This is a genomic window from Enterobacter cloacae complex sp. S2, from assembly GCF_015159675.1.
Lineage (GTDB): Bacteria > Pseudomonadota > Gammaproteobacteria > Enterobacterales > Enterobacteriaceae > Enterobacter > Enterobacter intestinihominis.
Genome location: NZ_JADDTS010000016.1, coordinates 57,672 through 162,750 on the forward strand (window position 1 = coordinate 57,672; position 105,079 = coordinate 162,750).

General features: G+C 55.6%; 101 protein-coding genes and 4 tRNA genes (1 of these 105 running past the window's edge). 44 read left to right on the forward strand and 61 right to left on the reverse strand.

Features of this window, described 5'->3' with window-relative positions; all coding sequences use genetic code 11:
• Positions 1-289 carry the beginning of a 4-hydroxy-3-polyprenylbenzoate decarboxylase gene (gene ubiD / locus IPZ49_RS08480; protein WP_088581798.1) on the reverse strand. The gene continues 1,205 nt to the left of window position 1, outside the view, so only the first 289 of its 1,494 coding nucleotides appear in the window; its start codon is at positions 287-289; its stop codon lies beyond the left edge, outside the window.
• Positions 290-461: 172 nt separating this feature from the next.
• On the opposite strand from ubiD, the gene rfaH reads away from it, so the two are divergent.
• The gene (rfaH, locus tag IPZ49_RS08485) at positions 462-953 is read left to right on the forward strand and encodes a transcription/translation regulatory transformer protein RfaH (protein ID WP_032626529.1); all 492 of its coding nucleotides are present in this window, start codon (positions 462-464) and stop codon (positions 951-953) included.
• Here rfaH and tatD read toward each other — a convergent pair.
• From tatD to udp, 9 genes are all read right to left on the reverse strand, one after another.
• On the reverse strand, positions 950-1,732 hold the full coding sequence (tatD, locus tag IPZ49_RS08490) for a 3'-5' ssDNA/RNA exonuclease TatD (protein WP_063146903.1): 783 nt from the start codon (positions 1,730-1,732) through the stop codon (positions 950-952). The two genes, rfaH and tatD, sit on opposite strands and share 4 nt — an antisense overlap.
• Before the next feature lie 41 nt (positions 1,733-1,773).
• On the reverse strand, positions 1,774-2,544 hold the full coding sequence (tatC, locus tag IPZ49_RS08495; RefSeq protein ID WP_022646678.1) for a Sec-independent protein translocase subunit TatC: 771 nt from the start codon (positions 2,542-2,544) through the stop codon (positions 1,774-1,776).
• A gap of 2 nt (positions 2,545-2,546) precedes the next feature.
• A complete protein-coding gene (gene tatB / locus IPZ49_RS08500; protein ID WP_038415050.1) occupies positions 2,547-3,089 on the reverse strand; it encodes a Sec-independent protein translocase protein TatB in 543 nt (180 codons plus the stop codon).
• A 3-nt stretch (positions 3,090-3,092) separates the two neighbouring features.
• A complete protein-coding gene (gene tatA / locus IPZ49_RS08505) occupies positions 3,093-3,347 on the reverse strand; it encodes a Sec-independent protein translocase subunit TatA (RefSeq protein WP_022646676.1) in 255 nt (84 codons plus the stop codon).
• Positions 3,348-3,423: 76 nt separating this feature from the next.
• Complete coding sequence (gene ubiB / locus IPZ49_RS08510; RefSeq protein ID WP_022646675.1) at positions 3,424-5,064, reverse strand: ubiquinone biosynthesis regulatory protein kinase UbiB; 1,641 nt, start codon at positions 5,062-5,064, stop codon at positions 3,424-3,426.
• Positions 5,061-5,666 carry a ubiquinone biosynthesis protein UbiJ gene (gene ubiJ / locus IPZ49_RS08515; RefSeq protein ID WP_022646674.1) on the reverse strand — a complete coding sequence of 202 codons (606 nt, stop codon included), beginning with the start codon at positions 5,664-5,666 and terminating at the stop codon, positions 5,061-5,063. Before ubiJ ends, ubiB begins: the two co-directional genes overlap by 4 nt.
• Positions 5,667-5,679: 13 nt before the next feature.
• Complete coding sequence (gene ubiE, locus IPZ49_RS08520) at positions 5,680-6,435, reverse strand: bifunctional demethylmenaquinone methyltransferase/2-methoxy-6-polyprenyl-1,4-benzoquinol methylase UbiE (RefSeq protein WP_022646673.1); 756 nt, start codon at positions 6,433-6,435, stop codon at positions 5,680-5,682.
• A 66-nt stretch (positions 6,436-6,501) separates the two neighbouring features.
• On the reverse strand, positions 6,502-7,959 hold the full coding sequence (gene rmuC, locus IPZ49_RS08525) for a DNA recombination protein RmuC (protein WP_023299053.1): 1,458 nt from the start codon (positions 7,957-7,959) through the stop codon (positions 6,502-6,504).
• A gap of 139 nt (positions 7,960-8,098) precedes the next feature.
• Positions 8,099-8,860, reverse strand: a complete 762-nt coding sequence (gene udp / locus IPZ49_RS08530) for a uridine phosphorylase (RefSeq protein WP_003860792.1) — start codon at positions 8,858-8,860, stop codon at positions 8,099-8,101.
• 259 nt (positions 8,861-9,119) lie between these two features.
• On the opposite strand from udp, the gene IPZ49_RS08535 reads away from it, so the two are divergent.
• Positions 9,120-9,926 (forward strand): dienelactone hydrolase family protein, encoded by an 807-nt coding sequence (locus IPZ49_RS08535; RefSeq protein WP_023299052.1) that lies wholly within the window; start codon positions 9,120-9,122, stop codon positions 9,924-9,926.
• A 47-nt stretch (positions 9,927-9,973) separates the two neighbouring features.
• On the opposite strand, the gene metE is transcribed toward IPZ49_RS08535, so the two are convergent.
• A complete protein-coding gene (gene metE, locus IPZ49_RS08540; RefSeq protein WP_063146902.1) occupies positions 9,974-12,235 on the reverse strand; it encodes a 5-methyltetrahydropteroyltriglutamate--homocysteine S-methyltransferase in 2,262 nt (753 codons plus the stop codon).
• Between the two features lie 115 nt (positions 12,236-12,350).
• On the opposite strand from metE, the gene metR reads away from it, so the two are divergent.
• A complete protein-coding gene (gene metR, locus IPZ49_RS08545; protein WP_015570000.1) occupies positions 12,351-13,304 on the forward strand; it encodes an HTH-type transcriptional regulator MetR in 954 nt (317 codons plus the stop codon).
• Here metR and IPZ49_RS08550 read toward each other — a convergent pair.
• The 3 genes from IPZ49_RS08550 to pldB all read right to left on the reverse strand — a co-directional run bounded on the left by IPZ49_RS08550 (position 13,192) and on the right by pldB (position 15,998).
• A complete protein-coding gene (locus IPZ49_RS08550) occupies positions 13,192-14,091 on the reverse strand; it encodes a carboxylate/amino acid/amine transporter (protein ID WP_003860795.1) in 900 nt (299 codons plus the stop codon). The two genes, metR and IPZ49_RS08550, sit on opposite strands and share 113 nt — an antisense overlap.
• 82 nt (positions 14,092-14,173) lie before the next feature.
• Positions 14,174-14,974 (reverse strand): sugar/pyridoxal phosphate phosphatase YigL, encoded by an 801-nt coding sequence (yigL, locus tag IPZ49_RS08555; RefSeq protein WP_023299050.1) that lies wholly within the window; start codon positions 14,972-14,974, stop codon positions 14,174-14,176.
• A 31-nt stretch (positions 14,975-15,005) separates the two neighbouring features.
• Entirely contained in the window at positions 15,006-15,998 is a 993-nt protein-coding gene (pldB, locus tag IPZ49_RS08560) for a lysophospholipase L2 (protein ID WP_022646668.1), read from the reverse strand.
• Positions 15,999-16,109: 111 nt separating this feature from the next.
• Between pldB and rhtB the strand changes: the two genes are divergently transcribed.
• Positions 16,110-16,730 carry a homoserine/homoserine lactone efflux protein gene (gene rhtB / locus IPZ49_RS08565; RefSeq protein WP_006812363.1) on the forward strand — a complete coding sequence of 207 codons (621 nt, stop codon included), beginning with the start codon at positions 16,110-16,112 and terminating at the stop codon, positions 16,728-16,730.
• Here the strand turns inward: rhtB and rhtC are convergent.
• The 3 genes from rhtC to pldA all read right to left on the reverse strand — a co-directional run bounded on the left by rhtC (position 16,727) and on the right by pldA (position 20,198).
• A complete protein-coding gene (rhtC, locus tag IPZ49_RS08570; RefSeq protein ID WP_006179256.1) occupies positions 16,727-17,347 on the reverse strand; it encodes a threonine export protein RhtC in 621 nt (206 codons plus the stop codon). The genes rhtB and rhtC overlap by 4 nt on opposite strands.
• 61 nt (positions 17,348-17,408) lie before the next feature.
• On the reverse strand, positions 17,409-19,238 hold the full coding sequence (recQ, locus tag IPZ49_RS08575; protein WP_063146901.1) for an ATP-dependent DNA helicase RecQ: 1,830 nt from the start codon (positions 19,236-19,238) through the stop codon (positions 17,409-17,411).
• 90 nt (positions 19,239-19,328) lie between these two features.
• Positions 19,329-20,198, reverse strand: coding sequence for a phospholipase A (pldA, locus tag IPZ49_RS08580; RefSeq protein ID WP_022646666.1), 870 nt, complete (start codon positions 20,196-20,198; stop codon positions 19,329-19,331).
• 160 nt (positions 20,199-20,358) lie between these two features.
• Between pldA and yigI the strand changes: the two genes are divergently transcribed.
• Together yigI and rarD are read left to right on the forward strand one after the other, a co-directional pair.
• Positions 20,359-20,826 (forward strand): acyl-CoA thioesterase YigI, encoded by a 468-nt coding sequence (gene yigI / locus IPZ49_RS08585; protein ID WP_006812366.1) that lies wholly within the window; start codon positions 20,359-20,361, stop codon positions 20,824-20,826.
• A 51-nt stretch (positions 20,827-20,877) separates the two neighbouring features.
• The gene (gene rarD, locus IPZ49_RS08590) at positions 20,878-21,774 is read left to right on the forward strand and encodes an EamA family transporter RarD (protein ID WP_023299047.1); all 897 of its coding nucleotides are present in this window, start codon (positions 20,878-20,880) and stop codon (positions 21,772-21,774) included.
• Positions 21,775-21,817: 43 nt separating this feature from the next.
• Here rarD and corA read toward each other — a convergent pair whose 3' ends face one another.
• The 8 genes from corA to IPZ49_RS08625 all read right to left on the reverse strand — a co-directional run bounded on the left by corA (position 21,818) and on the right by IPZ49_RS08625 (position 28,749).
• The gene (gene corA, locus IPZ49_RS08595) at positions 21,818-22,768 is read right to left on the reverse strand and encodes a magnesium/cobalt transporter CorA (RefSeq protein ID WP_003860807.1); all 951 of its coding nucleotides are present in this window, start codon (positions 22,766-22,768) and stop codon (positions 21,818-21,820) included.
• Between the two features lie 150 nt (positions 22,769-22,918).
• Positions 22,919-22,975 carry a YsgD/CorL family protein gene (gene ysgD, locus IPZ49_RS23105; protein WP_212743980.1) on the reverse strand — a complete coding sequence of 19 codons (57 nt, stop codon included), beginning with the start codon at positions 22,973-22,975 and terminating at the stop codon, positions 22,919-22,921.
• Between the two features lie 149 nt (positions 22,976-23,124).
• A complete protein-coding gene (gene uvrD / locus IPZ49_RS08600) occupies positions 23,125-25,287 on the reverse strand; it encodes a DNA helicase II (RefSeq protein ID WP_017383586.1) in 2,163 nt (720 codons plus the stop codon).
• Positions 25,288-25,366: 79 nt separating this feature from the next.
• Entirely contained in the window at positions 25,367-26,083 is a 717-nt protein-coding gene (gene yigB, locus IPZ49_RS08605) for a 5-amino-6-(5-phospho-D-ribitylamino)uracil phosphatase YigB (RefSeq protein ID WP_022646664.1), read from the reverse strand.
• On the reverse strand, positions 26,083-26,985 hold the full coding sequence (gene xerC / locus IPZ49_RS08610; RefSeq protein ID WP_022646663.1) for a tyrosine recombinase XerC: 903 nt from the start codon (positions 26,983-26,985) through the stop codon (positions 26,083-26,085). The genes yigB and xerC overlap by 1 nt, the downstream gene beginning before the upstream one ends.
• Positions 26,982-27,689, reverse strand: coding sequence for a DUF484 domain-containing protein (locus IPZ49_RS08615; protein WP_023295731.1), 708 nt, complete (start codon positions 27,687-27,689; stop codon positions 26,982-26,984). The genes xerC and IPZ49_RS08615 overlap by 4 nt, the downstream gene beginning before the upstream one ends.
• Entirely contained in the window at positions 27,686-28,510 is an 825-nt protein-coding gene (gene dapF / locus IPZ49_RS08620) for a diaminopimelate epimerase (RefSeq protein ID WP_063146899.1), read from the reverse strand. Before dapF ends, IPZ49_RS08615 begins: the two co-directional genes overlap by 4 nt.
• A gap of 35 nt (positions 28,511-28,545) precedes the next feature.
• Positions 28,546-28,749, reverse strand: a complete 204-nt coding sequence (locus IPZ49_RS08625; RefSeq protein ID WP_006812373.1) for a lipoprotein — start codon at positions 28,747-28,749, stop codon at positions 28,546-28,548.
• Between the two features lie 135 nt (positions 28,750-28,884).
• Between IPZ49_RS08625 and cyaY the strand changes: the two genes are divergently transcribed.
• Positions 28,885-29,205, forward strand: coding sequence for an iron donor protein CyaY (gene cyaY, locus IPZ49_RS08630; protein ID WP_045348418.1), 321 nt, complete (start codon positions 28,885-28,887; stop codon positions 29,203-29,205).
• Positions 29,206-29,342: 137 nt separating this feature from the next.
• Here the strand turns inward: cyaY and cyaA are convergent, their stop codons facing one another.
• On the reverse strand, positions 29,343-31,886 hold the full coding sequence (gene cyaA / locus IPZ49_RS08635) for a class I adenylate cyclase (protein ID WP_023299043.1): 2,544 nt from the start codon (positions 31,884-31,886) through the stop codon (positions 29,343-29,345).
• A gap of 349 nt (positions 31,887-32,235) precedes the next feature.
• On the opposite strand from cyaA, the gene hemC reads away from it, so the two are divergent.
• Genes hemC through hemY form a run of 4 tightly spaced genes read left to right on the forward strand, consistent with a single transcriptional unit; the run spans position 32,236 to position 36,330 of the window.
• Positions 32,236-33,177, forward strand: a complete 942-nt coding sequence (hemC, locus tag IPZ49_RS08640; protein ID WP_023305227.1) for a hydroxymethylbilane synthase — start codon at positions 32,236-32,238, stop codon at positions 33,175-33,177.
• Positions 33,174-33,914: a uroporphyrinogen-III synthase gene (gene hemD / locus IPZ49_RS08645; protein ID WP_023299041.1), complete on the forward strand. Its 741-nt coding sequence runs from the start codon at positions 33,174-33,176 to the stop codon at positions 33,912-33,914. Before hemC ends, hemD begins: the two co-directional genes overlap by 4 nt.
• A gap of 20 nt (positions 33,915-33,934) precedes the next feature.
• On the forward strand, positions 33,935-35,128 hold the full coding sequence (gene hemX / locus IPZ49_RS08650; RefSeq protein ID WP_022646657.1) for a uroporphyrinogen-III C-methyltransferase: 1,194 nt from the start codon (positions 33,935-33,937) through the stop codon (positions 35,126-35,128).
• 2 nt (positions 35,129-35,130) lie between these two features.
• Positions 35,131-36,330 (forward strand): protoheme IX biogenesis protein HemY, encoded by a 1,200-nt coding sequence (gene hemY / locus IPZ49_RS08655; protein WP_032622057.1) that lies wholly within the window; start codon positions 35,131-35,133, stop codon positions 36,328-36,330.
• Between the two features lie 539 nt (positions 36,331-36,869).
• Here the strand turns inward: hemY and IPZ49_RS08660 are convergent.
• The 17 genes from IPZ49_RS08660 to trxA all read right to left on the reverse strand — a co-directional run bounded on the left by IPZ49_RS08660 (position 36,870) and on the right by trxA (position 52,025).
• Positions 36,870-36,946, reverse strand: a tRNA-Pro gene (locus IPZ49_RS08660).
• A 44-nt stretch (positions 36,947-36,990) separates the two neighbouring features.
• A tRNA-Leu gene (locus tag IPZ49_RS08665) sits at positions 36,991-37,077 on the reverse strand.
• A 21-nt stretch (positions 37,078-37,098) separates the two neighbouring features.
• Positions 37,099-37,174: transfer RNA gene (locus tag IPZ49_RS08670), tRNA-His, on the reverse strand.
• A 67-nt stretch (positions 37,175-37,241) separates the two neighbouring features.
• Positions 37,242-37,318, reverse strand: a tRNA-Arg gene (locus IPZ49_RS08675).
• Between the two features lie 102 nt (positions 37,319-37,420).
• Positions 37,421-38,806, reverse strand: a complete 1,386-nt coding sequence (locus IPZ49_RS08680) for an amino acid permease (protein ID WP_023305225.1) — start codon at positions 38,804-38,806, stop codon at positions 37,421-37,423.
• 197 nt (positions 38,807-39,003) lie between these two features.
• Positions 39,004-39,744, reverse strand: a complete 741-nt coding sequence (gene wecG, locus IPZ49_RS08685) for a lipopolysaccharide N-acetylmannosaminouronosyltransferase (RefSeq protein ID WP_022646653.1) — start codon at positions 39,742-39,744, stop codon at positions 39,004-39,006.
• A gap of 12 nt (positions 39,745-39,756) precedes the next feature.
• A complete protein-coding gene (gene wzyE, locus IPZ49_RS08690; RefSeq protein WP_017693948.1) occupies positions 39,757-41,109 on the reverse strand; it encodes an ECA oligosaccharide polymerase in 1,353 nt (450 codons plus the stop codon).
• Entirely contained in the window at positions 41,106-42,185 is a 1,080-nt protein-coding gene (locus tag IPZ49_RS08695) for a TDP-N-acetylfucosamine:lipid II N-acetylfucosaminyltransferase (protein ID WP_038415039.1), read from the reverse strand. The genes wzyE and IPZ49_RS08695 overlap by 4 nt, the downstream gene beginning before the upstream one ends.
• Complete coding sequence (wzxE, locus tag IPZ49_RS08700; protein ID WP_063146897.1) at positions 42,182-43,432, reverse strand: lipid III flippase WzxE; 1,251 nt, start codon at positions 43,430-43,432, stop codon at positions 42,182-42,184. The genes IPZ49_RS08695 and wzxE overlap by 4 nt, the downstream gene beginning before the upstream one ends.
• Position 43,433: 1 nt before the next feature.
• Positions 43,434-44,564: a dTDP-4-amino-4,6-dideoxygalactose transaminase gene (gene rffA / locus IPZ49_RS08705; protein ID WP_032608214.1), complete on the reverse strand. Its 1,131-nt coding sequence runs from the start codon at positions 44,562-44,564 to the stop codon at positions 43,434-43,436.
• A gap of 4 nt (positions 44,565-44,568) precedes the next feature.
• Positions 44,569-45,246 carry a dTDP-4-amino-4,6-dideoxy-D-galactose acyltransferase gene (gene rffC, locus IPZ49_RS08710; RefSeq protein WP_063146896.1) on the reverse strand — a complete coding sequence of 226 codons (678 nt, stop codon included), beginning with the start codon at positions 45,244-45,246 and terminating at the stop codon, positions 44,569-44,571.
• Positions 45,243-46,505 carry a UDP-N-acetyl-D-mannosamine dehydrogenase gene (wecC, locus tag IPZ49_RS08715; protein ID WP_193762839.1) on the reverse strand — a complete coding sequence of 421 codons (1,263 nt, stop codon included), beginning with the start codon at positions 46,503-46,505 and terminating at the stop codon, positions 45,243-45,245. Before wecC ends, rffC begins: the two co-directional genes overlap by 4 nt.
• Positions 46,502-47,632, reverse strand: coding sequence for a non-hydrolyzing UDP-N-acetylglucosamine 2-epimerase (wecB, locus tag IPZ49_RS08720; RefSeq protein WP_063146895.1), 1,131 nt, complete (start codon positions 47,630-47,632; stop codon positions 46,502-46,504). The genes wecC and wecB overlap by 4 nt, the downstream gene beginning before the upstream one ends.
• A gap of 56 nt (positions 47,633-47,688) precedes the next feature.
• Positions 47,689-48,735: an ECA polysaccharide chain length modulation protein gene (wzzE, locus tag IPZ49_RS08725; protein ID WP_063146894.1), complete on the reverse strand. Its 1,047-nt coding sequence runs from the start codon at positions 48,733-48,735 to the stop codon at positions 47,689-47,691.
• 13 nt (positions 48,736-48,748) lie between these two features.
• Positions 48,749-49,852 (reverse strand): UDP-N-acetylglucosamine--undecaprenyl-phosphate N-acetylglucosaminephosphotransferase, encoded by a 1,104-nt coding sequence (wecA, locus tag IPZ49_RS08730; protein WP_001050933.1) that lies wholly within the window; start codon positions 49,850-49,852, stop codon positions 48,749-48,751.
• A gap of 242 nt (positions 49,853-50,094) precedes the next feature.
• Positions 50,095-51,354 (reverse strand): transcription termination factor Rho, encoded by a 1,260-nt coding sequence (gene rho / locus IPZ49_RS08735; protein ID WP_001054528.1) that lies wholly within the window; start codon positions 51,352-51,354, stop codon positions 50,095-50,097.
• Positions 51,355-51,695: 341 nt separating this feature from the next.
• A complete protein-coding gene (gene trxA, locus IPZ49_RS08740; RefSeq protein ID WP_006812392.1) occupies positions 51,696-52,025 on the reverse strand; it encodes a thioredoxin TrxA in 330 nt (109 codons plus the stop codon).
• 144 nt (positions 52,026-52,169) lie between these two features.
• On the opposite strand from trxA, the gene rhlB reads away from it, so the two are divergent.
• Positions 52,170-53,438 (forward strand): ATP-dependent RNA helicase RhlB, encoded by a 1,269-nt coding sequence (gene rhlB / locus IPZ49_RS08745; protein WP_022646644.1) that lies wholly within the window; start codon positions 52,170-52,172, stop codon positions 53,436-53,438.
• A 6-nt stretch (positions 53,439-53,444) separates the two neighbouring features.
• Positions 53,445-54,929: a guanosine-5'-triphosphate,3'-diphosphate diphosphatase gene (gene gppA, locus IPZ49_RS08750; RefSeq protein ID WP_063146915.1), complete on the forward strand. Its 1,485-nt coding sequence runs from the start codon at positions 53,445-53,447 to the stop codon at positions 54,927-54,929.
• Positions 54,930-54,981: 52 nt separating this feature from the next.
• On the opposite strand, the gene rep is transcribed toward gppA, so the two are convergent.
• Positions 54,982-57,006, reverse strand: coding sequence for a DNA helicase Rep (gene rep / locus IPZ49_RS08755; protein WP_022646642.1), 2,025 nt, complete (start codon positions 57,004-57,006; stop codon positions 54,982-54,984).
• A gap of 85 nt (positions 57,007-57,091) precedes the next feature.
• Here rep and ppiC point away from each other — a divergent pair, with 85 nt between their 5' ends.
• Complete coding sequence (gene ppiC / locus IPZ49_RS08760; protein ID WP_006812396.1) at positions 57,092-57,373, forward strand: peptidylprolyl isomerase PpiC; 282 nt, start codon at positions 57,092-57,094, stop codon at positions 57,371-57,373.
• Between the two features lie 54 nt (positions 57,374-57,427).
• Here ppiC and cysE read toward each other — a convergent pair whose 3' ends face one another.
• The 5 genes from cysE to IPZ49_RS08785 form a co-directional block, all read right to left on the reverse strand.
• Positions 57,428-58,249: a serine O-acetyltransferase gene (gene cysE / locus IPZ49_RS08765; protein ID WP_022646641.1), complete on the reverse strand. Its 822-nt coding sequence runs from the start codon at positions 58,247-58,249 to the stop codon at positions 57,428-57,430.
• A 75-nt stretch (positions 58,250-58,324) separates the two neighbouring features.
• Complete coding sequence (gpsA, locus tag IPZ49_RS08770) at positions 58,325-59,344, reverse strand: NAD(P)H-dependent glycerol-3-phosphate dehydrogenase (protein WP_063146893.1); 1,020 nt, start codon at positions 59,342-59,344, stop codon at positions 58,325-58,327.
• On the reverse strand, positions 59,344-59,811 hold the full coding sequence (gene secB, locus IPZ49_RS08775; protein ID WP_003860835.1) for a protein-export chaperone SecB: 468 nt from the start codon (positions 59,809-59,811) through the stop codon (positions 59,344-59,346). The genes gpsA and secB overlap by 1 nt, the downstream gene beginning before the upstream one ends.
• A 31-nt stretch (positions 59,812-59,842) precedes the next feature.
• A complete protein-coding gene (gene grxC / locus IPZ49_RS08780; RefSeq protein WP_003860837.1) occupies positions 59,843-60,094 on the reverse strand; it encodes a glutaredoxin 3 in 252 nt (83 codons plus the stop codon).
• A gap of 11 nt (positions 60,095-60,105) precedes the next feature.
• Complete coding sequence (locus IPZ49_RS08785; protein ID WP_003860840.1) at positions 60,106-60,537, reverse strand: rhodanese-like domain-containing protein; 432 nt, start codon at positions 60,535-60,537, stop codon at positions 60,106-60,108.
• A gap of 248 nt (positions 60,538-60,785) precedes the next feature.
• Here IPZ49_RS08785 and gpmM point away from each other — a divergent pair, with 248 nt between their 5' ends.
• From gpmM to IPZ49_RS08800, 3 genes are read left to right on the forward strand one after another with little or no spacing between them, the layout of a single operon-like run.
• Positions 60,786-62,330: a 2,3-bisphosphoglycerate-independent phosphoglycerate mutase gene (gene gpmM, locus IPZ49_RS08790; protein WP_063146892.1), complete on the forward strand. Its 1,545-nt coding sequence runs from the start codon at positions 60,786-60,788 to the stop codon at positions 62,328-62,330.
• Positions 62,331-62,363: 33 nt separating this feature from the next.
• A complete protein-coding gene (envC, locus tag IPZ49_RS08795; RefSeq protein WP_237765438.1) occupies positions 62,364-63,623 on the forward strand; it encodes a murein hydrolase activator EnvC in 1,260 nt (419 codons plus the stop codon).
• Between the two features lie 3 nt (positions 63,624-63,626).
• Entirely contained in the window at positions 63,627-64,559 is a 933-nt protein-coding gene (locus tag IPZ49_RS08800) for a divergent polysaccharide deacetylase family protein (protein ID WP_032622054.1), read from the forward strand.
• Positions 64,560-64,570: 11 nt separating this feature from the next.
• Here IPZ49_RS08800 and IPZ49_RS08805 read toward each other — a convergent pair whose 3' ends face one another.
• On the reverse strand, positions 64,571-65,371 hold the full coding sequence (locus IPZ49_RS08805) for a glycosyltransferase family 2 protein (RefSeq protein ID WP_063146890.1): 801 nt from the start codon (positions 65,369-65,371) through the stop codon (positions 64,571-64,573).
• 206 nt (positions 65,372-65,577) lie between these two features.
• Between IPZ49_RS08805 and IPZ49_RS08810 the strand changes: the two genes are divergently transcribed.
• Together IPZ49_RS08810 and IPZ49_RS08815 are read left to right on the forward strand one after the other, a co-directional pair.
• A complete protein-coding gene (locus IPZ49_RS08810) occupies positions 65,578-66,783 on the forward strand; it encodes a glycosyltransferase (RefSeq protein WP_022646636.1) in 1,206 nt (401 codons plus the stop codon).
• Positions 66,784-66,798: 15 nt separating this feature from the next.
• Positions 66,799-67,713 carry a hypothetical protein gene (locus IPZ49_RS08815; protein ID WP_023305215.1) on the forward strand — a complete coding sequence of 305 codons (915 nt, stop codon included), beginning with the start codon at positions 66,799-66,801 and terminating at the stop codon, positions 67,711-67,713.
• 26 nt (positions 67,714-67,739) lie between these two features.
• On the opposite strand, the gene tdh is transcribed toward IPZ49_RS08815, so the two are convergent.
• On the reverse strand, positions 67,740-68,768 hold the full coding sequence (gene tdh, locus IPZ49_RS08820; protein ID WP_017383610.1) for an L-threonine 3-dehydrogenase: 1,029 nt from the start codon (positions 68,766-68,768) through the stop codon (positions 67,740-67,742).
• A 9-nt stretch (positions 68,769-68,777) separates the two neighbouring features.
• On the reverse strand, positions 68,778-69,974 hold the full coding sequence (gene kbl, locus IPZ49_RS08825) for a glycine C-acetyltransferase (RefSeq protein WP_015570030.1): 1,197 nt from the start codon (positions 69,972-69,974) through the stop codon (positions 68,778-68,780).
• Between the two features lie 215 nt (positions 69,975-70,189).
• Between kbl and rfaD the strand changes: the two genes are divergently transcribed.
• The 6 genes from rfaD to IPZ49_RS08855 all read left to right on the forward strand — a co-directional run bounded on the left by rfaD (position 70,190) and on the right by IPZ49_RS08855 (position 76,500).
• The gene (gene rfaD, locus IPZ49_RS08830) at positions 70,190-71,170 is read left to right on the forward strand and encodes an ADP-glyceromanno-heptose 6-epimerase (RefSeq protein ID WP_022646634.1); all 981 of its coding nucleotides are present in this window, start codon (positions 70,190-70,192) and stop codon (positions 71,168-71,170) included.
• Positions 71,171-71,249: 79 nt separating this feature from the next.
• Complete coding sequence (gene rfaF / locus IPZ49_RS08835) at positions 71,250-72,296, forward strand: ADP-heptose--LPS heptosyltransferase RfaF (RefSeq protein ID WP_023305214.1); 1,047 nt, start codon at positions 71,250-71,252, stop codon at positions 72,294-72,296.
• Positions 72,297-72,299: 3 nt separating this feature from the next.
• A complete protein-coding gene (gene rfaC, locus IPZ49_RS08840) occupies positions 72,300-73,283 on the forward strand; it encodes a lipopolysaccharide heptosyltransferase RfaC (RefSeq protein ID WP_063146889.1) in 984 nt (327 codons plus the stop codon).
• Between the two features lie 3 nt (positions 73,284-73,286).
• Positions 73,287-74,396: a glycosyltransferase family 9 protein gene (locus IPZ49_RS08845; RefSeq protein WP_022646631.1), complete on the forward strand. Its 1,110-nt coding sequence runs from the start codon at positions 73,287-73,289 to the stop codon at positions 74,394-74,396.
• A 5-nt stretch (positions 74,397-74,401) separates the two neighbouring features.
• Positions 74,402-75,301, forward strand: a complete 900-nt coding sequence (locus IPZ49_RS08850; RefSeq protein ID WP_063147165.1) for a glycosyltransferase family 2 protein — start codon at positions 74,402-74,404, stop codon at positions 75,299-75,301.
• Positions 75,289-76,500, forward strand: coding sequence for an O-antigen ligase (locus IPZ49_RS08855; protein ID WP_063147164.1), 1,212 nt, complete (start codon positions 75,289-75,291; stop codon positions 76,498-76,500). Before IPZ49_RS08850 ends, IPZ49_RS08855 begins: the two co-directional genes overlap by 13 nt.
• Positions 76,501-76,526: 26 nt before the next feature.
• Here IPZ49_RS08855 and IPZ49_RS08860 read toward each other — a convergent pair whose 3' ends face one another.
• Positions 76,527-77,480, reverse strand: coding sequence for a polysaccharide deacetylase family protein (locus IPZ49_RS08860; protein WP_046621788.1), 954 nt, complete (start codon positions 77,478-77,480; stop codon positions 76,527-76,529).
• Positions 77,481-77,630: 150 nt separating this feature from the next.
• Between IPZ49_RS08860 and rfaQ the strand changes: the two genes are divergently transcribed.
• The 7 genes from rfaQ to coaD all read left to right on the forward strand — a co-directional run bounded on the left by rfaQ (position 77,631) and on the right by coaD (position 84,523).
• Positions 77,631-78,701: a putative lipopolysaccharide heptosyltransferase III gene (gene rfaQ, locus IPZ49_RS08865; protein ID WP_023299024.1), complete on the forward strand. Its 1,071-nt coding sequence runs from the start codon at positions 77,631-77,633 to the stop codon at positions 78,699-78,701.
• Complete coding sequence (locus IPZ49_RS08870; RefSeq protein ID WP_023299023.1) at positions 78,698-79,825, forward strand: glycosyltransferase family 4 protein; 1,128 nt, start codon at positions 78,698-78,700, stop codon at positions 79,823-79,825. The genes rfaQ and IPZ49_RS08870 overlap by 4 nt, the downstream gene beginning before the upstream one ends.
• A 2-nt stretch (positions 79,826-79,827) precedes the next feature.
• On the forward strand, positions 79,828-80,928 hold the full coding sequence (locus tag IPZ49_RS08875) for a glycosyltransferase (RefSeq protein WP_023299022.1): 1,101 nt from the start codon (positions 79,828-79,830) through the stop codon (positions 80,926-80,928).
• An 11-nt stretch (positions 80,929-80,939) separates the two neighbouring features.
• Positions 80,940-81,929 (forward strand): glycosyltransferase, encoded by a 990-nt coding sequence (locus tag IPZ49_RS08880; RefSeq protein ID WP_063147163.1) that lies wholly within the window; start codon positions 80,940-80,942, stop codon positions 81,927-81,929.
• 66 nt (positions 81,930-81,995) lie between these two features.
• Positions 81,996-83,270, forward strand: a complete 1,275-nt coding sequence (gene waaA, locus IPZ49_RS08885) for a lipid IV(A) 3-deoxy-D-manno-octulosonic acid transferase (protein ID WP_003860874.1) — start codon at positions 81,996-81,998, stop codon at positions 83,268-83,270.
• Complete coding sequence (locus IPZ49_RS08890) at positions 83,270-84,040, forward strand: glycosyltransferase family 2 protein (RefSeq protein WP_063147162.1); 771 nt, start codon at positions 83,270-83,272, stop codon at positions 84,038-84,040. Before waaA ends, IPZ49_RS08890 begins: the two co-directional genes overlap by 1 nt.
• Positions 84,041-84,043: 3 nt before the next feature.
• Positions 84,044-84,523: a pantetheine-phosphate adenylyltransferase gene (coaD, locus tag IPZ49_RS08895; protein ID WP_022646622.1), complete on the forward strand. Its 480-nt coding sequence runs from the start codon at positions 84,044-84,046 to the stop codon at positions 84,521-84,523.
• Positions 84,524-84,525: 2 nt separating this feature from the next.
• Here coaD and mutM read toward each other — a convergent pair whose 3' ends face one another.
• The 4 genes from mutM to radC all read right to left on the reverse strand — a co-directional run bounded on the left by mutM (position 84,526) and on the right by radC (position 86,717).
• Positions 84,526-85,335 (reverse strand): bifunctional DNA-formamidopyrimidine glycosylase/DNA-(apurinic or apyrimidinic site) lyase, encoded by an 810-nt coding sequence (gene mutM / locus IPZ49_RS08900; RefSeq protein ID WP_003860879.1) that lies wholly within the window; start codon positions 85,333-85,335, stop codon positions 84,526-84,528.
• 72 nt (positions 85,336-85,407) lie between these two features.
• On the reverse strand, positions 85,408-85,575 hold the full coding sequence (gene rpmG / locus IPZ49_RS08905) for a 50S ribosomal protein L33 (protein ID WP_003024094.1): 168 nt from the start codon (positions 85,573-85,575) through the stop codon (positions 85,408-85,410).
• A 22-nt stretch (positions 85,576-85,597) separates the two neighbouring features.
• A complete protein-coding gene (rpmB, locus tag IPZ49_RS08910; protein ID WP_002436699.1) occupies positions 85,598-85,834 on the reverse strand; it encodes a 50S ribosomal protein L28 in 237 nt (78 codons plus the stop codon).
• A gap of 217 nt (positions 85,835-86,051) precedes the next feature.
• Positions 86,052-86,717, reverse strand: coding sequence for a DNA repair protein RadC (gene radC / locus IPZ49_RS08915; RefSeq protein ID WP_022646621.1), 666 nt, complete (start codon positions 86,715-86,717; stop codon positions 86,052-86,054).
• Between the two features lie 173 nt (positions 86,718-86,890).
• Here radC and coaBC point away from each other — a divergent pair, with 173 nt between their 5' ends.
• From coaBC to slmA, 3 genes are all read left to right on the forward strand, one after another.
• Positions 86,891-88,102, forward strand: a complete 1,212-nt coding sequence (gene coaBC / locus IPZ49_RS08920; RefSeq protein ID WP_113788080.1) for a bifunctional phosphopantothenoylcysteine decarboxylase/phosphopantothenate--cysteine ligase CoaBC — start codon at positions 86,891-86,893, stop codon at positions 88,100-88,102.
• Positions 88,080-88,538, forward strand: a complete 459-nt coding sequence (dut, locus tag IPZ49_RS08925) for a dUTP diphosphatase (protein ID WP_015570042.1) — start codon at positions 88,080-88,082, stop codon at positions 88,536-88,538. Before coaBC ends, dut begins: the two co-directional genes overlap by 23 nt.
• Positions 88,539-88,659: 121 nt before the next feature.
• Positions 88,660-89,256 (forward strand): nucleoid occlusion factor SlmA, encoded by a 597-nt coding sequence (gene slmA / locus IPZ49_RS08930; protein ID WP_003860901.1) that lies wholly within the window; start codon positions 88,660-88,662, stop codon positions 89,254-89,256.
• Between the two features lie 82 nt (positions 89,257-89,338).
• Here slmA and pyrE read toward each other — a convergent pair whose 3' ends face one another.
• Together pyrE and rph are read right to left on the reverse strand one after the other, a co-directional pair.
• The gene (gene pyrE / locus IPZ49_RS08935; RefSeq protein ID WP_032622050.1) at positions 89,339-89,980 is read right to left on the reverse strand and encodes an orotate phosphoribosyltransferase; all 642 of its coding nucleotides are present in this window, start codon (positions 89,978-89,980) and stop codon (positions 89,339-89,341) included.
• A gap of 66 nt (positions 89,981-90,046) precedes the next feature.
• Positions 90,047-90,763 carry a ribonuclease PH gene (gene rph / locus IPZ49_RS08940; RefSeq protein WP_023305205.1) on the reverse strand — a complete coding sequence of 239 codons (717 nt, stop codon included), beginning with the start codon at positions 90,761-90,763 and terminating at the stop codon, positions 90,047-90,049.
• A gap of 125 nt (positions 90,764-90,888) precedes the next feature.
• On the opposite strand from rph, the gene IPZ49_RS08945 reads away from it, so the two are divergent.
• Positions 90,889-91,752, forward strand: coding sequence for a YicC/YloC family endoribonuclease (locus IPZ49_RS08945; RefSeq protein ID WP_063147159.1), 864 nt, complete (start codon positions 90,889-90,891; stop codon positions 91,750-91,752).
• A 205-nt stretch (positions 91,753-91,957) separates the two neighbouring features.
• Positions 91,958-92,575, forward strand: coding sequence for a trimeric intracellular cation channel family protein (locus IPZ49_RS08950; protein WP_023299016.1), 618 nt, complete (start codon positions 91,958-91,960; stop codon positions 92,573-92,575).
• A 2-nt stretch (positions 92,576-92,577) separates the two neighbouring features.
• Here the strand turns inward: IPZ49_RS08950 and ligB are convergent, their stop codons facing one another.
• Positions 92,578-94,248 (reverse strand): NAD-dependent DNA ligase LigB, encoded by a 1,671-nt coding sequence (gene ligB, locus IPZ49_RS08955; protein ID WP_063147158.1) that lies wholly within the window; start codon positions 94,246-94,248, stop codon positions 92,578-92,580.
• A 251-nt stretch (positions 94,249-94,499) separates the two neighbouring features.
• Between ligB and gmk the strand changes: the two genes are divergently transcribed.
• From gmk to recG, 5 genes are read left to right on the forward strand one after another with little or no spacing between them, the layout of a single operon-like run.
• Positions 94,500-95,123, forward strand: a complete 624-nt coding sequence (gene gmk / locus IPZ49_RS08960) for a guanylate kinase (RefSeq protein WP_006177710.1) — start codon at positions 94,500-94,502, stop codon at positions 95,121-95,123.
• 54 nt (positions 95,124-95,177) lie between these two features.
• The gene (gene rpoZ / locus IPZ49_RS08965; protein ID WP_000135058.1) at positions 95,178-95,453 is read left to right on the forward strand and encodes a DNA-directed RNA polymerase subunit omega; all 276 of its coding nucleotides are present in this window, start codon (positions 95,178-95,180) and stop codon (positions 95,451-95,453) included.
• 19 nt (positions 95,454-95,472) lie between these two features.
• Positions 95,473-97,587 (forward strand): bifunctional GTP diphosphokinase/guanosine-3',5'-bis pyrophosphate 3'-pyrophosphohydrolase, encoded by a 2,115-nt coding sequence (gene spoT, locus IPZ49_RS08970; RefSeq protein WP_033486997.1) that lies wholly within the window; start codon positions 95,473-95,475, stop codon positions 97,585-97,587.
• A gap of 4 nt (positions 97,588-97,591) precedes the next feature.
• Positions 97,592-98,281: a tRNA (guanosine(18)-2'-O)-methyltransferase TrmH gene (gene trmH, locus IPZ49_RS08975; RefSeq protein ID WP_003860922.1), complete on the forward strand. Its 690-nt coding sequence runs from the start codon at positions 97,592-97,594 to the stop codon at positions 98,279-98,281.
• 3 nt (positions 98,282-98,284) lie between these two features.
• Positions 98,285-100,366: an ATP-dependent DNA helicase RecG gene (gene recG / locus IPZ49_RS08980; RefSeq protein WP_033486998.1), complete on the forward strand. Its 2,082-nt coding sequence runs from the start codon at positions 98,285-98,287 to the stop codon at positions 100,364-100,366.
• Between the two features lie 3 nt (positions 100,367-100,369).
• On the opposite strand, the gene gltS is transcribed toward recG, so the two are convergent.
• Positions 100,370-101,572: a sodium/glutamate symporter gene (gene gltS, locus IPZ49_RS08985; protein ID WP_006812438.1), complete on the reverse strand. Its 1,203-nt coding sequence runs from the start codon at positions 101,570-101,572 to the stop codon at positions 100,370-100,372.
• A 225-nt stretch (positions 101,573-101,797) separates the two neighbouring features.
• Between gltS and xanP the strand changes: the two genes are divergently transcribed.
• The gene (gene xanP, locus IPZ49_RS08990; protein ID WP_015570053.1) at positions 101,798-103,189 is read left to right on the forward strand and encodes a xanthine/proton symporter XanP; all 1,392 of its coding nucleotides are present in this window, start codon (positions 101,798-101,800) and stop codon (positions 103,187-103,189) included.
• A 118-nt stretch (positions 103,190-103,307) separates the two neighbouring features.
• Positions 103,308-105,002 carry an AsmA family protein gene (locus tag IPZ49_RS08995; protein ID WP_063147155.1) on the forward strand — a complete coding sequence of 565 codons (1,695 nt, stop codon included), beginning with the start codon at positions 103,308-103,310 and terminating at the stop codon, positions 105,000-105,002.
• The last annotated feature ends 77 nt before the right edge of the window (positions 105,003-105,079 follow it).

Here is a 105,079-nt window from a genome sequence, read left to right on the forward strand (position 1 = left end):
CTTTCAGAAAGGCCAGCAGTTTGCCCACTTCACGCAGCGCCGTGACATCTTCCTGCCCCATGCCCATCGCCACGCGGCGAGGTGTGCCAAACAGGTTGCACAGTACCGGCATAGCGTAGCCTTTTGGGTTTTCAAACAGCAACGCCGGGCCGCCCGCGCGCAGGGTGCGGTCAGCGATTTCTGTCATTTCCAGATACGGATCAACAGGAAGCGTAATGCGTTTGAGTTCGCCCTGCTTTTCCAGCAGCGCCAGGAAGTCGCGTAGATCGTGGTATTTCATGCAGTTAATCATGGCCTCTCTGTAAGCGCTTCATTATACGGCGTAAGACCGCGTGATGCTGTAATTTTGTTAAATTAGCGTGAACTTCCACGACTTACTCTCTTTTTCGCCATTATAATCACCTTAGCGATCCCGCCAGGGTTTTGGTATGCTTGCGCCCCGAACAATGGGAAGAGTGATTATGCAGGCCTGGTATTTACTGTATTGCAAACGCGGGCAACTTCAGCGCGCACAGGAACATCTTGAACGTCAGTCTGTTAACTGCCTGACGCCCGTGATCACGCTTGAAAAAATGCAGCGTGGAAAACGCACGACCGTCAGTGAGCCTCTGTTCCCGAACTATCTGTTCGTTGAGTTCGACCCCGAAGTGATCCACACCACGACGATCAGCGCCACGCGCGGCGTCAGCCATTTTGTGCGTTTTGGCGCCCATCCGGCAAGAGTACCGTCATCGGTTATTCATCAGCTCTCTGTCTACCAGCAGCCTGAAGATATTACCGATCCGGAAACCCCTTATGCCGGGGACAGCGTGGTGATCACCGAAGGCGCTTTTGAAGGGTTACAGGCCATCTTCGCTGAACCAGACGGTGAAGCGCGTTCTATGCTGCTGCTCAACCTGCTGAACAAAGAGGTGTTGCAGAGCGTTAAAAACACCGATTTCCGCAAAGTTTAGAACTGCACGCCGAACAGACGACGCACGTTGTCATCGGTTTGGGCTGCCAGCCACTGCGCATCTTCCCCGCGCCAGTACGCCACTCGCTCAGCAATGTGTCCCAGATAAGCCGGTTCGTTACGTCGTGATGCCGGTTTGGGCTGCATATCCCGGGGCATCAGATACGGCGCATCCGTTTCCAGCAACAAACGATCGGCCGGGATTACGGATAACAGCTCGCGCAGCTCCAGCCCACGACGCTCATCGCACACCCAGCCCGTGATACCCAAGTAAAGCCCGCGGTTCAGGCAATCCAGCGCTTCCTGACGGGAGCCCGTAAAGCAGTGCAACACCGCGCCTGGCAGTTTCTCCAGCCAGGGGTCCAGTAGCGCCAGAAAACGTTCATGCGCATCGCGACAATGCATAAACACCGGCATCCCCAGCTCTGCAGCCAGCGCGAGCTGGGCGGTAAATGCCTTCTCCTGCTCTTCAGGCGTCGAGAAGTTACGGTTGAAATCAAGCCCGCATTCGCCAATGGCAACCACTTCTGGCGTAGCCGCCAGACGATGAAGCGCCTCAGCGCTTTCCTGAGTCCACTGGCTGCTGTCATGAGGATGCACGCCTGCAGTGGACCAGCAGTGTTGATAGCGTTGCGCCAGCTGCCGTGCCTGCTCACTCTCATGCAGATTTGTTCCCGTCAGTAACAGCCCGTTCACGCCGGCGGCAAAGGCGCGCGCCACCACCTCATCGCGGTCTTTCGCAAACTGGGCGCTGGTCAGGTTAAGCCCGATATCAAACATACGTATCCCCATATGACAACCGCCCTGACGGGCGGTTGGTTTTATTCTTTAGTAGTCTCTTCAGACGGCTCGTCTTCTTCGTCCCGGGTACGCCCCTTTCCGACGTAGAAACGAGCGAAGAATACGCCGACTTCAAACAGGCAGTACATGGGTATCGCCAGTAAGGTTTGCGAGAAGACGTCCGGTGGCGTTAACAGCATACCTACGACAAATGCCCCTACCAGGATGTACGGGCGCTTCTTACGCAGATCGTCAGGCGTGGTCACCCCCACCCAGCAGAGCAGGACAATCGCGACGGGCACCTCGAAGGCGACACCAAAGGCCATAAACAGCGCCATAACGAAGCTGAGGTAGCTGGCGATGTCCGTCGACACCTGTACCCCTTCCGGCGCGGTATGCGTCAGGAAGCCGAAGGCCAGCGGGAAGACAACGAAGTAGGCGAACGCCATACCGATATAAAACAGCAGCGAACTGGACACCAGCAGCGGAATAACCAGCTTGCGTTCATGCCTGTACAGCGCGGGTGCCACAAATGCCCAGACCTGATACAAAATGACCGGCGCAGAGGCAATCAACGACACCCAGAAGGTCAGCTTGATCGGGGTAAAGAACGGCGAGGCAACGTCCGTTGCAATCATCGTTGCGCCCAGCGGCATCTGCTTAATCAGCGGTGCGGAAACCACCTGATAGATATCGTTGGCAAAATAGACCAGACATAAAAAAATGAGGAAAACCGCAATAATGCAGTTTAACAGACGCTTACGCAGCTCAATGAGGTGCGTAATCAGCGGTTGAGTATCATCTACTGCCATGTTTACGCTTTATCACTCGACGAGGGGGATGATTCGGAAACGGGCGCGGCGGGTTTTACCTCAGCCGTTTTGACCACGGGCTCTTCCGGCGGCACCTGCTTTTTCACTTCGGGCTTCTGCGGCGATTGCTCTGGCGAAGCAGCCTGATGCTCCGCGCTGGAAGGCGTCACACCCTCGCGCTGCTCTTCGCTGCCCTTCACCACCGGATTATGGATGGTGTTTGCTTCATCACTCGCCTTCTCAGGATCGTTAACGCTGTATGAGCGCTTCATGGATTCAGCCGCTTCGCGCAACTCATCCATGGATGCTTTCAACTCCGGCGTCAGGTTATCCATGCTCGCCTTTTCAACCTTTTTCAGGCTGTCCTGAAATTCCTGAAGCTTCAGTTCCTGCGCCAGCTCGTTCTGCACGGTCGTTGCCAGCGAACGGAGCGCACGCACCCAGCCCACGACAGTTTTTACCGCAACGGGTAAACGCTGCGGCCCCAGCACAATCAAACCAATCACAAAGACCAGCAGTAACTCACCAAAACCAATGTCGAACACGAATTACACCTGCTCTTTATCGTGACGTTTGGCCTCTTCCTTTTTGGCTTCGTCCTGCTTATCGGCGATAGATTTAGCGGTAAAATCAGCGTCCTGACCGCTTTTTTCCTGCTTATTCTCATCATCGCTCATGGCTTTCTTGAAGCCTTTGATTGACGCGCCCAGGTCGGAACCAATTGATCCGAGTTTTTTCGTGCCGAACAGCAGCACAACGATGACGGCAATGATCACTAACTGCCAGATACTGATACCACCCATGCGTGTTCCCCAGTGATAGATGATTAATTAGTCAGATCGCATTATACGTATGCAATCCCTCGATAGCGACGCTAATTCAGCGTGTTTTTTGCCAGCCAGCAAGCCAGACAACCACACCGGCAGCCATAATCCAGGCTGGCATCATTTCCCAGTCCGGACGATTGATCAACAGCAACGTGCCGCTTATCAGCAGCGTCGCGCCAATTCCGAAGAGATAGCGGGACTGCCCCTGACGCACGCGACTGGATTGAAGCTCGTGCGCGATTTTATCCATGCTGTGCTGAAGGTTCTTGCTCTGACGCAAACTGTCGTAAACCAGTTCAGGAATTTCTGGCATTTTTTCAATCCAGAACGGGCCTTTCTCTTTAAGCGAGCGAACCAGGGCTGGAATACCGACCTGATCCTTAATCCAGGATTCGAGGAACGGTTTCGCGGTTTTCCACAAGTCTAACTGAGGATAGAGCTGGCGGCCTACGCCCTCAACGTAAAGTAATGTTTTCTGAAGTAAAACTAATTGTGGCTGCACTTCCATATTAAAACGGCGTGCGGTGTTGAACAGGTTGAGCAGAACATGCCCGAAAGAGATCTCTGAGAGCGGCTTTTCAAAAATTGGCTCACAGACGGTACGGATCGCAAATTCAAACTCTTCCACGTTGGTATCTGGCGGAACCCATCCTGAATCCACGTGCAGTTCGGCCACCTTACGGTAGTCGCGATTGAAGAAAGCGATAAAGTTCTCGGCGAGATAACGCTTATCCTCTTTATTCAGCGAGCCGACAATACCGCAGTCGATGCCGATGTATTTCGGATCTTCCGGGTGCTCATAGCTGACGAAAATGTTGCCCGGATGCATGTCAGCATGGAAGAAGCTGTCGCGGAAAACCTGAGTAAAGAAGACCTGCACGCCGCGCTCGGCAAGCAGCTTCATGTTGGTGCCCTGTTTTTCCAGCGCTACCACGTCCGAGACCGGGATGCCGTAGATACGTTCCATCACCATCATGTTCTGACTGCAATAGTCAGAATAGACTTCAGGAACATACAGCATCGGGCTGTCTTCAAAGTTTCGACGCAGCTGAATGGCGTTCGCCGATTCACGCAGCAGGTTAAGTTCATCGATGAGCGTTTTTTCGTATTCCCGTACCACTTCCAGCGGACGCAGACGGCGGCCATCCGGCAACAGACGCGGCACCCAGCGAGCCAGGCGATAGATCAGCTTCATGTCCGCTCTGATAACCGGCAGGATATCCGGGCGAATCACCTTAATGACCACCTCTTTGCCATTCTCCTTCAGGCGCGCGGTGTGAACCTGCGCAATAGAGGCAGAGGCCAGAGGCTGAATGTCGAAATCATCAAACCAGGTCTCGATGGGGATATTGCCCATCGCTTCTTCGATTTGTTTCTTCGCTCTCTCTCCGTCAAACGGAGCGACGCGGTCCTGCAATAGCGCGAGCTGATCGGCAATCTGCGGCGGGAAAAGGTCGCGACGCGTTGAGAGCATCTGCCCAAACTTGATCCAGACCGGTCCCAGCTCCTGCAACGCAAGACGCAGGCGTGCGCCGAGCTCCTGATCCTTATGGCGATTCGGCATCCAGAACAGCGTGCGACGCCAAAGCCGAAGCGGCAGGGTGATACGCATTCTGGGGATAAGCTCGTCGAGCCCGTAGCTCAAAAAGGTGCGAACGATAAAATAGAGGCGCCGAATTTCACCAGGCGTCATTTGCCCTCCAGTTTTTCAAGCCGTTTGGTTAACGCATCAACTGCGCGCTCAACTGCCGCGGTCTCTTCTGCAAACCAGGCGACTTCTAAAGGCCCAGGCGCCATACGCCACTCTTCGGTCAGCACCTCGGCAGCATAGCGCTGTTGACGGAGCAGGCCTTTACGCAGGAAAGTGGAACCCGTGCGCAGCGTTTTGCTTATCCCTTCAGCCGCGATGTCGCCGATATAGGGCGCCAGCAGTTCCGCGGGGTCAAATTCAGCCTGATCGCTGAGTGCAACGAAGTTCTGTACCACCTGAATATCGCCCTCGACCTCCAGCTCACCGCTGCGAATAAGCGCCGTCATCTGCTGACGGTCACGCAGTTTTGGCAATACGCTCATGTGCGTAATCACCGAGCAGTCAGCCTCGCCTTCCCACTCCCCCAGAACGTCAAGCTGGCGTTCGCTGAAGACCAGCACAAGCGGCGTCGAGAACTCTTTTAAAACGATACGCAGCACCTTTCCGTTAAGCCGCTGACGTGCGGTTTTCAGCGCCGGGGCGCGATACAGAAAGGCATTCAGTACATTCTCGATGCCTGCGGTGACTAAGGGTTTAATGGGCACGGGAAACCTCCACTCAGAACTTGTAACCACGATGCAGCGCGACGACACCCGCCGTCATATTGAAGTATTCCACGTTTTCAAACTCCGCATCCTGCATCATCGCTTTCAGCGTGTCCTGATCCGGGTGCATTCGGATGGATTCGGCCAGATAACGGTAACTTTCTGCATCGTTTGCCACCAGCTCGCCGATGCGCGGCAGAACGTGGAAGGAATAGGCATCGTAAGCTTTGCTCAGCGGGTCGATAATCGGTTTAGAAAACTCGAGTACCAGCAGTCGGCCGCCCGGCTTCAGCACGCGGTACATAGAGCGCAGCGCTTTATCTTTATCGGTCACGTTACGCAGGCCGAAGGAGATGGTGATGCAGTCGAACGTATTGTCCGGGAACGGCAGCGCTTCGGCGTTGGCCTGAACATATTCAACGTTGCCTACCACGCCGATGTTACGCAGCTTTTCGCGTCCCATTTTCAGCATGGAGTCGTTGATATCTGCCAGCACCACGCGACCGGTTTCGCCAACCAGACGGGAGAATTTAGCGGTCAGATCCCCTGTGCCGCCGGCTAAATCCAGCACCTTTTGTCCACGGCGCACGCCGCTGCAATCAATAGTGAAGCGCTTCCACAAGCGATGAATGCCAAACGACATCAAATCATTCATCACATCGTACTTCGCCGCCACGGAATGAAATACGTGGGCCACCATGTCAGCTTTCTGCGCTTTGGCGACAGTCTGAAAGCCAAAGTGCGTTGTGTCTTGTGAATCGTCAACCATCTCAGAGCCTGCTAATCAGTCAAATGTTCGTGAAGTGTAACAGATTGGGCGCATTTGCCCTACGTTTCAACCACCGTGAAAGAAACGCGCCGACTGCGCTTCGGGGGATAAACTCGCCGCTAACCCATTGTCTTCATTGCGGCTATTTTGCTCACCATCGCCTTCACGCAGACGAAACTCCTCGTCCTGAGCCGTAGCCTGCTCCACCAGTTCCGGATTAATCTCGCGTTTAACTTCCACCCCCAGGCTGCGAAACGCCTCCGCCTGCGCCAGCAAATTGCCGCGCCCGGAGGAGAGTTTTTTCATCGCCTGGCGGTAGTTATCCTGCGCGCGATCCAGGCTTTGCCCCACCGAGGACATATCGTCCACAAACAGCCGCATTTTGTCGTACAGCTTGCTGGCGCGATCGGCAATCTGCTGCGCGTTTCGGCTTTGGTGCTCATAACGCCACAGGTTGGCAATGGTACGTAACGCCACCAGCAGCGTGGTGGGGCTGACCAGCATAATGTTATTTTTCAGCGCTTCGGTGATCAGTTCAGGCTGTCTGTCGAGCGCCAGCAGGAAGGCTGGCTCAACCGGAATGAACATCAGCACATAATCCAGCGATCGCAGCCCCGGCAACTGTTGATAATCTTTTCTGCCCAGCAGACGGATATGGTTACGCACGGAGGCGATATGCTCCTGCAACGCTGTTTCGCGGGTATAGTCATCTTCCGCGTTGAAGTAGCGCTCATAGGCCACCAGCGTCATTTTGGCGTCGATAACCACATCTTTGCCCTGCGGCAGACGAACAATGACATCCGGCTGCATTCGCGAGCGCGCATCGTTTTCAATGCTGACCTGCGTTTCGTATTCGTATCCTTCACGCAGGCCAGAGGCCTCCAGCACGCGCGTCATGACCACTTCGCCCCAGTTTCCCTGCGCTTTGTTATCACCTTTCAGTGCGCGCGTCAGGTTAACCGCCTCCTGAGCCATCTGCGCATTCAGCTGCTGGAGATTACGGATCTCATGCGCCAGCGTGTGGCGCTCGCGAGCCTCCTGACCAAAGCTGTCCTGCACCTGACGGCGAAAGCCGTCCAGCTGTTCACGCAGCGGCGTCAGCAGGCTGTTCAGGCTCTGGCGGTTCTGCTCATCCACGCGGCGATTGCTGTGCTCAAAAATGCGGTTCGCAAGGTTCTCAAACTGCTCGCTAAGACGCTGCTCGCTGTTGATCATCTGACGGATTTTGTCTTCGGCGTGCAGTTGGGTGGATTCAAGGCGGGTGGTCACTTCCCGGAGATCGGCCTCCAGCGAGGTGTTAATGTCGCGCAGATTGCGCAGTTCGTTATTGAGCAGTTCACACTCATCGCGCCAGTGGTCACACAGCGCAAGCTGTTGTTTCGTCGCGCTGAGTTCGGCGACGATCTCTTCGCGCTCTGCCAGCTGATCGGCTTTCTGCTGAGCATGTTGGTAGCCGCAAATGAGCCAGCCAATCCCCACGCTCACCAGCGCAACTACCGCATAAACCAGGATTGAGATATCCACAATGCCCCCTGCATCCACGTGTAACCCGCACAAAATAGAATTGTGCTGTATGAACGTCCAGTTTGAAAGGGTTTTCCTGCGAGGCGTTACGCAAAAAAGAAAGGCCGAGCATGTCGGCCTTTTAGCACTGAAGAGAGAATTAGATCAGACGGCGCGCCGCTTCAACCACGATTTTCACCGCATGGCTTTCAGTCTGCTTCATGGTTTCAGCGTTCGGGATCTCCTGCTGGGTACGGTTGACGATAACGCCCGCCACCATACCGGCACGCAGACCCTGGCTTGCGCACATGGTCAGCAGCGTCGCAGATTCCATTTCGTAGTTCATGACGCCCATCGACTGCCACTCTTCCATTGAGCCTTTGAAACGGCTCACCACGCGACCAGAGAAGGTGTCGTAACGCTCCTGGCCCGGGTAGAAGGTATCGGAAGAGGCAGTGACGCCCACGTGGGTGGTGGCGCCCACGGACTTCGCGGCTTCAACCAGCGCGGTGGTGCATTCGAAATCAGCCACTGCCGGGAATTCCATCGGTGCAAAGTGCAGGCTTGCCCCGTCCAGACGCACGGATGCGGTGGTAACCAGCACGTCGCCCACGTTGATGTGCGGCTGAATGGCGCCTGTGGTGCCAATGCGCAGGAAAGTACGAATGCCCAGCTGTGCCAGCTCTTCAACGGCGATAGAGGTAGACGGGCCACCGATACCGGTAGAGCACACGATCACCGCTTTACCGTCCAGCTCTGCGCGCCAGGTGGTGAATTCGCGATGCGCTGCCAGCTTAACCGGCTTATCCATCAGCGCGGCGATCTTTTCCACACGCTCAGGATCGCCAGGGACGATAGCAAGCGTAGCCCCTTGTAAATCGTTTTTAGTGAGGCCGAGATGAAAAACATCAGACTTAGACATAGGTGACTCCTCTGTGGGTCGGTTTGTCAGAAGAAGTAAAACGGTACTTTACAGAAGCAATGTGCATTATTTCGTGACACACCTCACCATGAATGAAAATGATTGCAGTTAATTTCCATAAAATGGTGATTCACATCACATTAACAAGTTATATCGCCGGGTGCTGCACAAAAGATAGACGCTATAAGGCACTGTGGGTTGTTAACCTGGTGTCTATATTTATCTTTGCGCTAATCCATTCATTGGTACGGAGAATGCCATGACTGAAAAAACCGGTTTTGCACCTGCTGCGGCCCCGCATGCTTCAACCATCGTCTCAACCCCTGAAGAGGCCATTACCGCAGGCGAGACCTCCATTCCCTCCCAGGGAGAGAACATGCCAGCGTACCACGCGAGGCCAAAATCCGCCGATGGCCCGCTGCCCATCGTGATCGTGGTGCAGGAAATATTTGGCGTTCATGAACATATTCGCGACCTCTGCCGCCGTCTGGCGCTGGAGGGTTACCTGGCCGTTGCGCCGGAACTCTATTTCCGTCAGGGCGATCCGAATGATTACAGCGACATCCCGACGCTGTTCAGCAACCTGGTCAGCAAAGTGCCGGACGCGCAGGTGCTGGCCGATCTCGACCACGTTGCCAGCTGGGCAGCGCGCAACGGTGGCGATGCGCATCGTCTGATGGTGACTGGCTTCTGTTGGGGCGGACGCATTAGCTGGTTGTACGCCGCGCATAACCCGCAGCTAAAAGCGGCCGTGGCCTGGTACGGCAAGCTGGTGGGTGAAAAAACGCTGAATTCACCGAAGCAACCTGTTGATATTGCGACGGATTTAAATGCGCCTGTGTTGGGGCTCTATGGCGGTCAGGATACCGGGATCCCGCTTGATACGGTCGAGACCATGCGCCATGCGTTGCGCGCAGCAAACGCGAAGGCGGAAATTGTGGTGTATCCGGAAGCCGGGCACGCCTTTAATGCCGATTATCGTCCGAGCTATCATGCGGAATCGGCGAAAGATGGCTGGCAGCGGATGCTGACATGGTTTAGCCAGTACGGCGGGAAAAAAGCGTAAAAGCAAAAAGCCCGGTGGCGGCTACGCCTGACCGGGCCTACATTTCATCAAGCCTGACGCAAATTCTGCGCCGCCTTCACCATGTTCGCCAGCGCCGCGCGGGTTTCAGGCCAGCCACGGGTTTTCAGGCCGCAGTCCGGGTTTACCCACAGACGTTCCGCCGGGATGCGCTGGGCCGCTTTTTGCAGCAGCGATTCAATCCACTCCACGCTTGGCACATTCGGGGAGTGAATGTCGTACACGCCCGGCCCGATTTCGTTCGGGTAGTCGAACTCTTCGAACGACTCCAGCAGTTCCATGTCTGAACGCGAGGTCTCGATGGTGATCACATCGGCGTCGAGCGCGGCAATGGAGTCCATGATGTCGTTAAATTCGCAGTAACACATGTGGGTGTGGATCTGCGTATCGTCCTTCGCGACGGCCGCGTTGAGGCGGAACGCCTCCACGCCCCACTGTAAGTAAGCATCCCAGTCGCTGCGACGCAGCGGCAAACCTTCACGCAGCGCAGGTTCGTCGATCTGAATGATGCCAATCCCGGCCGCTTCCAGATCCGCAACTTCATCGCGCAGCGCCAGGGCGATCTGTTTGGCGATGGTTTCCCGGGTTACGTCTTCACGCGGGAACGACCAGCAGAGAATGGTCACCGGACCCGTCAGCATGCCTTTTACCGGTTTGTCGGTCAGAGACTGGGCATACTTCGCCCACTCCACGGTAATCGCTTCCGGGCGGCTGACGTCGCCGATTACCACCGGCGGCTTCACGCAGCGGGAGCCGTAGCTCTGCACCCAACCGTTCTGGGTAAAGACAAACCCGTCCAGGTGCTCACCGAAGTATTCCACCATGTCGTTACGCTCGGCTTCACCGTGCACCAGCACGTCCAGACCTAAACGTTCCTGCTCGATAATCGCCTGTTTGATGTGTTCCGCAATACCGGTGCGGTAGTGATTCGCATCCAGATTGCCCTTTTTGAAGTCCAGGCGCAGGCTGCGGATCTCGGTAGTCTGCGGGAAGGAGCCGATTGTCGTGGTCGGCCACGCGGGCAGGTTAAAGCGCGCACGCTGGGCTTCGGCGCGCACTTCATACGGGCTCTGGCGCTGGCTGTCCCGGGCGGTGATGGCCGCCAGACGTTTTTCCACTGCCGGGTTATGCACGCGCGTCGAGTGACGGCGCGCCTGGATCGGAGCGCTCCAGTCGCTAATCGCTGCCGTGTCGCCGCTGTTCAACGCGTCGCGCAGCAGAGCCAGCTCCTCACACTTTTGCAGGGCGAAGGCAAACCAGCTTTTCACCTCAGGGTCGAGTCGGGTCTCCACGCTCAGGTCAATCGGGCTATGCAGCAGGGAACAGGAAGAGGCCACCCACAATTCACGTTTACCGACTATGTCTTTAATTTGTGCATATTTCTCGGTGAGATCGGCACGCCAGACGTTACGACCATTCACCAGACCGGCAGAGAGCAGCCAGTCCACTGGCAGACGCTTGTGCAACTCTGCTACATCGTCTTTGCCGTGAACGAGGTCAATGTGCAGACCCTGAACCGGCAGCGCGGTAATGGTTTTCAGGTTCGGCGTGACGCCTTCGAAGTAGGTGGTCAGCAGCAGCTTCACCTGCCCGGTGAGCGCGTTATACGCCGGTTTGAAGGCGTCAAGCCACGCCTGCGGCAGCTCAAGCACCAGCGCCGGTTCATCGATTTGCACCCACTGAATGCCGCGTTTGCCCAGCTCAATCAGCACCTGCTTATAAACCGGCAGAATGTCGTTCAGCAGGCTGAGGCGGTCGAACTGTTCACCTTTCACTTTGCCCAGCCACAGGTAGGTTATCGGCCCCAGCAGCACGGGTTTCACCTGGTGACCCAGCGCCAGCGCTTCGTCCACTTCATCCAGAAGCTGGGTCCAGGTCAGTTTGAACTGCTGGCCTTTAACGAACTCCGGCACCATATAGTGATAGTTGGTGTTGAACCACTTGGTCATTTCCGCCGCTGCCGCTGGCTCACCCGTTGGCGCGCGGCCACGGCCGATGCGGAACAGGGTATCGATATCCACCGATCCATCGTTGTTCTGATGACGAGCCGGCACGTTGCCAAGCAGCAGGCTGGTGGTCAGAACATGGTCGTACCAGGCGAAATCGCCCACCGGCAGCAGGTCAATGCCCGCCTGTTTTTGCTGATCCCAGTGACGCGCGCGCAGCTCACGTCCCACCGCCAGCAGTTCTTCACGGGTGGCGTTACCTGCCCAGTAGCTTTCTTGCGCTTTTTTTAGCTCGCGACGCAGGCCAACGCGAGGGAAACCGAGGGTGTGAGTGCGGATTGTCATGGTATGCCCCTTGTGAAATTCGTTATTTAGACGTCCAGATGTTTACACATCTATAATTGGCAGGTACTGTATATTCCTCAAGCGCAAAATGTTCATGGCGAAGTGAAGGACTTTCATGATCGAGATAAAACACCTGAAAACGCTACAAGCGTTGCGGAACTGCGGTTCTCTTGCGGCGGCAGCGGCCACGCTGCACCAGACTCAGTCAGCCCTTTCTCACCAGTTCAGCGATCTGGAACAACGCCTCGGCTTTCGTCTTTTTGTGCGTAAGAGCCAGCCTTTGCGCTTTACGCCGCAGGGCGAAATTTTGCTTCAGCTGGCGAACCAGGTGCTGCCGCAGATTGCCAGCGCGTTGCAGTCCTGTAACGAGCCGCAGCAGACCACCCTGCGCATCGCCATTGAGTGTCACAGCTGTATTCAGTGGCTGACCCCCGCGCTTGAGAACTTCCGCCAGAAGTGGCCGCAGGTGGAGATGGACTTCAAGTCCGGCGTCACGTTTGATCCGCAGCCGTCGCTTCAGCAGGGTGAGCTGGATCTGGTGATGACCTCAGATATTCTGCCGCGCAGCGGTCTGCACTATTCGCCAATGTTTGATTTTGAGGTGCGTCTGGTGCTGGCCCCGGACCATCCGCTGGCCGCCAAAACGCGTATCACGCCGGAAGATCTGGCAACGGAGACGCTGCTGATTTATCCGGTACAGCGCAGTCGTCTGGATATCTGGCGCCATTTCCTGCAACCCGCAGGCATCAGCCCACAGCTGAAAAGCGTGGATAACACGCTGCTGTTAATTCAGATGGTGGCGGCCAGAATGGGAATTGCGGCGCTGCCGCACTGGGTGGTCGAGACGGTTGAACGCCAGGGTCTGGTGGTTACCAAAACCCTGGGTGAAGGACTGTGGAGCCGGCTGTACGCCGCCGTGCGCGACGGCGAGCAGCGTCAGCCGATTACGGAAGCGTTTATTCGCTCAGCGCGGAACCACGCGTGCGACCATCTTCCGTTTGTGCGGAGCGCGGAGCGACCCAGCGGCGATGTACCCACAGCGAAGCCAGGATCACCGTTCCCCCAATAAGGAAACTCGGCCAGTGCGGCTGTTCCTGCCAGATGGCGAGGTTCACCAGTAGCCCCGCCGGCACGTGCACGTTGTTCATGATCCCCAGCGTTCCGGCGTCTACCTGCGTCGCGCCGTAGTTCCACATAAAGTAGCCCAGCCCCGAGGCCACCACGCCCAGCCAGACCAGAACGCTCCACTGCACGGGGGTGGTCGGCAGCTTTTGCGGGTTGCCGAGCATAAACCATGCCGCAATCGCGACAATCGCTGCGCCCATATAGAACCACGCAAACGCGTTATGCTGCGGCATCGGGCGGGTCTCCATGAGGCGTTTGTAGCCCACCATCCCGATGGCGAAGCTGATATTGGCCAGCTGGACGAACATCAGCCCGGTCCAGAAGTGATCGCTCACCTTGTCATAGCGAATTATCGCCGCGCCAATGACTGCCAGCGCCGCGCTCAGCAGATATCCCCAGCGCAGGCGGCGCCTGCTGAGCAGGTCGTAAATCAGCGTGATATAGAGCGGCGTGAGCACGGTAAAAAGCAGAAATTCCGAGACGGAGAGGTAGACGTAAGCCCGGAAGCTGAACAGGTACATGATGCCGAGCTGCATCGCGCCCACCAGCATATACAGCAGAATGGTTTTCAGCGATTGCCCGCGGGTACGCAGGAACGGCAGGAACACCAGCGCCGCCAGCCCCACACGCATCAGCACCGAAAAGTAGCTGTCGACCGATCCGGCAAGGTATTCGCCAATCAGGCTAAAGGAGAAGGCCCACAGGATAGTGGTGATAATGAGTAGCGCCACAATGCTTGTCTCTCAGAAAGAAGGAGAGGCATTGTAGCGAACTCTTTAGTTGACATCTGAACAATAAATAATCAAATGAAGATTATTCAAGGAACAGTTTGCGCAAATACTTAGGTACCGCGTTGTCTGCGTTGGTGCCAATCACTTCCAGCTCCGGGTGCAGATCTTTCAGGCGCTGGTGCGCGTTCTGCATGATGCAGCCTTTGCCCGCCATGGAGAGCATCTCGGCATCGTTCATGCCATCGCCGAACGCGATGCAGTCTTTCAGATCAAAGCCCAGACGCTTCGCGACCGCTTCCAGCGCGTGACCTTTGGACACCCCGCCCGCCATCACTTCCAGACAAGTCAGCGTGGAGAAGCTCACGTTCACGCGGTCTCCCCAGCGGGCGTTGATCGCCTGCTCCAGCGGAAGCAGCGCTTCGTGACTTTCGCAGGTAAAGAATACCTTGCTGATCCCTTCAGGATCCAGCAAACCCGGTTCATACAGGGAGTAGTTGAAGACGGCTTCCTTGAAGAAACGCATTTCGTCCGGGCGATGACGGTTCATAAACCACTCGTCGTCGCGATAAACGTTAGTGACGATATCCGGGTTGTTATGCACAATGCCGAACAAATCAGTGGCGATGTCGCGATCGAGATTGTGGGTAAAAATCAGGTTGCCGTCCGTGTCGTGTACGCGCGCACCGTTGGAGGTGATCATGTACGACTTGATCTCCAGGTTATCGCGGATCTGCCCCACGTCCACGTGGTGGCGGCCGGTGGCGAACACAAAGTTCACGCCACGGGCAGTCAGGAGTTTTAAGGTCTCTTTCGCATAAGGCGACAGGGTGTGGTCGGGGGAAAGCAGCGTGCCATCTAAATCAGATGCAACAACCTGGTACATAGGGATTTCAACCTCTGGTGGAAAACAATAATCAGTTATGCCTGTTGAAAAATTCAACAATGGCGTTGAGCGCGACTGAGCGCATAGCGTCCTTTTCAAAAAGGATCTCATGGTACGCACCGTTGATGACCAGCGGTTTACCCCCTTCACAGGGATGGCCCGCCGCGGCGCGAAGTTCACAATAGCGGTCATGCATGCGGTTATCCACCACACGCTCTTCTTCCGCCTGGATCAGAAGCGTCGGCGTGTCATCATCGCCTACGCCCGCCAGCACCTGCTCACCGGCATGAATACCTTCCCGCACCCAGTGCCAGGTGGGGCCGCCGACCCGCAGACGCGGTTCATCGGCATAAAAACGCAGGTTGCGGCGATAACGCTGCCGACTGTGGGTTAACACGTTGATGGCAAACGGCAACGCCCGCCAGCGTCCTGTTCCGATGGCATAGCCTTCACGAATGCGCTGATGGCCCTCAGCCCAGTCGAGAAGATGGCGCACCATCCAGTCAGGAAAACGTATCACAATGCCGTACATCGGCGCGGTCAGCGCAATGGCGTCGCACTGGTGCTTATGGCGCTGCAAAAACAACGTCGAGATCGCGCCCCCCATGGAGTGGGCAAGAATATAACGCTTGCGCCACGGTCCGGGCTGCACTTCCTGCTGCCAGAACGCGGCCAGATCGTCGACGTAATCGCTGAAGTTATCCACGTGGCCGCGATGGGTATCCGGCAGCATCCGGCCGGAAAGCCCCTGCCCGCGATGGTCGATAATTAACACATCAAAGCCCAGATGGAACAGGTCATACGCCAGCTCGGCATATTTGATATAGCTTTCGATGCGCCCGGGGCAAACCACAATCACCCGGTCATTTTTTTCATCATGGAAACGAACGAAGCGTACCGGGATATCCCCGACGCCCATAAACTCATCTTCCTCACGCTGGCGCCAGAAATCGGTCAGCGGCCCCATGGAGAAAGCAGCAAATGCGTTTTCTCGTGTTTCCCAGTCCTTTTTCTGCTGAAACATTGGGTTTCCACCCCCCGTAATTCAGGGAATATCGTTTTTTTCGTCACCGGTCACAAAATGACTCAACAATAGCGTATTGTGGCATAAAAACAGACGATCCGGGAGTTTCAAATGACCTTCGAATGGTGGTTCGCTTACCTGCTGACATCCATCATCCTCAGCCTTTCACCTGGCTCGGGCGCAATCAACACCATGACCACCTCCATTAATCACGGCTATCGCGGCGCGGCGGCGTCAATTGCCGGTTTACAGACAGGGCTTGGCATTCACATTGTGCTGGTGGGGATTGGTCTGGGCACGCTGTTCTCCCGTTCGGTACTGGCCTTCGAGGTGCTGAAATGGGCTGGCGCAGCGTATCTTATCTGGCTGGGCATTCAGCAGTGGCGCGCCGCAGGCTCGATTGATCTGCATACGCTCTCCCGGACGCAAACACGCGGCCACCTGTTTAAGCGCGCGGTATTCGTTAACCTAACCAACCCGAAAAGCATTGTGTTCCTCGCCGCCCTGTTCCCGCAGTTTATCGTGCCGCATCAGCCCCAGGTGATGCAGTACGTGGTGCTGGGCGCGACCACCATTATTGTCGATATCATTGTGATGATTGGTTACGCGACGCTGGCGCAGCGAATTGCGGCGTGGATCAAAGGGCCTAAGCAGATGAAGGCCCTGAACAAAGTCTTTGGTTCGCTGTTTATGCTGGTTGGCGCGCTGCTTGCGTCAGCGCGTCATGCTTAGCGAGAAATGATGAGATGAATGCCGAAGCCGGCGAACAGTGCGCCGGCAAAGCCGTCGATCCACTTCGCGATGCGCTGGTAGCCGCGACGCATCGCCGGTAAAGCAAACAGGCTTGCCACAACGGTAAACCAGGCGAACGTCTCAACAACGATTAGCAGGAAGATCCCCCAGCGCGCGCCCGCACCGACGTTATCCCCCACAAACAGCGAGAACACAGAGCCGAAGTAAATAATCGCTTTCGGGTTCGCCAGGTTAGTCAGCAGCCCTTTCACAAAGCTACGGCCGCCCGTTGCCAGCTCAACCTTTGGCTCTTCCGGCTTTTTCTCTTCTTTCTTCAGCGCCCCGCGCAGCATCTGGTAGCCCATCCAGCACAGGTACAGACCGCCGCCAACCATGATGATGTTATGCAGCCACGCCATTTTCGCCAGGATCAGGTTCAGACCAAGCAGCGCAACCGCCGCCCAGACCATAACGCCCATGGTGATACCGAGCACACCCATCATCGCCTCTTTGCGGGAGCGGCTGACGGCCGTTTGTGACACGAAGAAGAAGTCAGGGCCAGGGCTCATCAGCGCAACGATGTGCACTAACGCCACGGTGAGAAATAGCATTAACATAATTAGCTCGCGGGGAAATAATGTAGTGATTCATCATCCTGGCACTTTTTCGCCCGGCTGACTACTCCTCATCATCACCATCAGCGTGGGAACGGATAAGCGCCATAAACTCTTTACCAAAGCGCTCCAGCTTGCGCGTGCCGACGCCGTTGACGCTGAGCATCTCGCTGGCGCTGAGTGGCATTTGCTCGGCCATCTCGATCAGCGTCGCGTCATTGAACACCACGTATGGCGGGATGTTCTCTTCATCGGCAATGGCTTTACGCAGCTTGCGCAGCTTGGCGAACAGCTTGCGATCGTAGTTGCCGCCGTAGGATTTTTGCATCACGCGCGGCTTGAGGGCGACGACGCGCGGAACGGCGAGCTTCAGTTCAACCTCACCGCGCAGGACCGGTCGCGCCGCTTCGGTAAGCTGAAGCGCAGAGTGCTGAGCAATATTTTGCGTGGCAAAGCCGAGATGGATCAGCTGGCGGATGATGCTTACCCAGTGCTCGTGGCTCTGGTCTTTCCCGATGCCGTAAACCGGCAGCTTGTCGTGCCCCATGTCGCGGATACGCTGGTTGTTAGCCCCACGCAGCACTTCGACGACGTAGCCCATCCCAAAGCGCTGGTTCACGCGTCCGATAGTCGAGAGCGCTTTGCGCGCGTCCATCAGACCGTCGTACTGCTTCGGCGGGTCGAGGCAGATATCGCAGTTGCCGCACGGCGCCTGTCGCCCTTCACCAAAGTAGTTGAGCAGCACCAGACGGCGGCAGGTTTGCGCTTCGGCGAAGGCACCCATCGCGTTAAGCTTGTGGCGTTCGATATCCTGCAACTGCCCCTGCGGTTTCTCCTCGAGACAGCGGCGCAGCCACGCCATATCCGCCGGATCGTAAAACAGCATCGCTTCCGCAGGCAGGCCATCACGCCCGGCGCGGCCGGTTTCCTGATAATAGGATTCGATATTGCGCGGGATATCAAAGTGCACCACAAAGCGCACGTTGGGCTTGTTGATCCCCATCCCGAACGCCACCGTTGCGACCACGATTTGCAGGTCGTCGCGCTGGAATTTTTCCTGTACGTCGGCGCGGATGTGGTTTTCTAACCCGGCATGGTATGCCGCCGCGCTAAAGCCGCGATTTTGCAGACGCGCAGCGGTGTCTTCCACCTTCGCGCGGCTGTTGCAGTAGATGATGCCGGACTTGCCGCGCTGCTCCTGCACGTAGCGCAGGAGCTGATCCAGCGGCTTGAATTTTTCCATCAGCATATAGCGGATGTTCGGCCGGTCGAAGCTGCTGACCTGAATATAGGGGTCTTTCAGCCCCAGCAGGCGAACGATGTCCTGACGCGTGGTGTCATCCGCCGTGGCGGTAAGCGCCATAAACGGCAGCTCAGGGAAGCGCTGACGCAGCTGGCCGAGGGCGGCATATTCCGGGCGGAAATCGTGCCCCCACTGGGAGATACAGTGCGCTTCATCCACCGCCAGCAGCACCGGGTTCCAGTGCGCCAGGTGGTCGAGGAAGTTGTCCAGCATCAGGCGCTCTGGCGCGATATACAGCAGGCGGATCTGCCCGGTGCGGCACCCGGCCATCACCTCTTGCTGATGCTCGCGGGTTTGCGTCGAGTTAAGACAGGCCGCCGCCACGCCGTTGGCAAGCAGCTGGTCGACCTGGTCTTTCATCAGGGAAATAAGGGGGGAGACCACAACCGTCAGGCCATTAAGTACCAGCGCGGGCACCTGATAGCAGAGCGATTTTCCGCCGCCGGTCGGCATGACCACCAGGCAATCGCGGCCTTCCAGCACGGTTTCAATGATGGTTTCCTGGCCAGGACGGAACTGCTGGTAGCCAAAGGTTTCATGCAAAACCTGTTTAGCCAGCGATTCCTGATTCAATACTTCCGCCTGCGCCACGTTAACCCCATATGCCAGAAATGAAACAGGCGCTATTTTCAGCGCCTGAGAGAGAAACTTCAACGTTTAACGCAAAAACATTCGAGCAGCTTAGAAAATATCGTTCAGCATGACGCCCACACCAACGCGGGTCTGGTTGAAGTTATAGTCGATCAGCGATTCGCCATAACCGCTATACACCTGGGTATAGAGACGAACGTGTTTCGTCACCGGGTAGCTCAGGCCCAGCTCTGCGCCGCCGTAGCCGGTATTCCAGTTGTACTGCCCTTTGGCGCTCAGCACCGCGTCACCCAGCTGATAGCCCACTTTAAGCTGATAATAGCCCATGTATTTGGTGATATCCGGGTTGTCATCGGTGCTGCCCACCACGTACCACGGCTTCACTTCCACCATGAAATTGCCGTTCTGCGCCATCAGACGCGTATAGACGCGATTCCAGCTGCGTGAGGTTGGGTCGGAACGACCGTTGGAATCGTGGTTATAGCCCACCTCCACGTCGCGCAGCGTCCAGCCTGCAAACTCATAATCAGTGGCGAAACCGAGGAACAGCTGCGGTTCATAGTTGGTTTCGCGGAACGGTGAAGATTCCCCGCTGTTGGAGAGCTGCCACCATGACTTCTGCGTGTAAGATGCACCAAGCACCGAGTTCGGCCCCAGGATGCCGCGCCATAACGGGAAGGCCAGGCTGAGCTGGAACTTCACCTCATCTTTACGCGCATTGTCAGACCAGTTATAGGAACTTATCGCCTCTTTGTTGAGATCGCTGGTCTGGGTATAGATCACGTAGTTTGTGTCATAGGGGTAGAGCGTGAACGGATTGTCATGCTCCTGAAGCATATTGGCGATGATGCTGCCCTGAACGGCAGGTTTATCATGCACTTCTTTGATCGTCGCTTCCTGCGCATATGCTGTGAGGGGCAGCGCAACCGCCGCCAGTAACCAACCCAGATACGTCCGCATCGGTGGTGTTCTCCTGAAATTGTGACATTTAATGAATAGTTTTGTCCGGGCATTCTACAGACTTCTGCGATAACTTCCGCTTCCTCGTTTCTTAAAGTGGCATTCCTTTATCCTGAAGCATAAAATCAACATTTTGTTAACAACAAGGATGCCACGTCAGATGTCAGCCACACTCACCGCCGAAGAAACCTTAAAGCTCGTGGGCGAGATTTTTGTGTACCACATGCCATTCAACCGTGCACTGGGTCTTGAGCTGGAGCGATACGAAAAAGACTTCGCTCAGCTGAGTTTCAATAATCAGCCAATGATGGTCGGTAACTGGGCGCAAAGCATTTTGCACGGCGGAGTGATTGCCTCTGCGCTGGACGTGGCGGCCGGTCTGGTGTGCGTGGGCAGCACGCTGACGCGCCATGACACCATCAACGAAGATGAGTTACGCCAGCGCCTCTCGCGCATGGGAACCATCGATTTACGTGTCGACTATCTGCGTCCGGGACGCGGAAACCGCTTCACCTGCACCAGCAGCCTGCTGCGCGCCGGGAATAAAGTTGCCGTCGCCCGCGTTGAGCTGCATAACGAGGAGCAGGTTTATATCGCCAGCGCAACCGCCACTTATATGGTGGGTTGAGACGGCAAATTCGGGTAAAATTACTTCACTTTTTTGTAACGGATTTTCCCGATGGATGCTAAACAGACGCGGCAGGGCGTTTTACTCGCCCTTGCCGCTTATTTTATTTGGGGTATCGCGCCGGCGTACTTCAAGCTTATCGCCTATGTCCCGGCGGACGAGATCCTCACTCACCGCGTCATCTGGTCGTTTTTCTTTATGATTGCGCTGATGAGCATCAGCCGTCAGTGGTCAGGCGTCAAAACGCTACTGAAAACCCCGAAGAAGGTCTTCCTGCTTGCCCTCTCTGCGGTGCTGATTGGCGGAAACTGGCTGCTGTTTATCTGGGCGGTGAATAACCATCACATGCTCGAAGCCAGCCTGGGGTACTTCATTAACCCGCTGGTGAACATCGTGCTGGGGATGATTTTCCTCGGCGAACGTTTCCGCCGGATGCAGTGGGTGGCGGTGATTCTGGCCCTCTGCGGCGTGCTGGTGCAGCTGTGGACCTTCGGTTCACTGCCGGTTATCGCCCTGGGGCTGGCGTTCAGCTTTGCCTTCTACGGCCTGGTGCGTAAAAAAATCGCCGTGGAAGCGCAGACGGGAATGCTGTTTGAAACCCTGTGGCTGCTGCCTGTCGCGGCGATCTACCTGTTCGGTATTGCCGACAGCGCCACCAGCCACATGGGCAGCAACCCATGGTCGCTGAACCTGATGCTGATGGCGGCGGGCGTGGTCACGACGATTCCCCTGCTGTGCTTCACCGGCGCGGCAACGCGTCTGCGTCTCTCGACGCTTGGCTTCTTCCAGTACATCGGCCCGACGCTGATGTTCCTGCTGGCGGTGGTGTTTTACGGCGAGGTGCCGGGTGCGGATAAGATGGTGACGTTTGCCTTTATCTGGGTGGCGCTGGCGATTTTCGTTGCGGATGCAATTTATACCCAGCGCAGGACTCGCAGAGGAATTTAGGTGCTTTGTAGGGCGGGTAAGCGCAGCGCCACCCGCCTGATTTTTACAACCAGTTCTTCCGCTTGAAGTACAGGTACGGCGCCAGCCCGGCGAGGATCATAAAGATAATCGCCCCCGGGTAGCCAAAGCTCCACTTCAGCTCCGGCATAAACTCAAAGTTCATCCCGTAGCTGGATGCCACCAGCGTCGGCGGCAGGAACACCACGGAAACCACCGAGAAGATCTTGATGATGCGGTTCTGCTCGATGTTGATAAAGCCCATTGCCGCCTGCATCAGGAAGTTGACCTTCTGGAACAGGGATTCGTTGTGCGGTAGCAGGGATTCAATATCGCGTAAGATCTCACGCGCCTGCTCCAGCTGACCGCCCGGCAGACGCGCCTTGCGAACCAGGAAGTTCAGCGCGCGCTGGGTATCCATCAGACACAAACGCACCTTCCAGCCGATATCTTCCAGCTCTGCCAGCGTGGACAACGCTTCGTCGTACTCATCACCCTGATGGCCTTCCATGATCACGCGGCTCAGCTTTTCCAGGTCGCTGTAGATGTTTTCGATTTCATCCGCCAGCTGTTCGATTTTGGTTTCGAACAGATCCAGCAGCAGCTCATAGGCGTTACCGTCCATCATCGCCTGGCTGCGGGCGCGCATGCGGTAGAGACGAAACGCAGGCAGTTCGCGCTCGCGCAGGGTGAACAGGCGGCCATCGCGGATGGTGAACGCCACAGTGGAGTTCCCCGCGTGGTCTTCGGCATCTTCGAAGAAGAAGAAGGAGTGAATGTGCAGGCCGTCTTCGTCTTCAAAAAAACGGGCGGATGCTTCGATGTCTTCCAGTTCCGGGCGTGTCGCCAGGCTTTGCCCCAGTTCAGATTGTACGCGAAGGCGCTCATCGTCGTCCGGCTCGACCAGATCCACCCATACGGCATCAATGAGGGGCTGTGACTCTTCGGCTTCAAGCCGAGTCAGTCGGTTATTTTCGAGTTGAAATGCGCTCAACATGACCGGGACTCCCAATGCAAAAAATATCGGACAGTTCGGTGGGCACACAGAAACAAATTGGGTTTCAGACCATTAAACAGCCTGACTCAGCGCGACGGGAATGATGCAGTCGCTGACAACCACTAAGGCCATCAGCAAGAGGAGATAGCCTTAGGAGTTGTTCCTGGATGACAGGGAATTGAGCCAGTATCTACTGGGTGTGTCCAAGGCGAATGTCCTCTTAGCGTAATCGTGCGCGCATGTTACGCCAGCAATAACTGTGGCGTCAACACGCAACGGAACGCTGAAGGGCATTAATTGACCTTCAACGTATAAGGCTAGCAGATTATTACAAAATAGTGATATTTTTCTGAAAGTTACACACTTTCCAGCTTGGCATAGGCTGCCACCAGCCATTTGATCCCCTGCCCCTGGAACGCGACCTGCAAACGGCTGTGCTCGCCGCTGCCTTCCAGATTGACGATGGTGCCTTCGCCAAACTTCGAGTGGCGCACGCGCTGGCCCAGCTTGTAACCGGTATCGGTTTCCGAGATTGGCGAGCCCATACGCTGATGACTGACCGGACGGCTGATGCTTGCGCGCAGGCGCACCTCTTCCACACACTCTTCCGGCAGTTCGCCGATAAAGCGCGACGGACGGTGATACACCTCTTTCCCGTACAGGCGGCGGGTTTCCGCGTAGGTCAGGGTCAGTTTCTGCATCGCACGGGTCACGCCCACGTAGGCCAGACGACGCTCCTCTTCCAGACGCCCGCCTTCATCCAGCGACATCTGGCTCGGGAACATCCCCTCTTCCATCCCGACGATGAACACCTGCGGGAACTCCAGACCTTTCGCGGAGTGCAGGGTCATCAGCTGAACCGCATCCTGCCAGGTATCGGCCTGCCCTTCACCCGCCTCCAGCGCGGCGTGAGAGAGGAATGCCTGCAACGGCATCAGGTCTTCGTCTTCTTCGTTGTAGCTGAACTGGCGCGTTGCCGTCACCAGCTCCTCTAAGTTCTCAATACGAGTCTGGCCCTTCTCGCCTTTTTCCTGCTCGTACATGGTGCGCAGGCCGGAATCTTTGATTACCCGGTCGGTCTGGACGTGCAGCGGCATGTCGGCCGTTTCCTGCGCCAGCGCGTCGATTAACTCCAGGAAGCGCTGCAATGCGCTGGCGGCGCGCCCGGCGAGGGCTTTTTCCTGTAACAGCTCGCGGCATGCCTGCCATAGCGTGAGCTGACGATCGCGCGAGGCCTGACGCACCACGTCCAGCGTACGATCGCCGATGCCACGCGTCGGCGTGTTCACCACGCGCTCAAACGCCGCATCGTCGTTACGGTTGGCAATCAGACGCAAATACGAGAGCGCATCTTTGATCTCCTGACGTTCGAAGAAGCGCATACCGCCATAAATGCGGTACGGCATGCTCACCTGTAACAGCGCCTCTTCCAGCACGCGCGACTGGGCGTTGCTGCGATAGAGAATGGCACACTGCTCCAGCGCACCGCCGTTCTCCTGCCAGGTTTTAATGCGGTTCACCACGAAGCGGGCTTCGTCGAGCTCGTTGAAGGCGCAGTAAATCGAAATCGGTTCGCCGTCGACGCCATCGGTCCACAGCTTTTTACCCAGTCGCCCGTTGTTGTTCTCAATCAGGGCGTTGGCCGCGCTCAGTATGTTGCTGGTAGAACGGTAGTTCTGCTCCAGACGGATGGTTTGCGCGCCGGGGAAATCGTTGAGAAAGCGCTGGATGTTCTCCACCTGCGCGCCGCGCCAGCCGTAGATAGACTGGTCGTCATCGCCCACGATCATCACCTTGCCGGTATCCCCGGCCAGCAGGCGGATCCACGCGTACTGAATGTTGTTGGTATCCTGGAATTCGTCCACCAGAATGTTGGTGAAGCGTTCACGGTAGTGTTGCAGGATATGTGGTTTGTTGAGCCACAGCTCGTGGGCGCGCAGCAGCAGTTCGGCGAAATCCACCAGACCGGCGCGATCGCACGCTTCCTGATAGGCCTTGTAGACGTTCTGCCAGGTCTGCTCAACCGGGTTACCGAAGCTTTGAATGTGGTGCGGACGCAGCCCTTCGTCTTTCTGACCGTTGATGTACCACATCGCCTGACGCGGCGGCCACTGCTTCTCGTCGAGGTTCATCGCCTTGATCAGACGTTTCAGTAAGCGCAGCTGGTCTTCGCTGTCGAGGATCTGGAAATCCTGCGGCAGGTTAGCGTCCATATGGTGCGCGCGCAGCAGACGGTGCGCCAGGCCGTGGAAGGTGCCAACCCACATGCCGCCCTGGCTGGTGCCCATTAGCTGTGCGATACGGTGGCGCATCTCCGCCGCCGCCTTGTTGGTGAACGTCACGGCCATAATCGAGTACGGCGAGCAGTTCTCCACGCTCTGTAGCCAGGCGATACGGTGAACCAGCACGCGCGTCTTACCACTGCCCGCTCCAGCCAGTACCAGCAGGTTTGTACGCGAGGCGGCAACCGCGTCACGCTGTTTGTCATTAAGGCTGTCGAGCAGGTAAGAAACGTCCATTGGCACCGTCACGTCATGTCGGGCGGGCAAATGTTTCCATTCGCCAAAACCCTGTTAATTTATACAGAACAATTGATGATTATATCAGCGTCGTGAGGGATGCCAACCGTGAAATTTCCACGTGCGGCAGAAGACGGCTATCCGGGGTAGTCATCAGATCGGCATTTTCCGGCTTGATCCAGCAGGCCTGCATGCCGCAGCGGATCGCCCCGGCGACGTCCGTGGTCAGGTCGTCGCCCACGTGCAGGATCTCACCGAGCGGCAAATCCAGTTTTTCCGCCGCCAGATGATACATATCGTTGAACGGCTTCGAGCGTCCGTGCGGGCCCGCGCGCAGCACGAACTGAAAATAGTTCCCCAGACCAAACAGTTCAGGCTGAGCGTTGCCGTTGGTGATGGCCACCAGCGGCCACTTTTCAGCGAGCTTCGCCAGCGTGTCGTGGGTCTCCTGCGGCACATCGATGCGGCTGCGCCATTTGGCGAAATTTTCCATGGCCGCTTCGGCACCCATGGCCGCGTCCTGCGCGCTCAGGCCGGCATTGAGCATCGCCTGCTCAACCGCACGGCGGCGCCATTCGGTCACGTCATGGTAAATTTCCGGCTCGGTTTCCCGCAGGGACTGACGCAGCTTCTGGAACTCTTTGTTCTGGATCGCTTTCAGCGCAGGATGGTAGTTTTGCACAAACGCCAGCGACTCCTGCTCGGTACGCAGGATCACTGGACGGTTGTCGTAAAGGGTGTCATCAAGATCAAACGTCAGGGCTGAGATCTGACCGAGTGGGCGGTAAAAACGCATTATTTCCCCCGTTTGGCGCGTGGATGCGCCGCGTCATACACCGAGGCAAGGTGTTGGAAGTCTAAGTGGGTATAGATTTGGGTGGTCGACAGATTCGCGTGACCAAGCAGCTCCTGTACGCCGCGCAGGTCGCCGCTTGATTCCAGCATGTGCGTCGCAAAAGAGTGGCGCAGCTTATGCGGGTGAACGTGGCTGTTCAGCCCCTGCTTAATGCCCCACTCCGCAAAGCGCTTCTGCACGTTACGCGCCGAGATCCGCTTGCCGAGCTTCGACAGGAACAGCGCATCCTCTTCCGCGCCAAACAGACCGCGCAGATCCAGCCAGTGCTCAATCCAGGAAACCGCATTGCGGCCGATCGGCAGGCGGCGCTCTTTGCTGCCTTTGCCCATCACCCACACTTCGCCAGATTCCAGATCGAGGTGCTTTAAGTCGAGGTTCACCAGCTCAGAGAGACGCAGGCCCGCGCCGTACATCACCTCCAGCATCGCGCGGTCGCGCACGGCCAGCGGATCGTTGAGATCGATATCCAGCAGGCGGTTTACGTCGTCGACGTCGATATTTTTCGGCAGATGACGCGGGGCCTTTGGCGTGGCGATCCCTTTTGCCGGGTTGGCTTTCAGACCGCCCTGGCTGACCAGCCAGTCGAAGAAACTGCGCAGGGCAGAGAGCCGGAGCGCCAGGCTCGCCGGGCTTAAGTTTTTTTTACGGCTACGCACAACGAAGCCGCGAACCGTGGCGGCGTCACATTGTTGCCAGCTTTTCAGGCCGATTTCATCGGCAATCTGCATGATGGCATCAAGCTGACGCTGATAGTTGAGCAGCGTAATAGGGCTAAGCTGGCGCTCAACGCCCAGATAGCGCAGAAAACGGGTGACGTCAGTGGCGAGCAGTCCGTCCGTCATACGCGCTCAATCCAGCGCTCCAGCAGCTCAGGCAGCATCAGGGCGATCTCCTGCAACAGTTGCGTACCCTGCCCCTGTTCATAATGATGCGCGTCGCGGCTGGTAAATAACATCACACCCAGGTCACCATCGCGCCCCATCAGCGACATCGCCACCGAGCCGATAGCTTTGGCTTCCGGTAGCACCACCAGCAGTTCTGGCCCGTTAAGCGGCCCCAGATAGTGGTGCTCATGGCCCAGACGCTGAATGCGCAGCGGCTCAAACGCCTGACGGCTCAGCGCCAGATGGGTAAACCCGGACGGCGCGCCAATGCGCCAGCGGTCGGGAAAGAGACGGATCGTCGCGCCTGCCAGCCCCAGCTCGCGCGCCCAGCGGTGGAAGCGGTTGAGGAACTCTTCGAGACTGTGCGCGGAAGCCAGACGCGCCTGAAGGTGCAGAAGACGATAGAACAGGCTTTCGTTATTGCTGGCCTGCTCCATCAGCAGCGTCATGTTCTCTTCGAGCTGATTGATGTGGTTGCGCGAGCGCGCCATGTGCCATTCAACCAGCGACACGGTCTCGCGAACCGGATGCGGCACGCGCATCCTTTCGACGACGCGTGCATTGCGGATAAAAAACTCAGGATTGTGCAGCAGGTAATCCACAACAGCGCTGTCGTCCAGCTCCGTTACAGGTTCCCGCAGTTCTTCCCCTGGTTGCTTCATAGATGGATAAACCCGTCATAAACATGTGTCGCCGGGCCAGTCATGTACAGTGGATGACCCGCTCCTTTCCAGGCGATATCAAGACGCCCGCCCGGTAATTCCACGCGAACCTCTTCCGCCAGTAACCCCTGCGAGATTCCGACGGCCACCGCCGCACAGGCACCGCTTCCGCAGGCCTGGGTTTCGCCCGCGCCGCGCTCGTAAACCCGCAGGCGAATGTGTTCACGCTTCACCACCTGCATGAAACCGATGTTCGCCCGCTCCGGGAAGCGCTCGTGGCTTTCCAGCACCGGGCCGAGCGTTTCAACCGCCGCGGTTTGCACATCATCTACCTGAATCACGCAGTGCGGGTTACCCATCGAGACGACGCCGCACAATACTGTCTGCTCGGCGGCACGCATAATATAGGTCTTTTCCGCTTTGTTGGCGCGAAACGGCACGGCAGTGGGTTCGAAGTTCGGCTCGCCCATGTTCACGCGCACCAGTTCGTCGTCGGTGACGCTGAGCACCATCCGGCCGTTGGCGGTGCTGACGCGGATATCGCGCTTGTTGGTCAGCCCTTTCAGCCGAACAAAGCGGGCAAAACAGCGCGCGCCGTTGCCACATTGGGAAACTTCGCTGCCGTCGGCGTTAAAAATGCGATAGTGGAAGTCCAGGTCAGGATCGTAAGGCGGCTCCACCACCAGCAGCTGGTCAAACCCCACGCCCACGTGTCGATCCGCCAGGCGACGGATCAGTTCCGGGGAGAAAAAGACATTCTGCGTTACCGCGTCGACGACCATAAAGTCGTTGCCAAGGCCATGCATTTTAGAGAACTGCATCATTTGCTCCATTGCGCGGGTACAGAACGTAATTGTCAGAGATTGACCTGAGTCGGGCCGCCGTTATTGCCGCGATCGTTGGTATCCGGCGTAGATGACTCGATACCACTTTGCACTGGTTTTGTCGGCGGTGGTGCGTTTTTATCCTCTGGCGGGAAGTACAGTGGTCCCTTCAGTCCACAGCCGGTCAGGCTAAACAGAGTGACAAGAACGGCAAGCGTTCGAAAGACGTTTTTCATGTAGAGGTTGCCCGTAAGTTCAAATCTGTTTCTATCATCGCAGGAGAAGACACAAAAGCAAGAGTTTGCCGCTTTCCTGCAACGGGAATTATTTAGCGTTATACTGCCGCCATCACGAAAAACAGGAATAAAACCATGAACGACAGTGAATTTCATCGCCTTGCCGATACCCTGTGGATGACCATCGAAGAGCGTATCGACGACTGGGACGGCGACAGCGATATCGATTGTGAAATCAACGGCGGGATCCTGACCTTAAGCTTCGAAAACGGCAGCAAGATTATTATTAACCGTCAGGAGCCGCTTCACCAGGTGTGGCTGGCGGCGAAACAGGGCGGCTATCACTTTGATCTAAAAGGTGACGAGTGGATCTGCGACCGCAGCGGTGAAACGTTCTGGGATCTGCTGGAGCAGGCGGCGACCGCGCAGGCGGGCGAGGACGTGAGTTTCAGGTAGTTTTGTTGCCCGGTGGCGGCTACGCCTTACCGGGCCTACAACGGCTCGAACCATAGTCCGGGTAAGCGTGAGCGCCAACCGCAACAGCAGCTCGGACCGTAGGCCGGGTAAGCGTTAGCGCCAACCGGCGAAAAGGTTCAGGAGAAATACTGCTGCAACAGCGGCGCAGTTTCCTGGTTAGCGGGCGCCGCAGGGGTAATCGCCTGCGTACGGAACGGGATCACCTGCGCTCGTCCATCCACATTCACAATCTGGTAGAACTGCGGCAGGTTGAAGTTGATAAAGCTTGAGCCGTAGGTAAAGCGATCGTGCGAGGATGAATAGAACCGGCTGACGTCGCGCACCAGCTCCTCTTTGCTGCCTTCACAGTGGTGATACACCTCGGCACGGTTGGTTTCATCCAGAATGTAGATATTAAACCCGGCGTTATCGCCCGACTCCTCGAAGAAGAACTGAATAATCCCTTCACTCGCAAAGCCATCCACCACCTGCGGCAGCTTAACGTGGTTGGTTTCCACCTGAACCGACAGGCCATGCAGTTTGTTGTGTGAAATCGCGCCGTAGAATTCAATGGCGTTCTCCAGCTTCTGCACCGACACGTTCAGGCGCTCAAAGAACAGCCCCCAGGTCTGGCCGGAGACGCGCAGCGCTTTAAAGCGTCCGGTTTCATTCCGGGTGCTGGAAAGACGCAATTCGATGCACTCAGACACCAGCTGCTGCACGCGGGTACGAATCAGGCCGCGAAGGTGCTGGCTGTAGCAGAACACCTCTACGCTGTCCGGCGGCGCGGCGTCCTGATGCATCTTGCCGAGGATCGTTTTCAGCGCCTCGATCATCGCCTGCTCGCCGTTAAAGTGCAGGGTACGCACTTCGTTCCACGAGTTGCGGTACAGCAGATCCACGCTGCCCACCAGGCAGTTTTGCTGCTCACCGAAGCTAAAGACGTCCAGCTTACGGAAGTCAAAGTGAACCACCTGATTGCGGAAGGCCGCCGTCGGGTCGTATTCCAGGTTGACGATGATCGCCAGATGGCGAATCTCACACGGGCTGTAGAGCGCTTTTGGCGTCGGCGCAGGCAGACGCAGTGGGAAGTGGTGCGAGACATCCGCCACCATCTCCTGCAATTTGGCTAAATCGACCACCTCGTTGCCCTTGATAAACAACCGGGTGCGTGAGGTGAGAAGGCCGTTAAACCAGGCCCAGGCCACCAGCTTGTTAAGGTAGCGGTTATACTCCAGCGGCTGATGGCTGATGATCGAATCCATGCTTGGCGCACGGTTGTACAGATACCACCCGGTGCGGTTTGCGCGGCCCGGCGGCACGTAGATAAAGGTCAGATTCGGTTCAGACAGGTCAGGCGAAATCTGTGGGTTCACCAGCGTTACCTTGCCCGGCAACGCTTCAAACGCGGCGTACAGTTTACGGGTCAGCACCCCGATATCCTGTGGGCTGGCAGAAACGCTAAGGTTGTTACGGCGGGCAAAGCGGATCAGGTTGCGGTAGCTCTGCATCATCGCATCAAGCAGCTCGTTGTGCGCCTCGCGCACCTGATCGATTTTCCAGTTGGCGCGGTTGTCGAGCATGGCGAGACGCGCTTCGTCCCATCCCCACTCTTTGACTAACTGGCTGACCACTTCACGGCGCCAGCCAACGCAGGCGCGCTCGCGGCTCAGTTTTTCACAGACTTTGAGATAGAAACATCGACGCACCAGGTCAAGACGCGTGGCGTCATCAATGGCCGTCAGGTATTCGGTGACGCGTTCCAGCATCATGCAGTAGGCATCAAGCCCGTAGGAGACGATCTCCCCGTCGTGCAGACGCTGCTTAATATCTTTCGCCAGCAGACGCGGCGTGGGGTATTCCCAGGAGTAGGCTTCCAGCAGCAGGGTTTTCAGCACCGCTTTGTACGGTGAATCAATGCTCTTATAGAGCTGCCAGAGGCTTGCACCAAAGTACTCTTCGGCGGACAGGGAGCTCAGACCGCCCAGATCCAGCCACTCGTTTGGCGTCAGTACGCCCTGCGAGTAAAGCGACATGACGTAGTCGTCATAATTCTCTTCTTCATCGCACGGCACCATATTCCACAGAATACGTTTTCCGGCCAGGCGAACCGCAGTACGGTAAAACTCATCCAGCAACAGAATGTGCTGAGTCGAGCCGCAGTCTTCACCACCCAGACTGCCGCTTTCGTTATGGCGGAAACGGTTTTCATCAATCAGGAAGAAGCTCACTTCCACGCCGAGCGACGCCGCCCAGCTCTCCAGCAGACTGCATTTACGCTGCAACAGCTGGCGCTCTTCATTGTCGAGCCAGGACTGATGGCAGACCCAGATATCCAGGTCAGAAGAACAACTTTGCCCAACCGATGACGTGCTGCCCATGGAGTAAACCCCGGTAATCGGCAGCTCGCCTTTCGGCGAAACCTGCGGCGGCATACCACGGTAAAGCTCAAGTTCAGTCAGATAGTGCTGTTGGGTTTCATCAGGCGTGAAGAGGCAAATGCCCTGGGGAACGTTACCATCGAGGTAACCCGGCATTAGCGGATGGTGATAGTGCAACAATGTCGGCAGTAGACTGTATACCTGCTGGAAAGCAGGGCCCATGGCAGCAAGCGCGCGATCCACACGCAATTGATTGATGGCATCCAGTCTCTGTTTCAGAGTCTCAATATAGAGGTACAAGACGTATCGCCTGATGTTTCCGGGTGTCGCACGCCAGTCAAAACAGAACAAGCAGCTGACCCGCAGTATTTCAAAAAATAACCGTTACCCTTTTTCGCCTTGTTGTTTTCTGGTGGTACAGACGAAAAAATGGTCTAAAACGTGATCAATTTAACACCTTGCCGGTTGACCGTAAAGAAAGATGCGCTACATACAAGTGTAGCACCGTTCTGTACGTGTAAATTCCTGAATACGGCGGTGGCTGACGCGAACGCCGCCCTGTCCCTCTCACTCTTCATCAACCGTAAAACTGCCATCCGAGTGTCAACAATGTTAGGATGGTTAGCGATTGATAATGACGGTAACAAGCATGTTAGACAATGTTTTGAGAATTGCCACACGCCAAAGTCCTCTTGCGCTCTGGCAGGCACATTATGTTAAGCAGCGCCTGGAAGCCTGCCACACCGGATTACGCGTTGAGCTGGTGCCAATGGTCACGCGTGGCGATGTCATTCTTGATACGCCGCTGGCCAAAGTGGGCGGAAAGGGTCTGTTTGTCAAAGAGCTGGAACTGGCATTGCTTGAGAACCGCGCCGATATCGCCGTGCATTCGATGAAGGATGTGCCCGTTGAGTTCCCGGAAGGGCTGGGGCTGGTGACCATCTGCGAGCGCGAGGATCCGCGCGATGCGTTTGTCTCTAATCGCTATGACTCGCTTGATGCGTTGCCGGCAGGCAGCGTGGTCGGCACGTCAAGTTTACGCCGCCAGTGTCAGCTGGCTGAACGTCGCCCGGATCTGGTGATTCGCTCGCTGCGCGGGAACGTCGGCACACGCCTTGGCAAGCTGGATAACGGCGACTACGATGCCATTATTCTTGCGGTTGCGGGCCTGAAACGCCTGGGGCTGGAAGAACGTATTCGCGTGGCGTTGCCGCCGGAGCTGTCGCTCCCCGCCGTCGGCCAGGGTGCCGTCGGCATTGAGTGTCGTCTGGATGATGCGCGTACTCAGGCACTGCTCGCGCCGCTGAATCATGACGATACCGCCGTTCGCGTAAAAGCCGAGCGCGCGATGAACACTCGCCTCGAAGGAGGCTGTCAGGTGCCAATTGGCAGCTATGCTGAATTAACTGACGGTGAGCTGTGGCTGCGTGCGCTGGTTGGCGCGCCGGACGGCTCGCAGATGGTTCGCGGTGAACGTCGCGGCAAGCCGCAGGATGCCGAGGCGCTTGGCGTATCGCTGGCGGAAGAGCTGCTGAATAACGGCGCGCGTGAAATTCTGGCTGAGGTCTATAACGGAGAGCCCCCTGCATGAGCATACTTGTCACCCGCCCTTCTCCCGCAGGAGAGCAGTTAGTGAGCCGTCTGCGCGCACTGGGGCAGGTGGCCTGGAGTTTTCCGTTGATTGAATTCTCCCCCGGTCGCGAGCTGCCTACGCTCGCTGACCAGATGCGTGCCTTGCAGGAAGGTGATCTGCTCTTTGCGCTATCGCAGCATGCCGTGGAATTTGCCCATGCGCAGCTGCAACAGCAGGGCGTTAACTGGCCCCACGCACCCCGCTATTTCGCCATCGGGCGCACCACGGCGCTGGCCTTACATACCGCGAGCGGAATCGATGTTCGTTACCCGTTAGATCGGGAAATCAGCGAAGTCTTGCTACAATTACCTGAATTACAAACTATTGCCGGAAAGCGTGCGCTCATTTTGCGCGGCAACGGTGGCCGCGAACTGCTGGGCGAGACGCTGCGCGAACGCGGCGCAGACGTGACGTTTGTGGAGTGCTATCAGCGCTGTGCAAAACACTATGATGGCGCGGAAGAAGCCATGCGCTGGCATGCGCGCGGCATTAATACGCTGGTGGTTACCAGCGGTGAAATGTTACAACAGCTTTGGTCGCTGATTCCGCTTTGGTATCGCGAAAACTGGTTACTCCGCTGTCGGCTTCTGGTCGTCAGCGAGCGTCTGGCGAACCACGCCCGGGAACTGGGCTGGCAGGATATTCGGATCGCTGATAACGCCGACAACGATGCGCTGCTGCGCGCATTACAATAACTCTCAAATGGGAAGCCATAATGACGGAACACGAAAAATCCTCCGCCGTGGTTGAAGAGACCAGGGAGACTGTGGACACCACGTCACAGCCAGAGACGACAGACAAAACCGTTGAGAAGAAAAACGGCAGCAACAAAACCAGCCTCACGCTGAGCGTGATTGCCATCGCGATTGCGCTGGCCGCAGGCGTGGGTCTCTACGGACTGGTGAAGAAACAAGGCACCAACCAGACGGCCACCAGCGACGCGCTGGTTAACCAAATCACCGCCCTACAGAAAGCGCAGGAGACGCAAAAAGCTGAGCTGGAAGGCGTGATCAAACAGCAGGCTGCCGCCCTCGCCGACGCGAACAGCAAACGTGAAGAGTTGACCAAACAGCTGAGCGAAGTGCAGGAGAAAGTCGCCACGATTTCGGGAACCGATGCCAAAACCTGGCTGCTCTCACAGGCCGATTTTCTGGTGAAGCTGGCCGGGCGCAAGCTCTGGAGCGATCAGGATGTCACCACCGCCGCCGCGCTGCTGAAAAGCGCCGACGCAAGCCTGGCCGATATGAACGATCCGAGCCTCATCAACGCACGCCGCGCTATTACGGAAGATATCGCCAGCCTGTCTGCGGTTTCTCAGGTCGACTATGACGGTATCATCCTTAAGGTAAATCAGCTCTCCAACCAGATTGATAACCTTCAGCTGGCCGATAACAACGACGATGACTCCCCGATGGATTCTGACGGCACCGAGCTGTCCAGCTCCCTGAGCGAATGGCGTATCAACCTGCAAAAGAGCTGGCAGAACTTTATGGACAGCTTTATTACCATTCGCCGCCGCGATGAAACTGCCGTGCCGCTGCTGGCACCGAACCAGGATGTCTATCTGCGCGAAAATATTCGTTCCCGCCTGCTGGTGGCTGCCCAGGCCGTACCACGTCACCAGGAAGAGACCTACAAACAGGCGCTGGATAACGTTTCAACCTGGGTACGTGCTTACTACGATACCAATGACGCAACCACGACCGCGTTCCTGGAGGATATCGACAAGCTGAGCCAGCAAAACATCACCATGAACGTGCCGGACAAGCTGGAAAGCCAGCCGATTCTGGAGAAGATCATGCAGACGCGCGTGCGTAACCTGCTGGCCCAGCCGGGCGTTCCGGCAGAGCGCCCGGCTGAAGCACCTGCCGCCGCGCCAGCGCCTGAAAGCGCGCCGCAAGGAGAGTGATGATGCTAAAAGTCTTCTTACTCTTCATCCTGCTGATCGCCGGAATTGTACTGGGGCCGATGCTCGCGGGTCACCAGGGTTACGTATTGATCCAGACCGATAACTACAACGTCGAAACCAGCGTGACAGGGCTGGTGATCATCCTGATCCTGGGTGTGGTCGTCCTGCTGGCAGTGGAATGGATCCTGCGTCGGATTTTCCGTACCGGGGTTCACACGCGCGGCTGGTTCGTTGGCCGTAAGCGCCGTCGCGCCCGTAAGCAGACCGAGCAAGCGTTGCTGAAGCTGGCCGAAGGCGACTATCAGCAGGTTGAAAAGCTGATGTCGAAAAATGCCGACCATGCAGAACAGCCGGTTGTTAACTATCTGCTGGCCGCTGAGGCGGCGCAACAGCGAGGCGATGAGGCCCGCGCCAATCAGCATCTCGAACGCGCATCTGAGCTCTCAACTAAGGATCCGATTCCGGTTGAGATCACCCGCGTTCGTCTGCAACTGGCGCGCAATGAAAACCATGCCGCACGTCACGGCGTTGACCGTCTGCTGGAAATCACCCCTCGTCATCCGGAAGTGCTGCGTCTTGCTGAGCAGGCATATATTCGGACCGGTGCATGGGGCTCGCTGCTGGACATTATCCCTTCCATGGCGAAAGCCGACGTGGGCGATGATGAACATCGTGATGAACTTCAGCGTCTGGCCTGGATTGGCCTGATGGATCAGGCGCGCGCCGATCTCGGCAGCGACGGCCTGAAAACCTGGTGGAAAAACCAGAGCCGCAAAACGCGCCAGCAGGTTCCCCTTCAGGTGGCGATGGCAGAACATCTGATTGAGTGTGACGACCATGACACCGCGCAGGAGATACTTCTCGACGGTCTCAAGCGACAGTATGATGACCGCCTGGTGATGGTCATCCCGCGTCTGAAAACCAACAATCCGGAACAAATAGAAAAAGCATTGCGCCAGCAGATCAAAACCGTGGGCGATCGCCCGCTGCTGTGGAGTACGCTGGGCCAGTCTTTGATGAAACACGGCGAGTGGCAGGAGGCGAGTCTCGCCTTCCGCGCAGCGCTGAAGCAACGCCCGGACGCATTTGATTACGCCTGGCTTGCTGATTCGCTGGACAAGCAGCACAAGCCGGAAGAGGCCGCAGCCATGCGGCGTGATGGGCTCCTGCTTACGCTACACAATAACGGAACGCAGCAGTAATTATCCAGGAGGCCAGATGGCCTCCTTTTTTGTACCCATAAAAAAACGCCTGCTATAAAAGCAGGCGTTAAAACAGGTCTGTAAGACAACATATTTGGTGCTTCACTCAACGTTATGTCCATGGTGTTTGATGAGGCCGAAGCGACATCTGTCAGTGGACGATAAGCACCGTAAACGGCTCTGCGTCATTCCTGAGTTTATGAGGCCGTAGGGCGAACATAAGAGATGGAATGAGCATCTACACGCATATTATTGCATGTAATGTGCCAGGTTTACACGCATAACTTTTACATCGCGCAACATTTTAAGATAAAAGGAAATTATGTTGTTAAGAGACGCCTTACGCCATACAAAATCGCGCTAAGGGCGGCAATCTGTCGTCACCAGGAGACAGGTTAAGAGAGAAAATAATATATTCTTTATTATTAACAGCTTATATGTCGCTGAATCGCGACAAGGATATAGAGTGTTGTCGGGGAATGGCTACAGGATGAAAAAGCGCAGAAAACAAAAAACCCCGCCGAAGCGGGGTTCAAAATTGGTCGGCGAGAGAGGATTCGAACCTCCGACCCACTGGTCCCAAACCAGTTGCGCTACCAAGCTGCGCTACTCGCCGATGTACTGCTTTTTTGAATTTTTAGTTCAACTCATTAAAAGTCGTGGTGCGAGGGGGGGGACTTGAACCCCCACGTCCGTAAGAACACTAACACCTGAAGCTAGCGCGTCTACCAATTCCGCCACCTTCGCAATTCACAACTCTTTCAATAATGGGGTGGCTAATGGGATTCGAACCCACGACAACTGGAATCACAATCCAGGGCTCTACCAACTGAGCTATAGCCACCACTGTATTCTTTCACGCGGTTCTGACTACTTCTCAGACCACCGCAGCTCTAGCGCCGGGACTAAAATGGCGCGCCCGACAGGATTCGAACCTGAGACCTCTGCCTCCGGAGGGCAGCGCTCTATCCAGCTGAGCTACGGGCGCTTAGCGCCGTTGCGGGGCTGGATATTACGTACCTCCGACCCCGCTGTCTAGTGCTTTTTTGAAAAAAATGCGCGTTTGGTTATGGTTTGCACATTTTGCCGCTTATTCCTCCACTTTATGGGCGGAGCCACGGCGACCCAGGCCAAAAAGTTTATAAGCAGCTGTGACGGCAGCCAGGAAGATCATCCCGACAAACAGCGACATGCGGGTATCTTCATTAAAGTACATTCCAATTAATACGCAAATCAGGAACGCCATCGTCAAATAGTTCGCATACGGGAACAGAATGGAACGGAATGGATGGCTGGCGATCGCTTCTTTGTGCGCCTGTCGGAAACGCAGCTGGCTAATCAAAATGACAAACCACGGTACCATCCCCGGCAGCACGCTGGCGCTATAAACATAAACAAACACGCGCTGCGGATTCGGGATGATGTAGTTCAGGCAAGAGCCAATCAGCAGAATCACAATCGACACCGCTACGCCCGCCACCGGTACACCCACGCGGGAGACTTTACCCATCACCGCCGGCAGCTGTTTGTTTTGCGAGAGCGCGTAAAGCATGCGCCCGCAGCTGTACATTCCGCTGTTACAGCCGGAGAGCGCCGCCGTCAGCACCACAAAGTTGATAATGGCGGCTGCCGCCGTGATGCCAATCTTAGCGAAGGTTAAGACAAACGGGCTGCCGGTGGTGCCGATCTCGTTCCATGGGAAAATGGTCACGATAACGAAGATCGCGCCCACATAGAAAATCAGGATACGCCACAGCACCTTGCCTACCGCGCTACGCAGCGTGACCTGCGGGTTTTTCGCCTCACCTGCGGTAATGCCGATCAGCTCAACGCCCTGATAGGAGGCGACAACGATACAGAGCGCCGTCAGAAAGCCCTTCCAGCCGCCCGCAAAGAAGCCGCCGTGCCCGGTCAGGTTACCAAAACCGATAGCGTGCCCGCCGTTACCGAAGCCAAAGAAGATGACCCCAAGGCCAACGACAATCATCACGATGATGGTGGTGACTTTGATCATCGCAAACCAGAACTCGATTTCGCCGTAAAGACGAACGGCGGCAAGGTTCGCCAGCGCCACCAGCCCTACGGCAATAAGCGCGGGTATCCACTGGGCCATCTCCGGGAACCAGAACTGCACGTAGACCCCGATGGCGGTGATCTCCGAAATCCCCACGGCCATCCACATAAACCAGTACGACCAGGCCGTGAGATAACCAAAGAACGGGCTCATATACCGGTGGGCGTAAACGGCGAAAGAGCCCGTCACCGGCTCCAGGAACAGCATTTCGCCCATTGAGCGCATGATGAAGAAGACGAACAGTCCGGCAATAATATACGCCAGCAGGACGGAAGGCCCCGCCCACTTCAGCGTGCTTGCCGAGCCCATAAACAGGCCAACGCCGATAGTCCCGCCCAGCGCGATCAGTTCAATATGTCGAGCTTCCAGCCCACGCTGAAGCTCCGGTTTTTTCTCTGCCATAATTCCTCGGTTGTGTTTGCTGTTTCCCGACTTGTTGCCGGGTATTGTTTTGAGGGGTACTGAAATACGGAGCGAATGGTTTCTTAAATTCTGGCAAATGGCAAACAATGCATTAAAAAAATGAATGCATTGCACATAAACTCAGCAGTTTTGCGGGGGGCGTTGCAGCGCGAACAGCAGATCGCGCTGCATATTGATTACATTTTCCCGGTGTAGTGCCAGGCGAGGTAGCGCAGAAGGCGAATCTGTCGTTTTATACGCGTCGGTTGGGAGAGCAGGCGGTAGAGCCACTCCAGCCCCAGGTTTTGCCAGACTTTGGGCGCACGCTTAACGTGGCCGGTAAAGACGTCGTAGGTGCCGCCAACGCCCATATAAAGCGCATCCGGGCTGACCAGACGGCAATCGCGCATCAGTATTTCCTGGCGCGGCGACCCCATAGCGACAGTGACAATTTTCGCCCCGCTGTCGCGCACGCGCTCATATAACGCCTGGCGATCTTCCGGCCTGAAATAGCCATCCTGGCTGCCCACAATGTTAACATTCCACTGGTTACGCAGCTTTTGTTCGGTCTGCGCCAGCACCTCTGGCTTGCCGCCGATCAAAAATACCGGCGTGCCTTCAGCGCCTGCGCGCTCCATAAGCCGCTCCCAAAGGTCAGCACCCGCCACGCGAGACACATTAGCGTCTGGAAACTTTTTACGAATTGAACGCACCACGCTAATACCGTCTGCGTATTTAAACTCCGCGGCTTCAATCAGGCTTTTCACTTCCGCATTATCTTCAACCGCCAGCATTTTTTCTGCGTTGATGGCCACCAGCGTGCCCGACTTCATCTGCCCGTCCGCGAACAGAAAATCCAGCGCGTGCTGCATGTCACGCCAGCCAATCAGCTGTAGCCCGCGCAGCGCATAACGCGGGGCTGAAGTTGTATCCGTCATGATAATCCCTACTCAGACTTGCGACAGCGTTGTGCTGCCCTGTGGCTCACGTCTGTGCACAAGCCCTGCACTGTCAAACAACCAGTACAGCAGTTTTGCCAGCAGCAGACAGAGTCCGAAAACGACCATAAAGAACACCACGCGTGAGACGAATGAATCCAGCCCCTCGCGCGCCAGAACGATCATATTGAAAATGGCACCGAAACAGAAACTGTGCAAAACAGCGGCTTTGTAGCGGTTGGTCTCTTCGTTACCCAGCGTATATAGCCAGTCGAACCATTTTATTATCAGCCCTACCGCGATCGCGCCAGGCAGGATAAACCACGTTCCGCCCATCACTACCAGCGAGCCAATCAGGGTTGGAGAAATCGCCAGACCCGAATGGTTGTTCAGCACTTCCCAGGTGAAGTAGTTCGCCGTGTTCAGGACAATGCCGGGGCGATCGGGCCACAGCCACGTCGGTATAAAGACATAGAAATCGCGAACAATCGGCGCCAGCCCCTGGAATTCGATTTTGTCGTAGTTTTGCAGCAGTAATGCCAGGTTTTCCCACGGCGAGAAGGTGTCGCGCGTCAGATACAGGAAGGTGTAAAACGCTTCGTCGCCGGCCACGTTCAGCCCGTAGCGCTTCAGCGCAAGCCAGAACATCCCCACAATGCCAAAGACGCCTGCCGCCGCCAGCATCCACAGCGAGATCCAGCCGCGAATAATGCCGATAAACAGGAAAATCGCGAAGGCGATAATGATGTTGGCGCGGGTGCCGCCGACGATCATGTAGGTCAGAATGCCAAATGCGACGGTGCTGACCAGGAAGAACAGCCAGGCTTTGCTGTCCTGACGCAGGAAAAAGACCACCAGCATCGCCGGGATAAAGAAATAGAAGAAACGCTTGAGCGCGACGCCGGAGACTTCGGCGGAGAAAATCTGGCTATAGGACTGCAACTTAAACAGTAAAAAGCCGTTATGCATGAAGAAAATCGCCACGCTGACGAGGGCGATAGTCATCAGCATAACCCACGTCAGATGGGTTTCTACCCGGTTCATGGTAAACAGCGGACGACGGGGGGTGGTGTCTTTTGCCGCGCGCAGGCGCGTTTTATAAGTGACGTAGTACACCGCGTAGAAGCAGGTCGCAGAGAGCAGCGCCTGCAACAAGATTTCCGGCGGCGCGACGCCAACATCAAAGCGGAACACGAGGATGCTGGTCAGCGGGAAGCCAAAGAAAAAGGTCAGCAAAAACAGCAGCGAGAAGAATACGTTGAAGTTAAAACGTACCCGCCGGAATTCAAACCAGGTGAGCGTGGCGATAAACAGCGTGCTCAGCAGCCAGACCACCAGCAAGCCGCTAAACTGCAACTGGCTCATGCGTTGTCTCCTGAAGCAATACGCAGCGCGCGGTGCCACGGCGTGAGGTAGTTCGGGCTGAAAAAGTCGATGCTATTTTTATCCACCAGCGTGAGCTGACGCTGCGCTTCCCGTACCACCTCGACATTAAGCGTGTCAGAGGTAAACAGCACCGGAATATGCTGCTCGGCCATGTCCTGCCAGAACGGGTTTTCGCGGTTGAGCACGCAGGGTACGCCCGCCTGAATCAGCAGACACAGCGTGCCAATCCCCTGCTGACGGGCAAAGATGAAATAGCCCAGATCGCATTTTCGCAGCAGCGCGAGATAGTCATCAAATTCCAGCTTATCGCTGAGAATGTGCAGGTTTTCCGCGCTAAACAGCGCAAGCCCTTGCTGGCGAACTTCATCGATGTAGGCGTCGTTATTGGCGGGATAGCCCATCGGCACCACCACGTTCACCGTGTCGCCAAACTGCTGATGCACCGCCCTCAGCGCCGCGACATGCTCGTTACTGCGATCGCCGGAATTCCCCACCAGGATGGTCAGCTTGCCCTCTCGAACCGTGTCATTCGCCATGGTGTTCAGCGCCGGATCCATACGGGTCGGGAAATAGAGCAGCTCCCCGCGAACCTTCGGGTGCTGTTTAGCAAAATAGTTGAGATCGCCTCGGGTAGCAAAAACGCAGCCCACACGCGCCTGCGCCAGACGACGCAGCGGATAGAAAAGTCGGAACTTCCAGCCACGGGAGACTTCGTAGAGATCCGCTCCCCAGATATGCCAGCTGAACTGAGAAGGTTTGATCCCGCCGCTTAACAGCGCCAGCCACAGTCCGGTATTGAACTGTCCATGGAAGAAGAAACGTTGGCTTCGATCCGCTTTGGCTTTAGCAACCACGGCCTTCGTCAGCGCCGCTTTGTCTGGCCAGAAGGTGATATGCAATGCCGGACACGCCGCGCTCAGGCCGCTGTCGCGTCCAACGACCATAAACTCACGCGCATCGGGCGTGCCGGATGCCAGTTCATCGTTGAAGAACCGCAGAACGGTCTGGTTATGATGCGGGATATCCGATCCCAGTATGTGTATCAGTGCAGTCATGCGCGTTTACGCCAAAGTAAAAATACGCCGCAACAGGCAGCGAAATAAACGATATAAGTTGCCATATAGGCCTGCGCCGCCCCCAGCGCACCGTGGGTGGGGATCAGCCAGTGAGAAAATGCCGTTAGCAGCGCAAACTGGCCGATCTCTGCCAGGATATACAACCGCAGCGAAGCCTTCGCAATCACCAGATAGCCGAAAACGTATGCCCCCACTTTCAGCACATCGCCGACCAGTTGCCAGGCAAACAGATCGCGCATGGCGGTAAACTTCGCTGAAAACAGCAGCCAGATGGCGAAATCACGCAGTAACCAGACGGTAAAGCTGGCGATCGCAACGGCCGGCAACACGAAACGCAGGGCGCGAAAAATCTCGCGGGTAATATCCTGCCTGGACGTCAGGCGCGATAAGGTTGGCAGCAAATAGACGCTAAAGGAAGCCGTAATAAATTGGAGGTAAGCATCTGAAATGCTGCTCACGCCCTGCCAGATCCCCACTTCATCCCAGCTGTAATGCGCTGCCAGCAGGTTTCGCATCATCACGTAAGCCACGGGAAGCGTTACCGAAGTGATGAGCGCCATCAGGGTAAACTTTCCTAGCTGCCCCGCCAGCATCTTGTCCCACTGCGGTTTCAGGTAACTCAGCGGGACATTGCCTCTGCGCATCAGCATAAACGCTGCCGGAATGACAACGAGCGCAGGCACCAGCGCCAGCCCCAGCAGCGCGCCTTCATAGCCGCCCAGCCGATAGCAGAAGTAGTAGGCGATAACGCCGATAATGCTGCCGAGGATCAGCGCCAGCGCATTCCCGGCGGCATCACGGAAGCCTTTCATCAGCGCCAGCAGCAGGTTCGCCCAGGCGATGCCCATCTGAACGAGCGCCACCAGGCGCACCAGTCCCTGATAGTGCGTGTGTCCGAACAGTCCCTGACTAACAGGTGCAGCCGCCAGCAAAAAGACGATGGCCAGCAACGTAGAGAAGCCCAGCACCATAGCAGAGGAGGTGCCCACCACCGTGCGAAGCTTTTCGGCATCGTCATGATGCTGCGCGACGTATTTGGTGACGCCATTGAATATCCCGGCACCTGCCAGCACGCCAAGCACCGTGACCAGCTGGCGGAAGTTCCCTGCCAGCCCAACGCCTGACGGACCAAATGAGACGGCCAGCAGCTTGACGACCAGTAACCCGGCGCCAATTTTTACAAGCGTGGACGCTGCCGTCCACACCGACGCTTTTGCCAGAGACATATCAGGCGAAATAACTCAGAAGCGAATTGATCACCGTACGCTGGTTCACCGGCGCGAGATTGTAGAACAGGGGCAGGCGGAGCAGACGTTCGCTCTCTTTGGTGGTGTAGCGGTCTTCACCGGCAAACATCCCGAAGGCTTCGCCAGCCGGGCTGGAGTGCAGCGGAATATAGTGGAATACCGCCATAATTTCCGCCTCTTTCAGCCAGGCAATCAGCTTGCTGCGATCGTCGTTATCGCGCAGCTTGATGTAGAACATGTGAGCGTTGTGGATGCAGTCTGCCGGAATAGTCGGCAGTTCAATACGTCCGGCTTTAGCCAGCGGCTCCAGCGCGTCGTAGTAGGTTTGCCACAGGGAGAGGCGTTGCAGATTGATTCGCTCTGCCGCTTCCAGCTGCGCCCAGAGATACGCGGCCTGCAAGTCCGCCATCAGGTAGCTTGAGCCGATATCGCGCCAGGTGTATTTATCCACCTGACCGCGGAAGAACTGGCTGCGGTTGGTCCCTTTTTCACGGATAACTTCCGCACGCTCCACAAGGGCACGATCGTTAATCAGCGTCGCGCCACCTTCGCCGCCTGCGGTGTAGTTTTTGGTTTCGTGGAAGCTAAAGCAGCCGATATGACCGATGGTTCCCAGCGCGCGACCTTTGTAGGTGGACATCACGCCCTGCGCGGCGTCTTCCACCACGAACAGGTTGTGCTTTTTGGCGATGGCCATGATGGTGTCCATTTCACAGGCCACGCCCGCGTAATGCACCGGAACAATCGCCCGCGTTTTGTCGGTGATCGCCGCTTCAATCAGCGTTTCGTCGATGTTCATAGTATCCGGACGGATATCCACAAACACGATTTTCGCCCCGCGCAGGACAAACGCGTTCGCCGTGGAGACGAAGGTGTAGCTCGGCATGATCACTTCATCGCCGGGCTGAATATCCAGCAGCAGCGCGGCCATTTCGAGCGATGCGGTACAGGACGGCGTCAGCAGCACCTTGGCACTGTGAAAACGTTGCTCCATCCACTGCTGGCAGCGACGGGTAAAACCACCGTCGCCACAGAGCTTGCCGCTGCCCATAGCCGACTGCATGTAATCAAGTTCAGTGCCCACAACGGGAGGCGCGTTAAATGGAATCATCTTGTCACCTGTATAACCAGTAGGCGGTGGCGTCAATGCTGGCACCACTCGCAATATAACGTTTAAGCGCAGCGGTGTTGCCCATCTGGGTTGCGACCCGCAGCGTCGATACCTGTTGTTGCTCCGCCCAGTGCAGCGCCGCCTGCATGAGTTTTTCGCCCATGCCGCGCCCGGCTAACAAACCGATGCGCGCCTCTTGCTCGTTGAGCCTGCGAAGCGAAACAAAACCCTGAATCTGCCCACCGGCAGTACGGAACACCAGACAGACGTGGTCAAACGTGCCTTTAACCGCATTCTCTATCCACCGGGCATAAAAGCGGCCGCTGTCATCGGGCGCATACCAGGGCGCCCGGAAACGGCTTTGAGCGAAAGCCAGCGCCGCCATCTTGCGCAGCGCGGGGATATCCTGCTCCGTTGCAATTTCCGCGCCCGGTGAGCCGTGGCGGGCCACGGTAACAGAGAGATCAACCTCGCCCTCGACCAGCCGGAATCCGTGCTGCTGGAGCACGTCCAGCAGATCGGCGCGGTCCGCCGGGATCTTAGCCTGTACGCGCTGCCAGGCGCTGAAGTCTGCGTCCTGCAACGCAGGAGCGTTATCGCGCAGACGCACTATCGCTGAGGGGAGCGAAAAAAATACGCTTTCCCACTCAAGGGACTCCAGCACGCCGTTGAGAGTAATCAACGCCAAACGCCCTTAGTATCAACAATATACTGCTGACGCACGGCATCAGCGGAGACCGCTTTAAACGCATTGTGATCCACCAGCAGCACCAGCACATCCGCCGTCGCCAGCGCGTCATCCAGTGCGGTAAGGGTGCAGTGACCGGCAAGTTTTGCCGGCAACGCATGAATATTCGGCTCAACCACCAGCGTTTCACCGCTGTGCCAGGCTGCAATCGTTTCGGCAATTTCCATTGCCGGGCTTTCGCGAAGATCGTCAATATTCGGTTTGAATGCCAGACCAAAGCAGGCAATTTTCAGCTCACTGGCACGTTTACCGCTGTCGGCGAGGCAATCCGCCACCGTGGCTTTCACCTGGTTGATAACCCAGTGCGGTTTGTGGTCGTTTACTTCGCGCGCGGTGCGAATCAGGCGCGCCTGTTCCGGATTCTGCGCCACGATAAACCACGGATCGACAGCGATACAGTGCCCACCCACACCCGGCCCCGGCTGAAGAATGTTCACGCGTGGGTGACGATTGGCAAGGCGAACAAGTTCCCAGACGTTAATCCCCTGATCGGCGCAAATCAACGACAGTTCATTCGCAAATGCAATGTTAACATCGCGGAAGCTGTTTTCGGTCAGTTTGCACATTTCGGCAGTACGGGAGTTGGTCACCACACATTCGCCTTCAAGGAAGATCTTATACAGCTCGCTGGCGCGCGCGGAGCAGACTGGGGTCATGCCGCCAATCACGCGGTCATTTTTAATCAGTTCCACCATCACCTGGCCTGGCAGTACGCGCTCAGGGCAGTAGGCGATGTTGATATCGGCCTGGTCGCCCGCCTGCTGGGGGAAGCTGAGATCGGGACGCGCCTCGGCCAGCCACTGTGCCATCTGCTCGGTTGCCCCAACAGGTGAAGTGGACTCAAGAATAACCAGTGCCCCTTTCTTCAGCACAGGCGCAATGGATTTTGCCGCCACCTCGACGTAAACCATGTCAGGCTCGTGATCGCCTTTAAAGGGCGTAGGCACCGCAATCAGGTACGCATCGGCTTCTACCGGCGTGGTGCTGGCGCGCAGGAAGCCACCGTCCACCGCCTTTTTCACCACGCGATCGAGATCGGGCTCCACGATATGAATTTCGCCACGGTTGATGGTTTCTACCGCATGCGCGTTGATATCTACGCCAATAACCTGCTTTTGACGAGAGGCAAAGGCCGCCGCAGTAGGCAGCCCGATATAGCCGAGACCAACAACAGAGATGGTAGTAAAACTCATAGCGTTACCCGATTGTGTTTAAGTGCGTGCAAAATACGTCCACAAGCCTGCCCGTCCCCGTACGGGTTATGGGCACGGCTCATCGCCTGATACTCTTCTTCGTCATGCAGTAAGCGCGTGACCTCTTCGACAATGCGACGCGGATCCGTTCCCACCAGACGCACGGTACCGGCAGTGACCGCTTCCGGACGTTCAGTGGTTTCGCGCATCACCAGTACCGGCTTACCGAGGGAAGGCGCCTCTTCCTGAATGCCGCCAGAATCGGTCAGGATCAGCCAGGCGTGGTTCATCAGCCAGACAAATGGCAGATAGTCCTGCGGCTCTATCAGGAGCACGTTTTCCACGTGGCCCAGGATACGGTTGACCGGTTCGCTGACGTTAGGGTTAAGGTGCACCGGATAGACAATCTGCACATCCTCATTCTGCGCGGCGATTTCAGCCAGCGCGTGGCAGATTTGCTCAAAGCCACGGCCAAAACTTTCGCGGCGGTGTCCCGTCACCAGAATCGTTTTCTTGCCGTTGTTCAGGAACGGATAGTGCGCAGCGAGTTCTGCCTGAAGCTCGCTGTTAGCCAGCACGCGGTCACGCACCCAAATCAGCGCATCAATGACCGTATTGCCGGTAACGAAGATTTTGCTGTCGCTGATATTTTCGCGCAGCAGGTTCTGACGTGAGTTCTCGGTTGGCGCAAAATGGTACATCGCCAGGTGACCGGTGAGCGTACGGTTGGCCTCTTCCGGCCACGGGGAATAAAGATTGCCGGTACGCAGTCCCGCTTCGACATGGCCAACAGGGATACGCTGATAGAACGCGGCCAGGCTGGTCGCCACGGTGGTGGTGGTGTCGCCGTGCACCAGCACTACATCCGGCTTGAACGACTCCAGAATAGGCTTTAATTCTTGCAGAATACGGCAGGTGATTTCCGTCAGTCCCTGTCCCGGTTTCATTATATTGAGATCGTAATCCGGGACGATAGAAAAGAGGGTTAAGACCTGATCGAGCATCTCACGGTGCTGGGCAGTCACGCACACTTTCGCTTCAATATCAGGATCTCTGGCCAGCGCATGAACCAGAGGCGCCATCTTGATGGCCTCCGGCCTGGTGCCAAATACGGTTAGTACTTTCACATCGATTCTCTTCGATTAGACGATGAAGGCCGCAGCCTTCATCGTAGACGGCGTTCTTAGTTTGTGCGGCGACGCAATAACGCTACGCCAGCGCCAGTCAGTGCGCCCACAATCCCCCACATGATCATCAGGAATGCGCGACGCGGACTATCGCGTTTTACAGGCTCTTCAGGCGTTCTTAAATAACGATAGGTCTGAAAACGCGGGTCCAGCGTTGGACCGACGTTGAGCGTATTGAGCATGGCGCGGTTTTGGTCGTAATCAAGGTCAAAGTCAGGGCCAACGGCCTGGATATTTTCCAGACGTGCCTGAAGCATTGGGCGACCAAGAAGGAACATTTCTGAATCAGGGAGTTCGTCAGCCGGAACATCCGTTTCGCTACGGGAAATATTGTGCTGTTCCGCAATCTTCAGCGCCTGCTCAAGATTATGCACGCGACGGGCAAAGATGGCCTTAGCGACCTCTTCCTGACGTTTGACCTGCGCTTTCATCTGGATAGTTCGCGCAGCCCAGGCGCCTTTCAGCTCGTCATTCAGATGACTGGCCGCACGCTGGCTGGCAAAAGCAACGTACTGACGCAACAGGTTATTGGCGTCAGGCGCCGTTTCCGCAATCAGCTTCACGCTGTCGCTAACGTTACGGAGCACATCGCCAGGCATAAACTGAATGTTGTTGATTAAATCATCCAGCAGCGCGGCATCCGCTTTGCTGTTACCGACCATACGCTGCTTGTAGTAGTCTGTCTGGGACCAGAAATCGCGACGTGTATCCCACGACGCCAGCTGCATCACAAACTCTTTGTAGGACTCATCCATCACCGAGGCCTGATCCGGGGTCGCCAGATTGGCCTTGATATCAAGATTACGCAGGAATTGCTGCTGGGAGTAGTAGCCTCCAAGCATATTCACCGTTGGTCGGTCTGTGATCGCCGTGGCGCTCCACTCTTGTTTCGCAAAGAAGGTGTAGGCAAGCGCTAACAGCGCGAACCCCAGGCCAATCCCCACAATCCACAGTTTGCCCTGCCATAACACTCGAAACAAACCACGAATATCCAGCTCGTTCTCAGTGCCCACTGATTTCGCTCCCGCCAACGGTTGAGTCATCATAGTCCCGGTTTTACTTAGTTAATGTTGTGTTTTTGCCACTGTTCCGACGCATCCTGCGTTTTAAACGTTTAATAAAACGCGCGACTTTCCATGCACGCTTGATGCAGTAACCGTACATGAAAAATGCTAGCAAGAATAATACCAACATTACCCATTCAGGAATGAAATGAGCATATTCCGCGGCAACGCCAATCGCAGCCAGAATAGCAGCCGCAAGCGTAATCAACACAAATGCCTGACGAGACGTGAAGCCGGCGCGCATAATCAGGTGGTGAATATGCTGCCGATCGGGAGAAAACGGGCTCATCCCTTTACGCAGACGGCGGTACATAATAGCGACCATGTCCATCAGCGGGATGGCGATAATCCAGAGGGCCGTTACCGGGCTGATAGGGTGCGTTTTACCCTGCGTGGTTTCCAGCAGGACCCAGATAACCGTAAAGCCAATCAGGGTACTGCCCGCATCGCCCATAAAGACTTTATAGCGACGCCCTAACACACCCAGGTTCAGGCAGATGTATGGCAGGATGGCGGCAATCATAGCAAAGCACCACATTGACAGGCTGTACTGGCCGTCAAACCATAAGATGATGCCGATCGCGCCAAACGAAACAGAGGACAGCCCACCAAGCAGACCGTCTATACCGTCAACCATGTTAAAGGCGTTGATAGCCGCCCACACGGCAAACAGCGTCAGGAAGAAGCCGAATGGCCCAAGCACCAGCTCCCAGGGACCAAACACGTAGCCCAGGCTTCTGAGATAAAGGCCGCCTACCACCATCATAATGATGCCAATGGCCGCCTGTACCGTCGCGCGGAACTTCACGCTGATATCAAAACGATCATCAAGGGCGCCGACCAGTACCAGCACACCGGCACATGCCAGATAGAGTGCGGCATGGGGGATATAATAATCCGCGATCCCGAATGTGAAACAGATGCCTGCGTATACCGAAATGCCGCCCACCAGCGGAATAAGCCCCTGATGACGTTTACGGAAGTTCGGTTTGTCCACTAACCCAATTCTTTTTGCTACCTTGCGCGCAATGAACAAAAAACAGGTTGTGAATAAAAAAATACTGATCAGCTCAGTTACTGCAGTGAGTAGATTCACAATGGATTGCTCTCAACAAATGTTAGTCCCGGAAGTATAACCATGAAGCCTCTGCCTCAGAAGGATTAAAGATGGCTTCTCACAACTCCCTTTGTATGTTTTTCAATCAATTATTTCTTTGACTGTGCAAACATTCTTATTGTCGCACCGACAGGTCAAAATTGGGAGTGTGTGGTAATAGCGTATAGTCCATAAATAAAAAACGCCACGTAAAAACGTGGCGTTTACTGGGATTATTTGCGTTACGAGCGTTTCATCATGTCGAAGAAATCGTCGTTCGTTTTGGTCATCGCCAGTTTATTGATGAGGAATTCCATTGCGTCGATTTCGCCCATTGGATGGATGATTTTGCGCAGGATCCACATTTTCTGAAGCTCTTCCTGAGTGGTAAGCAGCTCTTCTTTACGGGTACCGGAACGGTTGTAGTCGATCGCCGGGAAGACGCGTTTTTCTGCGATTTTACGAGAAAGGTGCAGTTCCATGTTGCCTGTACCTTTGAACTCTTCGTAGATAACTTCGTCCATTTTGGAGCCGGTATCGATCAGCGCCGTCGCGATAATGGTCAGGCTACCGCCCTCTTCCACGTTACGCGCCGCACCGAAGAAACGCTTCGGACGATGCAGGGCGTTGGCATCCACACCACCGGTCAGTACTTTACCGGAAGCCGGCACCACGGTGTTGTAGGCACGCGCCAGACGGGTAATGGAGTCGAGCAGGATGATCACGTCTTTCTTGTGCTCAACCAGGCGTTTCGCCTTCTCGATGACCATTTCCGCAACCTGAACGTGGCGAGAAGCAGGCTCGTCGAAGGTAGACGCAACCACTTCCCCTTTCACCAGACGCTGCATCTCGGTTACTTCTTCCGGACGTTCGTCAATCAGCAGCACCATCAGCACACAGTCTGGATGGTTGTAAGCAATGCTCTGCGCGATGTTTTGCAGCAGCATGGTTTTACCGGCTTTTGGCGGCGCCACAATCAGACCACGCTGGCCACGACCAATTGGCGATGCCAGATCCAGCACACGAGCGGTTAAGTCTTCAGTAGACCCGTTACCACGCTCCATGCGCAGGCGAGAGTTCGCGTGCAGCGGCGTTAAGTTCTCGAACAGGATCTTATTGCGGGAGTTTTCCGGTTTGTCGTAGTTAACTTCGTTAACCTTCAACAGCGCAAAGTAGCGTTCACCCTCTTTTGGAGGACGAATCTTACCTGAAATGGTGTCACCAGTGCGGAGGTTGAAACGGCGGATTTGGCTAGGGGATACGTAGATGTCGTCAGGGCCGGCGAGGTAGGAGCTGTCTGCAGAGCGGAGGAAACCAAATCCGTCTTGCAGTATCTCCAGCACACCGTCGCCAAAGATATCTTCGCCACTCTTAGCGTGTTGCTTCAGGATGGCGAAAATGATGTCCTGCTTGCGCATACGAGCCTGGTTTTCCAGTCCCATATTTTCGCCGAGAGTGATCAGCTCAGAAACCGGCGTATTCTTTAATTCGGTAAGATTCATAATGGTGTGGGTTCTTAAACTCGGGGTGATTCTCGAACTTAATGTTGTGAATGGTATGGCAGGGTCATCCATGCCTGTTTAGCGGCCATCACCTCATGTCTGTTCGCTGTCTGGTCACAGGGAAAGAACGCAGAACTGAAACGACAAGACGGATTGAGTGACAAGCCCGGAATCTAGCAACTTCACGCACTGTTTAAGTTAACAACGGGAAGTATCGGGTAAAACAAGATTCAAACAACAAGATATGTTTAAAACGTAGTCATAGCTAACTTAGCACGACTAAAGCCGGGCGTCCAGAGCTCACCATTAATTAGGCGCTCTGGACGCTCAGCGGAGAAACCTTACGCCAGGTTAGCGTCCAGGAACTCTTTCAGTTGACCTTTGGACAGTGCGCCCACTTTGGTCGCCGCCACGTCACCGTTCTTGAACAGCAGCAGGGTCGGGATGCCACGGATACCGTATTTTGGCGCGGTGCCCGGGTTCTGGTCGATGTTCAGCTTGGCAACGGTCAGTTTGCCCTGATATTCGTCAGCGATTTCATCCAGAATCGGAGCGATCATTTTGCAAGGACCACACCATTCAGCCCAGAAATCAACGAGGATCAGCCCGTCAGCTTTAAGTACGTCCGTGTCAAAACTGTCGTCAGTCAGGTGAATAATTTTATCGCTCATATATAACTCCACAGGAATAAGCCTGGTACGTTGGTTTTGTCTCCACCAACGACGTGTTGATGTCGCATTAACCAACTAAAGGTTGACTTTATTTCACCGGATACGCTTTCGTAAAGCAATAGTAAGCTGATATTCTACCACACTATGAGCAAAACACATTTAACAGAACAGAAGTTTTCCGACTTCGCCCTGCACCCAAAGGTGATCGAAGCCCTTGAAACTAAAGGGTTTCATAACTGCACGCCCATTCAGGCTCTCGCCCTGCCGCTGACGCTGGCCGGTCGTGATGTTGCAGGGCAGGCGCAAACCGGTACTGGCAAAACGATGGCGTTTTTAACGTCAACGTTTCATTATTTACTTTCTCACCCAGCGATTGCAGACCGCAAAGTTAACCAGCCGCGCGCGCTAATTATGGCCCCGACGCGAGAACTGGCGGTACAGATCCACGCAGACGCTGAGCCCCTGGCGCAAGCCACCGGCCTGAAACTTGGCCTGGCCTATGGCGGCGACGGCTACGATAAACAGCTGAAAGTGCTGGAAAGCGGCGTGGATATCCTGATTGGGACCACCGGCCGTCTTATCGACTACGCTAAACAGAACCATATCAACCTCGGCGCAATCCAGGTCGTGGTGCTGGATGAAGCAGACCGCATGTACGATCTGGGCTTCATTAAAGACATCCGCTGGCTGTTCCGCCGTATGCCTGCGGCAAACCAGCGTCTGAACATGCTGTTCTCCGCAACCCTTTCATACCGCGTACGTGAACTCGCATTCGAGCAGATGAACAATGCGGAATATGTGGAAGTAGAACCGGAGCAGAAAACCGGGCACCGCATTAAAGAAGAGCTCTTCTATCCTTCTAATGAAGAGAAAATGCGCCTGCTGCAAACCCTGATCGAAGAAGAGTGGCCGGATCGCGCGATCATCTTTGCGAACACTAAACACCGCTGTGAAGATATCTGGGGCCACCTGGCGGCAGATGGTCACCGTGTGGGCCTGCTGACCGGCGACGTGGCGCAGAAAAAACGCCTGCGCATTCTCGACGAATTTACTCGTGGCGACCTTGATATTCTGGTCGCGACCGACGTGGCGGCCCGTGGCCTGCACATTCCAGCCGTGACGCACGTCTTTAACTATGACCTGCCAGATGACTGTGAAGACTATGTACACCGTATCGGTCGTACCGGTCGTGCCGGCGCAAGCGGTCACTCCATCAGCCTTGCATGTGAAGAGTATGCGCTGAACCTTCCGGCCATTGAGACTTATATCGGTCACTCTATTCCACAGAGTAAATACAATCCGGACGCGCTGATGAGCGAACTGCCGCCACCTAAGCGCCTTACCCGTCCACGTACCGGTAATGGCCCGCGTCGTTCCGGCGGTGCGCCGCGTAATCGTCGTCGTTCAGGTTAAAAAATGATGCTCAGTTCCACCTCGCTCTATGCGGCAATTGATCTCGGTTCGAATAGTTTTCATATGCTGGTTATACGCGAGGTGGCGGGAAGCATACAGACGCTGACGCGCATCAAGCGTAAGGTCCGCCTGGCGGCGGGCCTGAGCAGCGATAATCACCTCTCTCCCGAAGCCATGGAACGTGGCTGGCAGTGTCTGCGCCTCTTTGCAGAGCGTCTGCAGGACATACCGCATGCCCAAATCCGCGTTGTCGCGACCGCGACGCTCCGTCTGGCGGTTAATGCCGTCGATTTTATTGCCAAAGCGCAGGAAATTCTCGGCTGCCCGGTGCAAGTCATCAGCGGTGAAGAAGAAGCGCGTCTGATATATCAGGGCGTGGCGCACACTACCGGGGGCGACGATCGCCGTCTGGTGGTGGATATTGGCGGAGCGAGTACTGAACTGGTGACCGGCACAGGTGCCCAGGCGACCTCGCTGTTCAGTCTGTCGATGGGCTGCGTAACCTGGCTTGAGCGCTACTTTACTGACCGCAATCTCGCGCAAGAAAACTTCGACGAGGCTGAAAATGCCGCGCGTGAAGTGCTGCGTCCGGTCATGGACGAACTGCGCTACCACGGCTGGAAAGTGTGTGTTGGGGCGTCAGGAACTGTACAGGCGTTGCAGGAAATCATGATGGCGCAGGGGATGGATGAGCGGATCACGCTTGCTAAACTCCAGCAGCTTAAACAGCGCGCCATTCAATGTGGTCGTCTGGAAGAGCTGGAAATTGAAGGGCTGACGCTCGAACGTGCGCTGGTCTTCCCCAGCGGGCTAGCCATTCTCATCGCCATTTTCACCGAGCTAAACATCCAGTGCATGACCCTGGCAGGCGGCGCACTGCGCGAAGGTCTGGTCTATGGGATGCTGCATCTTTCGGTGGACCAGGACATTCGAAGCCGTACGCTACGTAACGTCCAGCGCCGCTTTATTGTGGATACCGATCAGGCGCAGCGAGTGGGCCAACTGGCATCGCTCTTTGCGGATCAGGTTAAATCACGTTGGGATATCGAACCGTTAAGCCGCGATTTGCTGCTAAGTGCGTGTGCGTTGCATGAAATTGGGCTTAGCGTTGAGTACAAGCAAGCGCCGCTACACGCAGCCTGGCTGGTGCGTAATCTCGATTTGCCGGGCTACACTCCCGCGCAGAAAAAATTGCTCGCGACCCTGCTGCTGAATCAAACCAACGCCGTTGACCTCTCTTCACTCCATCAGCAAAACGCTGTACCGCCGCGCGTGGCCGAACATCTCTGCCGCTTACTTCGTCTGGCGATTCTGTTTGCCAGCCGGCGTCGCGACGATCTCCTCCCGGCCATTACGCTGGTGGCAGACGATGAAAAACTGACGCTGACGCTGCCGGAAAATTGGCTAGAAAATCATCCGCTTGGAGCAGAGTTGATCGAGCAGGAGTGCCAGTGGCAGAGCTATGTGCACTGGGCGCTTGATGTGAAGTGACCCTTTGAAGCGTGCCGGGTGGCGGCTTCGCCTTACCCGGCCTACAAAATTGTTATCCCTTCTCTTTGGCTTTCGCCAGCATGGCGCGTATGTTCGCCACGTTGGCTTGCCCCTTGTGCATCCGCTCTTCAGCGGTAATAGCTTTACGCTCCTGCTCCCAGATAAGATCGTCCTGAGGCAACTCCAGCAGGAAACGGCTCGGCTCCGGGCGCACCAGCTCACCATACTGACGGCGCTCTTTGCACAGCGTAAACGTCAGCTCTTTCTGCGCACGGGTGATCCCCACGTAGGCCAGACGGCGCTCTTCGTCGACGTTATCTTCATCAATGCTGCTCTGGTGCGGCAGCAGGCCCTCTTCCATCCCCACCAGATAGACATACGGGAACTCCAGCCCTTTCGAGGCATGCAACGTCATCAGCTGGACCTGATCGGCTTCTTCTTCACTCTCGCCGCGCTCCATCATATCGCGCAGCGTGAAGCGGGTGACCACCTGCGTCAGGGTCATCGGCTCGTCAATCTCAGATCCTTCAAGCATTTCGGTCATCCAGCTGAAGAGCTGGTTAACGTTTTTCATGCGCATTTCTGCCGCTTTCGGGCTGGCGGAGGTTTCATACAACCAGGATTCGTAATCAATGCCGTGGATCAGATCGCGTACTGCCGCCACGGGCTCGCGCTCTGCCAGACGCTGCACCTCACCCAGCCAGTGGGTAAAGCGGGTTAAGGCGTCATAGCCGCGCCCGGTCAGGGTCTGGCTCAGCCCCATATCGAAGCTGGCGGTGAACAGACTTTTGTTGCGGGTCATCGCCCATTCACCCAGCTTTTGCAGCGTCGCAGAGCCAATCTCGCGCTTCGGCGTATTTACAATGCGCAGGAAAGCGCTGTCGTCATCCGGGTTGGTCAGCACGCGCAGATAGGCCAGCAGATCCTTGATTTCCGGACGCGAAAAGAACGACGTACCGCCGGAGATTTTGTAGGGGATGCGGTTTTGCATCAGCATCTTTTCAAAGACGCGCGACTGGTGGTTTCCGCGATAGAGGATCGCGTAATCCTTGTATTCAGTTTTGTTGACGAAGTGATGGGCAATCAGCTCGCCGGTTACGCGCTCCGCTTCGTGCTCTTCGTTATTGGCGCTAAGGACTTTCAGCTCGGTCCCGTAACCCAGTTCAGAGAACAGGCGCTTCTCAAAGACGTGCGGGTTGTTGGCAATCAGGATGTTCGCCGCCTTCAGGATACGCCCGGAAGAACGGTAGTTCTGCTCCAGTTTAATCACCTGCAAAGCCGGGAAGTCTTTGCTCAGCAGCACCAGGTTTTGCGGACGTGCGCCACGCCATGAGTAAATCGACTGATCGTCATCGCCTACAACGGTAAAACGCGCGCGCTGTCCTACCAGCAGCTTCACCAGCTCGTACTGGCTGGTGTTGGTATCCTGGTATTCATCCACCAGCAGGTAACGAATTTTGTTCTGCCAGCGCTCGCGCACCTCTTCATTCCGCTGAAGCAGCAGCGTCGGCAGCAGGATCAGATCGTCGAAATCCAGTACGTTGCAGGCTTTCATATGCGCGTCGTACAGGCCATAGCAGTGGGCAAAGATGCGGTCACGCTCGCCTTTGGCACTTGCCGCAGCCTGGGCCGGCGTCATCAGATCGTTTTTCCAGTTCGAGATCGTCGAGATCAGCTGTTGCAACAGCACTTTGTCATCTTCGATCAGCCCTTCCGTCAGCTCTTTGAGCAGCGCCACCTGGTCGGTGTCATCAAAGAGCGAAAAGTTGGACTTCATTCCCAGCGCCGCGTATTCGCGCTTGATGATATCCAGACCCAGCGTGTGGAAGGTGGAGATCATCAGCCCGCGCGCCTCTTTACGGCCCAGCGTCTGGCCGACGCGCTCTTTCATCTCACGCGCCGCTTTGTTGGTAAAGGTGACCGCCGCGATATGGCGCGCCTGGTATCCACAACCCCGAATTAAGTGGGCGATTTTGTTGGTGATCACGCGTGTTTTACCGGATCCCGCTCCCGCCAGCACCAGGCAGGGTCCGGTGACGAATTCGACAGCTTGTTGTTGTCCGGGGTTTAAACGCATAAATGATCACTCAATGAAAGTCGGGAGAGGAGGAAAAACGCGTGGTAGTATACCGATCGTAAACTCGTTGACTCAAGGCACGATCATGGCAAAAACAGCAGCAGCACTGCATATCCTTGTTAAAGAAGAAAAACTGGCACAGGATCTGCTCGAACAGATTAAAAACGGCGCCGACTTCGGCAAACTGGCGAAGAAACACTCGATTTGCCCGTCAGGCAAACGCGGTGGTGACTTAGGCGAGTTCCGCCAGGGCCAGATGGTTCCGGCGTTTGATAAAGTGGTCTTCTCCTGCCCGGTGCTGGAGCCAACCGGCCCACTGCATACGCAGTTCGGCTATCACATTATCAAAGTGTTATACCGCAACTAATCAAAAGCCCGGTGCATTAACTCACCGGGCTTTTTTATTTGAGTGTTCCAGCGTTCAGATACCGTCGCCGTATTCGAAGGTGTGGTGAATACCGTTAAAGTGCTGATCCATATCCATCGACGGTTTATCGCTGTCTGGCTTACCGACGATGCGCGCCGGGACGCCAGCGGCGGTGGTGTGCGGCGGTACAGGCTGGAGCACAACCGATCCCGCGCCAATCTTTGCGCCGCGTCCGACTTCAATATTGCCAAGGATTTTAGCACCCGCGCCAATCATCACCCCTTCACGAATTTTCGGATGGCGATCGCCGCTGGTTTTACCGGTACCGCCCAGCGTAACGGATTGCAGAATCGACACGTCATCTTCGATCACCGCCGTTTCACCGACAACAATGCCGGTGGCGTGATCGAGCATGATCCCGCGGCCAATTTTCGCCGCCGGGTGAATATCGACCTGGAAGGTCACGGAAACCTGGTTTTGCAGGAAGATGGCCAGCGCGCGGCGTCCCTCATTCCATAACCAGTGGCCGATGCGGTACGCCTGTAAGGCGTGGAAGCCTTTGAGATACAGCAGCGGCGTGGAGTATTTATCCACCGCCGGGTCACGCGTGCGCACGGCCTGAATATCGCAGGCGGCAGAAGCAATCATTTCCGGATCGGCAGCGTAGGCCTCTTCCACCACCTCGCGAATAGCGATAGCAGGCATGATAGGGGAAGCCAGTTTATTGGCGAGCATGTAGCTCAGGGCGCTGCCGAGATTTTCGTGCTTGAGTAGCGTCGCGTGATAAAAACTGGCCAGCATGGGCTCACAGTCGGCCAACGCTCGGGCTTCGGCTTTAATATTATTCCAGACGATATCCAGTTCTTCACACGGCATTGCTTGCTCCAGACGATAGTTAATGACCAGCCAGTTCTGCGCTGGCTGGGTCATTCAGGTGACGATACTTCCCGGCTAATTGCTGCTGCGCTCGTCCTTGCGCGCACGACCTAATAAGGTCAATGCTGCCTCGCGCGCATTTTTTCCGCAATACAATACCTGATAAATTTCCTCGGTTATTGGCATTTCGACACCGAAACGATGCGCCAATTCGCGAACTTCTTTGGTATTGCGATAGCCTTCAACCACCTGACCAATCTTCTCCTGCGCGCTTTTGACATCGCTGCCCTGTCCGAGCATCATGCCAAAGCGGCGGTTACGCGACTGGTTGTCGGTGCAGGTCAACACCAGATCGCCCAGCCCAGCCATTCCCATAAAGGTGGCCGGATCGGCGCCCAGCGCTTCTCCCAGGCGTGACATTTCGGTCAGGCCACGGGTGATCAGCGCCGTACGCGCATTCGCGCCGAAGCCGATGCCGTCAGACATCCCGGCCCCGATGGCAATGACGTTCTTCACCGCGCCGCCCAGCTGTACGCCGATAAAATCAGGGTTGCTGTACACGCGGAAGCTTTTGCCGCAGTGCAGCAGTTGCTGAAGATCGTGGGAAAATGCCTGGTCGGTGGACGCCAGCGAGATCGCCGTCGGCAAGCCCGCAGCCAGCTCTTTGGCGAATGTCGGCCCGGAGATCACCGCCAGCGGGATCGCTGTTCCCAGCGCTTCGCGGGCAACGTCCTGCAACAGACGTCCGGTTTCCGCTTCCAGCCCCTTCGTCGCCCACACAATACGCGCATCCGCACGCATCAGCGGCTTAATCTGACGCAGGACTTCGCCAAACACATGGCTTGGCACCACAATCAAAATATTGCGGCTGGCCGCCAGCGCGGTTGCGAGGTCGCTTTCCAGATACAGAGAGTCAGGGAACGGAACGTCCGGGAGAAACGCCACGTTGCAGCGGTCGTGTTGCAACGTCGCGATATGTTTTGGATCGTGGCCCCACAGGACCACGTCGTGACCATTTCTTGCCAGTGTGATGGCAAGAGCGGTGCCGTAAGAGCCGGCACCGATCACAGTCATTGACGCATTAACAGTGCTCATCAGGCATCCTGATGTTGTTCGGCACCTTCGCCAGCCTGCTGCTGTAGATAGTTCATAAACAGCGCATCAAAGTTGACTGGCGCAAGGTTCAGTTGCGGGAATGTACCGCGAGAAACCAGGCTGGTGATGCATTCACGCGCATACGGGAACAGAATGTTCGGGCAGTATGCACCCAGGCAATGCGCCATCTGGTTACCTTCGATGCCGCCGATAGAGAAGATACCGCCCTGCTGGACTTCGCACAGGAATGCAGTTTCTTCGCCCAGGGAGGCGGTCACGGTGACACGCAGTACGACTTCATACACGTCATCCGCCAGCTGGGTGGATGCGGTATCCAGATCAAGTTTAACCTCTGGCTGCCAGTCTTTCTGGAAAACGTGCGGCGCATTTGGCGCTTCGAAAGAGACATCCTTGGTGTAGATGCGCTGGATCTGGAAAGTCATCTCGGTGTTGTTTTGTTCTGACATGGAAAAACCCTTTTTAATTGTCCTAAAGTCTCTAGCTCAGCAGCGGATCGAGTCCACCGCGGGCGTCGAGCGCATACAAGTCATCACAGCCGCCAATGTGCTGCGCATCAATAAAAATCTGTGGAACCGTTGTGCGACCACTGCGTTGGATCATCTCTTCGCGTTTAATCGCGTCACCATCAATCGGCAGTTCCTTAAACGTTACGCCTTTGCTGGACAGCAGCGCTTTCGCTCGGTGGCAGAACGGGCACGTTGCTTTGGTGTAGATCTCAATATTGGCCATCACTTAACTCCTTATTTACCGCGCACTAAAGGAAGATTCTCCCCGCTCCAGCCGGAGATGCCTTCTTTCAGCACCGTTACGTTTTCAAAGCCTGCTTTATGCAGTGCGTTGGCAGATTCCTGCGCCTGCATGCCAGTGCCGTCAACAACAATAATCGGCTGGGCTTTATGCTTCTCCAGCTCACCAATGTTGTTCGCTTTAATTTCCGCTGGCAGCAGGTTGATAGCACCTGCAATATGGCCCTTGCGGAAATCGTCGCGCTGACGCAGATCGACAACCACGGCGTCCTCTTTGTTGATCAGACGTGTCGCTTCACCGCGGGTGATCACCTTAATTTTAGACGTCAGTCCCTTAAATGTGGTGAACAGTACAGCGACCAGCAGGCCAATCCACGCGATGCTCAGAACCGGGTGGCGGCTAACGAATTGCATAATTTCTTGCATGGGGGGTAACAACTCCCGACTAAGTGATTAAAAAAACCAGGACAGGAGTATACCTGTGCGCTGTGGCAAATACAGCCAGCGACATAAAGCTAATCTATTTTCTGCGGCATGCCACGTAAAAAAAGCCTCAAAATGGCCTGAGAACAGCCTTGCCCCCGCGCTTTCTTTGATCTTCTGCGGCTATTTTATCGATTCAGTTGTAGTAAAATTACGCAAATTTTTTGTCTCTTGAGCATGAGGTTGTCGCAATGTCGGTTTCTAAAAAACCTATGGTACTGGTGATTCTGGATGGCTATGGCTACCGTGAAGATCAACAGGATAACGCCATTTTCAACGCCAAAACCCCGGTTATGGATGCGCTATGGGCAAAACGTCCCCACACCCTGATTGATGCGTCTGGTCTGGAAGTCGGCCTGCCGGATCGTCAGATGGGCAACTCTGAAGTGGGTCACGTTAACCTGGGCGCAGGCCGTATCGTTTATCAGGACCTGACGCGCCTGGACGTTGAAATCAAAGAACGTACATTCTTTGCCAACCCAACGCTCACCGGAGCAGTTGATAAAGCCGTTGCCGCAGGCAAGGCCGTTCATATTATGGGCCTGCTCTCTGCGGGCGGCGTTCACAGCCACGAAGATCACATCATGGCGATGGTAGAGCTGGCCGCTGAGCGCGGTGCGGAAAAAATCTATCTGCACGCCTTCCTGGATGGTCGCGATACGCCGCCACGCAGCGCAAAAGGTTCTCTGAAAGCCTTTGAAGATAAATTTGCCGCACTGGGCAAAGGCCGCGTGGCATCCATCGTTGGCCGTTACTATGCCATGGACCGCGACAACCGCTGGGACCGCGTTGAGCAAGCCTATGATCTGCTGATCCTGGCAAAAGGCGAGTTCCAGTTCCCGACCGCCGTTGAAGGCCTGGAAGCGGCTTACGCGCGTGATGAAAACGACGAATTTGTGAAGGCAACCGTGATCCGCGCTGAAGGCCAGGCCGATGCCGCTATGGAAGATGGCGATGCGCTGATCTTCATGAACTTCCGTGCTGACCGCGCGCGCGAAATCACCCGCGCCTTCGTCAACAGCGATTTCGACGGTTTCGCCCGTAAGAAAGTGGCGAAGATCGATTTCATCCAGTTGACCGAGTATGCAGCGGATATCAAAGCCCCATGCGCGTATCCACCCGCTTCCCTGGAAAATACCTTCGGCGAGTGGATGGCGAAAAACGATAAAACGCAGCTGCGCATCTCCGAAACTGAGAAGTATGCGCACGTGACCTTCTTCTTTAACGGGGGCGTAGAAGAGCCGTTTAAAGGCGAAGACCGCATCCTGATTAACTCACCGAAAGTCGCCACATACGATCTCCAGCCAGAAATGAGCTCTGCGGAGCTGACCGAAAAACTGGTGACCGCGATCGAAAGCGGTAAATACGACACCATCATCTGTAACTATCCGAATGGCGACATGGTGGGCCACACCGGCGTGATGGAAGCTGCCGTTAAAGCGGTTGAAGCGCTGGACCACTGCGTTGAGCAGGTCGCGAAAGCGGTTGAATCCGTGGGCGGCCAGCTGCTGATCACCGCTGACCACGGTAACGCAGAACAGATGCGTGACCCGGCAACCGGTCAGGCGCATACCGCCCATACCAACCTGCCTGTTCCACTGATTTATGTAGGTGATAAGTCAGTGAAAGCAGTGGAAGGCGGCAAGCTTTCCGACATCGCGCCAACCATGTTGTCGCTGATGGGTATGGAAATCCCTGAAGAGATGACTGGCAAGCCGCTGTTCATCGTGGAATAATCGCTCCCCATGAGGGGAAAGGCGATTTTTTCAATCACATGGGTCGTGAAGCCGTTTCGGTTATCAGTCAGACCTCTGCTTTGCGCCAGCGCACTCAGCGCTGGCGTATTGCTGTGCGCCGCATCTGCTCACGCGGATGACCGCGACCAGCTCAAATCCATTCAGGCCGATATCGCCGCCAAAGAGCGTGTGGTACGCCAGCAGCAGCAGCAGCGCTCTGCCCTGCTTGCCCAGCTTAAAAAGCAGGAAGAGGCTATTTCCGCCGCCGCGCGTAAGCTGCGTGAAACACAAAACACCCTTGCCCAGCTTAATAAGCAAATCGATGAAATGAACGCATCGATTGCGAAACTGGAGCGTCAGCGCGATGCCCAGGAGCGGAACCTTGCTGCACAGCTTGATGCCGCTTTCCGCCAGGGTGAGCACACAGGCCTTCAGTTGATCCTCAGCGGTGAAGAGAGCCAGCGCGGTCAGCGTTTACAGGCCTATTTCGGCTATCTCAACCAGGCTCGTCAGGAGACCATTGCGCAGCTGAAACAGACGCGCGAACAAGTCACCACGCAAAAAGCCGAGCTGGAAGAGAAGCAGAGCCAGCAGCAAACGCTGCTCTACGATCAGCAGGCGCAGCAGGAGAAGCTTGAGCAGGCGCGCAATGAGCGTAAGAAGACGCTCGCCGGGCTGGAGTCCTCTATCCAGGCAGGACAAAGCCAGCTGAGCGAAATGCGCGCCAACGAATCCAGACTGCGTAACAGCATTGCCCGGGCAGAAGCCGCGGCCAAAGCGCGCGCCGAAAAAGAAGCGCGCGAAGCGCAGGCGGTGCGTAATAAGCAGCAGGAAGCCTCCCGGAAAGGCACCACCTACAAACCGACTGAAAATGAACGTTCCCTGATGTCGCGTACCGGCGGCCTCGGCTCCCCGCGTGGTCAGGCTTACTGGCCCGTTCGCGGTACGATCCTGCATCGCTATGGCGAACAGTTGCAGGGTGAGCTACGTTGGAAGGGGATCGTTATCGGTGCGTCTGAAGGTAGCGAAGTGAAAGCCATCGCCGATGGCCGCGTGATCCTGGCCGACTGGCTACAGGGTTACGGGCTCGTGGTGGTGGTCGAGCACGGTAAAGGCGACATGAGTCTTTACGGCTACAACCAGAGCGCGCTGGTCAGCGTTGGCACTCAGGTGCGCGCGGGTCAACCCATTGCCCTTGTGGGCAGCAGTGGCGGTCAGGGCCGCCCGTCACTCTATTTCGAAATTCGTCGTCAGGGTCAGGCGGTCAATCCACAGCCGTGGTTGGGAAGATAAGTTTTGCTTCAATTTCGTCGAATTGTTTTTTCCGTCGTCAGCGCACTGGCGCTGGCTGCACCGGTTTATGCAGGCAAACTCGCGATTGTGATTGATGACTTCGGTTATCGACCACACTATGAAAATCAGGTGCTGGCGATGCCGTCAGCCATCTCTGTCGCCGTCCTGCCTAATGCGCCTCACGCGCATGAAATGGCGACCAAAGCGCACAATGGCGGCCATCAGGTCCTCATCCATCTGCCGATGGCCCCTCTCAGCAAGCAGCCGCTGGAAAAAGATACCCTGCGTCCGGACATGAGCAGCGACGAGATCGATCGCATCATCCGCGATGCGTACAATAAAGTGCCGTATGCCGTGGGTCTGAATAACCATATGGGCAGCGCGATGACCTCCAGCCTGTACGGTATGCTGAAAGTGATGCAGGCCCTGGAGCGTTACAATCTCTATTTCCTCGACAGCATGACCATCGGCAATAGCCAGGCGATGCGTGCCGCTCAGGGGACGGGTGTAAAAGTCATCAAGCGCAAAGTCTTCCTGGACGACTCCCAGAACGAAGCGGATATCCGCGTGCAGTTCAACCGCGCGGTACAGCTGGCGCGCCGTAACGGTTCGGCGATTGCCATTGGGCATCCGCATCCGTCTACCGTTCGCGTTTTGCAGCAAATGTTGCCGGGCTTACCCGCCGATATCACGCTGGTGCGTCCGAGCGATCTGCTCAATGAACCTCAGGTGGATACTTCCCGTCCGGGTAGCGCGCAACCACCCGCAACGCAGCCGCGTAATCCATTCCGCGGCGTGAAGAACTGCACGCTGAAACAGCCGCCTGAACCGGTCTATGCAACCCGCTTCTTCACGGTGATTGGCGAAAGCATCAGCAGCAGTACGCTGGTTAAATACGTCCAGCAACAGTGGCAGGGTTGGGGAAAAAAAGCCTGATCGGCTAACGCCTATTCTGCCAGATAAGAGTCCGACTGCTCTTTTGCAACGGACTCTTTCTTTTCCCGATCCTGATACCAGGCCTTGAAATACTTCAAAAAACTGTACGCCGTGGCATAAAACCCTGTCACCACACCCACTTTGCCCTTACGCCACGCACCGCTAAACAGATACCATTTGAAAAATGCGCCGATAGCGCTGATCGCGCCGCGACCAAGAGAGGGACGTATCGTCTGATATTGAACCAGGCGAGTGGTATATCCGTTTAATTTATTGAAAAGTTCATGCAGTGAATAAAACGTATCATGTCTGACATAGCCAGGAATACGTTCAGAACGGAGAAAACCTTCAACCTGATCGTCTACTGGCCGGTTATTAAATCGCGACTGCGTACGGTTAAAAAGACGCACCGGATAATCCGGAGATGAGACTGGATAAATCGTTCGGACATTTTCTCCCAGAACAAACCAGTGACGACATATCCGCCACGCCATATCCGGTTCGGGTTCATCGCCCATTTTTAATTTTAAAATAGCACCAACGGTTTCTTGATCGAGTATTTCGTCACTGTCCATGCACAGCACCCAGTCGTTGTGCGCATGGGATATGGCATGGTTCATCTGCTCGCCGTGCCAGCTATATTTTTTGAATATGGGCGACAATCCATAACTCTGGCAAATATATATCGTTGCGTCTGTACTGCCGGAATCAACTACAACGAATTCATCTGCTATTTTTAAAAGAGGAGGAATAACATCGTGCAACGTTCTTTCGGAGTTAAACGTTAATAAGCAAACCGTTATTTTAAACATATTCTCACTCTCTCAGAAACAACATAAAATTTTTGCGCTAATACTATCGAATTGAGAAGAGGCGATTAAAGTCTTAAATCGCACTTTTAAAATAAGCGCGTTTAAAACCTTTCCTTATAAAAAGACAAAGAAATACAAAAAATCTATTTTATTTCAGTAAATTCTTTATAATGCGGTCAGATGAAGGGTAGCATACGGATTCAGACATGCCGCAAAAACGTAAAATCCTCCTCCTGGACACAGGCAAAGAATGGGGGGGAGGTACCAACAGTATGCTTGAGCTTCTGAAGCGAATCAACCGCGACAAATTCGACATTACCTGTTGTTTTTACAGTGATTATAGTCGTGCTGAAGGTCAAACGATAGGCCAGGTGCTCAACAGCATTGGGATCCCATTACTCGTTATCCCTCAACGTAAGCAACCGGCATGGGCAAAACTCCTGAAAGAAGCGGGACGTGGTCTGCTGTTTTTCTCGCGTTCGGCGCGCAAAGCATTTACGCGGCATATTGATACCCTGTGGCGTATCCGGCCCAACGTCAGCAAGATCGAGACCATTTTCAGGGAAGGTGGATTCGATACGCTGTATATGAACAACCAGCCAGGCTCTAATGAAGAAGGGTATCTGGCGGGCGCAAACCTGCGTGCACGGATAATCCAGCACTGCCGGATTGAACCGGTGCTGACCCCGCCGCTGGTGAAGCTGGTGAATGCCCATGCCACAAAAATCATTGCCGTCTCGCACGGCGTTGAACGCGTGCTACTTCAGCATGGCGTCCGGCCAGAGCTGTGTACCACGGTCAACAATGCCATCGACATCCATCAGCCTTTGCCGGACCGATGCGCGATGCGCCAGCGACTGAATATTGAAGACGATACGTTTGTATTCGGCAGCATTGGCTCGTTAATCCCTCGTAAGGCCAACCACCACACGCTGGAGGCGCTGGCACAGTTCAGCCAGAGACACCCGCAGGCAAAATGGAAAATGGTGCTGGTCGGTGAAGGGGCTGAACGCGGCGCGCTGGCTGCACAAGCTGATGCATCAGGTATTGCTGAGCACGTCATTTTTACCGGTTTCCAGAACACGCCTTTTGACTATCTCGCCACTTTTGACGCGTTCATTCTGGCCTCGCAGAGCGAAGGCTTGCCCCGCGTCGTGCTGGAAGCAATGCTGCTCAACATCCCCGTGATTGGTTCAAAGGTGACCGGCACGGCAGAATTGATCGATCATGAGTCGACCGGCCTGCTGTTTCCCTGGAGCGACGTGTCGCAACTTGCTCAACATCTGGATAATATCTGGCAGGATCCTGCTCTGCGCGCCCGGCTCGCCGCTGCCGCGCACCAGAATGTCTGCAACATGTATGCCATTGAAAGCTATGTTAACGGTGTCGAGGCCGTTCTTGGCGCGCAATAACCAAACGAGAAGAACATGTTTAAATTCCTGAATGCTCGCTACCGCCACATTACCGGGCGTCATAACATTCCTTACGCTTCCCTTCCGGTCACGCGCGATCTCGTTGCGGTTGATTCCATTGTGATCCCGTGTACGGGCGCAGATTTCGTCGAAGAGGCGTTATTGTCAGCGACCTTTGCAGAGCGTTATGCCTCTGACGTCAGCGAGATTGTTATCGTCAGCGATCAGCCTGAATCCGCTTTCGGCGAACTGCCGCCAAAAACTCGCGTTGTTACCCTCACGCTTCCAAAACGTGAAGAAGGTTACCGCTATAAGCAGATCTACCTCAGTCGTCTGGTGAAGCTTAACGCTCCGTTGCAGGCGCGCGGTGAAGGTGTGCTGATGATCGACTCCGATCTCAACCTGCTTAAAATGCCAGAGATCAACATGGCGGATATGCACATCTACTCCAGCTTCCGTCAGGGCAAAATGATTGCCAAGCTGGACGGCGCGCCAGCGGAGAAAGTGCCGGCGTATTACAAAGAAACGGTGCGCCCGTATCTGGTCGATCATGTTAACGGCGCGTTTCTTGCCGCCACCAAAAAGACCTGGCGCCGTATCTGCCCGCTGTGGCTGACGCTGTTCCAGGATACCTGGGAGCTGATGGACGATACGCAGCCGCCGACCGATCAGCTGCCGCTCGCTGCGCTGCTGGACATGCTGGATGTCAAAACGGTTAACCTGGGCGACTGGATGAACTGGCCGGTCTCCAAGAAGATCGGCGGACAGGAAGCCGTTGTGCCGAAAGAGGTGATTGGCGCGCACGGCGGTTTCCCGCTTTCCGAATGGCAGAAGTATCTGGAATCACCGGATAATAAGCTGCTGTTCAAAGGTCAGGATTACACCCGCAAGGTGCGTTACCTGACGGACGAAGAGAAAAAGAATCAGTAAAAAAGGGGCCTCAGGCCCCTTTTTGATTACTTATCCCAGCTCAGGATCACTTTCCCTGACTGGCCGGAACGCATTGCGTCGAAGCCCTGCTGGAACTCATCGATGGAGAAACGGTGAGTGATAATCGGGGACAGATCCAGACCGGACTGGATCAGCGCAGCCATCTTGTACCAGGTTTCGAACATCTCGCGGCCATAAATGCCCTTAATGAACAGCCCTTTGAAGATGACTTTGTTCCAGTCGATGGACATATCTGACGGCGGAATACCCAGCATCGCGATTCGGCCACCGTGGTTCATGGTGTCGAGCATGGTGCGGAACGCCGGTGGCGCGCCGGACATCTCCAGACCCACGTCAAAGCCTTCGGTCATGCCCAGCTCTTCCATCACGTCTGTCAGGCTCTCTTTCGAGACATCCACCGCGCGGGTGACGCCCATTTTGCGCGCCAGCGACAGGCGGTATTCGTTCACGTCGGTGATCACCACGTTGCGCGCACCCACATGCTTCGCCACGGCTGCCGCCATAATGCCGATTGGGCCCGCGCCGGAGACCAGCACGTCTTCACCCACCAGGTCAAAGGAGAGCGCCGTGTGTACCGCGTTGCCGAACGGGTCGAAGATGGAGGCCAGGTCGTCAGAGATATTGTCCGGGATTTTGAACGCGTTAAACGCCGGGATCACCAGGTATTCCGCGAAGCAGCCCGGACGGTTCACGCCCACGCCGACGGTGTTGCGGCACAGGTGCGTACGCCCACCGCGACAGTTGCGGCAGTGACCGCAGGTAATGTGGCCTTCACCGGAGACGCGGTCGCCAATGTTGAAGCCTTTCACTTCCTGGCCAATGCCGACCACTTCGCCGACATATTCGTGGCCGACAACCATTGGCACGGGAATGGTTTTTTGCGACCACTGGTCCCAGTTGTAGATGTGAACGTCAGTACCGCAGATGGCGGTTTTACGAATTTTGATCAGCAGATCGTTATGACCGACTTCCGGCTCCGGCACGTCGGTCATCCAAATCCCTTCTTCCGCTTTCAGTTTGGATAACGCTTTCATCACACGTCCTCAGGCAATTACGCCCAGCTGTTTGCCGATGCGGGTAAAGGCTTCCACCGCACGTTCAATTTGTTCAGGCGAGTGCGCCGCAGACATCTGGGTGCGGATACGCGCCTGACCTTTTGGTACCACCGGGAAGAAGAACCCGGTCACGTAAATCCCTTCTTTCTGAAGCTCACGAGCAAATTTCTGCGCGACAACCGCGTCACCCAGCATCACCGGAATGATCGCATGGTCAGCGCCGGCCAGGGTGAATCCTGCGGCGCTCATTTTTTCACGGAACAGGCGGGCGTTAGCCCACAGGCGGTCGCGCAGCTCAGCCCCGGATTCCACCATCTCCAGCACTTTAATAGAGGCGGCCACAATCGCCGGCGCCAGGGAGTTGGAGAACAGGTACGGGCGGGAGCGCTGACGCAGCCACTCAACCACCTCTTTGCGCGCAGCAGTGTAGCCGCCAGACGCGCCACCAAGCGCTTTGCCCAGCGTACCGGTGATGATATCTACGCGGCCCATTACGTCGCAGTATTCGTGGGAGCCGCGGCCATTTTCGCCGACAAAGCCAACCGCGTGAGAGTCATCCACCATCACCAGCGCGTCGTATTTATCCGCCAGATCGCACACGCCTTTCAGGTTGGCGATCACGCCGTCCATGGAGAACACGCCGTCGGTGGCGATCAGCACGTGGCGGGCACCGGCTTCACGGGCCTCTTTCAGGCGGGCTTCCAGCTCAACCATGTCGTTGTTGGCGTAGCGGAAACGCTTCGCTTTGCACAGGCGTACACCGTCGATGATGGAGGCGTGGTTCAGGGCGTCGGAGATAATCGCGTCTTCTGCACCGAGCAGGGTCTCAAACAGACCGCCGTTGGCGTCGAAGCAGGAGGAGTACAGAATCGCGTCTTCCATTCCGAGGAAGTTCGCCAGCTTTTGCTCAAGCTGCTTGTGGCTGTCCTGGGTACCGCAGATAAAGCGAACGGAGGCCATGCCGAAGCCGTGGGTATCCATGCCGTTTTTCGCCGCGGCAATCAGCTCAGGGTGATTCGCAAGACCTAAATAGTTGTTCGCGCAAAAGTTGATCACATGGCTGCCGTCGGCAACGGTGATGTCCGCCTGCTGGGCAGACGTGATAATACGCTCTTCTTTGAACAACCCTTCCGCACGTGCGGTGTCGAGGTCGCTGTTTAACTGTTTGTAAAAATCACCACGCATTGCAATTCTCCAGACTCGGCAAATTTTGGCACATATTACCCAAACCAATAGTTCATGACGAGATGACGCCGTATCTCTTCTCGTTTTTGCAGCATAAATCACGTGTACCCCTGCTGCATATCGGTGAATGGCTGAAGACCGGGCATTGTGATGATATGATAAAGAGATTAGCGTTCGGGATGTTCCCCGGACTCCACACTTCAAAGGTTACAGTTATGATCATCGTTACCGGCGGCGCGGGCTTTATCGGCAGCAATATTGTTAAGGCCCTCAATGACAAAGGCATCACCGACATCCTGGTGGTGGACAACCTGAAAGACGGCACCAAGTTCGTAAACCTGGTGGATCTGAACATCGCTGACTACATGGATAAAGAAGACTTTCTTATCCAGATTATGGCGGGTGAAGAGTTCGGCGAGATCGAAGCCATCTTCCACGAAGGGGCCTGTTCCTCCACCACCGAGTGGGACGGCAAGTACATGATGGACAACAACTATCAGTACTCCAAAGAGATCCTGCACTACTGCCTGGAGCGTGAAATTCCGTTCCTGTACGCCTCTTCCGCGGCAACCTACGGTGGACGCACTTCAGATTTCATCGAATCCCGCGAGTATGAGCAGCCGCTGAACGTTTACGGTTACTCCAAATTCCTGTTTGATGAGTACGTGCGTCAGATCCTCCCAGAAGCCAACTCTCAGATTGTCGGCTTCCGCTACTTCAACGTCTACGGACCGCGCGAAGGCCACAAAGGCAGCATGGCGAGCGTGGCGTTCCACCTGAACACCCAGTTAAATAACGGCGAAAGTCCGAAACTGTTCGAAGGCAGCGACGGCTTTAAGCGTGACTTCGTCTACGTAGGCGACGTGGCGGCAGTGAACCTGTGGTTCCTGGAAAACGGCGTGTCCGGCATTTTCAACCTGGGCACAGGCCGCGCGGAATCCTTCCAGGCGGTGGCAGACGCGACGCTGGCTTACCATAAGAAAGGCAGCATCGAGTACATTCCGTTCCCGGATAAGCTGAAAGGCCGCTACCAGGCATTCACCCAGGCGGACCTGACTAACCTGCGCGCCGCAGGCTACGACAAGCCGTTCAAGACCGTTGCCGAAGGCGTAACGGAATATATGGCCTGGCTGAACCGTGACCGCGATATAAATTCACAAAATCATTCGAGCGGTATCAAGGCGGCAACTAAGTGAATCTCCGGGAGCTTACAAAAGTAAGTGACTGGAGTGAACGCAGGCAGCCAACGCAGAGACAGCTTGAAGGATGAAGTGAATGAAAATACTGGTGATCGGCCCGTCCTGGGTGGGCGACATGATGATGTCGCAAAGTCTCTATCGCACGCTCAAGGCGCGTTATCCCCAGGCGATAATCGACGTGATGGCACCCGCATGGTGCCGTCCGCTGTTATCGCGTATGCCGGAAGTGAACGAGGCAATCCCGATGCCGCTCGGCCACGGGGCGCTGGAAATCGGTGAACGCCGCAAACTCGGCCATAGCCTGCGCGAGAAACGCTATGATCGCGCATATGTCCTGCCAAACTCCTTCAAATCCGCTCTTGTGCCCTTCTTTGCGGGCATCCCGCACCGTACCGGGTGGCGCGGTGAAATGCGCTACGGCCTGCTGAACGATGCCCGTGTGCTGGATAAAGAGGCCTGGCCGCTGATGGTAGAACGCTACGTGGCGCTGGCCTACGACAAAGGCGTGATGCGCAGCGCGAAAGATCTGCCGCAGCCGCTACTGTGGCCGCAGCTCCAGGTAAGCGACGGGGAGAAATCCCACACCTGCAACGCGTTTGGCATTTCGTCCGAACGCCCGATGATTGGCTTCTGCCCCGGCGCGGAGTTTGGTCCGGCAAAACGCTGGCCGCACTATCACTACGCAGAGCTGGCGAAACAGCTGATCGACGAAGGCTATCAAATTGTGCTGTTTGGCTCGGCGAAAGATCACGAGGCGGGCAATGAAATTCTCGCCACGCTCAGCACCGAGCAACAGGCCTGGTGCCGAAACCTGGCCGGGGAAACGCAGCTCGAGCAGGCGGTTATTTTGATTGCCGCCTGTAAAGCCGTTGTCAGCAACGACTCTGGCCTGATGCACGTCGCCGCCGCGCTGGATCGTCCGCTGGTGGCGCTGTATGGCCCGAGCAGCCCGGACTTCACGCCGCCGCTGTCGCACAAAGCGCGCGTAATTCGCCTGATCACCGGCTACCACAAGGTACGTAAAGGTGATGCCGCAGAAGGCTACCATCAGAGCCTGATCGACATTACGCCGCAGCGCGTTCTCGAAGAGCTCAACGAACTTCTGTTGAGCGAAGAAGGATAACGAATGCGGGTATTGATCGTTAAAACCTCTTCGATGGGCGATGTGCTGCATACGCTGCCGTCACTGACGGACGCGATGCGGGCCATTCCCGGCATTCGTTTTGACTGGGTGGTGGAAGAAGGCTTCGCGCAGATCCCCACCTGGCACGAAGCGGTTGACCGCGTGATCCCGGTGGCCATTCGCCGCTGGCGCAAAGCATGGTTCTCCGCACCGATTAAAGCCGAACGTAAAGCCTTCCGCGGAGCGGTGCAGGCCCGGCGTTACGACGCGATCGTTGACGCTCAGGGCCTGGTGAAAAGCGCCGCGCTGGTCACGCGTCTGGCGCACGGCGTAAAGCACGGCATGGACTGGCAAACCGCCCGCGAACCGCTGGCGAGCCTGTTCTATAATCGTCGCCACCATATTGCGAAGCAGCAGCACGCCGTGGAACGTACCCGCGAGCTGTTCGCGAAAAGCCTGGGCTATGCAAAACCTGAAGCCCAGGGTGACTACGCTATTGCACAGCATTTTTTGCGCGAGACGGAGGAGCATGCCGAACCGTATCTGGTGTTCCTGCATGCCACAACGCGCGACGATAAGCACTGGCCGGAAACGCACTGGAGAAGGCTGATTGAACTAATGCAACCTTGCGGTATCCATATTAAACTCCCGTGGGGCGCTGAACATGAGCGGCAGCGTGCGGAACGTCTGGCAGCAGGCTTTTCCCACGTTGAGGTGTTACCCAAACTCACGCTGGCGCAGGTTGCCGCACAGCTGGCGGGCGCTAACGCCGTCGTTTCTGTGGATACAGGGTTAAGCCATTTAACCGCCGCACTGGATCGTCCTAATATCACGATTTTCGGCCCGACCGATCCGGGGTTGATCGGGGGTTACGGTAAAAACCAGCATCAGATGGTCAGCCCTACGCAACAAACGAAGGATATTAGCGCAGATGCTATTTTTTCATTTTTACAGGGCAGCCATCGGCTTTCCAACAGGGATATTTAACCCATGAGTTATGTATTTCTGCTGATTTTACTCTTTCCGGTGAAACTCCTCCGGAAGCTGTTTCGAAAAGACACGGGCAAAAACCTTGTCATTCAGACAGCCAAAATCGGTGACTTTATTAATGCGACACCTCTACTGGCATATCTGCAAAAAAGCGATGTGTTGGTCAGTCGCAGCGTTGGTGCGCTGGCGAAGCATGATGAGACTATCGAGCAGATCTATTTTATTGAGCAGCATAAGCGCAACCTGTGGCGTAAACTGTGCTTCGCGTGCAGGATCATGAACCGCTACGACAACGTCTACCTGCTACAACCCAACAGCGTGAACCTCTTTTTTGCCGCCGTCTGCAATGCTAAAAACAAACAATTTTTAACCATTTACACGCGCAGGTGGTATCACGGGATTTTCTATCTTGCGGCTGACGGTACCGTTGAGCATGGCAAAAAAACGCTTTCGGTGTCGAACTACCTGAAACTGGCCGACCGCGCACTCACATGGCAAGACTCTCCCAAGCACGCCACAAAGCCGCTCTTTAAACCGACGACCTGGCCGGCCATTCTTGATAAACCTGACGTTATCCGCATCGGCATCAGTATTGCGGCGGGCAATAAAGCCAAAACCGTTCCTCCGGTTATCTGGAAGCGGATTGTTGATCAACTCGCTGATTTACCCTGCGAGTTTTATGTCTTCGGCGCGCCAAACGAACAGTCGTGGATGGACGATATCACCCGCCTTTACGGTGAAATCCCTAATTTTATCAATCTTATTGGCAAAATTTCGCTGGAAGAGCTTCCCTGGGCCATTTCTAAGATGGACTGTTATATCGCGTCTGACTCGGGGAATGTGTATATCGCAGACGCCGTTGGCGTTCCGGTAGTCCTGCTGTTTGGTCCGTGTTGTCACTATGAACAACGTCCGCTTGGCAATGTGTTGCTGATCGGGAATGACGACAACATTTGTTCTTATGTGTTTGAAACGCGCTATTACTTCCCGCAAGAACGGGAAGCACTATTCTCTGTCACTGACTCCGCGTTACACGATCTTCAGCAGTTTATCCGTACATTACCCAAAGCCCGCTCACTGGCTAGCGCTACCGACGCTCAAGGAAACTAATTTTTATGGCTTTTTTAAGCGTCATTATTGCTGCGCATAACGCTGAAGCTACGCTGCATGCCACGCTTTCAAGCCTGCTGGCAGCCACCGTTCAAGACACTGAAATTATTATTTTTAATGACAGTTCTGAGGATACCACGCAGGCAATAATTGAAGAGTGGTCACCTAAATTTCCTCAGATCATAACGCGCACCGTGAACTTTCGTAACGTCGGCCGGGTACGAAACAGTGCTGTCGCACTGGCATCCGGTGAATATATTACGATGCTCGACAGTGACGATTGCTTAAAGCCGGGCAGCCTCAGGGACGCAATTATCTTTCTGAAAGCGCAACGTCCGGATATGTTACTGACACGTTTGCTTGAGATTCGCGATCCCCGGAAAATGACTTCAGACTGGCAGGGATTCAACCCTGTGCCATTGTCACAACATGAAGCAGTCGCTCGTTTCTTACGCCATAAAGACTTTCAGGCGCATCTCATTGGCCAGTTTATTCATCGTAGCCTGTACGAGAGCAACCCTATTCCTCCAATGTTATGTTATGAGGATTTCGCTGTCTTCCCCGGAATGTTGATGCAGTCGTGCAAAATAGTCTATCAACGCCAGGGGCATTATTATTACGTCAAGCGTCGCGACAGTTTGTCGAGCAGTCTGGACGCCAGCAAAATTTCAACGCTTGTCGAATGCACGTTACAGATGGAAAGAACATTTCCGTCAAGCTACAGGCATCTTGTCAATTGCCACTGGTTTGATATTTACAGCAACCATCGGTCCTGTCTTACAGACCAACAATTGCAACTCGTGAAACAACGCGTAAAGGCCATGTACACATTGTCTTTTTTCCTGTCCACCGATGTTCGTTTTAGCTACAAAAAAAGGGTTATTGAGGCGTTATGGAAAAAATAAAACCACGGCTATATCAACTGACGATTGCTTTGAGCCTCATCTCTTTGATGCTGGCATTAGTCAGTTCAGGGAAGCAAAGAGAGTTTTTCTATATTGCTATTTACGTCAGTATTATTGGCCTGGCTTTCGAATATAAAAAAATCACTCTTCGACCTTTTACTATAGCGCTGCCCATTTTGCTGATTGGGTTACTTAACCTCGGCTGGTACTTAATCTATGAGTATCATAACGAGGGACTCAATCTTTACAGCGACTATCTAGGCGCCAGCAAAAAGTTAATTTTAGCGAGTATCCTGATTTTCTATATTGACCGCTTTAAGTTTTATATCGATAAGGACACCTTCAGGAAATTTTTCTTCTTCGCAACGGCCTTAGGGTTTGTGCTCGCCACAGGGTATGGCTTGTGGCAGGCCTCACAAGGTATGACTCGCGTTGAGATGGCAATTAACCGTGCCACCGTTTCAGCCTATGTTTATTCTGTCCTGTCACTGGCTTTCGTATACAGTCTTTACCTTCAACAGAACGTGAAGCTGTATGTTGTTGCGGGCTTCACAATATTAATCTCTTACTTCGTCATACTGTTGACGGGGACCCGTGCTGCGATGGGTTTATATCTGCTTCTGGCAATTGTGCTCACGCTTTATCATTTCAGAAAGATTCATCTTAAATCCGCCCTCATCTTTCTATGCATTGTTGCAGGCGTTGTAATCGTTAGCTACAAGCCATTGATTTCGCCGAAAATAAAACAAACCCAACGTGAGGTTGAACGTTATCAACAAGGTTTTGACGGCACGTCATTGGGCGCACGTTTTTCGATGTGGACTGTCGGGATCGAGAATGGTCTTGCGCATCCGTTAGGGCAATCGCTGGAACAGCGTGAAGCGTGGACGCGGCAGTATATTAAAGACGGACATCCGCACCTTGGCAGTGCACTCGAATACATCAAAGTTCATCTGCATAATGAATTTATTGAGAAATACTCTTTGCAGGGGATCCCCGGCGTAGCGGTAATGCTCTTTTTCTTCGTTTCGATGATTGCGTATGCCCTACGAAACAGAAACGCGCTGCTGCTAACGTCAATGCTTCTTTTGCTTTTGTATGGACTGACGGATGTCATACTGCTCAGTTCAGAAGCCTTAATCTTCTTTATGGTTTTGTTTGCATTAAGTACACCTTTCACCCAAACAAAGCAGCAATAGCAAATATGCCCGCCTGGCGGGCATAACTATTTTTTGTACTGGTAAAACTCCGCCAGCGTCATCCCCACGGTCTTATCTGATAACCAGGTAAAGAGCTGCTCCAGATCCTGATAAAGCCCCTCAATCGCGGCCTCGTCTTTAAAAGTAGGGCTCCCGCCAGGCATAAATTCCGACGAATGCAGCATGAACTCTACGTAGTCATTTCCCTGAGACAGGCACTGCTGCGCAACCTTAATCATCTCCTGCGCGTTACCGCCGGCCGGGCGTAACCAGTTAACTGACGGAGAACGGTATTTACCGCGCAGACGATCGTAACCCTGCTTCAGGGAATTCAGCCATGCCGGGTGTTTATACTGGATGCTCATTGGCACTTCGAGGAGAAGGCTGTTTCCCGGCCGGGAAATGTCGTCTACGTCCAAAAAGTAGGCGCGATCGGGAAAATGCTGGTAATTCGTTCCGCCATTACCCTGTGGGGCACCTTTCGCGTTGCGCCAGTTCACGCGCGGCGTAACGGAACAATCTACCTGATACCCCAGCTCAATCAGTAACCGGGCGTAACGGCTGTCGAATGCCCAGCGCCCGGCGCGATGGCTGAGCATTTTTGTCTGGAAGGTCTCTTCCAGTAGGCGGGTCATGAACAGCACTTTCTCACGCATGACCTCGTCTGAAAACTCAATCAGATAAGGCTGCCAGCGCCAGTCATCACCGGTCAGATCGTGCTCCGGAGGGCTGTTCCAGGCATGGAGATGCATTCCTACCTCGCCCTGCCCCCGGGCTATGACCTCTTTCGCGAACTCAATGAACACCGGTTCGACGGCCATCTCGTAGTTGGTGAGCCAGACAGGCTTAAAGCCGAAACGCTCGCAAAGCGTCTGAAACCGCGCCAGGTAGCGCGCGTTTTCCGTTTTGATGACCCGGTGGTTCTGCCAGAGATTATCCCCTTCGGTATCGATCGTGATGATAAACGCTGGTTTTTTCATAATGAGTCCGCAAGACAAAATAGTTAGCGCTATGTTACGCACGCCCGAAAGCAGGAGTAAACCCTTCCAGGGAAATTCCTGACATTATGGAGAAAGAGTGCAAGTCGTTACCAGGTCTATTAGAATTGCCAACAGTACAACGCCGATAAGATGATGATGAATAACTTACCTGACACGCCTGATTTGCGCATTTTACTGATTAAACTTCGCCATCATGGTGACATGTTACTCACCACCCCCGTCATCAATTCATTGCGCCAGAAATGGCCTGAAGCCCAAATCGACGTGCTTCTCTATGAAGAGACGCGAGACATGCTCGCCGCGCATCCGGCAATCGGTACGATCTATGGTATCGATCGTAAATGGAAGCAGTTGGGGACGCTGAAGCACCTGCAAAAAGAGTGGCAGTTGCTTCGTGCTTTACGCGCTCAGCATTATCATCTGGTGATCAATCTTGCCGATCAGTGGCGCAGCGCGATTGTTACCCGCTTCACCGGCGCACCGGTTCGGCTCGGGTTCGCTTTTAACAAGCGCAATAATGCCTTCTGGCGTTTTTGTCACAGTGAACTGGTCTCGGTCGCCAGCCATCAGAACCTGCACACCGTTGAACAAAACCTGTCCATACTGAAACCATTACCCGTTGCCGCCAGACCCGCCGTCACCATGGCTTACAGCGCGGATGACTGGCACCATGCTCATCACAAGCTGACACAAAAGGGCGTGGGGGAACGCTATATCGTTATTCAACCCACTTCACGCTGGTTCTTTAAGTGCTGGGACGAAGGCAAAATGGCGCAAACTATCGCCGCATTGCAGCAGGACGGCCACACTATCGTCCTTACGGCGGGACCGGATAAGAAAGAGCTGGCGATGATTGACCGCATTCTTGCCGCCTCCCCGCAGACGGGTGTTGTATCGCTGGCAGGGCAGTTAACCCTGCGCCAGCTGGCCTCGCTTATCGATCACGCAGCCCTGTTCATTGGCGTTGACTCCGTCCCCATGCACATGGCCGCCGCCCTTCAGACGCCCTGCGTGGCGCTGTTTGGCCCATCAAAGTTGACGTTCTGGTCGCCATGGCAGGTTAACGGCGAGGTCATCTGGGCTGGTAACTACGGCCCGCTTCCCAACCCTGACGCCATTGATACAAAAACGACGGAACGTTATCTCGACGCCATCCCCGTTGATGCTGTCGTCTCCGCCGCAAGGAGATACCTGCAATGAAGCTTCATCGTCTGGCCATTGTGCGCCAAAAATATCGGCCGGATGGGGGAGCAGAACGTTTTGTCTCCAGGGCACTCACCGCGCTGAGCAATCAAAATCTTGAGCTCAACGTCATCACCCGCGAGTGGCAGGGCGAAAAGCAGGACGACTGGCATATTCATATCTGCGATCCACGAAAGTGGGGCCGCATCAGCCGTGAACGCGGCTTTGCACACGCCGCGCGCGCGCTGTGGCAGCAACAGCAGTTTGATATTGTACAGAGCCACGAACGTATTCCGGGCTGCGATATTTACCGCGCCGGAGATGGTGTACATCGACGCTGGCTGCTACAGCGTACGCGTATTCTTCCCGCCTGGCGCGCGAAGCTGCTCATGCACGATCGCTATCACCGCTACGTGATGAACGCCGAACGTGAAATGTACCAGGCTCCCGAGTTGAAAGCCGTTATCTGTAATGCGGAGATGATCAAGCGCGAAATCGTCGAAGACTTTGATATTGACGCAAAAAAGATACATGTGATTTATAATTCAATAGATTCCCGCCGCTTCGTTCCGGCAGAAGAGAGGCAGCGAGCTGTACTGCGTAAGCAATTTGGCTTACCCGCTGATGCCGTCATTTTCTGCTTCGTGGGTTCAGGGTTTGAACGCAAGGGGCTGGCAAGCGCTATTCAGGCTATAGCAGGAACATCGGCGTGGCTGGTTGTGGTCGGTCAGGATAAAGCGGAAAGCCGTTATCGCGACCTCGCCCGTTCATTAGGCTGTGAGGGGCAAATCCGTTTCCTGGGGATGCAAAAAGAGACGCTACCATTTTATCAGCTTTCTGATGGTTTACTGCTGCCGACGCTGTATGATCCTTTCCCTAACGTCATACTTGAAGCAATGGCCTGTGGATTGCCCGTCATTACGTCAGAGAGTTGCGGTGGTTCGGAATTTATTGAGCAAGGCCAGAACGGGTTTTACTGTGATGCACTTGATATCCACACATTAAAGGAGGCCGTCATGTCCATCCCTTCACTGGAAAAAAATAACAATATGGGGCTTGCGGCGCGTGAACGCGTCAGAGAAGCAACCCCTGAAAAACTATCAAGTCAGCTTATTTCGCTTTATCAAAAATTACTGGATTAATAATGCGCATCCTAATGATTATTGATGGTTTACCCGGTGGAGGAGCCGAAAAAACGGTTCTCACCCTCTCCAGCGGACTGACAGAACTGGGGCATCAGGTCACCCTTTTCTCCTTACGGAAGGTGTGCGACTACGCCATTCCGGAAGGCATCGATTTTCAGGTCGTGCAGGATACCTGTAAAAAACCCTGGCGGAAGCTGACCGAGATCCCGCGTCGCGCCCGTTTGCTGGATCGCGCCATTGAGCAGGCAGAACGCAGCGGTAAATTTGACGTCGTCTTCTCGCATCTGCATAAAACCGACCGTATCGTGGCGCACAGCCGCGTTCTGGATCGCGATAAGGTCTGGTTCTGCGTACACGGGATGTTCTCCTTCTCCTATTTGCGCCATCGCAGCGGGCTTTCTCGCTGGTTTAAGCATTATAAAATTCGTCATACCTATGAAAACCGCAACGTGGTGGCGGTATCCGGCGCCGTGCTGCACGATCTGTCTGAAGTACTCGCGATCCCCCTGCGGCGCAAAGCGGTTATCCATAACCCGTTTGATATCCCTGAAATTCAGCGTCTGGCGGAAGCGCCCTTTGAGATGCAGGGGCAGAATTACATTATCCACGTTGGCCGTTTTCATGAGCACAAACGTCACGACCGGCTGCTGCGGGCGTTTGCGATGAGCAAGATTGACGCATCGCTGGTGTTGATGGGCAAAGGCTCTGACGTGAAAATTAACCAGCTCAAACAGCTTGCCGCTAAGCTGGGAATTGAAAACAAGATCGTCTTCCGCCCGTTTGAAACCAATCCTTATCCGTGGATCAAAGGTGCACGCCTTTTAGTGTTAAGTTCCGACTGCGAAGGTTTTGGTAATGTACTGGTAGAGTCCATTATCTGTCAGACCCCACCGGTGAGTACAAACTGCCCTGGCGGCCCTGCTGAGATCCTTACTGGCCCCCTGGCGCGCGGTCTGACAGCGTTAACCGACGAATCACTGGCGAATACCCTGGCAGAACTGTATGCCTCTCCGCCGGTTGTTGATCGCGAAACGATCGCATCGTTCGGTATCAACGCCATTTGCCAGCAATACATTGCTTTGGTCGACAACCAAAAATAATCAGGTTTCATATGCAAAATTCAGCGCCTTTATTAAGCGTGGTGGTTGCCGTTTATAACGGTGAAGCTTTTCTCGATCAGTTCTTTACCTGCCTTGTAAATCAACACATCGACAGTATGGAAGTCATCATCGTGAATGACGGCTCCACTGACCGCTCGATGCAGATTGTCGAAAAATGGCGCGAACAGCTGCCACAGATGCAGGTTATTGAACAACCTAATCAGGGCGTGTCCATCGCGCGTAATACCGGCCTGGCCGTTGCGACCGGCCAATATCTCTCTTTCCCGGATATTGATGATGTCTTCAAACCCGGCATGTACCAGCGTCTGCTGGATATGGCCGTCACGCAGAACCTGGATGTCGCCACCTGCAATGGCAACTACGTCTGGGAAAATAACAAAAAACCGTCTCGCCCTATCTTCCCTGAAGATAAGCTCGTCTCAACGGGCGTCATGAATGGCGCGGAATGGTTAAAAAAGGCGCTGGATTCACGTAAGTTCCTGCATGTGACCTGGCTGAATATCTATCGTCACGATTTTATTCGTCAGCACGGCTTTCGTTTCGAGCCCGGCCTGCGCCATCAGGATATCCCGTGGACGACTGAGGTGCTGCTTGCTGCGGAACGCGTTCAGTACACCAGCGAACGCTTTTACGACTACTACATTCACTCCGCCTCGGTATCGCACACCCCGGATAATGACGACACGCTGATTCGCTCAGCGCGCCATTACATGAAGATCCTGAAGATGCTTGATGCCATTAACCAGCGCTACCCGGATAAAGTGAAAAATATCCCGGCCTGTCACTGGCAAATCGCCAAAGAGGGTCTGGGAATTATTCATACCTTCGACAACATGAAGGATGAAGCGAAGAAATCAATGATAATCAAAGAGTTCTTCGACACCGGGATCTGGAAGCTCATCTGGAAAAGTGCCAAAAGCCCGCGTTTGCGCTGGCGCCTGGGCCGACGCTACTTCCGTTTAAAACGGTATCTGGCATAAGAGATAGCTTTAGCACGCTTAAATGCTTAGAATTTCCCGGCCGAAACTAAAAAAACGGATAATCGCTTGGAATTGTTGTATACCGCCCTGCTCTACATCATTCAGCCACTGGTGTGGCTGCGACTGTTGCTTCGTAGCCGTAAAGCGCCTGCGTACCGTAAACGCTGGGCCGAACGCTATGGCTACTGCCGCAATAAAGTGGCGCCGGACGGTATTCTGCTGCATTCCGTGTCAGTCGGGGAAACGCTGGCCGCCATTCCACTGGTGCGTGCCTTACGCCACCGTTATCCGTCACTGCCCATCACCGTCACCACGATGACGCCAACCGGCTCAGAGCGCGTGATGTCTGCCTTCGGTAAAGACGTGCATCACGTCTACCTGCCGTACGATCTCCCCTGCGCCATGAACCGTTTCCTGAATACCGTTCGCCCTAAACTGGTGATCGTCATGGAAACTGAACTGTGGCCGAATATGATTTCCGCCCTGCATGCCCGTAAAATTCCTTTGGTTATCGCCAACGCGCGTCTGTCGGAACGCTCGGCGAAAGGGTACGGCAAGCTGGGTAAATTTATGCGTCGCCTGCTCAGCAAAATTACGCTGATCGCCGCGCAGAACGAAGAAGATGCCGCGCGCTTTATCGCCCTCGGCCTGAAGCGCAACCAGCTTGCGGTCACGGGTAGCCTGAAGTTCGATATTTCCGTCACCCCTGAACTCGCCGCCCGTGCGGTAACGCTGCGTCGTCAGTGGGCGCCGCGTCGCCAGGTCTGGATTGCCACCAGCACCCATGACGGCGAAGAGGCCATTATTCTTCAGGCTCACCGCCAGCTGCTGGAAAAATTCCCTGATTTACTGCTGATTCTGGTTCCTCGCCATCCTGAGCGTTTTAAAGATGCCCGGGAGATGGTGCAAAAAGGCGGTTTCAGCTTCACCCTGCGCAGCAGCGGCGAAATCCCCTCTGGCAGCACGCAGGTGGTGATTGGCGATACGATGGGCGAACTGATGCTGCTGTACGGGATTGCCGATCTTGCTTTCGTTGGCGGAAGCCTGGTGGAGCGCGGTGGTCATAACCCGCTGGAGCCGGCAGCCCACGCCATTCCCGTGCTGATGGGGCCACACACGTTTAACTTCAAAGATATCTGCGCGAAATTGCAGCAAGCCGATGGCTTAATCACCGTGACCGATGCGGACTCGGTGGTCAAAGAGGTCTCAACCCTTCTGACTGACGAAGATTACCGCCTGTGGTACGGTCGTCACGCCGTTGAAGTCCTGCATCAGAACCAGGGCGCACTGACCCGTCTGCTGCAACTTTTGCAACCTTACCTGCCGCAGCGGAGCCACTAATGTCAACGCGTCTGTCGGTCGTGATGATCGCCAAAAACGCCGCCGACCTGCTTCCGGATTGCCTGGCCTCTGTTGCCTGGGCTGACGAAATCGTCATTCTCGATTCCGGAAGTACGGACAATACGGCGGACGTTGCCCGTGCAGCCGGGGCAAAAGTCTTTACCGACACCGACTGGCAGGGCTACGGTATTCAGCGTCAGCGTGCGCAGGGTTACGCCACAGGCGATTACGTGTTGATGATCGATACCGATGAGCGCGTCACCCCGGAACTCCGACAGGCCATTCAAACGGTGCTTGCTGCGCCACAGCCCGGCGCGGTCTACAGTATCGCGCGTCGTAACTATTTTCTGGGCCGCTTTATGCGCCACAGCGGCTGGTACCCCGACCGCGTGATGCGCCTCTATGCTCGCGAGCGTTATCAGTACAACGACAACCTGGTCCATGAGTCTCTGGCCTGCGATAACGCTCAGGTCATCCCCCTGACGGGCGATCTGCTTCATCTGACCTGCCGCGATTTCGCCAGCTTCCAGCGGAAACAGCTGAACTATGCCACCGCCTGGGCACAGGAGCGGCATGTGCGCGGCAAGAAGGCCACGCTGACCGGCATCTTCACCCACACGCTGGGCGCGTTTCTGAAAACGCTGCTGCTACGTGGCGGCGTGCTGGACGGCAAACAGGGCTGGTTACTGGCGGTAGTGAATGCCCAGTATACTTTCAACAAATACACCGAGCTGTGGGCGCTGAACCGCGGCTACTCAGAGAAAACGTGAGCCATGAGCACAAAAGCGATTTATCCGGGTACCTTCGATCCGATCACTAACGGTCATCTTGATATCATCACCCGTGCGGCGTGTATGTTCGACAAGGTGATTCTGGCCATTGCCGCCAGCCCGAGCAAAAAGCCGATGTTTGACCTGAACGAACGCGTGCAGCTTGCCACCGATGCGATTTCGCATTTGTCGAATGTTGAGGTCGTCGGATTCAGCGATTTGATGGCAAACTTTGCCCGTGCCCAGCAGGCCAATATCCTGATCCGCGGTCTTCGCGCGGTAGCAGACTTCGAATATGAGATGCAGCTGGCGCACATGAACCGCCATCTGATGCCGGAGCTGGAGAGCGTATTCCTGATGCCCTCCAAAGAGTGGTCCTTCATCTCTTCTTCGCTGGTGAAAGAGGTGGCGCGCCATCGCGGGGACGTTACCCACTTTCTGCCGGTTAACGTCCACCAGGCGTTGATGGAAAAGTTAAAGTAACCCTACTTCTGGCACTGACGGCAGTAAAACGTGGCGCGCTGAGCGTGCTTCGTGGCAATAATCGGCGTCCCGCATGCTCTGCACGGTTCCCCCTTACGACCATAAACCTGCAACTCCTGCGCAAAATAGCCCGGCTTCCCGTCGCTTTGCAGAAAATCCTTCAGCGTCGTCCCGCCCTGCTCAATTGAGCGCAGTAGTACCGCTTTAATCACTCTGACCAGCAGCTCGCACTCCTGCGCAGACAGCGAAGAGGCCAGCCGATCGGGATGGATCCCGGCGGCAAACAACGATTCGCTGGCATAGATATTCCCCACGCCCACTACCAGCTTGTTATCCATCAGCCAGGGTTTAATCGGGGTTTTCTTTTTCGCGCACTTCTCTTTGAGATAATCCGCGTTAAACGCCTCTGAGAGCGGCTCAGGTCCAAGATGCGCCAGCACGTTGTGCCCTTCCAGCTCTTTGGTCCACAGCCATGCGCCAAAGCGACGCGGGTCGGTGTAACGCAGCACCTTGCCGTTACTCATCACCAGATCAACGTGATCGTGCTTTTCCGCAGGCAACTCTTCGGTGAGGATGCGCAGGCTTCCCGACATGCCCAGATGGATAATGATCCAGCCGTCAGGCAGCTCCAGCAGCAGGTATTTCGCGCGGCGCTGTACGCTCAGGACGGGTTTATCGCTTAACGCGTGGATCTCATCGGACACCGGCCAGCGCAGACGCCCGTTGCGAACGACAGCATGAAGGATAGTCGCGCCAACCAGATGGGGCTCAATGCCGCGGCGGCTGGTCTCTACCTCAGGTAATTCAGGCATGGTTCCTCCGTTGAGATGCAGAATGCAAAAAACCCCGCAGATGCGGGGTTTTTCAATACAAGGAGACTAAAATTATTTGATTTTAGCTTCTTTGTACAGTACGTGCTGGCGTACAACTGGATCGAATTTTTTCAGTTCCAGTTTTTCCGGCTTAGTACGTTTGTTCTTCGTGGTGGTGTAGAAGTGACCTGTACCAGCAGAAGAAACCAGCTTGATTTTCTCGCGAATACCTTTAGCCATGATTTATTTCCTCTTTAAGTACTTAGTACTTTTCGCCACGGGCACGCAGTTCGGACAGAACTGTATCGATGCCTTTCTTATCGATTACACGCATACCTTTAGCAGATACGCGCAGGGTGACAAAACGCTTCTCGCTCTCAACCCAGAAACGGTGAGAGTGCAGGTTCGGCAGGAAACGGCGTTTAGTCGCGTTCAGTGCGTGGGAACGGTTGTTACCGGTCACCGGACGCTTGCCAGTAACTTGGCAGACTCGGGACATGTCTATTCTCCAAAAATCAAATTAGCTCGAGCTTCGTATGGGGTATCGGCGCCTCGTCAGGCTTTACAGCCCGGTCATCGCATAGTTCTATTGAACTCTCGATTGCCAGGCCCAAATGCCAAACCCGAGATTCTCAAAGGTGGCGTAGTATACGCTGACTCGGCGGTGTGCTCAAGTCCCGAACAGACAAAGATCCCGATGGATCGCGAGAAAAGGCCTAAATCCAGCCACGTTCGGCAAAAGAAATGTACTCTCCGCGGCCAATTATCAGATGGTCCAGCACACGAATGTCCATGAATTGACAGCATTTGATAATACGTTCGGTAATTGCTTTGTCAGCTCTGCTTGGTTCTGCACAGCCAGAGGGGTGATTATGCGCGAGGATCACGCCGGCTGCATTCACTTTTATCGCTTCCCGCACAATTTCACGCGGATGCACCTCAACGTGGCTCAATGTTCCCGAAAAAAGGCGGGTATGTTTCAGTACCCGGTTTTTATTGTCGAGAAAGATCACCATAAAGATCTCCCGCTCCAGATCGGAAAGCTGGCTTTGCAGAAATTCGCGGGTCATGTCGGGGGTGAGGATCGGGTCTTCTTCCTCCATACGCACGTTGTAAAATCTCCGGGCCAGCTCGGCAATGCCCCGTAACTGGGCATATTTCGCCACGCCAATACCCTCAACGTGCGTAAACGCCTCCAGCTCGGCGGTCAACAATCCATACAGTGAGCCGAAATGCTCTATCAGCTCTTTCGCCAGCGTAAATACCGTTTTCCCCGGCGTGCCTGTGCGTAAAAAGAGCGCCAGCAGCTCGTCGTCCTTTAACAACGTGACGCCATGGCGCAGCATTTTTTCACGCGGTAGCAGCAGTTCAGTCTCTTCCATGCCCGGCCTCCTTCTGTTTGCCATTATGCTGCCACAGGCAAATTCGGGGCTCGACGCTGGCGTTTCGTTCTTGCGTAGCGCCTCGCAAAGTGAATTAAGGACATCATCACCCCGTTTTAGGGATTGTGATAAAATGCCCGCTCTCTGGTGAAACCCAACAGGAAAGAATCATGATGAGCCTGGCCGGTAAAAAAATCGTTCTTGGCGTCAGCGGCGGTATTGCTGCCTATAAAACGCCAGACCTGGTGCGCCGTTTGCGCGAGCGCGGGGCCGACGTACGGGTCGCGATCACCGAAGGCGGCAAAGCCTTTATCACCCCGCTGAGCCTGCAAGCCGTCTCGGGATACCCGGTATCCGACAGCCTTCTCGACCCGGCAGCCGAAGCCGCAATGGGCCATATTGAGCTGGGGAAATGGGCCGATCTGGTTATCCTTGCCCCCGCCACGGCAGATGTAATTGCCCGCGTGGCGGCCGGGATGGCGAACGATCTGGTAACGACCATTTGCCTCGCCACGCCTGCGCCCGTCGCGGTTGTACCCGCAATGAACCAGCAGATGTATCGCAACGCCGCTACCCAGCATAATCTGGATACGCTGGCCTCGCGCGGCCTGCTAATTTGGGGACCGGAGAGCGGCAGCCAGGCCTGTGGCGACGTGGGGCCAGGGCGTATGCTCGACCCATTGACGATTGTTGATATGGCCGCCGCCCATTTCTCGCCTGTCAACGATCTGCAACATCTCAACATCATGATTACCGCGGGCCCCACGCGCGAGCCGCTGGATCCGGTGCGATACATCACCAACCACAGCTCCGGCAAAATGGGCTTTGCAATTGCTGCCGCGGCAGCCAAACGCGGCGCGAACGTGACGCTGGTGAGCGGCCCGGTGTCGCTTACCACCCCTGCGTTTGTGCGGCGTATTGATGTAACTACCGCGCTGGAAATGGAAGCCGCCGTACAGGCGCTTGCTCAACAGCAGCATATTTTTATCGGCTGTGCGGCCGTCGCTGATTACCGCGCCGAAACCATTGCCGACGCCAAAATTAAAAAGCAAGGTGATGAATTAACAATAAAAATGGTGAAGAACCCGGATATCGTTGCCGGTGTCGCCGCATTGAAAACTCATCGTCCTTACGTTGTTGGGTTTGCCGCAGAAACGAATAATGTGGAAGAATATGCCCGGCAAAAACGTACCCGCAAAAACCTCGATTTGATTTGCGCGAACGACGTATCGCTGTCCACGCAAGGATTTAACAGCGACAGCAACGCATTGCACCTTTTCTGGCAGGATGGAGATAAAGTCTTACCGCTTGAGCGCAAAGAACTCCTGGGCCAACAATTACTGGACGAGATCGTTACCCGTTATGATGAAAAAAATCGACGTTAAGATTCTGGACCCGCGCGTTGGCGAGCAATTTCCGCTGCCAACGTATGCCACCTCCGGCTCTGCCGGTCTTGACCTGCGCGCCTGTCTCGATGACGCCGTAGAACTGGCGCCGGGTGCAACGACCCTGATCCCGACCGGGCTGGCGATTCACATTGCTGACCCGTCACTGGCAGCGGTGATCCTGCCGCGCTCTGGCCTGGGCCATAAGCATGGCGTCGTACTGGGTAACCTGGTCGGCCTGATCGACTCTGACTATCAGGGTCAGCTGATGGTATCCGTCTGGAACCGTGGCCAGGACAGCTTCACCATTGAACCGGGCGAGCGTATCGCGCAGATGGTGTTTGTACCGGTGGTGCAGGCAGAATTTAACCTGGTGGCAGACTTCGACGCTACCGACCGTGGCGAAGGCGGCTTCGGCCATTCCGGGCGCAAATAACCGCCCGACAAACACGCATCTCACAGCGCCATAATGCAATAACAAACCGCAAACGTCAGTTTGCGGGTCGCTGTGTGGTTGCCAGCCTGACAAGTGCTTATTTTCAGGGGTATTTTGTAACATGGCAGAAAAACAAACCGCGAAAAGGAATCGTCGCGAAGAAATACTTCAATCTCTGGCTCTGATGCTTGAATCCAGCGACGGCAGTCAACGCATCACCACCGCCAAGCTGGCGGCCTCTGTGGGCGTGTCAGAGGCGGCGCTGTATCGTCATTTCCCGAGCAAAACCCGGATGTTCGACAGCCTGATCGAGTTTATCGAAGATAGCCTGATCACGCGCATCAACCTGATTCTGAAGGATGAAAAAGACACCAGCACGCGTCTGCGTCTGATTGTGCTGCTGATTCTGGGCTTTGGTGAACGTAACCCGGGTCTGACCCGTATTCTTACCGGCCACGCGCTGATGTTTGAACAGGATCGTCTGCAAGGCCGTATAAACCAGCTTTTTGAGCGTATCGAAGCCCAGCTTCGTCAGGTTCTGCGCGAGAAGAAAATGCGGGAAGGTGAGGGATATAATACGGATGAGACGCTGCTGGCAAGCCAGATCCTGGCATTTTGCGAAGGGATGCTCTCCCGGTTTGTGCGCAGCGAGTTTAAATATCGACCAACGGACGATTTTGACGCCCGCTGGCCGTTAGTAGCAGCACAATTACAGTAACGCCATCGCCGGATGGCGGCTTCGCCTTATCCGGCCTACGAACAGGTAGGCCCGGTAAGCGTAGCGCCACCGGGCAATTGAATTATACGCCAAACTCTTCGCGGTATTGACGTACCGCCGCCAAGTGATCCGCCATTTCAGGCTTCTCTTCCAGATATGCAATCAGGTCTGTCAGCGTGATGATAGAGATCACTTTGCAGCCATAATCGCGTTCCACTTCCTGAATAGCAGAGATGTCGCCACGCCCACGCTCCTGACGATCGAGCGAAATCAGCACACCCGCAAGCGTTGCACCGTTAGCCTGGATAATTTCCATCGATTCACGGATCGCGGTGCCTGCGGTGATCACGTCATCTACCAGCATCACGCGGCCCTGCAACGCACTGCCTACCAGATTGCCGCCTTCACCGTGGGTTTTGGCCTCTTTACGGTTAAAGCAGTACGGTACGTCGCGGTCATGGTGCTCCGCCAGCGCCACCGCCGTGGTGGTTGCAATTGGAATGCCTTTGTACGCGGGGCCAAACAGCAGATCGAAATCAATCCCGGAATCCACCAGCGCTTCGGCATAGAAGCGGCCTAACAGTGCCAGGTCGCGCCCGGTATTAAACAGCCCGGCGTTGAAGAAATACGGGCTTTTACGCCCGGATTTCAGCGTGAACTCGCCAAACTTAAGTACCTGCTTGTTAAGCGCAAACTCAATAAACTGGCGCTGATACGATTTCATGGATTTGCTCCTTTGTCTTTTCAGTCTTACAGGCAAAAAAAAGGCGACTCATTGGTCGCCTTAAAATCAATTTTCTAACGCCGCTTTCTGCGTCGCTACAATAGATTCAATACCCCCTCGGGCCAACGCCAGCAAGGTGAGCAGTTCTTCGTGAGTGAATGGCTCGCCTTCTGCCGTGCCCTGCACTTCAATGATGCGACCATCTTCGGTCATCACCACGTTCATGTCGGTTTCTGCGGCAGAATCTTCAACGTATTCCAGATCGCAAAGCGCTTCGCCGTTAACAATACCAACGGAGACAGCAGCAACCATCCCTTTCATTGGGTTGGTTTTCAGCTTACCGGCGGCAACCAGCTTGTTCAGCGCATCTGCCAGCGCCACACAAGCACCGGTAATGGAGGCCGTACGCGTGCCGCCATCGGCCTGGATCACGTCGCAGTCCAGCGTGATGGTGAACTCACCCAGCGTTTTTAAGTCAACCGCGGCGCGGAGCGCACGTGCGATCAGGCGCTGGATCTCCATAGTACGGCCGCCCTGCTTACCTTTTGCCGCTTCACGGGCATTACGGGTATGGGTTGCGCGCGGCAACATACCGTATTCCGCGGTGATCCACCCCTGCCCCTGACCTTTCAGGAAGCGAGGCACGCCCTCTTCGATGGACGCGGTGCAAAGCACTTTGGTGTCACCAAACTCAACCAGCACGGAGCCTTCAGCGTGTTTTGTATAGTTACGGGTCAGGGTGACGGGACGCACCTGGTTGGTGCTACGACCTGCTGGACGCATGATGGATTCTCCGGCTTGAAACGAATGTGGCTGCGCATTATACGGATAAAGGACGCTTATTCCTATCCTGAGAAGCCCCTGAAAGCTATAATCCCCCCATCTCTCCTTTAAAAACGGGAATGTCTATGATCCGCAGTATGACCGCCTACGCCCGGCGTGAAATCAAGGGTAGCTGGGGTAGCGCTACCTGGGAAATGCGCTCGGTAAACCAGCGCTATCTGGAAACATATTTCCGTATGCCGGAACAGTTGCGCAGCCTGGAGCCCGTGGTGCGTGAGCGTATCCGTACGCGTCTGACCCGCGGGAAAGTGGAATGTAATTTGCGTTTTGAGCCCGATGCCAGTGCCCAGGGCGAACTGATCCTGAACGAAAAGCTGGCAAAACAGCTGGTTAATGCGGCGAACTGGGTCAAAATGCAAAGCGATGAAGGCGAGATCAACCCGGTTGATATTCTGCGCTGGCCTGGCGTGATGGCCGCCGGAGAGCAGGATCTGGACGCGATTACCGCTGAAATCCTGGCTGCACTCGACGGCACGCTGGATGACTTTATCGTTGCCCGCGAAACCGAAGGCCAGGCGCTGAAAGCGATGATTGAGCAACGCCTTGAAGGCGTGAGCGCCGAAGTGGCTAAAGTGCGCGCGCATATGCCAGAAGTGCTGCAATGGCAGCGTGAGCGACTTGTCGCCAAACTGGAAGAGGCGGAAGTCCAACTGGAAAACAACCGTCTGGAACAAGAGCTGGTGCTGATGGCGCAGCGTGTGGACGTGGCTGAAGAGCTGGATCGTCTGGAAGCGCACGTTAAAGAGACCTATAACATCCTGAAGAAGAAAGAAGCGGTAGGCCGCCGTCTCGACTTTATGATGCAGGAGTTCAACCGCGAGTCGAACACGCTGGCGTCTAAGTCTATCAATGCAGAGGTGACCAATTCAGCGATTGAACTGAAGGTCCTGATTGAGCAGATGCGCGAGCAGATCCAGAATATCGAGTAATACCTTTCAGGGTGGTGTCTGGCACATCACCCATTACTTTTTCTAATCCTTATTTATCCTTACTTTCTTTGCCTCCCGCCTTATCACAAGCCCGCCTGGCATGCGTTGATAAATTCCTTTAGGGCAAACCCCCTCGCCTTAGAAAATCTCAATCGTGATCTTGCGCACAAATCGCTAACCTCCTCCACTTCATTCCGGAGGGTTTATGCTGCTTCACATTCTCTATCTTATTGGCATTACCGCTGAAGCCATGACCGGCGCGCTTGCCGCCGGACGTCGCCGAATGGACACCTTCGGCGTGATCATTATTGCCACGGCCACTGCGCTCGGCGGCGGGTCCGTGCGCGATATCCTGCTTGGCCATTATCCGCTCGGCTGGGTTAAAAACCCTGAGTACGTCATTATCGTGGCAACGGCAGCCGTGTTAACCACGATTGTAGCCCCGGTGATGCCTCATCTGCGCCGCTTGTTCCTGGTGCTGGATGCGCTTGGGCTGATTGTTTTTTCCATCATTGGCGCACAAATTGCTCTCGATATGGGTGAAGGCCCGGTTATCGCCACCATTGCGGCGGTGATCACGGGCGTGTTTGGCGGGGTGCTGCGCGATATGTTCTGCAAACGTATCCCGCTGGTTTTCCAGAAGGAACTGTACGCCGGCATCTCCTTTGCCGCGGCAGTGCTTTATGTCGCCTTGCAGCACTATGTCACCAACCACGATGTGGTGGTTATCTCCACGCTGCTGTTTGGTTTCACCGCGCGTATGCTGGCATTGCGCCTGAAGCTGGGCCTGCCCGTTTTTCATTACAAGCACAACGCGCATTAATGTCAGAACCCGTTAATGTGCTGCTCAGCCAGCCACCTTGCCAGCCTATCAACGGGAGGCGCATGCAGCCAGTTAACGACCTGCTGCGCCTTCTCTTCACCTGTTCCCGGCAAAGCCTGCCAGTCAGCGGCGCTCCGCTGATTCAGCGCCTGCCACGACGCCGCCCCAACCGCATTCAGCGTGGCTTTTGTCAGCGGGATCCCCATCGCTGTGACCCAGCGAATAAAAGGTTGTTTGCGCACAATATTAAAACGATGCCAGAGCGATAACCCGCGCCCGGCGGAAAAGCCAGGCGTGGACTGTAGCTGCGCCTGCGTCAGTGTTAACCACGAAAAAATATGCTCGAAACGATGCGTCTGATGAAGCGTTCGCCAGCCCGCCTCGCCTAACCCCTCGATCCCTAGCCCTTGTTTTGAGCTAAGCCACGTCAACCGGGCAAAGAACTGTTCCATACACGCTGGTGAGGCATAAAAACAGGTCAGCGAGTGGTACTGCAGGGCCGGAGGTTCTGGTTTTTCCCTGTTCGCTCCCCGCCAGACAACTCGATCGAATCGGGGGATCCCCTGCCCGGCGAGGCTTATCAGAACCTGATCGCCGGGAACAATATCCAGCCGCTGCCAGCGTGTGACCGACCCCAGGCTCACCCGCCGCACCTGTTTATCATCAAGCTTTACTGGATCCAGTTCGGCTACAACGGACACCTTGCCCGTTCGCCCGACGCCAAACTGTATCCCTCGTACTTCAGCAACCTGAGCGACAGGCGTATATTTCCATGCGACAACCCAACGGCCTTCACCGGGTAACCAACCGTCGCCCGCGGGTTCATCCGCTGAACGCACCACAATGCCGTCCGTGGCAAAGGGCAATGCTGTTGTATGCCACGCTGAACGCTGCGCTTCGACCGCATTCACAGACGCGGCGGACAGCGTATAACGCGCCGTCAGGGTGAACCCGGCTTTTGACAACGCATCCAGAGATACCTGCATCTCTTTAGGTCCATCCGGCCAGGCCCAGATAAACACGCCGAGCTGCCTGAGAAGTGCGCTATCGTTATGACGCATCATGGCGCCCGCCACTTTTGCCCGCATGTTCATCCCCCCCATCTGACGCTGGATGTGGTTTTCATGAATCCAGAACAGTTCACCCTGTAAGACGCTATTTGCCAGGGGGCCGGACAGGTTTTGCGGAACAGAGGGGATTGATCGAACCTGCGCCGTCCAGTCTTCACCTTTCACACCGTTGCCACGGCTAATGGCCCGGACAAGCTTCCCGCCCTGGTACACCAGCGTCACAGCCACGCCATCCACTTTGGGCTGCATCCAGAGATGTTGCCGGGCTCGCATCCACTGGCTGAGCTCAGCTTTACTGGCAACCTTATGCACGCCCGTATGCGCAACCGGGTGTGTCACACTACCTGTCAGAGGTGGCGGTCTCTCTTCGGAAGAGACATGACCAAAGCAGCGCTGCCACTGGTTCAACCGCGCGTTAAGCTGATCGTAAACCCCGTCATCAACGTCACTGACTCCCTGCTTCCAGTAAGCATCGTCCCAGCGTTTGATCTGCGCGCTCAGCGCTACAATTTCCTTTTCTGCTTTTGCCTGCGACCATACCGGGCATACCGCTAACCCGGTGCTACACCACAACAGCGCAAACCCGCTTATCCATCGCCACATTATTACCCCTCCTTTGCGTTGGAGGAGGTATAACCCGGTATTGAAAACGACGCGAATGGCAACGTTACGCTTTACGAGGCGTTATCCAGCGTTTCTTTTTGTTGCTGCAAACCGCAGACAAAACCTGAAAACGGCACGCAAAATTTAATCATCCACGGGAAAAAGTGTGACAAAGGCTACGTCACACAGCGGCGACGTGTATAATAAGCCCGTATGTAGGACTTCTTCGTTAACACATACAAAAGACTCTCATGGCTCAAGGCACGCTTTATATTGTTTCTGCCCCTAGTGGCGCGGGTAAATCCAGCCTTATTCAGGCACTGTTAAAAACCCAACCGTTGTACGATACGCAGGTTTCTGTTTCTCACACCACGCGAGCACCGCGTCCGGGTGAGGTGCACGGTGAACACTATTTCTTTGTGAATCACGACGAATTCAGAGCGATGATTGGCAGAGACGCGTTTCTTGAACACGCAGAAGTATTCGGTAACTACTACGGTACTTCGCGTGAAACCATTGAGCAGGTTCTGGCGACCGGCGTGAACGTGTTCCTGGATATCGACTGGCAGGGCGCGCAGCAAATTCGTAAGAAAATGCCTGATTCGCGCAGTATTTTTATTCTACCGCCATCGAAAGATGAACTGGATCGTCGCCTGCGTGGTCGCGGCCAGGATAGCGAAGAAGTTATCGCGAAGCGTATGGCACAGGCTGTTGCAGAAATGAGCCATTACGCGGAATACGATTACCTTATTGTGAATGATGATTTTGATGCCGCGCTGAGCGATCTCAAAACTATCCTTCGCGCAGAACGTCTGCGTATGAGCCGCCAGAAGCAGCGACATGACGCATTAATCACCAAACTGTTGGCAGACTGAACCCACTTTCAGTATCATGCCCAGTCATTTCTTCACCTGTGGAGCATTTTAAGTATGGCACGCGTAACTGTTCAGGACGCTGTAGAGAAAATTGGTAACCGTTTTGACCTGGTACTGGTCGCCGCGCGTCGCGCTCGTCAGATGCAGGTAGGCGGTAAAGATCCGCTGGTACCGGAAGAAAACGATAAAACCACCGTTATTGCACTTCGCGAAATCGAAGAAGGTCTGATCAACAACCAGATCCTCGACGTGCGTGAGCGCCAGGAGCAGCAAGAGCAGGAAGCCGCAGAACTGCAGGCCGTAACCGCCATTGCTGAAGGTCGTCGTTAATTAAACCTGCGGGTCGCCCTTGTATCTGTTTGAAAGCCTGAATCAACTGATTCAAACCTACCTGCCTGAAGACCAGATTAAGCGTCTTCAGCAGGCGTATCTCGTTGCACGTGACGCTCACGAGGGCCAGACACGTTCAAGCGGTGAACCCTATATCACGCACCCGGTAGCGGTGGCCTGTATTCTGGCCGAGATGAAACTCGACTACGAAACGCTCATGGCCGCCCTGCTGCATGACGTGATTGAAGATACCCCTGCCACCTACCAGGACATGGAACAGCTGTTTGGCAAAAGCGTTGCCGAGCTGGTGGAAGGGGTCTCTAAGCTTGATAAGCTGAAATTCCGCGATAAGAAAGAGGCACAGGCCGAAAACTTCCGCAAGATGATCATGGCGATGGTGCAGGATATCCGCGTCATTCTCATCAAACTGGCTGACCGCACCCACAATATGCGCACGCTGGGCTCACTTCGCCCGGATAAACGTCGCCGCATCGCCCGTGAAACCCTCGAAATTTACAGTCCGCTGGCGCACCGTTTAGGTATTCATCACATTAAAACCGAGCTGGAAGAGCTGGGTTTTGAGGCGTTGTACCCGAACCGCTATCGCGTGATTAAAGAGGTGGTGAAAGCCGCTCGCGGTAACCGTAAAGAGATGATTCAAAAGATCCTCTCTGAAATCGAAGGGCGTTTGCAGGAAGCGGGCATTCCGTGCCGCGTGAGCGGTCGCGAAAAGCATTTGTACTCTATCTACTGCAAAATGGTGCTTAAAGAGCAGCGTTTTCACTCGATCATGGATATCTACGCGTTCCGCGTCATCGTCCACGATTCAGACACCTGTTATCGCGTGCTGGGGCAGATGCACAGCCTGTACAAGCCGCGTCCGGGGCGCGTCAAAGATTACATCGCCATTCCAAAAGCGAACGGATACCAGTCTTTGCACACCTCCATGATTGGCCCGCACGGTGTCCCTGTTGAGGTGCAGATTCGTACCGAAGATATGGATCAGATGGCGGAGATGGGTGTCGCGGCGCACTGGGCTTATAAAGAGCACGGCGGCGAAAGCAGTACCACCGCGCAAATCCGCGCCCAGCGCTGGATGCAGAGCCTGCTGGAGCTGCAACAGAGCGCAGGTAGCTCGTTTGAATTTATCGAGAGCGTTAAATCCGATCTCTTCCCGGATGAGATTTACGTTTTCACGCCGGAAGGGCGCATTGTCGAACTGCCTGCGGGCGCGACACCGGTCGACTTCGCTTACGCCGTGCATACCGATATCGGCCATGCCTGCGTAGGTGCCCGCGTCGACAGGCAGCCTTATCCGCTGTCGCAGCCGCTTTTCAGCGGACAGACGGTGGAGATCATTACCGCGCCGGGGGCACGTCCTAACGCCGCCTGGCTGAACTTTGTCGTGAGCTCAAAAGCGCGCGCAAAAATCCGCCAGCTGCTGAAAAACCTCAAGCGCGACGACTCCGTTAGCCTTGGGCGTCGTTTGCTCAATCACGCGCTGGGTGGCAGCCGCAAACTGGCAGAGATCCCACCAGAAAACATTCAGCATGAGCTGGAGCGTATGAAGCTCGCCTCGCTGGATGACCTGCTGGCAGAGATTGGTCTCGGCAACGCCATGAGCGTGGTCGTGGCGAAGAATCTGCAACAAGGCGAAACGACAGCCGTTCCTGCCACCACGCAAACTCATGGTCACCTGCCGATCAAAGGCGCTGACGGGGTGCTCATCACCTTCGCCAAATGCTGCCGTCCTATCCCGGGCGACCCGATTATTGCGCACGTCAGCCCAGGTAAAGGGCTGGTGATCCACCATGAATCCTGCCGTAACATCCGTGGCTATCAGAAAGAGCCAGAGAAGTTCATGGCGGTCGAGTGGGATAAAGAGACGGCGCAGGAATTTATCACTGAAATCAAGGTGGATATGTTCAACCACCAGGGTGCACTGGCGAACCTGACGGCAGCGATCAACACGGCCTCGTCCAACATTCAAAGCCTGAATACGGAAGAAAAAGATGGCCGCGTTTACAGCGCCTTTATTCGCCTGACCGCCCGTGACCGCGTGCATCTGGCCAATATTATGCGCAAGATCCGCGTGATGCCGGATGTCATTAAAGTCACCCGTAACCGAAACTAGCATTATGAATTCAAAACGTTACGAGCGAATCTGCGAAATGCTCGCCAGGCGTCAGCCTGATCTGACGGTCTGCATGGAGCAGGTCCATAAACCTCATAACGTCTCTGCTATCGTCCGCACCGCAGATGCCGTCGGCGTGCATGAAGTCCACGCCGTCTGGCCAGGCGCACGTATGCGTACCATGGCCTCCACCGCCGCAGGCAGCAACAGCTGGGTATCCGTGAAAACTCACCAGACTATTGGTGAAGCGGTCTCGCACCTGAAAGGGCGTGGCATGCAGGTTCTGGCAACCAACCTCTCTGCTAAAGCCGTGGATTTCCGTGAGATCGACTACACCCGTCCGACCTGCATTTTAATGGGCCAGGAGAAAACGGGGATCACGCAGGAAGCACTGGATTTGGCCGATCGGGACATCATCATTCCAATGATCGGCATGGTCCAGTCACTCAACGTGTCGGTCGCCTCAGCGCTGATCCTGTATGAAGCGCAGCGCCAGCGTCAGAATGCCGGAATGTACGAGCGCAGCAACAGCATGCTGCCTGAAGAGGAGCAGCAGCGCCTGCTGTTTGAAGGTGGCTATCCGGTGCTGGCTCGCGTTGCGAAGCAGAAGAAATTGCCTTACCCCCACGTCAACGCGCAGGGCGAAATAGAAGCCGATGCCGAGTGGTGGTCCACCATGCAGTACGCGGGGTAAATCATGAAAGGCCGCCTGCTGGACGCCATACCGCTCAACAGCCTGACGGGCGTGGGCGCGGCACAAAGCAGTAAACTGGCGAAGATAGGCCTGCACACCGTGCAGGATCTCCTGCTCCACCTCCCCCTGCGTTACGAAGACCGTACTCAGCTTTATAAGATTGGCGATCTGCTGCCCGCTATTTACGCCACCGTTGAAGGGGAAGTGCTGAACTGCAACATCACCTTTGGCGGACGCAGGATGATGACCTGCCAGATCAGCGACGGCACCGGCATTCTCACCATGCGCTTTTTCAACTTCAATGCGGCGATGAAAAATAGCCTTGCCACTGGACGACGCGTACTTGCGTACGGTGAAGCCAAACGGGGCAAATACGGCGCGGAGATGATCCACCCGGAATACCGCGTGCAGGGCGATCTCAGCTCACCTGAGCTACAGGAGACGCTCACGCCGGTCTATCCAACCACTGAAGGCATTAAGCAGGCTACGCTGCGCAAGCTCACCGACCAGGCGCTGGAGCTGCTTGATACCTGCGCCATTAACGAGCTGCTGCCGCCGGAGCTGGCGCAGGGCATGATGAGCCTGCCGGAGGCGTTGCGCACCCTGCACCGTCCACCGCCAACGCTTCAGCTTGTTGATTTAGAGAGCGGGAAACACCCCGCCCAACGGCGTCTTATCCTTGAGGAATTACTGGCTCACAACCTGAGCATGCTGGCCCTGCGCGCAGGTGCGCAGCGTTTCCACGCGCAGCCATTAAGCCAGCGTGATGAGCTCAAAGATAAGCTGCTGGCCTCACTGCCGTTTAAACCCACCGGCGCCCAGGCGCGGGTGACTGCCGAGATCGAACGCGATATGGCGCTGGATGTGCCAATGATGCGCCTGGTGCAGGGCGACGTGGGTTCCGGTAAAACGCTGGTCGCCGCGCTGGCCGCTTTGCGCGCCATCGCCCACGGTAAGCAGGTGGCGCTGATGGCGCCGACGGAACTGCTGGCCGAGCAGCACGCCAACAATTTCCGGAACTGGTTTGCCCCGCTGGGAATTGAAGTGGGCTGGCTGGCCGGGAAGCAGAAGGGCAAAGCGCGCCTTGCGCAGCAGGAAGCCATTGCCAGCGGGCAGGTGCAGATGATTGTCGGCACGCACGCCATTTTCCAGGAACAGGTGCAGTTTAACGGCCTGGCGCTGGTGATTATCGACGAACAGCACCGCTTTGGTGTTCATCAGCGTCTGGCGCTGTGGGAGAAAGGTCTGCAACAGGGCTTCCACCCACATCAGCTGATCATGACCGCCACGCCGATTCCGCGCACCCTGGCGATGACGGCCTATGCCGATCTGGATACCTCCACCATCGACGAACTCCCCCCGGGCCGTACGCCGGTGACGACGGTCGCCATTCCGGACACGCGCCGCAACGACATCATTGACCGCGTGCGCAACGCCTGCACCCACGAAGGACGTCAGGCTTACTGGGTCTGTACCCTGATTGAAGAGTCTGAGCTGCTGGAAGCGCAGGCTGCCGAAGCCACGTGGGAAGAGTTAAAGCTCGCCCTGCCGGAGCTGAACGTCGGTCTGGTTCACGGGCGCATGAAGCCTGCCGAGAAGCAGGCGGTGATGCAGTCGTTCAAACAGGGCGAGCTGCATTTGCTGATCGCGACCACGGTCATCGAAGTGGGCGTGGACGTGCCGAACTCCAGCCTGATGATTATTGAGAACCCGGAGCGCCTGGGCCTGGCGCAGCTCCACCAGCTACGAGGCCGCGTGGGCCGTGGCGCGATCGCCTCTCACTGCGTGCTGCTCTACAAAGCCCCTCTGTCGAAAACCGCGCAGATGCGTTTGCAGGTATTACGCGACAGCAATGACGGCTTCGTCATTGCGCAAAAAGATCTGGAGATCCGCGGCCCGGGCGAACTGCTGGGCACGCGTCAGACGGGTAACGCCGAGTTTAAAGTGGCGGATTTATTGCGCGATCAGGCCATGATCCCCGAAGTACAACGCCTTGCGCGTCATATTCATGAACGCTACCCCGAACAGGCGGCAGCGTTAATTGAACGCTGGATGCCGGAAACCGAGCGGTATTCCAACGCCTGACGGTCAGCCAAACATCGGCAGCATCAGGTAGAGCTTAATGACCAGCGCGTTGACGATATCAATGAAGAATGCGCCCACCATCGGCACCACCAGAAACGCCATGTGCGACGGGCCGAACCGTTCGGTGATCGCCTGCATATTCGCGATGGCCGTTGGCGTCGCTCCCAGACCAAACCCACAGTGGCCCGCAGCCAGTACCGCCGCATCATAGTTTTTGCCCATCATGCGCCAGGTAACAAAGATGGCATACAGCGCCATGAACACGGCCTGCACCGCCAGGATCGCCACCATCGGCAGCGCCAGCGAGGCCAGTTCCCACAGCTTGAGGCTCATCAGCGCCATCGCCAGGAACAGCGACAGGCTGACGTTCCCCAGCACGGACACCGCGCGCTCAAAGACGCGGTAGAAGCCCATCTGCGCCAGACCGTTGCTCAGGATCACCCCGATAAACAGCACGCAGACAAAGGTTGGCAGTTCGAAAGCCGTTCCCGCCAGCCATTGCGCAACGATTTTGCCCACGGTAAGGCAGATGGCAATCATGGCGATGGTTTCAATCATCACCAGCGAGGTGATGCTGCGGCCAACGTCCGGTTTTTCAAATGCGGTCGGCACCATTTCATCGTCTGGCCTGCCTTCCGGCGTGGTGGAGTGTTTCACCAGATAGCGCGCCACCGGGCCGCCAATCAGCCCGCCAAGCACCAGGCCAAAGGTCGCGCAGGCCATTGCCACTTCCGTTGCGTTTTCAAAGCCATAGCGTTCGATGAACAGCTTGCTCCACGCCGCGCCCGTTCCGTGGCCACCTGACAGGGTAATCGACCCCGCCAGCAGACCCATCAGCGGATCCAGCCCCAGCAATGACGCCATACCGATGCCGATGGCGTTTTGCATCAGCAGCAGGCCCACCACAACAATCAGAAACACGCCCAGCACCTTGCCGCCCGAACGCAGGCTTGCGAGGTTAGCGTTCAGGCCGATAGTGGCAAAGAAGGCCAGCATCAACGGATCTTTCAGGGACATATCAAAATCGATTTCCCAGCCCATGCTTTTTTTCAGCACCAGCAGGGCCAGCGCCACCAGCAATCCACCGGCGACAGGTTCAGGGATGGTGTACTTTTTCAGAAAGGAAACACTGTGTACCAGCTTGCGACCAAGCAGAAGAACCAGCGTTGCGGCAACAAGGGTCGACAACGTATCGAGATGAATCATAAAAGGCTCCTGTTATGCGCGTGTTCCATACACACGCGGCGTTATCCTGGGCCGGGTGATGCTCGTCATGAGCCGCCGGCGCGAAAAGTGTAATTTTTTTTTCCTGTTCGTTGTAGAAAACCTGCTCACACCGGCAGATTTTCTCTCTTTTTTTTGCTGGCAATCGTTTGCTTTTACCAGGTGGTCAGCTAAAATGCCCGCTTTTCCACCGTGGGATTGCCGCCGATGTCTGTTAACACTCTGGAGTCTGCTGATGCGCAACCGATTGCGCAGAAGCAAAACAGCGAACTGATTTACCGCCTTGAAGATCGTCCCCCGCTGCCTCAAACCCTGTTTGCCGCCTGCCAGCACCTGCTGGCGATGTTCGTTGCGGTCATCACGCCGGCTCTGCTGATTTGCCAGGCGCTGGGGTTACCGGCGCAGGATACGCAACACATCATCAGTATGTCTCTGTTCGCTTCCGGCGTGGCCTCCATCATTCAAATTAAAGCCTGGGGTCCGGTGGGCTCGGGTTTGCTGTCGATTCAGGGCACCAGCTTTAACTTTGTGGCGCCGCTGATCATGGGCGGTACGGCACTGAAAACCGGCGGCGCAGATGTCCCGACGATGATGGCGGCGCTTTTCGGCACCCTGATGCTGGCAAGCTGCACAGAGATGATCATTTCCCGCGTTCTGCATCTGGCGCGCCGGGTGATCACCCCGCTGGTCTCCGGCGTGGTGGTGATGATTATCGGCCTGTCACTGATCCAGGTGGGTCTGACCTCCATCGGGGGCGGCTACGCGGCAATGAGCGACCATACCTTCGGCGCGCCGAAAAACCTGCTGCTGGCAGGCGTCGTGCTGGCGATCATTATTCTGCTTAACCGCCAGCGTAACCCGTACCTGCGCGTGGCATCGCTGGTGATCGCCATGGCGGCCGGTTACCTGCTGGCGTGGGCGCTGGGCATGCTGCCGGAAAACACCACCCCAACCAACAGCGCGTTGATTACCGTGCCAACGCCGCTCTACTACGGCCTGGGCATTGACTGGAGTCTGCTCCTGCCGCTGATGCTGGTCTTTATGATCACTTCGCTGGAAACCATCGGCGATATCACCGCCACCTCCGACGTGTCCGAGCAGCCGGTCTCCGGCCCGCTGTACATGAAACGTCTGAAAGGCGGCGTGCTGGCGAACGGACTGAACTCGTTTGTCTCGGCGGTGTTCAACACCTTCCCGAACTCCTGCTTCGGCCAGAACAACGGCGTGATCCAGCTGACCGGCGTGGCCAGCCGCTACGTGGGCTTCGTGGTGGCGCTGATGCTGGTGGTCCTCGGCCTGTTCCCGGCGGTAAGCGGCTTTGTGCAGCACATCCCTGAGCCGGTTCTGGGCGGAGCAACGCTGGTGATGTTCGGTACTATCGCGGCCTCTGGCGTGCGTATCGTCTCCCGCGAGCCGCTGAACCGCCGCGCAATCATGATTATTGCGCTGTCTCTCGCCGTAGGGCTTGGCGTCTCCCAGCAGCCGATGATTTTGCAGTTTGCCCCGGACTGGGTGAAAAACCTGCTCTCTTCCGGCATCGCCGCGGGCGGTATTACCGCTATCGTGCTGAATCTCATTTTCCCGCCTGAAAAGAACTGATCCCCACACGGCAGGCTGTCAATGCCTGCCGTGACATCTCTTTACACCATTCCCGCCTTGAGCATTGCGCATAAATCGTGCATAACACCCTTATGTGCGTTTCGCGGGAAGGAAGACCATGAAATTTATTGGAAAGCTGCTTATCTATCTTCTGGTAGCCCTGCTCATTGTAGTGCTCGCCTTTTATTTTCTGCTCCAGACCCGCTGGGGCGCATCGCAGGTCAGCAGCTGGATCACGGTGAATACCGATTACGAGCTCAACTTTGACCTGATGGATCACCGCTTTTCATCCCCTTCTCACATCCTTCTGGAAAACGTTACCTTCGGACGAGATGGCAAACCGGCCACGCTGGTCGCTAAAAAAGTGGATATTGGCTTAAGCAGCCGCCAGATCACCGACCCGCTGCATATGGATGCCATCACCCTGTTCGATGGCACGCTGAATTTATCGCCGCAGACGGCGCCGCTGCCGTTCCAGGCCGACCGTCTGCAACTGAATAACATGGCCTTTAACAGCCCGAATACGGAGTGGGATCTCAGTGCGCAAAAGGTGACCGGCGGCGTCAGCCCGTGGCAGCCCGAGGCGGGGAACGTACTGGGGAAAAATGCGCAAATCCAGATGAGCGCCGGGTCGCTCACGCTCAACGGCATACCGGCCAACAACGTGCTGATTCAGGGACAACTCAACGGCAAAGAGGTGGTGCTCAATACCATCGGTGCCGATATGGCGCGCGGCTCGCTTACGGGGTCGGCTCAGCGTAATGCCGACGGTGGCTGGGTTATCGACACCCTGCGTCTGAATGAGATCCGCCTGCAAAGCGACAAATCGCTGCTGGATTTCTTCGCTCCTCTCTCCACCCTGCCTTCGTTACAGATTGGGCGGCTGGAAGTGACCGATGCCCGTCTACAGGGGCCAGACTGGGCGGTAACCGACCTCGATCTCAGCCTGCGTAACCTCACCCTGAGTAAAGGGGACTGGCAAAGCCAGGAGGGACGGTTATCCATGAACGCCAGCGAATTTATCTACGGCTCGCTGCATCTTTTTGACCCTATCCTGAACGCGGAATTCTCCCCGCAGGGCATTGCGCTGCGTCAGTTCACTTCCCGCTGGGAAGGGGGCATGGTGCGCACCTCCGGCAACTGGCTGCGCGACGGGAACGCGCTGGTGCTGGACGACGTTGCCATTGCCGGGCTGGAATATACGCTTCCGGAAAACTGGAAAACGCTGTGGATGGATCCGCTCCCGGCATGGCTGAACAGCGTGACGCTGAAAAAATTCGGCCTGAGCCGCAACCTGGTGATCGACATCGATCCGGCGTTCCCATGGCAGATCACCTCCCTCGACGGTTATGGCGCTAATCTGCGTCTGGCGCAAGACCACAAGTGGGGCGTGTGGGGCGGTAACGCAACCCTGAACGGGGCGGCAGCAACCTTTAACCGCGTCGACGTGCGACGCCCGTCGCTGGCGCTGAATGCCAACGCCGCGACGGTAAACATTACCGACCTGAGCGCCTTTACCGAGAAAGGGATCCTGGAAGCGACCGCCACCGTGTCACAGCTGCCACAGCGACAAACCACCGTGAGCGTGAACGGGCGCGGCGTACCACTCAACGTCTTGCAGCAGTGGGGCTGGCCAGCGCTGCCGATTACGGGCGACGGCAATATTCAGCTCACCGCCAGCGGCAGCGTGCAGGCGAATGCGCCGCTGAAGCCGACGGTGAACGGGAAGCTGAGCGCGGTAAATATGGATAAACAGCAGGTGCAGCAGACGATGACCGGCGGGATGGTGTCGGCGGTGGCTCCGGCACAGTAAAAAGCCGGGTGGCGGCTTCGCCTTACCCGGCCTACGAGATTTTGGTTCCCTCTCCCCGTGGGCTGAGGGTTCCCCAC

Bases quoted from the DNA above. Each gene is read 5' to 3' on its own strand.
- rfaH (WP_032626529.1), top strand. From the start codon at position 462: ATGCAGGCCTGGTATTTACTGTATTGCAAACGCGGGCAACTTCAGCGC.
- tatD (WP_063146903.1), bottom strand. From the start codon at position 1,732: ATGTTTGATATCGGGCTTAACCTGACCAGCGCCCAGTTTGCGAAAGAC.
- tatC (WP_022646678.1), bottom strand. From the start codon at position 2,544: ATGGCAGTAGATGATACTCAACCGCTGATTACGCACCTCATTGAGCTG.
- tatA (WP_022646676.1), bottom strand. From the start codon at position 3,347: ATGGGTGGTATCAGTATCTGGCAGTTAGTGATCATTGCCGTCATCGTT.
- ubiB (WP_022646675.1), bottom strand. From the start codon at position 5,064: ATGACGCCTGGTGAAATTCGGCGCCTCTATTTTATCGTTCGCACCTTT.
- ubiE (WP_022646673.1), bottom strand. From the start codon at position 6,435: ATGGTTGACGATTCACAAGACACAACGCACTTTGGCTTTCAGACTGTC.
- udp (WP_003860792.1), bottom strand. From the start codon at position 8,860: ATGTCTAAGTCTGATGTTTTTCATCTCGGCCTCACTAAAAACGATTTA.
- IPZ49_RS08535 (WP_023299052.1), top strand. From the start codon at position 9,120: ATGACTGAAAAAACCGGTTTTGCACCTGCTGCGGCCCCGCATGCTTCA.
- metE (WP_063146902.1), bottom strand. From the start codon at position 12,235: ATGACAATCCGCACTCACACCCTCGGTTTCCCTCGCGTTGGCCTGCGT.
- metR (WP_015570000.1), top strand. From the start codon at position 12,351: ATGATCGAGATAAAACACCTGAAAACGCTACAAGCGTTGCGGAACTGC.
- yigL (WP_023299050.1), bottom strand. From the start codon at position 14,974: ATGTACCAGGTTGTTGCATCTGATTTAGATGGCACGCTGCTTTCCCCC.
- pldB (WP_022646668.1), bottom strand. From the start codon at position 15,998: ATGTTTCAGCAGAAAAAGGACTGGGAAACACGAGAAAACGCATTTGCT.
- rhtB (WP_006812363.1), top strand. From the start codon at position 16,110: ATGACCTTCGAATGGTGGTTCGCTTACCTGCTGACATCCATCATCCTC.
- rhtC (WP_006179256.1), bottom strand. From the start codon at position 17,347: ATGTTAATGCTATTTCTCACCGTGGCGTTAGTGCACATCGTTGCGCTG.
- pldA (WP_022646666.1), bottom strand. From the start codon at position 20,198: ATGCGGACGTATCTGGGTTGGTTACTGGCGGCGGTTGCGCTGCCCCTC.
- yigI (WP_006812366.1), top strand. From the start codon at position 20,359: ATGTCAGCCACACTCACCGCCGAAGAAACCTTAAAGCTCGTGGGCGAG.
- rarD (WP_023299047.1), top strand. From the start codon at position 20,878: ATGGATGCTAAACAGACGCGGCAGGGCGTTTTACTCGCCCTTGCCGCT.
- corA (WP_003860807.1), bottom strand. From the start codon at position 22,768: ATGTTGAGCGCATTTCAACTCGAAAATAACCGACTGACTCGGCTTGAA.
- uvrD (WP_017383586.1), bottom strand. From the start codon at position 25,287: ATGGACGTTTCTTACCTGCTCGACAGCCTTAATGACAAACAGCGTGAC.
- yigB (WP_022646664.1), bottom strand. From the start codon at position 26,083: ATGCGTTTTTACCGCCCACTCGGTCAGATCTCAGCCCTGACGTTTGAT.
- xerC (WP_022646663.1), bottom strand. From the start codon at position 26,985: ATGACGGACGGACTGCTCGCCACTGACGTCACCCGTTTTCTGCGCTAT.
- IPZ49_RS08615 (WP_023295731.1), bottom strand. From the start codon at position 27,689: ATGAAGCAACCAGGGGAAGAACTGCGGGAACCTGTAACGGAGCTGGAC.
- dapF (WP_063146899.1), bottom strand. From the start codon at position 28,510: ATGCAGTTCTCTAAAATGCATGGCCTTGGCAACGACTTTATGGTCGTC.
- IPZ49_RS08625 (WP_006812373.1), bottom strand. From the start codon at position 28,749: ATGAAAAACGTCTTTCGAACGCTTGCCGTTCTTGTCACTCTGTTTAGC.
- cyaY (WP_045348418.1), top strand. From the start codon at position 28,885: ATGAACGACAGTGAATTTCATCGCCTTGCCGATACCCTGTGGATGACC.
- hemC (WP_023305227.1), top strand. From the start codon at position 32,236: ATGTTAGACAATGTTTTGAGAATTGCCACACGCCAAAGTCCTCTTGCG.
- hemD (WP_023299041.1), top strand. From the start codon at position 33,174: ATGAGCATACTTGTCACCCGCCCTTCTCCCGCAGGAGAGCAGTTAGTG.
- hemX (WP_022646657.1), top strand. From the start codon at position 33,935: ATGACGGAACACGAAAAATCCTCCGCCGTGGTTGAAGAGACCAGGGAG.
- hemY (WP_032622057.1), top strand. From the start codon at position 35,131: ATGCTAAAAGTCTTCTTACTCTTCATCCTGCTGATCGCCGGAATTGTA.
- IPZ49_RS08680 (WP_023305225.1), bottom strand. From the start codon at position 38,806: ATGGCAGAGAAAAAACCGGAGCTTCAGCGTGGGCTGGAAGCTCGACAT.
- wecG (WP_022646653.1), bottom strand. From the start codon at position 39,744: ATGACGGATACAACTTCAGCCCCGCGTTATGCGCTGCGCGGGCTACAG.
- wzyE (WP_017693948.1), bottom strand. From the start codon at position 41,109: ATGAGCCAGTTGCAGTTTAGCGGCTTGCTGGTGGTCTGGCTGCTGAGC.
- IPZ49_RS08695 (WP_038415039.1), bottom strand. From the start codon at position 42,185: ATGACTGCACTGATACACATACTGGGATCGGATATCCCGCATCATAAC.
- wzxE (WP_063146897.1), bottom strand. From the start codon at position 43,432: ATGTCTCTGGCAAAAGCGTCGGTGTGGACGGCAGCGTCCACGCTTGTA.
- rffA (WP_032608214.1), bottom strand. From the start codon at position 44,564: ATGATTCCATTTAACGCGCCTCCCGTTGTGGGCACTGAACTTGATTAC.
- wecC (WP_193762839.1), bottom strand. From the start codon at position 46,505: ATGAGTTTTACTACCATCTCTGTTGTTGGTCTCGGCTATATCGGGCTG.
- wzzE (WP_063146894.1), bottom strand. From the start codon at position 48,735: ATGACTCAACCGTTGGCGGGAGCGAAATCAGTGGGCACTGAGAACGAG.
- rho (WP_001054528.1), bottom strand. From the start codon at position 51,354: ATGAATCTTACCGAATTAAAGAATACGCCGGTTTCTGAGCTGATCACT.
- trxA (WP_006812392.1), bottom strand. From the start codon at position 52,025: ATGAGCGATAAAATTATTCACCTGACTGACGACAGTTTTGACACGGAC.
- rhlB (WP_022646644.1), top strand. From the start codon at position 52,170: ATGAGCAAAACACATTTAACAGAACAGAAGTTTTCCGACTTCGCCCTG.
- gppA (WP_063146915.1), top strand. From the start codon at position 53,445: ATGCTCAGTTCCACCTCGCTCTATGCGGCAATTGATCTCGGTTCGAAT.
- rep (WP_022646642.1), bottom strand. From the start codon at position 57,006: ATGCGTTTAAACCCCGGACAACAACAAGCTGTCGAATTCGTCACCGGA.
- ppiC (WP_006812396.1), top strand. From the start codon at position 57,092: ATGGCAAAAACAGCAGCAGCACTGCATATCCTTGTTAAAGAAGAAAAA.
- cysE (WP_022646641.1), bottom strand. From the start codon at position 58,249: ATGCCGTGTGAAGAACTGGATATCGTCTGGAATAATATTAAAGCCGAA.
- gpsA (WP_063146893.1), bottom strand. From the start codon at position 59,344: ATGAGCACTGTTAATGCGTCAATGACTGTGATCGGTGCCGGCTCTTAC.
- secB (WP_003860835.1), bottom strand. From the start codon at position 59,811: ATGTCAGAACAAAACAACACCGAGATGACTTTCCAGATCCAGCGCATC.
- grxC (WP_003860837.1), bottom strand. From the start codon at position 60,094: ATGGCCAATATTGAGATCTACACCAAAGCAACGTGCCCGTTCTGCCAC.
- IPZ49_RS08785 (WP_003860840.1), bottom strand. From the start codon at position 60,537: ATGCAAGAAATTATGCAATTCGTTAGCCGCCACCCGGTTCTGAGCATC.
- gpmM (WP_063146892.1), top strand. From the start codon at position 60,786: ATGTCGGTTTCTAAAAAACCTATGGTACTGGTGATTCTGGATGGCTAT.
- IPZ49_RS08805 (WP_063146890.1), bottom strand. From the start codon at position 65,371: ATGTTTAAAATAACGGTTTGCTTATTAACGTTTAACTCCGAAAGAACG.
- IPZ49_RS08810 (WP_022646636.1), top strand. From the start codon at position 65,578: ATGCCGCAAAAACGTAAAATCCTCCTCCTGGACACAGGCAAAGAATGG.
- IPZ49_RS08815 (WP_023305215.1), top strand. From the start codon at position 66,799: ATGTTTAAATTCCTGAATGCTCGCTACCGCCACATTACCGGGCGTCAT.
- tdh (WP_017383610.1), bottom strand. From the start codon at position 68,768: ATGAAAGCGTTATCCAAACTGAAAGCGGAAGAAGGGATTTGGATGACC.
- kbl (WP_015570030.1), bottom strand. From the start codon at position 69,974: ATGCGTGGTGATTTTTACAAACAGTTAAACAGCGACCTCGACACCGCA.
- rfaD (WP_022646634.1), top strand. From the start codon at position 70,190: ATGATCATCGTTACCGGCGGCGCGGGCTTTATCGGCAGCAATATTGTT.
- rfaF (WP_023305214.1), top strand. From the start codon at position 71,250: ATGAAAATACTGGTGATCGGCCCGTCCTGGGTGGGCGACATGATGATG.
- rfaC (WP_063146889.1), top strand. From the start codon at position 72,300: ATGCGGGTATTGATCGTTAAAACCTCTTCGATGGGCGATGTGCTGCAT.
- IPZ49_RS08845 (WP_022646631.1), top strand. From the start codon at position 73,287: ATGAGTTATGTATTTCTGCTGATTTTACTCTTTCCGGTGAAACTCCTC.
- IPZ49_RS08850 (WP_063147165.1), top strand. From the start codon at position 74,402: ATGGCTTTTTTAAGCGTCATTATTGCTGCGCATAACGCTGAAGCTACG.
- IPZ49_RS08855 (WP_063147164.1), top strand. From the start codon at position 75,289: ATGGAAAAAATAAAACCACGGCTATATCAACTGACGATTGCTTTGAGC.
- IPZ49_RS08860 (WP_046621788.1), bottom strand. From the start codon at position 77,480: ATGAAAAAACCAGCGTTTATCATCACGATCGATACCGAAGGGGATAAT.
- rfaQ (WP_023299024.1), top strand. From the start codon at position 77,631: ATGATGATGAATAACTTACCTGACACGCCTGATTTGCGCATTTTACTG.
- IPZ49_RS08870 (WP_023299023.1), top strand. From the start codon at position 78,698: ATGAAGCTTCATCGTCTGGCCATTGTGCGCCAAAAATATCGGCCGGAT.
- IPZ49_RS08875 (WP_023299022.1), top strand. From the start codon at position 79,828: ATGCGCATCCTAATGATTATTGATGGTTTACCCGGTGGAGGAGCCGAA.
- IPZ49_RS08880 (WP_063147163.1), top strand. From the start codon at position 80,940: ATGCAAAATTCAGCGCCTTTATTAAGCGTGGTGGTTGCCGTTTATAAC.
- IPZ49_RS08890 (WP_063147162.1), top strand. From the start codon at position 83,270: ATGTCAACGCGTCTGTCGGTCGTGATGATCGCCAAAAACGCCGCCGAC.
- coaD (WP_022646622.1), top strand. From the start codon at position 84,044: ATGAGCACAAAAGCGATTTATCCGGGTACCTTCGATCCGATCACTAAC.
- mutM (WP_003860879.1), bottom strand. From the start codon at position 85,335: ATGCCTGAATTACCTGAGGTAGAGACCAGCCGCCGCGGCATTGAGCCC.
- rpmG (WP_003024094.1), bottom strand. From the start codon at position 85,575: ATGGCTAAAGGTATTCGCGAGAAAATCAAGCTGGTTTCTTCTGCTGGT.
- rpmB (WP_002436699.1), bottom strand. From the start codon at position 85,834: ATGTCCCGAGTCTGCCAAGTTACTGGCAAGCGTCCGGTGACCGGTAAC.
- radC (WP_022646621.1), bottom strand. From the start codon at position 86,717: ATGGAAGAGACTGAACTGCTGCTACCGCGTGAAAAAATGCTGCGCCAT.
- coaBC (WP_113788080.1), top strand. From the start codon at position 86,891: ATGAGCCTGGCCGGTAAAAAAATCGTTCTTGGCGTCAGCGGCGGTATT.
- dut (WP_015570042.1), top strand. From the start codon at position 88,080: ATGATGAAAAAAATCGACGTTAAGATTCTGGACCCGCGCGTTGGCGAG.
- slmA (WP_003860901.1), top strand. From the start codon at position 88,660: ATGGCAGAAAAACAAACCGCGAAAAGGAATCGTCGCGAAGAAATACTT.
- pyrE (WP_032622050.1), bottom strand. From the start codon at position 89,980: ATGAAATCGTATCAGCGCCAGTTTATTGAGTTTGCGCTTAACAAGCAG.
- rph (WP_023305205.1), bottom strand. From the start codon at position 90,763: ATGCGTCCAGCAGGTCGTAGCACCAACCAGGTGCGTCCCGTCACCCTG.
- IPZ49_RS08945 (WP_063147159.1), top strand. From the start codon at position 90,889: ATGATCCGCAGTATGACCGCCTACGCCCGGCGTGAAATCAAGGGTAGC.
- IPZ49_RS08950 (WP_023299016.1), top strand. From the start codon at position 91,958: ATGCTGCTTCACATTCTCTATCTTATTGGCATTACCGCTGAAGCCATG.
- ligB (WP_063147158.1), bottom strand. From the start codon at position 94,248: ATGTGGCGATGGATAAGCGGGTTTGCGCTGTTGTGGTGTAGCACCGGG.
- gmk (WP_006177710.1), top strand. From the start codon at position 94,500: ATGGCTCAAGGCACGCTTTATATTGTTTCTGCCCCTAGTGGCGCGGGT.
- rpoZ (WP_000135058.1), top strand. From the start codon at position 95,178: ATGGCACGCGTAACTGTTCAGGACGCTGTAGAGAAAATTGGTAACCGT.
- trmH (WP_003860922.1), top strand. From the start codon at position 97,592: ATGAATTCAAAACGTTACGAGCGAATCTGCGAAATGCTCGCCAGGCGT.
- recG (WP_033486998.1), top strand. From the start codon at position 98,285: ATGAAAGGCCGCCTGCTGGACGCCATACCGCTCAACAGCCTGACGGGC.
- gltS (WP_006812438.1), bottom strand. From the start codon at position 101,572: ATGATTCATCTCGATACGTTGTCGACCCTTGTTGCCGCAACGCTGGTT.
- xanP (WP_015570053.1), top strand. From the start codon at position 101,798: ATGTCTGTTAACACTCTGGAGTCTGCTGATGCGCAACCGATTGCGCAG.
- IPZ49_RS08995 (WP_063147155.1), top strand. From the start codon at position 103,308: ATGAAATTTATTGGAAAGCTGCTTATCTATCTTCTGGTAGCCCTGCTC.